The sequence below is a fragment of the Rhodoferax sp. ZS1R8 genome, assembly GCF_056521325.1.
The window spans coordinates 739,115-851,809 of record NZ_JBWMBA010000001.1 but is presented as its reverse complement, the minus strand read 5'-3'; the positions used below and the strand labels follow the sequence as shown (position 1 = coordinate 851,809).

Here is a 112,695-nt window from a genome sequence, read left to right as displayed (position 1 = left end):
CCATGGCAGCCGCGTCTGTGACGCCGTGTGGGCGTTGCATCGCCATGCGCTCGCGCGTTTTGGGGCGGACGTGCCCACGCTGATCGAATGGGACTCCGACGTGCCGACACTGGACGTGCTGCTGGACGAGGCCGAACATGCCCGCGCACAAGCTGTGGGAGCAAGGACGTGAACAGCCTGGCCCAGCAACAGCAGCTTTTACTAAACGCCCTGCTGGCCTGGCCGGCAGGAGACGCTATCAAAACGCTAGCTGCTTACGCACATGATCCGGGGGCTAGAGGCCTAAAGGTCTACCAAGCCAACGGCCACGCGCTGGCCCACAGTGCGCTGCAAGCGGCTTACCCTGTGGTGGCACAACTGATCGGTGACGCGGGTTTTGCCGACCTGGCCCGCGCGCTGTGGCACGCACAGCCGCCCGTGCGTGGCGATGTCGCCCAATGGGGTGATGACCTGGCCGGTTTTCTGGAAACGAGCGCGCAGCTGCAGGACGAGCCGTATCTGGCCGATGTGGCGCGCGTCGAATGGGCGCTGCACGTTTGCGCGGGTGCGCCTGATGCTGAGCCCGATCTCACCACCTTGACCCTGCTGACCACCCACGCACCCGAACACCTGCAATTGCGCCTCGCCCCGGGCAGCGCCGTGCTGCGCAGCAGCTGGCCAGTAGCCAGCATTGTGGGTGCGCACCTGGATGGCAGCCCCAGCCTCCAGGAGGCCGGCGTCCAACTGCGCCGCGGCGAAGCCCAAGATGCAGTCGTGTGGCGCGCTGGCTTGCGCCCGCGGGTGCGGCTGGCGCTGGCGGGCGAGGGAGATAGTTTGGACGTATTGTTACAGGGCGGGTCCCTGGCGCAGGCACTCGATGCCGCGCCACAGCTGGATTTTGGCCAATGGTTGCCCCTGGCAGTGCAGACCGGGCTGGTCATGGCGGTGCTGCAGCCATGAAGCCCCATACACCCGCGCAGGCCGAACCAACTGACGCGGTGCCCCAGCGCGGCTGGTCAGGCCTGTGGCCCCAGCGCATAGGCTGGCGCTTGGCCCTGGGCTTTGGCGTGCTGGTGGTGTTGATGCTGGTGGCTTTGGCACAGGCCACGTACCAGATCCGCAGCATCACCGGCTTCACCCAACGCTTTGCCACAGGCGATATGCAGCGCCTGCTACGGGTGCAGGCCCTCACGCTACAGACAGAGGGCGTGGGCAACGCGCTGATCCGCTTGATCAACGCACCGCGCGAAAACCGCGTGGCCGAATATGCCGATGTGGACGAGCGCAACCGCCGTATCGACGGCATTGTCGAGTCGCTGGCCAATGATTTGCACGATGATGACCAGGCACAAAACCTCAGGCGTCTGGTGGAGTGCCGGGCTGCGTATGCCGAAGCCTTTATTGACACGGCCGATCAGATCGAGGCAGGCAACCTCGAAGGCGCCTGGCGCCTGTTGGACGAGCGGGTCACGCCGGCACTCAAGACTATGCTGGTGGAGTCCAACACGCTGCTGCAGCGTGAACGCCAGCGCATCGAAACCCGGCTGGACGAAGCGCAGAAACTCTTTGACCAGGTTGCCATGTGGGTGGCTGGCCTGTCTGTGTTGGCAGTGGTACTGGCGGTGTGGCTGGGCGTGCGCACCACCCGCAGCGTGGTGGGGCCTTTGGCCAAACTGGAACGCGCGGCCCAGCGTATTGCCAGTGGAGACTACAGCCGCCACGTGCCCATGACCCGCACCGAGGAGGTAGACCGCGTTGGCCAGGCGCTGAACACGATGACCGATGCTGTAGCCCAGCGTGAACGCGACATTGCGCACTTGGCCTTCCACGACCCGCTGACCGGCTTGCCCAACCGCACCGCGCTGTTCAAACCTCTGTCGGACACCGACCAGCCCCCCAACTGTTTGGCATTGATGGACCTGGCCCGGCTCAAGGCCATCAACGAAACCCTGGGATACGGTACCGGCGACGCGTTGATCCAGCAAGCCGCGCTGCGTGCCAGTCTGGCGCTGCAGCAAGCTGCCGCGGACGGTTTGATTGGCCCGGGTCCCGTGGTGGCACGCCTGTCTGGGGGCAGCTTTGCTGCGACCTTTTGTGCGCCTGACCGTACCTCAGTGGAGACCCTGCGCGAGCACATAGAGCAGGCCATGGGCGCGCCGGTGCACTGCAGTGGCCACAGTGTGGACTTGGGATTGACCTATGGCCTGGCCGACTCCGGCGACCCATCGCCGGAGGGAGCGAAGGCGCTGCCGGTGGCCACGCTGCTGCGCAATGCCGAAGTGGCACTGCACAGCGCCAAGCGCGCCGCCATGGGCTATGCCTGGCACAGCGAGGCACAAGAGGCTGCGCGTCTGGGCCATCTGAGTTTGCTGTCGGATTTGCGCCTGGCCGTGGCTACGTCGCAGTTGCAGATGTGGCTGCAGCCCAAGTTTTCATTGGCCACCGGCCGGGCTGTGGGTGCAGAGGCCTTGGTGCGCTGGCAGCATCCCACGCGCGGTTTTGTGTCGCCTGCCGAATTCGTGCCTTTTGCCGAACAGGCCGGCTACATCACGATGGTGACGAACTGGATGCTGGCGGAAGCCTTGCGCACGCTGGCAGATTGGGCACCGACGCATCCCGAACTGAGCATTGCTGTCAATGTCAGCACACGCGACCTGCAGCACAAAGGGTTTGCCGACCGCGTGGCCCGCATGGTGGCGGCCAGCGGCGTGCCCGCCCAACGCCTGCGCCTGGAAATCACGGAGAGCGGTCTGATGGACGACCCGGCACACAGCGTGGCCTTGCTGCATGCGCTGCGCGAAATTGGCACACCGCTGTCGATTGACGACTTCGGCACCGGCTATTCGTCGCTGGCGTATCTGCAAAAACTGCCGGTCAGTGAACTGAAAATTGACCGCAGTTTCATCGACAAGCTCGACCAGTCGCCCGGCACGCAAAAGCTGGTGCGCGCCATGACCGAAATGGGCCACGGCCTGGACTTGATAGTGACCGCCGAGGGAGTGGAGACCGAGGCCGAGCGCGACGTCATCACCCGCCTGGGCTGTGATGTGATGCAGGGGTATCTGGCCAGCAGACCCTTGCATGGGGAGAAGCTGCAGGCCTGGTTTGGTGCGCTGCCGGCGCAGTAGCTTCGCTATAAATTTAGTAGCTGCTTACGCACGCTACACGAGGGCTAGCGGCTGATTTGATGTTCACGCCACTGCTGCGGCGCGATGCGGTGCAGGATATGGCGTTTGAGCGGTGAACCGTCGGGTACGCGGGGGTGGTCGAAGTCAGCACCCGCGTCGCGCACCATGCCTATGCGCTCCATGACACGGTGCGAGGGGCCGTTGGCCGGCACGGACATGGCCACCACCTGCGGCAGCTCCAACTGGGTGAAGGCGAAGTGCAGTGCGGCGGCCGCGCCTTCGGTAGCGTAGCCTTGGTGCCAGGCGGCGGGAGCCAGGCGCCAACCGATCTCCACGGCCGGCATCCATGGAGCTTCATAGGCCGGCAGGTTCAGGCCGACAAATCCGGCGAATGGATGAACGCCAGGCACCTCCATGGCCCACATGCCCCAGCCGCGTTGGGCAATGCTGGCGCGTATGCGGTCGGCCTCGCCCTGGGCCTCGGTGCGGGTCAGCACGCTGGGGAAGAAGCGGCGTACCTCGGGGTCGGCATTCATCGTGGCCCAGGCCTCACCGTCGCTGTCTTTCCACTGGCGCAGCAGCACGCGCGGCGTGCGCAGCTCCATCGGCGACGGGTAGGTGCGCAGTACCAGCGGGGCGGTTGTGTGCATGGACCGTGGGCTGCAGGGCTTAGCGCTTGGACTTGGAGCGGCTCTTGGCGGCTGACGATGTGGCCTTGCTCTTGGACGCGCCACTGGTCTTGGTGTTTTTCGCCGCGGACGACGTGGCCCTGCTCTTGCTGGCCCCGCTGGCATGCTTGGTGGCAGCAAAGCCGGGAGCGCTGAAAAATAGGGCGGATATGGCGGCAGCGATGGCCAGGCGTTTCATGGTGTTCTCCTGTTGTGGACTGCTGAAAATAGGATTGTGCGCGCAGCGCGTGCTTACTTCAACAGGCCTTCGGCAGTCATCGCGGCGACGACGGCGGGGCGGGCGGCTACGCGGGCGCGGTAGGCCAGCAGGTTGGCGTAGGACGACAGGTCCACTTCCACGCGCGGCGCCCAGTTGGTGACGGTGAACAGGTATCCGTCGGCCACCGTGAAGGTGTCGCCCATCAGGTATTGCTTGCCGGCCAGTTCACCGTCCACCCATTTCAAGCGATTTTGCAGCTTGGTGATGGCGCCTGCCTTGGTCTCGGCGGGCGTTGCGGGCGAGAACAGTGGCGAGAAGGTTTTGTGCAGTTCGGTGCCGATGAAGGTCAGCCACTCTTGCAGTTTGTAGCGTTCGTAGGTGCCGTTGGCGGGGGCCAGGTTCTTGGCGGGCACCTGGTCTGCGATGTACTGGACGATGGCGGGGCCTTCGTGCAGCGTGCGGCCATCGTCCAGCGTCAGGTAGGGCACGTAGCCCAGCGGGTTGATGGTGTAGTAGTCGGTGCCGTCGGGCAGCTGGTGGGTCTTGGTGGGGGCGGGGATGGCTTCGAAGCTCAGGCCGGCCTCGTACATGGCGATGTGGGGGGACAGGGAGCAGGCGCCGGGGGAGTAGTAGAGCTTCATGAGGCTTCCTTTTGTGGGGCTGTTGAATGGGAGCTAGATACTAACTGCCTAGCCCAATGTTTGCAGCGCTGGGGGTGTGCGCCCGCAGCAGGCCTTGCGCGACTGTTCTGCTCCGTGTCCCCCGGGCTTCGCCCTCCTCCTTTACCTGCGCAGAACAGCCACCCAAGACCTGCTGCTCGGTTTCCTGTCTTTCTGTCTGCGACGTACAGCTCAAACGGCGCTGTATCAGTCGGGTAGTGGGTTTTGCGCAGGTAAAGGAGGAGCCCGCACAGCGGGCGGGGGACACGGAGCAAAACCCGCTGCCCGACTGATACCCTCGTTCGATACCGCGTTCAGCACACAACCTCTAAGCCAGAGTGACGTCCTTGCCAGTCAAGCGTTTGGCCAGACCTTGGGCGAGGCGGTTCACATTGCCGTAGATCGACAGCTGCGGATTGGCACCGATGCTGGTGGGGAAGATGGAGCCGTCGTGGATGGACAGGTTCTCCAGCTGCCAGTGCACACCGTCCGGGCGGGTGACGCCGCGCTGCGCATCTGCTGCCAGGCCGCAGCCACCCATGACGTGGGCGCTGCCTATCTTGGTGATCAGTGGCTTCATCGGCAGTGCGTTGATGGCAGCTTTGGTCTCAAGCCAGGTGTTGGTGCCCTGACCCATTTCGTGGCCGGGGTAAACGGTTTTGGCGCCGGCTTCGAACTGGATCTCGGCCATGGCCAGCATGGAGCGGCGTGCGCCTTCCATCAGGTAGTCGGTCAGCGGGTAGTCCAAGAGCGGCTGGCCACTGCTGCGCAGCTCGACCTTGCCGCCGACAGCCTGGTCGTGGAAGCCGTCGCGCATCAGCGCCAGCATGACGTTGGCGTGGGGGTACTGGCGGAACAGGTCGGCCTGCTTCTGGCCAAAGCCGGGCAGGTTGGCGCCAAAGAACACGGGGTGCAGCGGCGCCACCTCCAGCTTGAAGCCTATCGGCCCGTCTATAGGCTGGGTATTGAGGTAATGGTCGGAGTAGATGGACTGGGGCGCGCCGTCCCAACCCGACACGGGGTTGGCCATGATGGCGGTGGTGATGGCCACCGGGTGCAGGAAGGTGCGGGTGCCCAGTTGCTTGTGTGGGTCTGGCGCCTTGGAGCGCAGCAGCAGGGCGGGGGAGTTGATGGAGCCGCCGGCCAACACATAGTGCTTTGCTACGATTTGTGTAGCTACACCATTAGGATTGGCGGGGGCTGCATTGGGTTTTACCGCAATGCAACTGAGGCTCTGGACACGCCCGTTGACTATCTCGAACTTCTCGGCCCGGGTCTCCACCAGCAGCGTGGCGCCGCCGTCCAGCGCGAACGGGATCGTGGTCACCAGCATGGACTGCTTGGCGTTGGTCGGGCAGCCCATGCCGCAGGAGCCTAAGTTGTAGCAGCCCTTGACGTTGCGCGGAATCACTTCGGCCTTGATGCCCAGCTTGGCAGCGCCGCGGCGCAGCAGCTCGTTGTTTTCGTTGGGCGAGGTTTCCCACGGCGCGATGTTGAGGCGTTCTTCGGCCTGCTTGAAGTAGGGCGCCAGCGCTTCGGGGTTGTAGTCGGTCAGGCCAAACTTTTCTTGCCAATACTTCAGCGTGCTGGGTGGCGTACGGAACGAGCTGGTCCAGTTGACGGTGGTGGTGCCACCGACGCTACGGCCTTGCAGGATGGTGATGCCCTTGTCCTTGGTCTGGCGGCCGGCGGCCTCCTGGTACAGCGACGCATAGGCTTCAGGCTCGCGCTGTTTGAAATCAGAGCTGCTCTTGAGCTGGCCTTCTTCGATGATGACGATTTTCAGACCGGCCTTGGTCAGCAGTTCGGCCGTAATGCCGGCGCCTGCGCCCGAGCCGATGATGGCCACGTCGCAGGTGATGCTGGCGGGCAGTGCACCGTGGGCGCCGCCCAGGACCTTCCAGCCACGGGCCAGGCCTTCTTTGATGGGATCTGGCAGGCTGCTCATGGCGTGCCTCCCGACGCGCTGCCTGTGGCGGAGGCTTGTGCCCCTCTGGAAGGCAATGGGTGAATGTGGACAAGGGCGGTCATGGGGGCGTTTCTCTTTGTTTTTTGTTCAGATGGCTCGGGGGCCGGGGTAGCCCAGTGCAGTCCAGGATTCCTGGCCGGAGAAATACGAGGCGCTGACGATGTCGTGCAGGGCCTGGTAGGCCTGCACACGCAGCGACACGCTGGATTCGCGCATGGCCTGGAAGGCGGCTGCTATCTCGGGCACGGTGGCGTCATGCCAGCCCGTTGCCAGACCCACCACGCCGCGGCGTCCGGCTGCGGTGCCCAGCAGGCCCAGCAGTTGCGACAGCTCGGCCTGCACATGCTCGGGCGTGCCGGCGATGAAGTTGTCGACGCGGTCCAGCAGCGCGTTGATCGCGATCTGGTTGGGGCCTGCTTCAGCTGGGAGGGTCCCGGCGAGTATGGTCTGGCCCGCGCGGGCAAAAATCAGCCGCGCGTCTTCGGTCAGCTTGCCGTTTTGCAGACCGGGCTGCATCAGCGCCACAGCGCCACCGGCCACGGCCAATACAACGGCAGAGGCAATCCCGAGTTTGAGCAAAGTTCTTCTTTGCAGGTGAGGAGGTCCGTAAGTGCTCATAAGTGAAGGTCCCTGTTTTTGTTTGTTATTTGGTGAGGAAATCAAGGTATTTGGTGGCGAACTTACCGTATGGCGGCCACAGGAATTTGATGGCGCTGAACGGCGCCTGGTAAAACACCGGCCGCATCTTGGAGAAGGTCACGAAACCTTCATACCCGTGGTAGTGGCCCATGCCGCTCTCGCCCACACCGCCAAACGGCATGTCGTGTTGTGCGGTGTGCAAGATGCCGTCGTTGACCGTGACGCCACCTGACATCACATGCGTGATCAGGTGCTGTATTTTTTTCTTGTTGTTGCTGAACGGGTAGAGCGCTAGCGGACGAGGACCGCTGTTGATGGTGGTGATGACGTCCTCGATATCGGTGTAGCCAATGACCGGCAGCACCGGGCCAAATATCTCGCGCGTGCGCAGCTCGCAATCGGCCGGCGCGTTCAGCACCACGTGCGGTGCGATCTTGCGCGTCTTCTTGTCCCAGGGCTTGCCGGGTACCAGCTGTACCAGTGTGGCGCCGCGGTCCTTGGCGTCTTGCAGCGCGTTGGTGATGCGGGTGAAGGATCGCTCGTCGATGATGGACGTGTAGTCCGGCGTGTCCAGCGTGGGGTAGCGTCCGCTGATAATGGTTTTTGCCATGTCGACGAAAGCGTTCACCTTGCCTTCGGGCACATACAGGTGGTCGACCGTGGTGCAGACCTGGCCGGCGTTGAAACACTTGCCAAACAGCAGGCGCTCGGCTGCCGTGCGCAGCGGAAAATCGTCCAGCACGATGCCAGGCGATTTGCCGCCCAGTTCCAGCGTCACCGGGCACAGGTTGGCGGCGGCGGCGGCCATCACCGAGCGGCCGGTTTGACCCGAGCCGGTGAAGATCAGGTGGTCAAACTTGAGCTTGGAAAACTCCACGCCCACGCCACCGGTCTCGTCAAAAAAAGCCAGCTTGTCGCGCGGGAAGTAGTCGGGGATTTTCTCCATCAGCAGCGCCGTGATGTGGCGCGAGTTCTCCGACATCTTGACCATGGAGCGGTTGCCCGCAGCAAAGGTACAGATCAGGCCGTTGAAGCTGGTCCAGATCGGGAAGTTCCACGGAATGATGGCACCCACCACGCCCAGCGGCTGGGGGATGACGCGGTTGGACGCACCCAGAAAATTCTTGATGTCGATGTGGCGGCTCTGCGGCTTCATCCACTGCTTCAGGTGTTTCAGCGTGTGGCCCACGCCGTCGATGATGCTGAAAATTTCTGCAAACAGCGATTCGTGGCGCGAGCGGTTGCCGTAGTCCTTGCTGATGGCGTCCAGGATCGCATCGCGGTGGTCGACGACGAAGGCCTTGAGCTTTAGCAGGTCGGCCTTGCGCTCGGCAAACGTTGGGTTGGGGTGGGCCAAGTAGGCTGCACGCTGCAGTGCGAGCGTGTCTTCGAGTTCGGCGCGGACGGCGTCCAGCGGGATTGCGGCGCGTAAGCTTTGTGCGGGCATGGGCTTGGTGCTCTCTGGCAAAAAATGGTTGTCGGTTGCTGTTGCGGCTTGCGGCCCTCTACGTGGCCGGGCGGCGTCAGGTCTTGTAGCTGGGGTCCAGTCGGTCGGCCTTGCGGATCAGCGCGGGCCAGGCAAAGGCGCCGCCCATGCCACCGGTCTGCACACGCATGGCTTCGGCCACACCCTTGACGATCAGCGGGTTGACCCGCGTGAGTTCACCACCGCCGGCCTGGGCCGCGATCTGGATCTGGCAGGTCGATTCAAACGTGTACATGGACAGGAAAGCATCAGCGATGGTCTTGCCCACGGTCAGCAGGCCATGGTTGCGCAGCATCAAAAAGTTGGCATTACCCAGGTCGGCCTGAAGGCGCGGCTTTTCCTCGTCGCGGAAGGCCACGCCTTCGTATTCGTGGTACGCCAGTGAGCCCAGCACAAAGGTGGACTGCTGGCTGATGGGCAAGATGCCGTCCTTCTGCGCGCTGACGGCCACGCCCGCGCGGGTATGGGTGTGCATGACACAACCGGCGTCTTCACGCACCTCGTGCACAGCGCTGTGGATCACAAAACCAGCCGGGTTGACCGGGAAGGGCGAGTCGATCAGCTTGTTGCACTGCTGGTCCACCTTGACCAGGCTGCTGGCGGTGATCTCGTCAAACATCAGCCCATAGGGGTTGATCAAAAAGTGGTGTTCGGGGCCAGGGATGCGCGCACTGATGTGGGTGAACACCAGGTCACTCCAGCCATAGGCGGCCACCAGGCGGTAGCAGGCCGCCAGATCGACGCGCAACTGCCATTCTTCAGGGCTGACCTGGTTTTGGAGCGAAGGAATGTGCATGGGCGAGGTCCTCGGGTATTGGTCTGCCACGTTAACCGGCTGACTGCCGTAAGACTGTTAAAAATCTTACAATTTAGGGTAATCACCGGGAAGAAATGGATGGCCGACTCAAAAGACGAATTGCTGGGAACTTTGTCAAGAAACCCCTGGTTTGGCGGGATGCCGCTGGCGGAGCGCAAGGCCATGCTGGCGGTGGCCGACACCGTGCCCGTGCGTTCCGGTGAAATGCTGTACCGCAAAGGTGATGCCACGGGCGGCTTCTTCTGCGTGGTGCAGGGCGCCGTCAAGGTGTCGACCCTGGGGGAAGACGGGCGCGAAGGCATTTTGTCGGTGATCGAGGCTGGCAACTGGTTTGGCGAGGCATTTCTAATAGACGGCCTACCGCGGCCCCACGATGCCACTGCCGTGGTAGCCAGTGTGGTACTGGTGATTCAGCCCCAAGCCTTCAAACGCCTGATGCAGCGTACCGCCTTTGCCCGAGCGATTGCGATGCTGTTGTGTGGCCGGGTGCGGGTGTTGTACGGCATGGTGGAAGACGCCATGTTGCGATCGACCCGCACACGCATCGCGCGACGTTTGCTGACTTTAGCTAGAGGCGATGCGACCATGGCCAGTGACGCGCGGGCCAGCGTGGCCGTGTCGCAGGAGGCGCTGGCGATGATGCTGGGGATTACACGGCAGACCTTGTCCAAGGAGCTGAAGGTGCTGGTGCGGGATGGGGTGTTGGGGCTGGGTTATGGGCGCATTGAGATTGTGTCCATGGTGGAGCTGGAATTGCGCGGGGCGCTGGCCTGAGAGGGCTGGCTGCGGTGTGACGTGCGGCCGCCTGGTCACAACACACCCCCAACCAGTATCGCGGATCGATACCCTGCCGCGCGTGCCCGGATACTGGATTGGAAGTTGCCGCGGCGCGTGGTTCCGGCTCCCTAGACTCGCTCCCACCTTCACCGGTGGTGGCCGCAGATGCGTTTTGCACAGCCAGTGCAATCGGTAGGCAACCCAGAAAGAACCCCCCATCATGCTGCCTACGATTTTTTTGGTTTTCGGCCTTTGTTTTGTTCTTGAGCAGGCGGTCCCCGGATGGAAGCTGCCCAAGGTGCGCACATGGCCCCTGCGCGTGCTCTTGATCAATGGAGTTCAGCTGTGCGTTGTGCTCCTTGCGGGCTTGACCTGGGAGCGTTGGCTGTCCTCGGCGTCCGTGTTTCATCTGTCGAATCACGTGCGGCCGTTGTGGGGGGGGATGATCGCCTACTTCATTGCGACGTTTGTTTTCTACTGGTGGCATCGCTGGAGGCACGAGCACAATTTCCTGTGGCGCGGATTTCACCAGATCCACCACAGCCCGCAGCGGCTGGAGGTCATCACATCGTTCTACAAGCATCCGTGCGAGATGGTGGTCAATTCCATCATCGGTAGTTTGCTGGTCTATGCCTTCCTGGGGCTGTCGTTTGAAGCGGGTGCCGTCTACACGCTGTGCACGGCGCTCGGTGAATTTTTCTACCACACGAATGTCAAGACACCGCGCTGGGTTGGCTTCTTCTTCCAGCGACCCGAGATGCACCGCATTCACCACCAGTATGGCCGCCACAAGAACAACTACGGAGACATCACCTGGTGGGACATGCTGTTCGGAACCTACGAGAACCCCAAGGAGTGGGTTCACAGGTGCGGCTTTGACGCGGCAAAGGAAGAGCAGCTGCTAGAGATGTTGGCGTACAAAGATGTACACGCGGGCGCCCATTCGGAGCGGTCAGAGTAGAGGTCGAGGTGGCGCATGTGGAGGCCGGGCTGACACGGCACGTTTTCAAATGCGCTTCACTATTCAGTCGGGTGGTGCCAAGTGACCGCAGTGCCGGCCATCCCGGTGCTTGCGTCGCCCCATCGCACCAATGTATCCGGCCCCGCATTTCTCTTTGTGCCTTGCGTGCGCGGCCTTTGTTTCTCACACAATTTCAACGTCGGGATTTTCAAGCCATGATTCGTCAAATTTCACTCGCCCTGTTGCTGACTCTGGGTTCAGCGTTCCACCCCGTGCTGGCGCAAAGCGCCAGTTTGTCGCCGAAGTATGGGTCCGTGCAAAAAAGCGAGCTGCAACGAGCTGCCGACGACAAGTTCATTGCAGCCATCGATGAACAGTACAAAGGGGACCGAAGTAAAGCATCTGTTGAGATCTCGAAGCGCGGATGGCAGTTGCTTCGTCAAGGCCATGTTCAGGATGCCATGCGTCGCTTCAGTCAGGCCTGGCTGATTGATCGCAACAACGGGGCAGCCCTTTGGGGAATGGCGGCCATTCAAGCGAATACCGAGGGAGCCACTGATGCATTAACGCTGTTTGCCGAGGCTGAGCGTTTGGTCGGTGATGACATCGATTTTGCGGTGGACCATGCAAAAGCCATCGGCATCATGGGTGCAGAAACCAAGGACAACGCGCTACTTCAAGACGCCTTGCGCCGGTTTGCACAGCTGTATCAGAAAGCTCCTCAGCATACTTTGAACCTACAGAACTGGGCTATCACACTGTTTTACACAGGAAACTTCGCCGAGTCATGGAAGAAGATTCAGCTGGCTGAGGCGACCCCTCGTCGCGCAGAGCTCGATCCAAATTTCATTTCTGCTCTCCAAAGCAAAATGCCACGCCCGTGAGTGCCCCGACTCCTCTCGAGAAGAACCCGGCGAGTGATTCATTTTCAAGGTGTCGTTAAATGGCGTGTTCATTGGGGACGGGTTGCTGGCCCTGTGCCACTACTCCTTCGCGATTGCTATCGGCTGAAGAAGCTGGGAGCAGGGGTGTCCGTTCAAGTTGATATCACGAGCGATATCAACTTGTCCTGGTTCTGGTTTGCCCGCTGGTCTACCGGACAGCAGGCCAAGCTCAAGCCCCCAGTCGCTCAGCCGCCCACAGCACCTGCTTCACCACCGCCAGCACGTTGTCCCGTTGTGCCGGCAGTTTCAGTTCACCGGTCGTTTCATCAAACGCATCCCCAGCGCGGCTCAGCGCAAACTGCTTGGGTGCGACCCAGCACTGGGCATTGGCCATCAGCGGGTTCAGGTGGCTCAGTGAACGCAGGCCGCCCAATGCGCCGTTGGAGGCGCTCATCAGGCCGACGATCTTGCCGCGCATGGAGCGGTCGCCGTCGGACCAGACGGGGTCGCCCTTGACGGGGCTGCTGATCCAGTCGATCGTGTTTTTCAGCAGGCCGGTGTAGGAGCCGTTGTACTCGGGCGAGCAGATGATCCAGGCGGGGTGGTCGTAGGCGATGGCCTTGAGGCGCATCACGTCGGCCGGCGTTCCGCGGGCTTCCAGGTCGGCGTTGTACAGCGGGACGTCGAAGTCGCTGAGTTCAATGTGTGTGACGTTCGCGCCTTCGGCACGCGCCATCGTGGCGGCGGCGTTGGCGAGGCGGCGGTTGAAGGAGAGTTGGCGGGTGCTGCCCGCGAAGACGAGTAGTTTGGTCATGGGTGGTATTGTCGCCAATTCAGTTGCGTGGGGGTCTTCGTCTCTCGCCCGCAACAGGCAAGGGGTGGGTGTTTTGCTCCGTGTCCCCCGGCCTTCGGCCTCCTCCTTAACCTGCGCAAAACACCCACCCCTTGCCCGTCGCTGGAGGTTGTTGGTGAAGGCGTGTTTGCAGTTTTCAGGGGCCGACTGATGCGTTACTACAGATCAGTTGGGCTGTGCGTTTTGCGGAGGTAAAGGAGGAGGCCTTGCTTGCAAGGCCGGGGGACACGCAGCAAAACGTGCAGCCCAACAGATCTACCCAACGCTGCATCCAGCCGCAGTGATTTCTCTCCACGTGCCAAAAAACCAGGCAGCCGGTAAAATCGCGGGTTAACCCACTGAGCGCACGCAAGAACGAACTAGCCTTGCGCCCACACTGAACACACCATGCTCTACCCACAAGAATTCGACGTCATCGTCGTTGGCGGCGGCCATGCCGGAACCGAGGCTGCACTCGCAGCGGCCCGTATGGGCAGCAAGACGCTGCTGCTGAGCCACAACATCGAAACCCTGGGGCAGATGAGCTGCAACCCTTCCATCGGCGGTATTGGCAAAGGCCACCTGGTCAAGGAAGTGGACGCGCTCGGTGGCGCGATGGCGTTGGCGACCGACGAGTCCGGCATCCAGTTCCGCATCCTCAATTCCAGCAAAGGCCCGGCTGTGCGTGCGACTCGGGCGCAGGCCGACCGGGTGCTGTACAAGGCCGCCATTCGCCGCATGCTGGAGAACCAGCCCAATCTGTGGCTGTTCCAGCAGGCGGTGGATGACTTGATGATCGAGGGTGACCGTGTTGTAGGTGCTGTAACCCAGGTCGGCATCCAGTTCCGATCCAAGACCGTGGTGCTGACGGCGGGCACCTTCCTGGACGGCAGGATCCACGTGGGGCTGAACAACTATGCCGCCGGCCGGGCAGGGGACCCACCGGCTGTGAGCTTGAGCGCGCGGCTCAAGGAATTGAAGTTGCCCCAAGGCCGCCTGAAAACCGGCACACCACCGCGCCTGGATGGCCGCACCATCGACTTCAGCAAGTGCATCGAGCAGCCGGGCGACGGCGTGGCTGGTGGCATGAGTGATGTGATGCCGGTCTTCAGCTTCATGGGTCGGCTGGATATGCACCCGCAGCAAATGCCGTGCTGGATCACGCACACCAACGAGCGCACGCACGACATAATCCGCAGCGGGTTCGACCGCAGCCCGATGTTCACGGGCAAGATTGAGGGTGTGGGGCCGCGCTACTGCCCCAGCGTGGAAGACAAGATTAACCGCTTTGCCGACAAGGACAGCCACCAGATTTTCCTGGAGCCCGAAGGCCTGACAACCAACGAGTATTACCCCAACGGCATCAGCACCAGCCTGCCGTTTGATATCCAGTACGAGCTGGTGCGCAGCATGGCCGGCCTGGAAAACGTGCACATCCTGCGGCCCGGTTATGCGATCGAGTACGACTACTTTGACCCCCGCTCGTTGAAGAGCAGCTTCGAGACGCGGCAGATCAACGGCCTGTTTTTCGCCGGCCAGATCAATGGCACGACCGGGTATGAAGAGGCTGCGGCTCAGGGATTGTTCGCTGGCGTCAATGCCGCGCTGCAAGCCGGCGCGCCGGCAGCCCAGTCCGCAGAGTGGGGGCAAGACACCTGGGTGCCCGGCCGCAACGAGGCCTACTTGGGCGTGCTGGTCGACGACCTGATCACCAAGGGCGTGACCGAGCCCTACCGCATGTTCACCAGCCGGGCCGAGTTCCGCCTGCAGCTGCGCGAAGACAACGCCGACGCCCGCCTGACCGAGACCGGGCGCAAGCTGGGCTTGGTGGACGATGCACGCTGGGATGCTTTCTGCCGCAAGCGCGACGCTGTTTCACGTGAAACAGAGCGGCTGCGTGGCATCTGGGTGAGCCCCAAGAACCTGGCGGCCAGCGAATCCGAGCGGGTGCTGGGTAAAGCGATTGAGCACGAGTACAACCTGGCGGACCTGCTGCGCCGACCGAATATTGGCTATGCGGCAGTGATGTCGTTGGACGGTGGGCGGTATGCCAACCGGGATTTACCGACGGTTGCTGCCGATGTTCCACGTGAAACACCGGAAGGTTCTGAGGCGGCCGCCGCGACCTTAGCGCAGGATGTGTTCGTGGCCGCCGTCATCGAACAGGTGGAGATCGCCAGCAAATACTCCGGCTACATCGACCGCCAGAACGACGAGGTCGAGCGGGCCGCCCATTACGAAAACCTGCGCCTGCCTCCCGAGCTGGACTATATGCAAGTTACGGCGCTGAGCATAGAGGCTCGCCAGCGCCTGAACAAGCACCGGCCCGAAACCTTGGGCCAGGCATCGCGCATGTCGGGCATCACGCCGGCCACCATCTCCCTGCTGCTGATCCATTTGAAGAAGGGCAACTTCCGCGGCTTTGCCGAAAAAGTGGCAGCGTAAACTAAGTCCTTTCGACTTCAAAACAAGCAGCCGGGGAGGGCAGCGCATGCAGCGAGCGATTGTCGTGGCGGTGACCCTGGTGGGGATTTTGGTGATCCCGCTGGTGTTCAAGAAGTGCTCCGCGCCCAAAACGCGCCCTGTGGCGGTGGCCCCAACCGGCGCACCGCTGCCGCCTGCCAATAGCGCACCAGCGCCGGCCAGTGGCAAACCTATTGGCTACGGCCTGACTTTTGGCCCCCAGGCGTTGGAAGAGAAGGATCCTAAAGACGTAGCCAACATGGCCTGCGCCGCGGGCGACTCCCCGCTGGACCGGGCCTACAAGGGCGCCTGCAACCCCAGTGTGGGCGACACCAGCTGCCGTATGGTGCTGCCGGTGCTGTGCATCCGCAAGGGTGACCTACCCCGGCCCGGCGGCCTGAGCGGGCACGGCTGGACCAGCGGCGAGCTGGGTGCCACGCACGCGGTGATGGGCGCCACGCTGCAATCGGAACTGCAGGCATCGGTAATGTGCGAGCGGGAATTGGGCTCCGGCTGGCGCATGGCCGCCTTTGCCGATGGGGGCAACCATATGGACGACGAGCATTACGACCACGAAGCGCGCGGGGACGTTTGGGGCCTGCAGGGCAAAATGGGCTCGGGTATCGGCACTTTTGGCCGTTACTGGGTGAACTCCCCCGGCCAGCCCGCCAACTGCTGGAATTGATAGAGTCAACACTATGGTTCTACAAACCCCCTGCAAGGAAACTGCCCGTTGCGCTGGTGGTGATAACAAGAATGCGCCGCTGGACGCATCCACTTGCCAGACGTTGCGCCAGTCTTTGAAAGCCGATTGCTCCCACCTGGGTTGCATGATCAGCAGAGAAAAAATTGGCTTTTACCGCCCAACAAAATGAGGTATCCGTTGCCTGCCGTTAACGCCATTCCCAATTCAATCGACCGCCGACAGGTGCTGGAGCAATCGTTGCCATCCCTGGGCCTGACACTGGACGCAGCCCAGATCACCGCGCTGCTCGCGTATCTGGACCTGATCCAGAAATGGACCAAGGTCTACAACCTGACGGCCGTGCGCGACCCGGCCGAGATGCTGACCCACCACCTGCTGGACAGCCTGGCCGCGCTGGCCCCGCTCGACAAGCAGCTGCAAACCCTGCATGGCCCCGCTGAAAACTTGGGGGCTCCGACCCGTCTGCTGGACGTTGGCTCTGGTGCCGGCCTGCCTGGCATCGTCATCGCCATCTGCCGCCCTGACATCACCGTGCATTGCGTGGACACGGTCGCCAAAAAGGCGGCCTTTATCCAGCAGGTTGCAGTGACGCTGAAGCTGCCCAACCTGCGCGGCCTCCATGCCCGTGTTGAGTCACTGACTGAACCGTACGATGTGGTCAGTTGCCGCGCATTCGCGTCCTTGATCGACTTCACCAACTGGTCCGGCGACGCGCTGGCAGAGCGGGGCGTCTGGATGGCGATGAAGGGCAAACACCCCGCCGACGAGCTGGCGGTACTGCCCCCAACCGTGGAAGTGTTTCACGTGGAACAACTGAGTGTTCCAGGCCTGGACGCAGACCGCTGCATTGTCTGGATGCGTAAGCGCGCGGGTTGACTGGCAGCCCCGCCGGACCCAACCAGCTAAAGGCGGGAAGTACACGCGCGTTGGCCGGCAGGGCAGCAGCAACGGCCGGTTGGGTCGAACCAACAAGACGCGCCAAAATCCTCACGTAAACTCGGCGCTCCACCCATTGAAAGAAACCCATGCTTGGCGTCACCGACTACGGCACTTTTGTTGCCACCATCATCGTGTTTTTGCTGATCCCTGGCCCGGGCAATCTGGCGTTGATCACGTCTACCAGCAAGGGTGGTATCCGCGGCGGGTTGGCGGCTACCTTGGGTGTGATTGGCGGGGACCAGGTGCTGATGTGGTCGGCGGTTGCCGGGGTGGCGGCGCTGTTAGCCGCCTACCCGGATGCCTTCCATGCCGTGCAGTGGATTGGCGCAGCTTACCTGGCGTGGCTGGGTGGCAGGATGCTGCTGGCCAAGCCCGGCTCCGCGCCGGTGCTCAATATCACGGCCGGCCACTACTTCCGCCAGGCGCTGATGATCACGCTGTTCAACCCCAAGGCCATCCTGTTTTACATGGCCTTCTTCCCGCTGTTTGTGGACCCGGTCAGCCAGCGCGGTCTGGTGACGTACGGCTTTATGGCTGGCACCATCGCCGCCATCACCTTTGTGTATGGGCTGACATCGGTGCTGTTGACGCACTTCCTGGCCGAACGCATCCGCGCCAACCCCATGGTCTCGCGCGTGCTGGAGAAAGTCGCCGGGCTGTTCCTGATCGGGTTTGGCATCAAGCTGGCGGTGTCCAAATAGTATGGCCAAGATTTTCTGTGTAGCCAACCAAAAGGGCGGCGTTGGCAAGACCACCACCACCGTCAACCTGGCCGCCGGCTTGGCCAAGGTCGGCCAGCGCGTGCTGATGATCGACCTGGACCCCCAAGGCAATGCGACTATGGGCTCGGGCGTCGACAAGCGCAAGCTGGAGCTGACGGTGTACGACGTGCTGCTGGAGTCGGCGTCCATCACCGAGGCCCGCATCCAGAGCGACAAGCTCAAGGAAGGCGGCTGCAGCTACGACATCCTGGGCGCCAACCGCGAGCTCGCCGGTGCCGAGGTTGAGCTGGTGGAAGTGGAGCGGCGCGAAAGACGCCTGAAGCAGGCCATCGCCGCAGTCGATGCCGAATACGACTTCGTGCTGATCGACTGCCCGCCATCTCTCAGCATGCTGACGCTCAACGGCCTGTGCTGCGCCCATGGTGTCATCGTGCCGATGCAGTGCGAATACTTTGCGCTAGAAGGCCTGACCGATCTGGTCAACACCATCAAACAGGTCAAGGCCAACCTCAACGACGACCTGCAGATCATCGGCCTGCTGCGCGTGATGTTTGACCCGCGCATCACCTTGCAGATGCAGGTCAGCGAGCAACTCAAGGCCCACTTTGGCGACAAGGTATTTGACTCGGTCATCCCGCGCAATGTGCGCCTGGCCGAGGCGCCCAGCTATGGCGTGCCGGGCGTGGTGTTTGACCCGTCTTCCAAAGGCGCGCAGGCCTTTGTGGCGTTCGCGCAGGAGATGGTGGCGCGCATCGCCGCGATGTAAGCCGCCAGCCGATGGGTATAGATCAAATCGGCCTCTAGCCCTCGTGCAACGTGCGTAAGCAGCTACCAAAATAATAGCAAGTACCAATACCGTGTCCACCGATACCACCCCAACCACCGTCCTCATCCTGCCCGGCTGGCAGAACTCGGGCCCCGACCACTGGCAAAGCCGTTGGGAAGCGCTGTATGGCGACCAGCGCGTGCAGCAGCACGACTGGATGCAACCCCTGCGCGGCGACTGGATGGCGCAGCTGGAAGAGGCCGTGTTGGCCGCGCCGCACGGCCCGATTGTTTTGGCTGCCCACAGCCTGGGTTGCCTGCTGACCGCCGCGTGGGCTCAACATTCGCGCAATACCCACCGCGTCATAGCTGCACTGCTGGTGGCACCGGGCGATGCTGAACGCGAAGAATTCCGCGCGCCGCTGAAGAGCTGGTCACCTATCGTGCTGCAGCGCCTGCCGTTCCCCAGCACGCTGCTGGGTAGCCACGACGACCCGTATTGCACATTTGCCCGCGCGCAGCAGCTGGCCAGCGCCTGGGGCTCGACTTTTGTCGACTATGGCAACAAGGGCCACATCAACGCCGACTCAGGCCTGGGCGACTGGCCCGAGGGCAGGGCGCTGTTGAACCAACTCATTGAAGATACGAAGAAAGAGAACGGTTAACTATGGTCACGAAAAAACCCAAAGGCCTGGGCATGGGCCTGGAAGCATTGCTCGGCCCCAAGGTCCAGGACCGCGCGTCGGCTGAAGACGCCGTCGCCAACTCCGGCACGCCCAGCACGTTGATGCTGGTGGATATGGTGGCCGGCAAATACCAGCCCCGCACGCACATGGACGAAGGCGCGCTGTATGAACTGGCCGAGAGCATCAAGGCCCAGGGCATCATGCAACCGATACTGGTGCGTCGCCTTGCAGAGGGGACGAACGCTGGCAAGTATGAAATCATCGCCGGTGAACGCCGCTTCCGCGCCGCCAAGCTGGCCGGCCTGGACAGCGTGCCGGTGCTGGTGCGTGATGTGACCGACCAGGCCACTGCCGCGATGGCGCTGATCGAGAACATGCAGCGCGAAGACCTGAACCCGCTGGAAGAGGCCCAGGGTTTACAGCGCCTGATCAAGGAATTTGGCCTGACACACGAAACTGCCGCCCAGGCTGTGGGCCGCTCGCGCAGCGCCGCCAGCAACCTGCTGCGGCTGCTGAACCTGGCCGAGCCCGTGCAGACCATGCTGATGGCCGGCGACTTGGACATGGGCCACGCCCGCGCACTGCTGTCGTTGGAGCGCGGCACGCAGATCACCGCCGCCAACCAGATCGCCGCCAAGAAAATGTCGGTGCGCGAGGCCGAAAGCCTGGTCAAGAAGCTGGGCGCTGAGTTCGAGCTGACCGCCTCGGCCAAGCCCAAGAAAGAAAAGTCGCGCGACCTCAAGCGTGTAGAAGAAGAGTTATCCGACCTGCTGATGGCCCAGGTCGAGATCCAGGTCAAGAAACGCGTGAAGCGCGCCGGCCGCGTCGAAGAGATGGGCGAAGTCGTCATCCAGTTTGGATCGCTGGACGAGTTGAATGGCCTGATCGAACGCCTATCCCCCGGCGCCAGCCGCTAAGCCGAACACCGTTCGGCCCCGCTGCGCTATGAAAAACGTAGCTGCTTACGCGCTCTGCACGAGGGCTAGCGGCCTGTTTGGCATGCAACACTCGCCGAGAAGCCGTCCATGCGTGCTGTGCTGAGCACCTGGCCACTGCCCGCCGTGCTCACCTGGGCAGCGGCCTGGCTGCTGTTTCGCGCGCTGCTGGGGCAGGGCGCTGCGCTGCACGTGGCACTGGGCACCGCCACTGCGCTGGGTGTGGGGTTCAGCCTGCTGGGCCACACCTGGTGGCGCAGGGTGCTGATTGCGGCGGGCTTTCCGCTGTCGTTGGCGCTGAGCTTGCCATCACTGGCTGCCACATTGCCCGCCTGGGCGTGGTTGGTTCCGTTGGTCTTGTTGTTGGCCGTCTACCCCTTGAACGCCTGGCGTGACGCGCCGCTGTTCCCTACTCCTGCGCACGCGCTGGACAGCCTGTCCCACCACGCGCCGCTGCCCGACGATGCCCGCGTGCTGGATGCGGGTTGTGGCCTGGGCCATGGATTGGAAGCGCTGCGCCGCGCCTACCCGCAAGCCCAGCTGTTCGGCCTGGAGTGGAGCTGGCCGCTGCGTTGGTGGTGCGCGCTGCGCTGCCCTTGGGCACAGGTGCGCAGGGCCGACATCTGGGCGGCTGACTGGTCCACGTACGACATGGTCTATCTGTTTCAGCGGCCCGAGAGCATGCCGCGCGCAATCGCCAAGGCCCGCGCCGAATTGCGTGCTGGCGCATGGCTGGTCAGCCTGGAGTTTGCAGCACAGGGTGTGCAACCCACCGCCCAATGTGGCGAGCCCGGTGGCAAAATGGTATGGTTGTACCAAGCGCCGCTGCGCTGCCTTTCAGGAGATTGAACATGCCAACCCCAAGCCCCACCACGCTTGCCGCCGACGCCGATACTGCCGAGGTTCAGCATGCACAACAGGTGCTGGTCTTCGCCATGGCAACCCTGGCCGAGCAGCGCGAGGCTGACTCTGAAAGCCACATCCTGCGCGTGCAACACTATGTGCTGGCGTTGGCCAAGGCCCTCAGCAAGCACCCCAACTTTGAGGCCTTGCTGACCCCTGCCTACATCGACACGCTGTACCGCAGCGCCCCGCTGTATGACATGGGTTCGGTCTGCGTGCCGGATCGCATCCTGCTCAAACCCGGCCGCCTTACGGCAGATGAAATCGGCATCATGCGCACCCACACCACGCTGGGCCACGCCGCCATCGAACGCGCAGAAAAAACACTGGGCCGCGCATCACCACTCTTGGCCATGGTCAAAGACGTGGTGCTGTGCCACCAGGAAAAGTGGGACGGCAGCGGCTACCCGCGCGCCATTGCTGGCACCGACATCCCGGTATCCGCCCGCATCATTGCGCTGGCCGATGTGTACGACGCACTGATCACCAGCAAGGTCTACAAAGCCGGCGTGCCGCACGACAAAGCGGCCCAGATCATCTTTAGCGAACGCGGCGCGCATTTTGATCCGGACATGGTGGACGCCTTTGTCGAGATCCAGGACAGCTTCGCCGAGATCGCCCAGCGCTTTGCCGATACCGATGCCGACATGCAGCACAAGATTGAATATATGGCGAACGCGATTGCGGAGATTGCTACGCTGTGATGGGTTGGTGAAAGTGACGGTTGCCGTCGCTGTGCGACTTGGCGAGCGCAGTGCAACGCATCAGACAAGCCTCATGTGATCGTGTCATTGCATTACAAGCAGCCAGGCAACAAATCACTGTTGTAGTACTCAGGTAGCAGTTTGTTTTCTTCGCGTATCCAGTCGCACTGCAAGCAGTGCACGGCGTGCCACGTTTTCAACGCAGCACCACATTTTGGGCAGGGGGGGTAGGTCTTTACGCAATGATGGTGCATCTTGTGGTCCACAAACTCTTGCGCCAAGACCCTGGAAATCCCTTCCATGCCTACTGACAACACGCTGTCAGTAGCAGGTTTTTACACTGAAGGCTCTTTCACATCAACCCAGCCATTCAGGAGCTTTTCAAATGACATTTCACCGCGAATTCAGCACCACCACTTCCGCAGCCCGTTCTACTGTCTGGGCGCTGTGGACCGACGTCAACAACTGGTCCAGCTGGAATGCTGACATCGCGCAGGCCAAGCTTGTGGGCCCGTTCGTGACCGGCGCCGAATTCAGCATGACACCCACTGGCCAGGATGCCATGACGACTCGGCTCATCCGCGTGGAAGACGGTGTGGTATTCACCGATGAAACAGTGCTGGGCGACATATGCGTCACGGTAGAACACCGCATCGAGCCGTTGGACGGCGGCAAGCTGCACATCGTCTACAGCGCACGCGTGACCGGGCCTGGCGCCGAGCATGTGGGTGCTGCCGTAACCGAAGACTTTGATGATGTGCTGGCGGCACTCGTCAAGCTGGCCGAGAGCCGTAGCGTGGAAACGGTTTAAGCCGCCTCCACCTCAAAACGATAGCCCTCGCCATACACCGACGCCACGCCGTGCCCCACGGCGCCTGCGGCATCCAGCTTGCGGCGCAGGTTCTTGATGTGGCTGTCGATGGCGCGGTCGCTGACGTCGCGCAGGTCATTGTGCAAATGGTCCAGCAGCCGTGCGCGCGAGAACACATGGCTGGGGCGCGACATCAGCAGGCGCAGCAGGCGGAATTCGACCGGTGTCAGCGGCAGGGGCTGGCCGCCCCACCGTATGGTTTGCGTGGGGTCGTCAGCCATCAGCGATGGCACGGCACCGGTTGCTGCAAGCACTGCCGCACTATGCGTGGAAAGCTTGCCTTCCGAGCGCCGCAGCAGAGCCTTGATGCGTGCCACCAATTCGCGCGGGCTGAAGGGCTTGCAGACGTAATCGTCTGCGCCGGTGTCCAGCCCCAACAGCCGGTCGATCTCGTCCACACGCGCTGTCACCATGATGATGGGCACGGCGGAGAAAGCCCGCAGTTGTTCGCACACGGCGATGCCGTCCTGGCCAGGCAGCATCAAATCCAGCACGACCAGTGCCGGCGCAAGTGCACGTGCTAGCGGCACGGCGTCCAGGCCGTTGCCGCACACCGTGGTCTCGAAACCGTGCATGTGCAAATAATTGGTCAGCATGTCGGCGATCTTGGCGTCGTCTTCCACAACCAGGATGTGGCGTTTGATGGGCGTTGATGCGGTCGTTGTGTTCATGCCGCACCTTTTCCGGCTTCTGGTTGCACCGGCAGGCGCACGCACAGTTGCAAGCCGCCACGCTGCGATGCGCTGGCCGAGATCGTGCCCGTGTGCCCTTGCGCAATGGAGCGCGCGATCGCCAGGCCCAGGCCGCTGCCATGCTCGCCGTCGCCGCGCTGGCGTGCCTTGTCGCCACGGAACAGGGGTTCAAACAGTTCACGCATATCCGCATCGTTGACGCCGGGTGCGCTGTCGTCCACGGTCAGCGTGACGGTGCGGCCATCGCTGTGCCAGTCAATGGCGATGCTGCCCGGGGCATCGGTGTAGCGCAGACTGTTGGTCAGCAGATTGGCCAACAACTGTTCGATGCGACCAAAGTCCCAGTTCACGTTAATCGGTGCGGCGGTGCGCGGTGGCAATTGCAGCGTCAGCCCGCGCTGCTGCGCCTGTGCCTCAAAGCGCTGTGCCACACGCCACAGATGGGCGTGCGCATCACCGGGCGCGAAGTCGCAGCGCAGGCCATCCACATCGGCTACCGACAGTGTGTGCAGGTCGTTGACCAGGCGCGTGAGCTGCAGCACCTCGTCGCGCAGGCTGGACATGAGCTGGGGTGTGGGTTGGCGCGCACCGTCTTCAATAGCCTCCATCTCGCCGCGCAGCACCGACAGCGGCGTGCGCAGCTCGTGCGAGATCTGTGCAATCCAGACGCGGCGTGCCGTCTCCAATCGGGCCAGTTCGGCGGTCATGGTGTTGACGTCTTCCATCAGCTGCGCGATCTCGCGCGCACCGGTGGGTTGCAAAGGTTCTGGTCTACGGCCACGGGCGATGTCGCGGCTGGCGCTTTGCAATGCCAACAGCGGCCGGCTCCAGCGGCCGGCCATCCACCACGCGGCCAGCACGGCGGCGAGTATGGTGCCCAGCGCGGCCCAGACCAGGCGGCTGGTCTGGCGCTGCAGGAAGCGGGCGTCCACACCCTCGGGCTCGGGTTCGGGCAGCAGGTCCACAAACGCGATCTCCACGCCATTGACCTTGATGGCGCGCGTGGTGCGTTTTGCGTCGGGTGGCTGCGGCCGGCCGGCCAGGCGCTGGCCTTGCGCGTCGCGCACCAGCATGCGTTCACCCAGGCTGCCTTGGCCGCCGGCGCCGCGCGTTGCGGGGGGAGGCGCCGGTGGCGAGCCTTCGGCGCGCGGTGGGGGTTGTTGCTGTTGCGCTTCGCCTTCAGGTACAGGGGGGCGCTGTTGTTGTCCTGGCCCAGGCGGGCCGTCTTCTCCGCGTGGCGGCGGGCGCCCATAACCGCGCTGCGGCGGTGGCGGTCGCTGACCGCGTGCGGCACGTCCACTGAACTCGTCCATCAGTGCGCGCATGGGGTCGGGGTCCTGGCGCAACCATTGCAGTTCGGGGTCGGTGGCGGCGCGGCTTTCGACCATGGTCACAAAGCGCATCAACTGCTCGTCGTCGCGTACCTGCAGGTAGTCCTTGAAGCCGCTGCGCAAGTTCAGGAAGCTGAGCGTCCCCACCACCAGCACGGCCACCACGACGGCCGCTGCGATCAGCAGCGACAGTTGCAGGGCTAGGGGTAGGCGGCGAGGTAGTCGCATGCACGCATCTTAGCTAGCCGCCTAGGCGGCAGAGCGTTCTGCTCCGTGTCCCCCGCCCGCGTTGCGGGCTCCTCCTTTACCTGCGCAGAACGCTCTACCGCCCAGGCTCCGGGTGTTTGCTGTGGCTCACGGGGCACGAAAACCGTCCGACAGGGTGTGCAAAAAGGCGACGATGTCATTGATCTCCGGCTCGGTCAGCAGCGGCCCGGCGGTGGGTGCGCGGTTGAACGGTGCCTTGACCGACTCGATGTTGCCGCGGTACTGCGCGGGCAGATCATTGGGCACGCCGCTGGGGCCGTACCAGCGTTGTGGGTTGGTGTTGCGCGTCGAGTAGAAGCGCACCACGTCGTTGAGATTGGTGAAGAAGCCGTTGTGCATGAAGGCGGGGCGCTCGGCCACGTTGCGCAGCGTGGGCATCTTGAATTTGCCGCAGAAATTGGCAATCGTTGTGCCCGGCACCACGCCCGCTGGCAGCGTGGGTGCGGTGCGCTCGGGGCCGCACAGGCCCAGGTCAAAGAAGGCCGGGTCAGCATTGCGGGGGATGGCCGTGTTGCGCGGTATGCCGGTGGCGTAGTAGGTGAATTCGCTGAACAGCGAGTCTTCGGGCTTGCCGGTGCTTGGGTCCATCAGATGGCAGCCAGCGCAGTTGGCGCGGGCCGGATCCATGAACAGGGCCATGCCGCGCGCCTCGTTGGGCGTGAACGTGGCTTGCTTGCGCACAGCGGCGTCAAATTTGGAGCTGAAGGGTTGCAGCGCTGCGCGCTCAAAGGCTGCGATGGCCACGCCGATCTGCGCATAGGCGGTTTCGGTGTCGTTGAAGACGTTGGCGCCAAACTGCTGGCGGAACAGCGGCGCGTAACGGGCCGCAGCAATCTTGTCGACGACCGCGCGTTTGCTGGCGTTGTTCATCTCCAGCGGGTTCAGGAAGGGGCCCAGGGCTTGCAGCTCCAGCGTGTCGGCACGGCCATCCCAGAAGTGGCCACCCACGGCTTCGGTCTCGCCGTCGTCTGTGCGAAACGCAAACGCGGGAATGAAGCCGGTGTAGCTGTTGGTCGGCGCATTGCGCAAGCCCAGCGATGTGGGAAGACTGCCCTGGGCTACGCCGATGCGTGATCCATGGTTACCGGCAAAACCTTGGTTCGGTTGGTGGCATGCCACGCAGGCTGTGCCGCGGGGTTCCGACAGGTTCGGGTCATTGAAGATTTGTTGGCCCAGATTGGCACGGGCGTCGACCAGTTGGGGTTGTGCGGGAGGAGGAGGTGGCGGGGGTGGCGGCTGTTGTGGCGGCACCGCCGCAGCCCGCACGGTAGTTGTGTCCGACGCGTCACCGCTACCACCACCGCCGCAGCCGCTCAGGGCCAGCAGTGCGGCTGTGCTGGTGGTCAGCAGAATATTCCAGAAAGCGGGGCGGTAGTCCATGGACAGTCTCCTTGTGGATGCCAACGGTGGCACCGGTAGCGCAGACTGTCGTGGGCAAATGTGGAGGAAATATGGAGTGCCCGTGAACGCCCTTCCTTTGCTACACAGCAACGCAACTATGCAGTTAATTCTTCGGTGGCTATCCCCATCTCATGGGGCTGGATGCGAATGGCAAGGTATTGCACTCGCAGAGCACCGGTGTGCTGGAAGCCGGGGATGGGTATGACAAATCCAAGGTCATGGCGTTCCTGACCCACTACGCCGTCGTCAAGCCGTCCCAGTGATCATTTAGGCCGCTAGCCCTTGCCAGATGCGCGTAAGCAGCTACTAAATCTATAGCGTAAAAATCTTTCCCGGGTTCATGATGTTCAGCGGGTCCAGCGCCCGCTTGATGGCTCAGCTACGCGGTGACGCGCTCTATCGTTTGGGCAAACGCGCACTCGGGGTAGAGCGCATGCATGGCATCGAAGCCTTCCTTCAAGCGCTTGCGCCAACCGGGTCCACGCGCATTGACATCCACCCACATCGCTGCGATCTCCGCCGTATCGTGCACCAGCAAGTAGTCCATCAAAGCAGCCGCTTGTGCAAGGTCCTTGCGCGCCTTGGTGCGCTGTGCTTGCGCGCGTTCGCCATAAACCAGCAGTTTGTGCAGTGCGTAGCGTTCGGGGCGGGGCAGGTTGACGACGATCGGGCCGCTGCGGGCAAGCAGCGTGGCACGCATGGGGTCTTGCAGCGACAACTCCATAAAGCGCAGTGGTTGCAACGTCAGATTCAGACGCGCCACAGTCACCGGTGCATCGCCCGCGCGCCCGCGCGAGGTGAGGAAGTCGAGGTCGAAATCCGGCTCGTCGGCTTTGCGAAACGACGTGTACGCCTGATTGGGGATGAAACCCATTTCCAGCGATTCGATGGCGGCCGTGGTGTCGAGCTTTAAATTCTCGGGCAGGGCCAACGATACATTGCGCCCGGCATGGGCAAAGTCCAGATCCAGCGTGGCGGCGCCCGCAGTCCACCGCACACCGAAGATATTTTGGTAGGCCAGAAAGGCGTGTGTCCCCACCAAGATTCCGCCCGCTGAAAACAAGCGGCTGTCTGCCAGGCGCTCAATGACGCGGGCGTGTTTGGGCGGAATGTCGGCGCAACCCAACTCCATGGCGGAGCGGGCCAAGCGCACTAATTGCTGCTGCGCCAATTTGTGCGCGGGGTCACCGTGGCGTTGGATCAAGGACTGGGTGGCGGCATCGTCCGGCCCCACATACGATTGGCGCAATTGGCCATCAGGGTTCTTGACCTGGTAGTACCAATAGGTGCGGCCCGCCACCACTTTTTTGGCGAAGCCGCCCGGCAGATCAGCGATGCTGCGGTTCAAATCGGCTTGGCGGGCTGCGGCGTCCAGGCCCGCAAAGGCGGTCTGGGCGGCCAGGGAGAATTCGGTATGAAGTGCCATTTATACTACCAAATAATTTTAGGTAGTATAGCAAATGAGCCGCGCACCACCACGCCACAGAGCTCAGGTGTTCAACCAGCCCTGCGCGCCGAGATAATGAAGCAGTCTGGTAGTTATTCCTGCCGAGCCCAAGCTTTTTTGCAAACCTTTCGCCATGTCGAACCAAACCAGACTTTTCCCGGATGATGAGCCTGTAGTGCAGCAGGCTCAGACTCCCGCCAACACCCTGGCCACCAGTGCACTCAAGCGTGGCGCCACGCAGGCAACGCCCGCGCAAAAGCGGTTCAACCAATTGGTGACCCAGACGGAAACGCTGGCGCGCAAGATCGAGACCATGCAGCAGGTGGCGGATTCCCACCGTAGTGCATATGCCAGCAGCATTGCGCCACTGGAGAAAGAGCGAGATGGCTACATGCGCCAAATGGCCGAATGGCTTGGAGGCCGCTTGCAGCGCAAGGGGCTCACGCCAAAACAAAAAGAGATTGCCAGCGAGATTCTGTGCGGTCTGGCGGGCCCGCTGGGCATGCGGGGTGACAAAGACATGCAAGCCCTGCACGAAGCCCACAGCCCCGATTCGCTCGCAGATGCGCAAAAAGACGCCGCCGCCGACATGCAGCGCATGATGGAAGAAGTGCTGGGCGAACCCTTGGCCGATGGGGACCACACCTTCGATAGCATGGAAGCCTTGCTGGATGCGGCCCGACAAAAGGTGCAGACCCAAGAGGCCCAGTACCAGTCTGAGCGGGAGCAGCGCGCAGCCAAGAAGAAAAAGAAGCCAGCGGAGCTCAAGAAAGAGGAAGCTGCCGCTGCCCAGGCCAGAGACGCCGACGGTGCCTTGCGGACGCTGTACCGCCAATTGGCTAGCGCCCTGCACCCGGACCGCGAGCAAGACCTGCAGGAGCAGATTCGCAAGACTGCGCTGATGAAGGACGCCAACGCAGCCTACGAGCGCCGGGACCTGTTGGCCTTGCTGCAACTGCAGTTGGTGGCCGACCTGGCGGACGCCGACCATGTGGCAACCATGGCACAGGAAAAGCTGAGCGCCCTGACCGCGCTGGTCAAAGAGCGCGTGGCCGTGCTGAATGAAGAGCTGCAGATGCTGCAGCACCAGGCCATGGCAGAGTTTGGTTTACCGCCCTTCGAGACATTCAGCGAATCCAGTCTGAAACACCACCTGTTGATGCAGCGGCAAGACCTGCAGGCCGACATTGCCATGATGCAACAGGATTTGCAGCGCGTGCAGGACGATGCCTACCTCAAGCGCTGGCTCAAGCAACAACACAAACTGGCGCAGGAAGATTTTGATCCCTTGGACTTCTTTTGAAGTCGCAACATGAGCACATAAGTGCCGCTAGCCCTTGCCAGATGCGCGTAAGCAGCTACTAAATCTATAGCGTAAAAATCTTCCCCGGGTTCATGATGTTCAGCGGGTCCAGCGCCCGCTTGATCGCCCGCATCATGTCCACGGCGCCCGTTCCCGTCTCGGCTACCAGAAAGCCCTGCTTGTGCAGGCCCACGCCATGCTCGCCGGTGCAGGTGCCGCCCAACTTGAGGGCGCGGTCCACCAACTGGTGGTTCAGCCGCTCGGCGGTTTCGCGCTCGGCGGGGATATTGGGGTCAATCAGGTAGCCCATGTGGAAGTTGCCGTCACCCACGTGGCCGACCAAGAAGTAGGGGATTCCGGCCTCTTGCGCCTCGGTCACCGAATCCAGCAGCGCGTCTGCCAGGTGCGAGATCGGCACGCAGGTGTCGGTGGTGATGGCCTTGCAGCCGGGGCGGGACTGTACGCCGGCAAAGTAGGCGTTGTGCCGCGCCGTCCACAGCTTGGTGCGTTCCTCGGGCGTGGCGGCCCAGGCGAAGGCGCTGCCGTTGTTGTCGGCCGCAATGGCCTGCACGGTTTCGACCTGCTCCTGCACGCCGGCGGGTGAGCCGTGGAACTCCATCAGCAGCATGGCGCTTTCGGGCAGACTCAGTTTCGAATGCTGGTTGACGACCTTCACGGTGGTGGAGTCCAGCAGCTCGCAGCGCGCAATGGGCACGCCCAGCTGGATGATCTGGATCGTAGTGTTGACGGCATCGGCCAGCGATGCAAAACAGCAGGTCGCTGCCATCACGGCCTCGGGTAAAGGGTAGAGCTTGACGGTGACCTCGGTGATCACGCCCAGCGTGCCTTCGCTGCCGACCATCAAGCGGGCCAGGTCGTAACCAGCGGATGATTTCTTGGCATGGGTACCCGTGCGAATGATCTCGCCCTGCGCGGTCACTACCTCCAGCGCCAACACGTTTTCACGCATGGTGCCGTAGCGCACAGCATTCGTGCCGCTGGCGCGGGTGGCCGTCATGCCGCCAAGCGTGGCGTCGGCCCCGGGGTCGATGGGGAAGAACAGGCCAGTGGACTTGACCTCGTCGTTGAGCTGCTTGCGCGTCACACCGGGCTGCACGGTGACGGTCAGGTCATCGGCATTGATGGACAACACCTTGTTCATCTGGCCCACATCCAGGCTGATGCCGCCTTGCACGGCCAGCAAATGGCCTTCGAGCGAGGTGCCCACGCCAAAGGGAATGACAGGCACCTGGTACTGCGCGGCCAGCTTAACCACAGCCGCAACCTCGGCCGTATTGTGCGCAAACACCACGGCGCCGGGCGGCGGCACGTCAAACGAGGATTCATCACGCCCATGCTGTTCGCGCACCACCAGTGCGGTGGAGCAGCGGCTGCCGAATTGCGCTTGCAGCGCCTCAACCAACTCCGCGGGAACCGGGCGCTGGTTCACTTCGGGCAATAGATGCAGGGGGGGCGTGGGAGCGTTCATGTCGGATGTCTCCTGAGGGGCAGCGCGCCGCTGTGCGGTGGAGCGTGGGGGTTCAGTTTACGATGGGAGACTTTTTTTGTCCTTGCATGGAGCTGACTCTTATGGGCAACCGCCTCACACAAATCGCCACCCGCACCGGGGACAACGGCACCACCGGCCTGGGCGACAACACCCGCGTCTCCAAAGACAGCTTGCGCGTGCACGCCATGGGCGATGTGGACGAACTCAATTCCCATATCGGCCTGCTGCTGTGTGAAGACATGCCGCAGCCCGTGCGCGAGGTGCTGGTGGAGATCCAGCACCAGCTGTTCAACCTGGGCGGCGAGTTGTCCATACCCGGCTACGAACTGCTCAAGCCCGAGGCTGTGCTGGCGCTGGACGAAGCCTTGGCCGAACACAACGAACATCTGCCGCGCTTGCAGGAATTCATCCTGCCCGCCGGCACCCGCGCCGCATCCCAGGCCCATATCTGCCGCACGGTGGCCCGCCGGGCTGAGCGCGCGGTAGTGGCGCTGGAAGGGCAAGAGGCATTGAAGGACACGCCGCGCCAGTACCTGAACCGCTTGTCGGATTTGATGTTTGTGCTGTCGCGCGTGCTGAACCGCTACCGGACCGATGGCACGGTGGGGGACGATGTGTACTGGAAGAGTGAACGCATGGCGAAGGCTGCGCAGGAGTAAGGGAGAAGACGCGGTAAATGAATTGCCGCCAGTTCTGCACTCCCTCAAGGCATGGTGAGTATCTCAACTCACGTGCGCCGCAATCACCGTCCGCGTCACGTCATCTGCGGCAAACAAATGTTCAACCCGCATCGAAGCCAACGTGATGTCTTGCGGCGTGCCGAAGGTCGAAAACATGCTGAAAAACGCAAGCTCGCCATGCGCGGTGGAAAAGCGGGTCGTAAGCACAGGGGCCATTTGTCGCGTCCAGGGGGTAAGCTTTCTTTTGCCTAGCCGATGTTGAAGTTGCGCAGCCAACAGTTCAACTCTCGCTTGCAACCCGGGCATGGTGCTGGCGTCATCGCGCAAGTGCGCGAGGATGGCGGGGGCAACCTCTTCCAGGTTGCTCATCTGCCGCGTCATGCCCTCGGGGTGGAGCATGGCGTCCAGCATATTGATCGGCTGGTCTTGCGGCAGTTGGGCGATCCACGGCATCAGCGTGACGGCCAACCATCGTGCGCCGCGGTTCATTTGGAGCACATTCCACGCGGCATCCATCACCATCGCGGGCATCGGATCATGCGCCGCAAGCAATCGGCCCAGCGCTTCGCGTGCGGGAGTCAGCACCGCATCGGATAGCTCACTGCCGCAATATACCGGCGCAAAGCCCGCCTGCTGAAGCGCCACGTTGCGCAGCGCCAACGGCGCGTGCAGCTCGTGCAGCCACGAGAGCAGCAGCTCACGGCTGGGCTGTGCCCGTCCACTTTCCACGAAGCTCACATGCCGCTGCGAAACGCCCATACGCAGGGCTAATTCGAGCTGGCTGATGCGCTTGGATTTGCGGGCAGTTTGCAAAGTTGTGCGAAGGCTTGGGCTGGCAGTTTCCATTGCGCCATTGAATCACAGCGCACAGTCCGGGCAATTACCTGCGACGTAATTGCGCTGATTCAAAGCGCTGCGCAAACTGGAGACACTTTGAAAGGAATGTGTATGAATAAAGCGCTATTGATCGTCGTGCTCATCGTTTTTGCCGCGTTGACCGCCTACTCCCTGCATGAGGTCGGCAGTGTGCTGGAGTTGGTGCTCGTGCATTTGCGTCACCCCGCGGGTTGGCAGATATTTGCAGACTTGGTGATCACGATGTGTCTGCTGTTGCTTTTCATGAAGCGCGATGCCGCAAAGACAGGTCGTCCCTTCTGGCCTTGGGCGATTTTCTCGCTTCTCGTGGGCTCGTTTGGCCCGCTGTTGTACTTCGTCTCAGGAACCAAGCAGAATGAGCCCCACGACCAATGAATGGGTGGTCCGCCTGAGCTTTGTAGCGACCGGGCTGATCCACATATCGCCACTGGCGGGCCTGCTTGGGCGCCCTTTGCTAGAGCGCGCTTACGGCGTCAAGCTAGGAGAAGGGCATGACTTAACCATTCTCATGCAGCACCGCGCCCTTCTCTTTGGTTTGCTCGCAGCTGCTTGCTTCGCGGCGGCGGCTGATCCTGGCTGGCGCTGTCCAGTAGGCATCTTCGCGCTGATTAGCATGCTGGGTTTTGTGCTGATCGCCGCTTTGCAAGCGCACGGTCTACCGATAGCCAAAGTCATGTGGATTGACGTGGGCGCAGCGATGCTGCTGAGTTTCGGCCTGTGGTTGCATTGCAAATCAGGCTATTGAGTTTGAAAGATTGCTGATGAATACGCCAAAAGTTCTTACCCAGCTCATGCTGGCGGTATTGTTCACCCACGAACTGGATGCGATGACGCAGTCTGAATGGCGCTTGCTGTATGTGTTGCGCGCCTTGGGCGATGAACAAGGCCGCTGGTGGTTTGTTGCGATCCACATACCGCTTTTTTGGACGCTGATTGCGTTAACGCACCATGCGAGCGCCCATGTGCGAAGCGCGAGCCGCACAGGTCTTGCTGCGTTTTGTGCCATTCATGCGCTGCTGCATTGGCGCTTGGCCGGTGACCCGCTATCTACATTCCGCTCGCCGCTGTCTTGGGGCGTGATTCTGGGTGCGTCGGTGTTGGGTGTCGTGTATTTGGGTGTTGTGTATTGGGGCACTGCGGCACGCACCGCCAAAACCCCTCCGCACGGAAAATAATCCCTGGGAATCAAGGTTCTGCACCTTGCCGTGTGCCAGAGCATTGGCCCAGCTTCCGTTCGCTCGTATCGGGCGGGGCTAGGGGCGGCTCGCGGTGTCACCGGCGTACGTGCAGAACGCCGCCGTACCATGCAATATTCGTCGGCATACCCACAATGGTGGCAAACGAGTGGCCCCTAGAATTTGAGGAACAGCATGTCCCAGATAACACCTGCACACAGATCCGCTGCGTACGTCCCGCAAATTCGCCTGTACCAGGATTGGTTGGCGACGCACCGCGGTTTGTCGTTTGAGACCTACCGCGACCTGTGGAACTGGTCCATCACCGACCTGGATGCTTACTGGCATAGCGTCTGGGACTACTTTGGCATGCAATCACCCACGCCGCACACGGCGGTGCTGGCCAAGAACGTGATGCCCGGCGCCGTGTGGTTCCCAGGCGCGCAGGCCAACTATGCGCAGCAGGTGTTCCGCCATGTGGCGCCTGCGGACGCTGCGGGTTTTGCCGCCGTCATCAGCCGCAATGAGAAGGGTGAACACCGTGAGCTGAGCTGGCCCGAGTTGCGCCGCCAGGTCGCATCGCTGGCGCTGCATTTGCAGGCCCAGGGTGTGCAGCCGGGCGACCGCGTGGCGGCGTATCTGCCGAACATTCCCGAGGCCACGGTCGCCTTTTTGGCCACGGTCAGCATCGGCGCGGTGTGGAGCATTTGCGCGCCCGACATGGGCACGAATGCCGTGCTGGACCGCTTCCAGCAGATCACACCCAAGGTGCTGATCGCTTGCGACGGTGTGCGTTATGGCGGGCGCGACATGGACCGCATGGCTGTCGTGCAATCGCTGGTGGATGCGCTGCCTACGGTGCAGCACGTGATCCTGCACGCCAACCTGGGCACGCTGGATGCGCCACAAAGTGCTACTGATTCGATAGCTGCTTACGCACGTTTCACGAGGGCTACAGCCCGAAATGACGAAAGCACCTCAGCCTTCGAGCCACTCTGGTTGCCGTTTGACCACCCGCTGTGGATCGTCTACTCCAGCGGCACCACAGGCCTGCCCAAACCCATTGTCCACGGCCATGGCGGCACGGTGCTGGTTGCGCTCGCGATGAAGGTGCTGCACAACGATGTGGGTTGCAGCTATGAGGCCAACACCTGGGGCGAACGCTTCCACTGGTACAGCTCCACCGGTTGGGTGATGTGGAATGCGCAAGTGGCGGGCTTGTTGAACGGCACGACCTGTGTGATTTATGACGGCAACCCCGGCGCCGGCAAACCGCTAGGGTCGGATGCGACGGGGCTAGCGCAGCCTGATTGGACGACGCTGTGGCGCTTTGCCAGTGAAACCGGCGTCACCTTCTTTGGAGCCGGTGCCGCGTTTTATGCAAATTGTTTGAAAGCGGGTGTTGACCTGTCCACCTGTGGCGATTTGTCGGCTGTGCGGGCGTTGGGTACGACCGGGTCACCGTTATCACCCGAGGCCCAGAACTGGGGCACGGAGCAGTTTCGGCGCATCGCAAGCGGCGATGCCCAGAAGGACATCTGGTGGTGCAACATCAGCGGTGGAACCGACTTTTGCGGTGCCTTTATCGGTGGCCATCGCGAGCTGCCGCAAGAGCCCGGGGTCATGCAATGCCGTCTGCTGGGCTGTGCGGTGGAAGCCTGGAACGAGGAGGGCGAGCCGGTACTGGGGGAGGTCGGTGAACTGGTCTGTAGCCAGCCTATTCCGTCCATGCCGCTGTACTTCTGGGGTGATGAAGGAAACGCGCGCTACCTGTCCAGCTATTTCGAGATGTACCCTGCCGGTCACGGTCGCAAGCCCGGTGGAGGTAATGCCCCTGCCAAGTCGGGTGGCGTTTGGCGCCATGGTGACTGGCTGCGCGTCGGTACCAAAGAGCACGGCGGAGAAAGCTGCGTGATCTTTGGCCGCAGTGACGCCACGATTAATCGCCACGGCCTGCGCATGGGCACCAGCGAGTTGTATAGCGCCGTTGAGGCCTTGCCCGAGGTCGTGGACAGCCTGGTTGTGGATTTAGAGTACCTGGGACGCGAAAGCTATATGCCGCTGTTTGTGGTGCTGCGGGCGGGCCTGACACTGGACGATGTGGTGCAGGCAAAAATCGTCAACGCCATAAAGACCGCGCTGAGCCCGCGCTTTGTGCCCAATGCCATCTTCCAGGTCGCCGAGATTCCGCGCACGCTGTCGGGCAAGAAGCAAGAGTTGCCGATCAAGAAGCTGTTGCTCGGTCAACCGCTGGAGAAGGTAGTCAACAAGGATGCGATGGCCAACCCAGGGTGTTTGGATTGGTACGTCGGGTTCGCTAAGAGCAGAGCTTAAAAACCTACTTCTTGGCTTCGAGAATCGCCATCGTGATGCGCGAGATGCAGGTCATCTCGCCCGCATCGTTGTGCAGCTCGATCTGCCACACATGGGTCGTGCGGCCGCGGTGGATTGGACGTGCGGTGCCGGTGACCCAGCCGCTCATCGCTGCGCGCAGGTGGTTGGCATTGATGTCCAGGCCCACGGCGCGGGTGCCCTCGGGGCTGGACATGGCCGCACCCAGCGAACCCAGTGTTTCAGCCAGCACCACGCTGACGCCGCCGTGCAGCAAACCATAGGGCTGGCGCGTGCGCTCATCCACCGGCACGCGGGCGGTGATGAAATCGTCGCCAATTTCCACGAACTCGATGCCCAGGTGGGACGATGCCGAGTTGGCGCTGATGGCGGTCAGCATCTCAACAGTGACCGGTTTTTGCCAGATGGACATACTGTGGCGTGCTCCGCGAAATAGGTGGATAGGGTCTCAGGCCGTCGCGGTTTCCGCGAGCAATCCGCGCTTCTTCAGCATCGGCTGCACCTGCGGGTCACGCCCGCGGAAGGCGCGGTAGGCATCAGCCGGGTTTTGCCGGTTGCCGCTGCTGTAAATGGTGCGCAACAGGCGTTCGGCGGTGGTGGCATCGAACGGGTTGCCCGCCTCGGTAAACGCGGCAAAGCCATCGGCCTCCAGCACCTCGGCCCACATATAGACGTAGTACCCTGCGGCGTAGCTGGAGCCGGAGAACAAATGCTGGAAATGGCTCAGGCCATGGCGCAGGCCAATGTCGACGGGCACGCCCAGTTTGGCGCACTGTTCGGCCTCAAACGCGGCAATATCCACCGGTGTGCCATTGGGCAGCGCGTGCAGCGCCATGTCGATTAGCGCCGGGCCGGTGTATTGCACGGTGGCCCATGCCTGGTCAAACTGGCGCGAGCGCTTGAGCTTGTCCAGTAGCGCGGCGGGAATGGGTTCGCCAGTATCAACGTGGCGGGCGTGGCGTTGCAGCACTTCGGGCTGCATGGCCCAGTTCTCGAACAGCTGCGACGGCAGCTCGACAAAATCGCGCAGCACCTGGGTACCGGCCAGGCGCTCGTAGTGCACCTTGGACAGCAGACCATGCAGGCCGTGGCCAAATTCGTGGAACAGCGTGCGCACGTCGTCAAAACTCAGCAGCGTGGGGCTGGCCTTGGCGAAGTTATTGTTGTTGATGACAATGGGCAGCGTGCCACCAAAGTGGCCAGACTGGCTGCGGAACACGCTCATCCACGCGCCGCTGCGCTTGGAGCTGCGGGCAAAGTTGTCGCCAATGAACAGGCCGACCAGTGCACCGTCTTGTGCACGCACCTCCCACAAGCGGGCATCGGGATGGTGCAGCGTGGTGCCGGGCTGCTCAATAAACTGCAGCCCGAAGAGGCGCTGCGCACAATCAAACATCGCGGCCACCATGGCGTCCAGCGAGAAATAGGGCTTGAGCTCGGCGTCGTCCAGGTCAAAGCGCTGGGCGCGGACCTTTTGCGCCAGGTAACGCCAGTCCCAGGCGGCAATGGGTGTGGGCTCGCCCAAGCTGCTGGCCATCGCTGTCAGTGCCTGCCGGTCGATGTCAGCGTAGGCCTTGGCGGGAATCCAGGCCTGGTTGAGTAGTTCAAGTACAGCGCTCGTCTTGCCCGCCATGCGGTCTACCAGCTCGTAGTCCGCATAGGTTTTATAACCGTGCAGCGCGGCTTGCTCCTGGCGCAGGGCCATGATCTTTGCAGCGACCGGGCGGTTGTCGTGCGCGCCAGCGTTGGAGCCGCGGGCGACCCGGGCGCGCCACAGCGTTTCGCGCAGGTCGCGCCGGCTGGAGAAGGTCAAAAAGGGTTCGGCCAGCGATGGCGACAGCGTGATGGCGTAGGCGTCGTCACCCAGGCCGCGCTGCTGAGCAGCGGCTTTGGCGGCCTGCAGCACAAAGCTCGGCAGGCCCGCGCGGTCGGCCTCGGTTTTGAGCTCCAGCGTGTAGGTGGACTCTTCGGCCAGCAGGTTTTGCCCGAACTGGGTGCATAGCGTGGCCAGCTCGCCCATGATTTCGCCATAGCGTTGGCGCTGTTGGCCGGTTAGGCGGGCACCGGCCCGCACAAAGTCCAGGTGCACGCGCTCCAGTAGGCGCAACTGCTCGGCATTCAAATTCAGGGCATGGCGTTTCTCGAACAGGGTGTCGATACGGGCAAACAAGCCCGCGTGCATGAAGATCGCGTTTTCATGGGCTGCCAGCCTGGGCGCCATCTGCAATTGCACCACTTGCAGCGCGGGCGAAGTCTCGCTGGCAGCCAAATTGTGAAACAGCCCTGTAATGCGGTCTAGCGCACGTCCGCTGATGTCGAGTTCTGCTATGGTGTTGTCGAAAGTCGGCGCTTCGGTGTTGGCCGCGATGGCATCAATCTCAGCCAAGTGCTGGGGTAGTGCCCATTCGAACGCTGGCATGAAATGTGCTGAATTGACCTGACCGAATGGAGGCAGCCCGTAGGGCGGTTCCCAGGGTCGCAACAGGGGATTCGACGCATTGTCAGCTGGAGATTCGTGGCGCATGGGATGTGTATTTGGCTGTAATCTAGTGGAAACCCTGATATCGAAAACGCTAGGTGCTGTTCCGGTGGGTGGATGCAAAGCACCATCTAGGCAAATTACAATAGCCGACTTTCAGTTTAGCAGTTACGGACGCTGCGCCCCGGATTCCAACCCGGCATCCATACGGCCATTAGTATTTTTTCTATAAGGAAATGATTGTGCATACGAAGTTCAAAGTGTTGGTACGCGCCTGGGCCCTGAGCCTGAGCCTGGCTGTTGTATCTGTGGCTGGTGTTTCCACCCCCGCCATGGCGCAAACCGCCGCTCCCGCCTCTGCAGCCGTAGCCGCGGATCCCGCTGCTACCCCCGTCGCTGCTGCGCCAGTCGCTGCTGCCAAGAAGGCCGAAGGCTCGACCGACAACCCTTACGGTATCGGTGCCCTGTGGACCAACGCCCACTCCGTCGACATGGGTGTTCTGATCATTCTGGCCATCATGTCCATGGGCAGCTGGTATATCCTGGCCATCAAGATGCTGGAACAGCGCAAGGCTAACAAGTTTGCCCGTGAAGCCGCTGAAAAATTCTGGGGTGCTGGCACCGTGGCCCAAGGCGCCGCTGCGCTGAGCAAGGACAGCCCGTACCAGTTCATTGCCGCTGCCGGCGTGGACGCTACAAAAAAGCACGGTGGTCTGATGGGCCACATCCCATTGAACGACTGGATCAGCATGAGCATCCAGCGCTCCGTGGACCGCGTGAACCGCGAAATGCAAGGCGGCCTGTCCTTCTTGGCAACCGTAGGTTCCATTTCTCCTTTCGTCGGCCTGTTTGGTACGGTGTGGGGTATCTATAACGCGCTGACCGCCATCGGTATGTCCGGCCAAGCCTCCATCGACAAGGTCGCCGGCCCCGTGGGTTCCGCGCTGATCATGACCGCTTTGGGTCTGGCGGTTGCCGTGCCTGCCGTGTTGGCTTACAACTACCTGATCGCGCGCAACAAAGGCGTGATGGACGACATCCGCGGCTTCGGCAGCGATTTGCACTCGGTCTTGTTGGGTTCGGCTTCCAAGAGCTAAACACGTGCGGTAAACGCGCAGAAAGTTAGCTCTATGTCCATGAACGTAGGCAGTATTGACGGCGAAGATGATGCCGTCATATCAGCCATTAACACGACACCCCTGGTGGACGTGATGCTGGTGATGTTGATCATTTTCCTGATCACCATTCCCGTCGTCACAACCTCGATTCCTGTGACCCTGCCCAAAGAACGGGTAGAGGTTCGGGAAACCAAACCAGAAAACATCATCATTTCGGTTGATACCGCAGGCAGCGTTTTCTGGTACGACCAGAAGGTAGCCAATGTGGAAGCATTGGTCGATAAGCTGAAGAAGGTCTCGACCGTCAAACCGCAGCCTGAAGTTCAGATCCGCGGCGACTTGGCTTCCCGATACGAAGGTGTTGGCAAGATTCTTTATGCATGCCAGCGTGCAGGCATCGTCAAGGTGGCGTTCATCACTGAACCACCACCATTGGGCGGTTGAACCCACGCCAGGAGGAGTAGCAATATGTCTATGAATGTAGGAAACGCCTCGGGCGATCCTGAAGTGCTGATGGACATCAACACCACGCCCTTGATTGACGTGATGCTGGTGCTGTTGGTGATGTTGATCATCACCATCCCTATCCAGTTGCATGCCGTCAGCCTGGATATGCCGGTGGGCGCACCGCCGTCCAACAACGTCAAGCCTGAAAAAGTGCAGATCGATATCGACGAGAGCAGCATTGTCTATTGGCAAGGTATGCCAGTGAGTGCGGCTGAGTTGGATGCCAACATGGAAGCGGCTGCGTTGCAGGCGGCGCAACCTGAGGTTCATATCCGGCCTAACAAGTCATCGTCGTACGCAGTGTTCGCCAACGTTCTGTCCGCTTCCAAGCGCAAGGGCCTGACGAAGATGGCGGTGATCGGAAGCGAGCAGTTCGTCCAATGAATATGAACTCGAACACGCTCGGTCTGCACCCGGTTTACCGGCCCAAGGACCCATCCAAGCGCTACAAGGGCATCGCCATTGTTATCGGCCTGCACATCTTGCTGATTTGGGGCTTGGTCTCCGGCACGGCCCACGATGCGCTCAAAGTCATCAAGAAGCCGCTTGAGGCTGTGGTGATCCAAGAAGTCATCATTCCACCGCCACCTCCGCCGCCGCCCAAGGAAATCAAACCGCCTGAGGCACCCAAGGTAGAGGCACCGCCACCACCGTTTGTACCACCACCTGATGTGGCGCCTCCGGTGACTGCTGCACCAGCGATTGAGTCGACGCCTGCACCACCGCCTACACCGGCCGTGATTGCGCCGCCGCCACCGCCCGCTGCACCCCCTGCACCGGCGCCCAATCGCTCGGACATCCGGGTTGCTTGCCCCACGCAAGTGCAGCCTGAAATGCCCCGCAAGGCAACGCAGGACGGTACTGAAGGTATTGTGAAGGCCCAGGCTTCGATCCGTGACGGCGTCGTGCGCGATGTGACCATCTTGTCTGGTCCCCGTGTGTTCCACGCTGCTGTCAAGGCCGCCATGATGCAGTACAAGTGCACAGGCGCTGGTGCTGGCGAAATCCTTGCCACGCAAGAGTTCGTCTTCAAGTTGGAATAAGGCGGCAGCCGCCCCCAAAAAGAAAAGCCACCCTCGGGTGGCTTTTTTTATATGCCGAATCAGGCTGCAGCCCTCACGCAGTGTGCGTGAGCAGCTAGCAAATAGATAGCAAATCTGGACCGCTAGTGCGGTACCAACCCCAGCACGTCATCGGGTGCAATGTCCACCAGGCAGCGCGTGTGGCCCAGCGGGCATTCGCGCTCGAAGCAGGGCGCGCAATCCAGTGGTGGCACATAGCCTGCATCGTTCTTCAGCCAGATCACATGGGCCTGCGGGCTCAACGGCGGTGTGTGCAGCGGGCTGGATGAGCCGAACAGCGCAACCTGCGGCACCCCAAAGGCAGCAGCCACATGCATCAGCCCCGAATCGTTGCTGACCATGGCTTTGGCGGCGGCAATCGCTGCCAGTGCGTGGTCCAGCGACGTGCGGCCAGACCAGTCCAGGCATTGACCCGGCTGCACCGCATTGGCAGCGTGGGCGATCTCAGCGCACAGCGCTGACTCTTTGGACGAGCCCAGCAGCACGACCGGCAGCTTCAATTGCTCGGCCAGCACCGCAAAGTGCCGGGCCGGCCAGCGCTTGGCGGGTCCATATTCAGCGCCAGGGGCAAACACATAGTAGCCCTGGCGTTGCAGGTGCATGCCAGCCAGAGCCGCGTCGACCTTGACCGCGTCCAGCGCCAGTTGCGGACGGTCAGCGGCAATGCCGGTGTCACCGCTCAGCGCGGAATAAAACGCCACCATCGGTGGGCGGCTACCCTGCGGTGGGTTAGGCAGGCGCTGGTTCAGTGCCCCGTAACGGGATTCTCCGTGGTAGCCGATGCGCTTCGGGATGCCCGCCCACCATGGTAGCAAGGCGGCTTTGAATGAATTGGGGCAGACGTAGGCGCTGTCAAACTGTCCGCGCAGCTGGTGGGCCAGCCGTCGGCGCGCCGTAAATTGCAGGCCACCGTGGGCAAAAGGCAGCTCCAGCACTGCAGATACCTGGGGCATGGCGCGGTACACCGGCGCGACCCACGGCAACGCGGCTACCGTTAGCGTCTCGCCGCGCACGTGCAGCCGGCGCAGCAACGGCTCGGTCATCACCGCATCGCCGATCCACTGCGGGGCGATGACCAGGGAAGGGGTCATTGCGCGTGGCAGTGACGATTTGCCGCCGGGCCGTCCCAAGGGCAATAAGCCCCACGCGACGGAAAATCCGCAGCCCCTCCCCCGGATGGGGGCAGCGAACCGCGCAGCGGTGGAACGTAGGGGCTAGTGTCCACCTGAGGCGAAATGTTCCCCCGCCTTTAGGCGGTATACGGTGCTGCAGTAAGGGCACTTGGCTTCGCCCGACTTGCCGACATCCAGATAAACCTTGGGGTGGGTGTTCCAGGTGTCCATCTTGGCCAGGGGGCTGGGACAGAACACGCCGCCTTGGTGGTTCAGGTCGCCGGCGAGCAGTTCAACGGTAGCGTTCTTCATGCGTGTACTTTCGTGAGCCAGTGGGCGTATTTGGGGTTGCGGCCGTTGACGATGTCAAAGAACGCGCTCTGGATTTTCTCGGTAATGGGGCCGCGCGAGCCCACGTAGTCGTCCTTGCCGAGTTCGATGCGGTCCAGCTCGCGGATGGGGGTCACTTCAGCCGCTGTGCCGGTGAAAAACGCCTCGTCGCAAATATAGACCTCGTCGCGGGTGATGCGCTTTTGCACCAACTCCAGCCCCAGGTCCTTGCAAATATGCATGACGGTGTTGCGGGTGATGCCGTTCAGCGCGCCAGCCGACAGGTCGGGCGTGTAGACCACACCGTTCTTGACGACAAACAAATTCTCACCGGCGCCTTCGGATACAAAGCCATTGGCGTCCAGCAGCATGGCTTCGTCGTAGCCGTCGTCGGTGGCTTCCATATTGGCCAAGATGGAGTTGGTGTAATTGCTGACCGCCTTGGCCTGCGTCATCGTGATGTTGACGTGGTGGCGGGTGTAGCTGGAAATCTTGACGCGGATGCCGCGCTTCATGCCTTCCTCACCCAGGTAGGCGCCCCAGGGCCAGGCAGCAACCATCAGGTGGATGGTGTTGCCTTTGGGCGAGACGCCCAGCTTCTTGTCGCCAATCCAGGTCAGTGGGCGCAGGTAGCCGGATTCGAGCTTGTTCTCGCGGATGACAGCACACTGTGCTTCGTTGACCTGTGCCTGGGTGAACGGAATCGTCATGCGCAAAATCTTGGCACTGTTGAACAGGCGCTCGGTGTGCTCTTCCAGGCGGAAGATGGCCGTGCCGCCAGCGCCCTTGTACGCGCGCACACCCTCAAATGCGCCGCAACCGTAGTGCAGCGTGTGGCTCAGCACATGGATCTTGGCGTCGCGCCAGTCAACCATCTGGCCGTCCATCCAGATTTTTCCATCGCGGTCGGACATTGAAGGGGGTTGCAGGCTCATGGCGGATTCCTTGGGGGTCGTGGTCGTAGAAACGCCGATTTTACGACCCATGCTTGCTGCTCAGGGCCGTTGCAATTCCCAATGCTGCAGTTTGCCGTGGGCAAAGCTGCAGTGCACGGTGGCGCCAGATGCATCGGTCCATTGGTACTGCTCGCCGTCCGGTGTAGGCTCACCCACGCGCTGCCCCAGCGCCCGCGTCAGGGCCAGCACCTGCAGCAGCGCCATGCCGCGTTCCAGTCGGGAATGCAGCATCACGGCGCTGGCCACGGTGCCCACCGGCCGCTGCGCGGTGCGCCGCAGCACCACCAGCATGCGGCTCATGTGCATCAGCGCCCACATGACCACGCCGCCGCTTGCCAAGGCGATACCCGCCCAGCCATAGGCCCGGTAGGCCAAGACCCCCAGGCCGGCCAAGACCAGCACGACGACGGTACGGGTAGCCGCCGGATATTTCTGCAGCATAGGAAATTGCATATGTAATCAACCGAGTCCGCGGACGATGTCCATGGCCTGCTCCACCCGGTCTACCGCATGGATGGTCAGCCCTTCATACTCTTTACCACCCTTTTTAGGTGCGTTGGCCTTGGGTACGATGGCCACGGTGAAGCCCAGTTTGGCGGCTTCTTTCAGGCGCTCCTGGCCACGTGGAGCGGGGCGAACTTCGCCGGCCAGCCCGACCTCGCCGAACGCAAAAAAACCTTTGGGCAGGGGTTTGCCGCGCAGGCTGGATGTGATGGCCAACAGCACGGCCAAGTCAGCGGCTGGCTCGTTGATTCGCACGCCGCCGACCGCGTTGACGAACACGTCCTGGTCCATACAGGCGACACCGGCGTGGCGGTGCAGCACCGCCAGCAGCATGGCCAGGCGGTCGCGGTCCAGGCCCACACTGAGCCGCCGCGGCGACGGCCCGCCACTGTCGACAAGGGCCTGTATCTCTACCAGCAGCGGCCGTGTGCCCTCCAGCGTGACCATCACGCAGCTGCCCGGCACCGGCTCGGTGTGCTGGCTCAAGAAAATGGCACTCGGGTTGCTGACGCCCTTCAGGCCTTTCTCGGTCATCGCAAACACACCGATCTCGTTGACGGCGCCAAAGCGGTTTTTGATGGCGCGCACCAGGCGGAAGCTGCTGTGGGTTTCACCTTCAAAGTACAACACCGTATCCACCATGTGCTCCAGCACGCGGGGCCCGGCCAGTGCGCCTTCCTTGGTGACATGGCCGACCAGCACGATGGCCGTGCCGCTGGACTTGGCGCAGCGCGTCAGGTGGGCCGCACATTCGCGCACCTGGGCCACCGAGCCCGGCGCCGAGGTAAGCTGGTCTGAGTACACGGTCTGTATGGAGTCGATGACCGCCACATCAGGCTGCAGGCTGTCGATGGTGGCCAGTATCTTGTCGAGCTGAATCTCGGCCAGCACCTTGACCTGGGACGCGTCCAGCCCCAGGCGCCGTGAACGCAGCGCAACCTGGGCGCCCGACTCCTCACCGGTTACGTACAAGGTTGATTGCCCACTGCGCTGCAGCGAATCCAGTGCCTGCAGCAACAACGTGGACTTGCCGATGCCGGGGTCGCCGCCGATCAGCACCACGGCGCCTTCGACCATGCCGCCGCCCAGCACGCGGTCCAGTTCGTCCTGGCCGGTCGGCGTGCGCTGTACGTCGCTGGCCTCGATGTCGGCCAACACCGCCACTTCGGCCGTCTTGGCTAGCGACTGGAACTGTGAGCTGTAACGGTTTTTGGTGGGTGCCGTGGACTCGGCGACCGATTCGATCAGCGTATTCCAGGCTGCGCAGCTGGGGCACTTGCCCAGCCATTTGGGGCTGGTGCCGCCGCATTCGGTACAGGTGTAGAGGGTTTTGTCTTTGGCCATGCCGCCATAATACTGTACAAAACTACAGACCTTTGATGCCCACTCTGGCCTTGCGGACCTTGTCCACGCTGAGTGTGACCCGCATGCTCTCGGCCGACACGGCGGCGGCGATCATGGTGGCCGGTGTCGTGGTTTCCTTGCAGCCGTGTTTGCCCAGCGCTACGCCATCCCTGTCCAGTATCGGGATGACCCAGGGTGTGTTGGCCCGCTCGCCGCGCTGCACTGATAGCGCGGTCTCGCCATTGGCAAGCTTTACATAGGTGCCGGGCGGGTAGAAGCCCGCAGCCTGCGCCATGGCCGACGCAATGCCCTGCGCGGCCCCTTCGGCCCCCATGACCATGGACTTGACGGCCTTCAGCGGCGACAGCGATGCGCGCGTCTTGCGCCCCGCCATCTTGGCGATGAAGCCATCCGCCATGGCCAGCACGCGGCGCGCCACCAGCGTGTCGGGCAGGCCCTCGGGTGCTTCCGCAGCGTGGTGCCAGCGCACGATGTCCAGCACCTCGGGGCTGTCGATGCCATAACCCTGGAGGATATCCACGCTCTTGTGCGGATGCGCCTGGATCAACGTGCGTTGCGCGTCATTGGGCGCTGTGCTTTGGCGGGCCAGGCAGTCCTGGTCGCGCGCCATGCCAATATTCATCAGCAGGGCAGCGGTTACCAGGGCTTCGCGCGTGCTCTCAGGCATGGCCAGCTTGTGCGCCGTCATGTCGCAGACCACGGCGCACAGCAGCGCGTGCGTGGCGCTGTAGCCCTGCGTGGTGTCGGCCAGCGCCTGGAACAGGCAGAACAGGGTGTCGTCCGGGTCTGCTGCCAGCAGTGACGAGGCCTTTTTTTGCAGCCCGACCAGCCGCTCCATCGGGTTGATGGCCAGGCCGCCCTGGTACAGGATGCCGCGCAAAACCTCTTGCAAATCCTGCCAGCCGCCGTTGAGCTGTTCGCCGACCACATAGTCGCTGGCGCGGATCTCGCTGGGCATGCGCGCCCCACTGATAGCCTGCACATCGGCGCCGGACACCAGCAGGCCGTGCACCATGCGCTCGTAACTGCGCTGCCACGCCTGCGCATCGGCCGGGGTGCTGGAGGCATGGTGCGCGTGCAGCTTCTCGCGGTGCTCTTCAGACGTGATCGGTTGGCCCTTGCGCAGCAGCAGCTGGCCGTTGGCACTCCATATATCTACCGGCAGCGGTGTGCCAATTTCTAGCAGCGAAACCGGGATCGGTACGTACTTCATGCGGCAACCTCGACCGGCACGCGCGGCGCCAGGCCACACATCAGTTCGTAGCCCACGGTGTGGGCTTTAGCGGCTACCTCGTCGATGGACAGTACCGCGCCATTGGCTGCCGTGCCCCACAGCGTGACCACACTGCCGGGCCCCGCGTCGGGAAGCGCCGTCAGGTCCACGGTGATCATGTCCATGCTGACCCGCCCGAGGGTCCGCGTGCGCACGCCGTCCACCAGCACCGGCGTGCCGGTGGGGCAGATGCGCGGGTAGCCATCGGCATAACCGCAGGCAACGACGCCGATCCGCATATCGCTCTGGGCTATAAAGCTTGAGCCATATCCGACGCTAGCCCCCGTGGGGAGAGCGTGAGCAGCTATGATTTTTGCAGCAAGCGTCATTGTTGGCTGCAGGCCCCAGTCGGCCGCGCTGTGCTCCGGGAAGTCCGGCGCGCTGCCATACATGGCGATGCCCGGGCGCACCCAGTCCGACACGACAAACCGGTCTGGGTGCGCTTCGGCTTGCGCCGGGTCTACCGTGTGGCGCAGCGTGGCGGCGCTGTTGCTGAGGCTGCGCTCGCCCGGCAGGTCGCGTGTGGTGCGGGCGAACAGGGCCATTTGCTCGGCCACGCCTTTGGGGCCGTCGGCGTCGCTGAAGTGCGTCATCAGCGATATCTCGTCCACCTGCGGCAAGGCGTTGAGCCGGGCCCAGGCCGATCGGTAGCGTTCCGGCGCGAAGCCCAGGCGGTTCATGCCGGAGTTCATCTTCAGGAACACGCGCTGCGGCACATTGGTCTTGTGCGCGGCCAGCATGTCGATCTGGGCTTCAGAGTGCACGGTGTGCCACAGGTCCAGGCGGGAACACAGCTCCAGGTCGCGCAGCTCGAAGGCGCCTTCCAGCAACAGAATCGGTCCGCGCCAGCCCAGGTCGCGCACGCACTGGGCCTCGTTGAAATCCAGCAGCGCAAAACCGTCGGCACCGCGCATGCCCTCGTAAGCCCGCTCTATGCCGTGGCCATAGGCATTGGCCTTGACAACGGCCCAGACCCGGGCGTCGGGCGCGGCACGGCGCATGCGTTCCAGGTTGTTGCGAAAGGCCTGGGCGTGGATGGTGGCGAGTATCGGACGGGGCATGGCAAGACCTTGGGAACTGCGGTGTAACGTATATGTGCCCGGATTCTGACATTGCCGGGCGTGCTATAACCACGGCACGTTTGGAGACCCCCACAATAATCCACGCATCAGTTTTCGTGATGCGCGCACATCCCACCCATGAAACGCGGTTTTTACACCATCATGTCGGCGCAGTTTTTCAGCTCGCTGGCAGACAACGCCTTGTTTGTCGGGGCCGTGCAGCTGTTGCGCAGCGGCGGCGCACAAGAGTGGCAGTTGGCCGCACTGGTTCCGATGTTTGCGCTGTTTTATGTGATTCTGGCGCCGTTTGTTGGCGCCTTTGCCGACGCCCTGCCCAAGGGCCGGGTCATGCTCTACAGCAACACGATCAAGATTGTGGGCTGCGTGATGATGCTGTTTGGCACCCATCCCCTGATGTCCTACGCCATCGTCGGGCTGGGGGCGGCGGCCTACTCGCCGGCCAAGTACGGCATCCTGACCGAGTTGCTGCCCGCGAGCCAGCTGGTCAAGGCCAACGGCTGGATCGAGGGGCTGACGATTGCTTCCATCATCTTAGGCGTGCTGCTGGGCGGCCAGTTGGTGGGCCATTCGGTGTCAACCTTTTTGCTGTCATTTGACCTGCCCATGGTAGACACGGGTATCTCTACCCCGCCCGAAGCTGCCATCTCCGTATTGATATTGGTCTATATCCTGGCTGCCTGGTTCAATACACGCATTCCCGAAACCGGTGCCCCGCGGCGACCGCTGCCCAACCATCTGGTCAGCCTTCTTCCGGACTTCTGGCATTGCAACCTGCGCCTTTGGCGCGACCGCTTGGGCCAAATTTCGCTGGGCACGACCACATTGTTCTGGGGTGTTAGTAGCAACCTGCGCTTTATCGTGCTGGCTTGGGCCGCTGCGGCATTGGGCTACAGCGTGACCCAAGCCTCGGCCCTGGTCGGCGTGGTGGCGATTGGCACGGCCGTGGGCGCCGTAGCCGCATCGTTGCGCATGCGGCTGGACCAGGCCACGCTGGTATTGCCACTGGGCATAGGCATGGGTGTCTTGGTCATCCTGCTGAACTTCATCACCAATGTTTGGGTGGCCGCGCCGTTTCTCATTTTGCTGGGTGGCCTGGGCGGTTTCCTGGTCGTGCCCATGAATGCGCTGCTGCAACACCGCGGCCACAACCTGATGGGCGCGGGCCGGTCAGTTGCCGTGCAAAACTTCAACGAGCAGGCCTGCGTTTTGGGCCTGGGCGCGTTCTACAGCCTGTCTACCAGCATAGGATTGTCGGTCTTTGGCGCCATCACCGTGTTTGGCGTGGTGGTCGCCGGATTCATGTGGCTGATCAAGCGCTGGCACGAGCGCAACTGCCGCGAGCACGCCGCCGATATCGCCAACCTTCTCGAAATCGCGCGCCACGACAACCTGCATGGCTAGACTGGTCAGTGGCCCGGCGCTGGCAGCCGGCGGCCTACTGCTCAACGCCTTTACCTGGGGTGTCTCCTGGTGGCCCTTCCGTCAGCTGCAAGACCTGGGCGTGCACCCGCTGTGGGCGACGGCGCTGATTTATCTGGTGGCCATGGTCAGCCTGGGCGTTATGCGCCCCATGGCCTGGCGCAGCTTTGTGCAACACCCCGGTTTGTGGTGGCTTTTGCTGGCCTCTGGTCTGACCAATGTAGGCTTCAACTGGGCAGTCACCATCGGGGATGTGGTGCGTGTCGTGCTGCTGTTTTATCTGATGCCGGCCTGGAGCGTGCTACTGGCCTGGTCACTGTTGGGCGAGAAGCCTACTGCCGGCTCACTGGCTCGGCTGCTGCTGGCGCTGGCCGGCGTGTTCGTCGTGCTGAAGACGCCGGAATCGCCATGGCCCTGGCCCAGCAGCCTGGCCGATGCCCTGGCGCTGGTCGGCGGTTTTGCCTTTGCGTTGACCAATGTGATGCTGCGCCGCCTGCGTGCCGTGCCGTCGGACGCCAACATGCTGGCCATGTTTGGCGGCGGCGCGCTGATGGCGGCTCTGGTTGCCACGCTGGGCTCGCAGCAGGGTCTGGTTACGGCACTGCCCGCACTGGCGCCGGCGTGGCTTGCCTGGGTGGGCGGACTCAGCCTGTTCATACTGGTTGGCAATGTGGGTCTGCAATACGGCGCCAAACGCATGAGCGGCAGTGCCTCCTCCATCATCATGCTGTCCGAAGTGGTATTTGCCAGTGTGTCCGCCGTGCTGCTGGGGGCCGGTGAACTGAGTGGCCGGGTGTTGCTGGGCGGCAGCCTGATCTTGCTGGCGGCGTTGTTGTCCACACTGTCCGGCGGCCACACTGAGGCCTAGGGGCCGCAGCCGTGCAGGGTGGCCGTTGTGGCGGCGCTCTGCAAGTTTTTCTCCTTGGTGCTAACGTCCACCCCTTTGTTCACCAAACTGCACCGAGGCGCCACCATGAGCACTGTCTACGATTTCGAAGCCCTTTCCATCAACGGCAAGCCTGTGACGCTGAAGCAGTACGAGGGCAAGCCCATGCTGATCGTCAATACGGCCAGTGCCTGCGGCTTCACGCCGCAATTCGCTGGTCTGGAAGAGCTGCACAAGACGTATGCCAGCAAGGGTCTGGTGGTACTGGGCTTTCCGTGCAACCAGTTTGGTGCCCAGGACAAAGGCAGCAACGGCGAGATCGCCGAGTTTTGCCAGATGAATTACGGTGTGAGCTTTCCGATGATGGCCAAGATCGACGTCAACGGTGGCGACGCCCATCCACTGTACAAGTGGCTGTGCGCGGAGGCGCCCGGTCTGTTGGGCACCAAGGCCATCAAATGGAACTTCACGAAGTTTCTGGTCGGCAAGGACGGCGCGGTGCTCAAGCGCTACGCGCCAACGGATACGCCCAAGAGCATGGCAGATGATATTGAGGCGGCGTTGGCTGCGTGAGCCCCGTCAAACCGGCCCAGCCCCCGCCTGCCGCAAAAAGTCCGCCAGCGTCTTGCCCACCTCGTCCTTGAAACTCGCCTCTTGCACCTGCAGAGCGTCCATGCGGTCCAGCCGGAAGCTGCGAAAGGCCTTGCGTGTTTCGCACCAGGCGGCCAGGGTCCAGACCTTGCCCCAGAAAAAACAGCCCAGCGGGCGAACACTGCGTTGGCTGCTCTGGCCGGCGACGTCGCGGTAATCCATGACCACGGTGCGGCGCAGCTGCACGGCCTCGCGCAGTGTCTGCAGGGTTTGCTGGATGCCCGGCTCCACGTTGAAGCTGGGCGCATACAGCGCCAGGCTTTCAGCCGCGGCCCGGGTTTGGCGCGGCAGTATGGAAAGGATCTTGCCCAGCGCTTGCTCCGCATCGCGGGCCAGCGCTGGGTCCAGCCAGGCCTGGGCCAGACGGGTGGCAGCGACCAGGGCGCGGGCCTCGCCTTCACTGAACATCAGCGGCGGCAACTCAAAGCCGGCGCCCAGCCGGTAGCCGACACCGGCCTCGCCGTCTATGGGCACACCCTGGTGCTGCAGGTCGGCTACATCGCGGTAGACCGTGCGTTCGGATACCTCCAGCCGCTCCGCCAGAAAGGCGGCCGTGGTCAGGCGCCGGCCGCGGATCAGCTGGACGATATGGAAGAGTCGGTCGGCTCGGCGCATGGGTCTTCATGCATTTTATGCCGCCAGGCCTCACGCAGTGCGCGTAAGCAGCTATTAAAAATGTAGCGATTTTGTATCCACCGCCATCGCCTGCGCGATCAGTCGCATGTCGTGGTCGCTGATGGCAAACAGCCCAAAGCGAAACTTGTAGCCCCAGCGCTGGCGGTCTTCGACAAACTCAAAGGCATCCAGCAAAGGGACGATGGGCGCTTCCCGAGATTCGGCATACGCCACATCCCGGCGGTTGGGCACAAAGCCGCCGCCCATGTCAAAGGGGTAGGGCGCACCGGCCTGCACCAGCCCTATGGACACAAAGTGCTGCAACGTGTCTTTGCCGCCCATGGTGATGGTCGGCGAATAGTAGGCGACGCGGTCACCCGGGCACACGCGGCGAATAGGCGCAAGTTTGCCGTGGCAGACCTGCATGTAGCCCCCTTCGCGCCCGCGGCGGGCGTGGGCGGCACTGGCAACGGCTATCCAATTCTTGGTTGGCATGGTTCGGACTCCTTATGTGAAATGGGTTGAATCCCGGATGTTGCGCCAGGGCTGCTGACAACGCGGTGTCAGTAGAAGCACCAGTCCCAATCGCTTTCCACGGCGTGCATGCCCATGGGATACTGGCATTTGTGAACGACGCTCCGAACTCATCCTCCACCGGGGAGGGCCCTTGGAAAATGGCCCTGGAAGGCTCGGGCGTGGGAGTATGGGACTGGAACCTGGCTACCGGTGCCCAGACCCATTCCCGCCACTGGGAAGAAATGCTCGGCTACGCTGCTGGCGACCTCACCAACGGCTACCGTGATTTTGAAAGCCTGGTGCACCCCGATGACATCGCCGTAGTCCGGGCCGCGGCCACTGCTTATTTGGACGGGCAAACCCCGGATTACGCGGTGGATCTGCGCATGCGTTGCAAGGACGGCAGCTGGAAATGGATCCTGGCCCGTGGGATGGTCGTTGAGCGTGACCTGATCGGCTCACCGCTGCGCATGATTGGCACCCACACTGACATCTCCGAGCGCAAGCAGACCGAGGAGGAGCTTCAGGCGTTGAATGCCGAGCTGCTGGAGAACACCCAGTTGCTGCAGACCACACTGACCAGCATCAGCCAGGGCATTTTGCTGTTTGACGCCAACCACCGGGTGCGCAAATTCAATCCGCGCGTGTGTGAGCTGCTGGACCTGCCAGCCGCCGTGCTGGCGGCCCGGCCCACCGAGCAGGAGCTGGTGCACTTTCAGCTGCAGCGCGGAGATTTCGGTTCCGAGGCGGAATTGGTAGAGGTCAGCGCCCGGGCTACGTTACTCAACGCCCAGACCGATCCGACCGATACGCTGCCCACACACTACCTGCGCCAGACGCCGACCGGGCGCACGCTGGAAGTGCGCACGCAATTTTTGACGAATGGCGGAAAGGTGCGCACCTTTGCCGACGTCAGTGCCTACGTGCAGGTCGAGGCCGACCGCAAGCGCCTGAACCAGTTGCTGGATGCCACGCAGACCATCGCCCGTGTTGGCGGCTGGGAGCGCGACTTTGTGACCGGCTCGGTCTACTGGACCGAAGGCGTGTACCGCATCCTGGAGGTTTCACCGAACGAATTCACACCGGGGGACCTGCAGTCCACACAGCGTTTTTTTACGCCCCAAGCGCGTGAAATGATTCGGCCTGTTCAGCCGCCCAGCGACGCGGCCGCCGAGACCACCCATGACCTTGAACTGGAGATGATCACCTGGACCGGGCGCCACATCTGGATACGCTTCAAGGGCACGACCAGTTGGGACAAGGGACGCCCGTTGAAGCGAACCTCGGTGCTGCAGGACATCACCGATATCCGCCTGGCCGAGAAAGTGGCGCGTGAGAGCGAAGAGCGCTGGAAGCTGGCGCTGGACAGCATTGGCGACGGCGTGTGGGACTGGCACGTCCAGGCGGGTACCGAGTTTTTCTCCAAACGCCTGCTGCAGATGTTCGGCTACGGCGGGGACGACCTGAACAGCCGGCCCGAAGAGTTTGACGACCGCACCCACCCCGAAGATGTGGAGCAGCTGCTGCAGGCACGCAAAGAACATTTCGAAGGCCGCACCCCCAGCTACCAGAGCGAGCGCCGCATCCTGTGCAAAGACGGCAATTGGAAGTGGGTGCTGAGCCGCGGCATGGTCATCAGTCGCGATGCCAATGGCCAGCCGCTGCGCATGATCGGCACCTTCACCGACATATCCAGCCGCAAGGAGGCCGAGGCGCTGATACGCCAGCAAGCCTACTACGACACGCTGACCGGTCTGCCCAACCGGCGCATGCTGCGCGACCGGCTGGAGCAGGAGATCAGGCGCAGCAAGCGCGACCAGCAGGGGCTGGCCATCTTGTTCATCGACCTGGACCACTTCAAAGAGGTCAACGACACGCTGGGCCATGACCGGGGCGACCTGCTGCTGGTGGAGGCCGGGCGGCGCATACAAGCTTGCGTGCGCGCGTCTGACACTGTGGCCCGTATGGGCGGCGATGAGTTCACGGTGATACTGGGCGAGCTGCCCAGCACCAGCCATCTGGAGGGCATCTTGCAGAAGATGCTGCGCGCGCTGGGCGATGTGTTTCAGCTCGGTACCGAGCAGGTGTTCGTGTCGGCCAGCATCGGCATCACGATGTACCCCAACGATGCCACCGAGATCGAAGATCTGCTGAAGAACGCAGACCAGGCCCTGTACGTGGCCAAGGGTGCGGGGCGCAACCGGTTCAGTTTCTTCACCCCTGCGCTGCAAGAAGCCGCGTTGACCCGCGTGCGCCTGGCCAGTGACCTGCGCACCGCGCTGCACGAGCAGCAGTTCCATGTGGTCTACCAGCCCATCGTTGCGCTGGCTACCGGCGCCATCCACAAGGCCGAGGCGTTGATTCGCTGGCAACACCCGGTGCGCGGCCTGATCAGCCCTGCAGCCTTCATACCGATTGCTGAGTCCAGTGGCTTGATTGTTGAGATTGGCGACTGGGTGTTCCAGCAAGCGGTGCGGCAGGTGCAGCTGTGGCGCCAGACGCTGCAGCCCGATTTCCAGATCAGCGTCAACAAATCGCCAGTGCAGTTCCACCACAGCGGCTCGGGTAAAACGCCATGGTCTGTGCAACTGGACCGCATGGGCATGCCGGGCGACAGCATTGCTGTGGAGATCACCGAAGGCCTGCTGCTGGACACCACCGTAGGTGTTGCCGACACGTTGCTGGCCATGCAAGCGGCAGGCATAGGCGTGTCGTTGGACGACTTCGGCACCGGCTATTCGTCGCTGTCGTATTTGCAGAAGTTTGATATCGATTTCGTCAAGATCGACCAATCTTTCGTGCGCCACCTGACGGCCAACTCCACAGACCTGGCCCTGTGCCGTGCCATCGTCGTCATGGCCCACGCGTTGGACATGAAGGTGATCGCCGAGGGTGTGGAAACCGTGCAGCAGCGGGATCTGCTGGCCGAGGCCGGTTGCGACTATGCCCAGGGCTATCTGTATGCCCAGCCCATGAGCGCTGCGGCGTTTGATGCCTTTATGGCCGACTACAACTGAGCGTCAGGCGTTCGTTGCGATTCACGGGTGCGCGTCCCAGTAGCACGGTGGTCTTAACCATCGACTTCACGCTGGCGCGCCCAAGCCTTGAAGTTTGCGCAGTGCATCATCCAACACCTCTACCCAATGCCGCACCGGCGTCTGGGTGCCGCTTTGCAGGTGGGTGATGCAGCCGATATTGGCTGAGACTATGACTTCACTCCCGAGGGCCGCCAGGTGGCCCAGCTTGCGGTCGCGTAGCGGGTAGGCCAGCTCGGGTTGCAGCACGCTATAGGTGCCGGCCGAGCCGCAGCACAGGTGGGCCTCGTTCATTGCGGTGCGGATGTTGAAACCCAGCGCGCCCAGGTGCTGCTCGATACCGCCCTTGAGCTTTTGGCCGTGCTGCAGCGTGCAGGGCGGGTGCAGGGCTAGCGTGGGGGCATGGTTGCGGATGTGCTCAGCCAGCGCCGGTGCGTTGGTCTGTAGCGCTTCGACCATGGGGGGCAATAGCTCGCTGAGGTCGCGCGTCAACGCGCTGATGCGCTGGGCCTTGGCGGCGTAGACCGGGTCGTCGTGCAGGATGTGGCCGTATTCCTTGACGGTGACGCCGCAGCCCGAGGCATTCATCACGATAGCCTCTACGCCGCCATCCTGCACATAGGGCCACCAGGCGTCGATGTTGGCGCGCATTTCCGCCTTGCCCCCATTCTGGTCGTTGAGGTGGAATTTGACAGCGCCGCAGCAACCGGCCTTGGGCGCCACCAGCGTCTGGACGCCCGCCGCATCCAGCACGCGGGCCGTGGCGCTGTTGATGTTGGGCGCCATGGATGGCTGCACGCAGCCGGCCAGCACCAGCACCTTGCGGGCATGCGTGCGGCTGGGCCACGGGCCGGCATCCTGCTTGTGGGGCACCTTGGCTTTGAGGGCCGCAGGCAGCAGCGGACGTACCAGTTGGCCCAGCGCCATGGCCGGTCCAAACAGCGGGGAGGGAATGCCTTCTTTCAAGGCCCAGCGCACGGCCTTTTCGGAGGCGGGGCGTTCGACCTTGGCGTCGACCAGCTTGCGGCCAATGTCCAGCAGGTGGCCGTAGTCGACGCCGCTGGGGCACGTGGTTTCGCAGTTGCGGCAGGTCAGGCAGCGGTCCAGGTGCAGTTGGGTGGCGCGGGTGGGCTCCTGGCCTTCCAGCACCTGCTTCATCAGGTAGATACGGCCACGCGGGCCGTCCAGTTCGTCGCCCAGCAGCTGGTAGGTGGGGCAGGTGGCGGTACAGAAACCGCAGTGCACGCACTTGCGCAAAATGGCTTCAGCGGCCACACCGTCGGCGGTGTGAGCGTATTCGGGGGCGAGCTGGGTTTGCATGGGTGGTGTCCGTGGCCTTGTGCGGGCGTTACCAGGCGGCGAACAGACGCTGCGGGTTGAAAATGCCCTTAGGGTCCAGGGCCTGCTTCAGGCGCTGCTGGATCGCCATTTGCGCCGAATCTTGTATGGCAAACGGGGCTGTAGCCCTCGTGGAACGTGCGTAAGGCGCTACGAAAAGCGTAGCACTTCCGCCATGATCTTGCGCCAAGGCTTGCAGCTGCGCCTGCGCATCCAGCGGCGCCCACAGCCAGCGCAGGCCACCATGCCATTCCACCAGTTGCGGCCAGGGCAGAGAGGTGAATGCGGGCGCAGTCTGCGGCACGCTGAGGCGCCACAGTGCCAGCGCAGTGTCGGCAGGGCGGTGGAAGAAGGGCAATTGCTGGTCGCGGCACAGTGCCCAGTCGCCCTGGGCCTGCGCGTTGTCGATGCGCTGACCGGTCTGCTCGGCCAGCATCTTGTGGCAAGCCGCCTCCACCGCGGCCGCGGCGCCGCGCAGGCGCACAAACAGCAGGTCCTGTCCTGCGGGGGCGGCCGTGCCGTCGTGCACCCAGCAGCTTGCATTCAGTGGCAGTGGCTGGCCGCCCCAACGGTGCAGGCACTCCAGGGCGGAGGGCTGGTCCAGCGCAAACACCAGCGTGGCCTCGGCCGGTGCCACGGGCAGCACCTTCAGCGACACCTGCGTGATCAGCCCCAGCGTACCCATGCTGCCCACCATCATGCGCGAAACGTCGTAGCCCGCCACGTTCTTCATGACCTGGCCGCCAAATACGAGGTGCTCGCCCGCACCGTTGACCATATGCAGGCCCAGCACGTATTCGCGCACCGCACCGACGCTGGCGCGGGCCGGGCCGCTCAGGCCAGCGGCCACCATGCCGCCGATGGTCGCCGCGTCCCCTTCGGCGGGGCCGCAATAGGGGAGACGCTCGCCCAAAGACTGGGCGTGGGTCGCTGTGGGCCAACTGAAATGCGGCGGCTCGAACGCCAGGCATTGGCCGCGTTCTGCCAGCACGGCCTCCAGCTCGACCAGCGGCGTGCCGGCGGCCACGGTCACCACCAGTTCAGACGGCTCATAGCTGAGGATGCCGTTCAGGCCCCGGGTGTCCAGTGGCTCGCCTTGCAGTCCTCCGTGGCCATAAAAATCCTTGCTGCCACCGCCCCGGATGCGCACGGCCGTGCCGTCGGCCGCGGCGGCGCAGATACGGTCGGTGAGGGTGCTGAGCGCCTGGGCTGGGGGTCCGGTTTGCATGCAATGCATGGTAGCGGCGGCTCGAGCGGGTAGCGTGAATTTTTTGAAAGCCGGGGCACCGAAAATTTATGGGTGCGCCACCAGACAGTCGGCCCGCCCGCGAGTGCCTAGAGTAAACCGTTCTAGAGGACTTTTCCCTCACAGCACCAGCGAGGACACCATATGCAAGTATTAGTGAATACCGACGACCATATCCACGGAAGCGAATCTTTGGCCCAGTGGGTGCAGGACGAAGTCAACACCCGACTGGCCCGCCTGCGGGGCCAGATTACACGCCTGGAAGTCTTTTTAAGCGACCTGGACGGTGGCAAGTCCGGCGTCAACGACAAGCGTTGCCGCCTGGAGGCCCGCGTGGCCGGACGCCCGCCCGTTTCGGTGACGGCCGATGCCGACAGAATGGCTGGCGCATTTATCGATGCAGTGGACAAGCTGGTGCGCCTGATCGATACCGAACTGGGCCGCGTCAGGGACCGCCACGGCCGCGACACCATACGCACGGCGCAAGTGGAGGAGTAGGGCCCCCACGCTCCCCGGGTCCTAGTCCGCGAAAAAGTTGACTGGCAGGCCGGGCACGTCCACGCGCGCGGAGAACACGCAGCCCGATTGCGGAAACGCTGCCAGCTCGGCCGCGCTGCGCTTGTAGCGTGCCGTGGTCACGTACAGCGTGCGGCCGTCTTCGCCGCCCAGGCAGGGCATCGTGGGGCACATCGCAGGCACCGGGTATTCGGCCAACAGGCTGCCATCGGGCGCAAACTTGCAGATGCGCTGGCCTTCGAACATGGCCGCGTAGTAGTTGCCTTCGACATCCACCGCGGCACCGTCGGGTCGGCCCTGGTAGGCGGGCAGACCATTCGCGCGTGGCGCATCCCAAATCCAGTCATCCGGTTTGGCCGGTAACTGCTGGAAGACGCGGTGCGCGCTGAGCGTATTGGCTTGCACATCAAAATCCCAGGCGTGGACGATGTGGTTGGGCGTATCAGACCAGTAGGCGGTGCGGCCATCGGGGCTCCAGCCCAGGCCATTGCCGGTCAGCGCATCGCCGGCATGCTGCTGCACATTCGGCGTGCGGCCACCACGGCAGTCGATGGAGTACAGCGCGCCGGCGCGGCTGGCCTTGGGCTCATCAATGGTGCCCACCCAGAAGCGCCCCAGCGCATCGCATTTGCCATCGTTGGCGCGCACTGCTGCCGTGTCATAAGGCAGTGTGGCAATCCGCTCCAGCTCGCCGCGCCATTCACGGGCGCGGAATACGCCGTCGCGCCGGGCAATGACCAGGCCACCGCTGCTTGCGGGTGCGATGCAACCCGGCTCGGACGGCATGTCCCAGCTGTCGACCGTGCCCATGTAGACATTGGCGCGGCACACCTTTTTGCCGGGGATATCGACCCAGTACAGCGTCTGCTCGTGTGGATGCCAAAACGGGGATTCGCCGAGCAAAAAACCTTCGGGGCTAATGGTCTGCCAATCCAGTGCAGGTGTTGCCGTTGTTGTTGCCGTCATCATGCATGCTCCACTTCAATGCGCATCGCGCAGGAAAAAGTCTCGCCCGGTTGCAGCACACGAATGCCCAGTTCATCCGCGCTGGCCCCAGTCTGGGCCATGCGGTTGACGGCATCGTTGACGTGGCTGACTGGTTCGATAGCAATGCTGTCGCTTGTGGGCGTGCAGTAGACCACCAGGCGACTCAGGCTGGAGCGCACCCGCGCTGTCAACACGCTGTCTTGCAGCAGCACGGTGCCGGCCCAGCCGTCAAAGCAATGGTCCACATCCAGCGTGGCGCAGGCCGTGTCCAGCCCGGCGCTAGCCGCGCGGTGGGTGGGCAACTTGTCGTCGCCCATCTCCCAGCGGCCGGTGGCTTCGAACTGCACGCGGCTGCCGGGCCGCTTGACGAAGAAGGGGTGCCAGCCCAGGCCCACGGGCACCGCCGTGGCGGACTGGTTGGTGATGCCCAACGACAGCTCCAGCGCATGGGCTTCGAGTTTGAACGCCTGCGAGCTGTCGAAGTCAAACGGCCACGATGCATCGGCCTTGTGTTCGTAGGACAGCAGCGCAAAGCTGTCGTTCGCATCCAGCACGGTCCAGGGCCGCTCCCAGCCCACACCATGGATGGCATGCGGGTCTGGCGTCCAGTTTTTGACCAGCGGATGGTCCGTGCCTTGCCAATGCAGCGTGGCCTGGTTGACGCGGTTCGAAAAAGGCACCAGCGGGTAACTGCCTGCCTGGCGTACCGAGTGCAAATCGTGCAGGGGTGTGGAGCGCAGCACAGGAATGCCATGCAGCCAAAGACCGGCGATGCAGCCACCGAGTTCGGGCTTGAGGTCGCACTGCAGATCGCCGCAGCGCAGGGTGAGAGGGGTTTGCATGCTGCAAATTGTGCACCCTGGCCGTCCAAAAAAAAGGCCCCTGGGAACCAGATGGTTACCAAGGGCCTTGTTTGTTCTGCGTGCCACCCACCCAGCGTAGAGGCTGGTCGCCGCCGGGCCGCCCCAAGGCGACCAGGGTGGGGGCGACAGACTAGCGGCTGTAAGCAGTCTCGCCGTGCGACGTAATGTCCAGACCTTCGCGTTCGTCTTCTTCGCTGACACGCAGACCAATGGTCTTGTCGACGATGAAGTACGCAACGATGGACACGATGCCAGACCACAGTACGGTCACGCCCACGGCCTTGGCCTGGATCCAGACCTGGGCAGCGATGGAGTATTCGGCCGGTGTCACCATCGTGGCGGTAACCCAGTCACCCATGGCGCTAGGACCGCCCAGTGATGGCGATGCGAACACGCCGGTCAACAACGCACCCAAGATGCCGCAGACACCGTGCACGCCGAACACGTCCAGCGAGTCATCGGCACCCAGCAGCTTCTTCAGACCGGTCACGCCCCACAGGCCGGCAAACCCAGCCAGCAGGCCGATGGCCAGGCCACCGCCGATGCCGACGTTGCCGGCTGCTGGCGTGATGGCGACCAAGCCCGCCACCGCGCCGGACGCAGCGCCCAGCATCGAAGCCTTGCCCTTGTGCATGGCTTCACCGAGGGACCAGGTCAGCACCGCAGCTGCAGTAGCAACCAGTGTGTTGACGAAGGCCAGCGCTGCAAAGCCGTTGGCTTCGAGTGCGGAACCGGCGTTGAAGCCGAACCAGCCCACCCACAAGAGCGCGGCACCGACCATGGTCAATGTCAGGCTGTGCGGTGCCATGGCTTCTTTGCCGTAACCAATGCGCTTGCCGATGAAGAAGGCACCGACCAAGCCTGCAACAGCAGCGTTGATGTGCACCACGGTGCCGCCGGCGAAGTCCAGCGCGCCCCACTGCCAGATCATGCCGGCTGTGGCGTTGACCTTGTCAACCACTTCCTTGGCGGTGTACGCATCGGGACCTGCCCAGAACCAGACCATGTGGGCCATGGGTACGTAGCTGAATGTGAACCACAAGACCATGAAGGCCAGCACCGCAGAGAACTTGATACGTTCGGCAAACGAACCGACGATCAGTGCGCAGGTGATGCCGGCGAACGTCGCCTGGAAGGCTGCGAACACGATCTCCGGGATGTAAACACCCTTGCTGAACGTAGCCGCGTTGGCGAAGGTGCCAGCGACGTTGTCCCAGATGCCCTTCATGAACAGGCGGTCCAAGCCTCCAACAAACTGGTTGCCTTCAGTGAATGCCAGGCTGTATCCATAAATGAACCACAGCACAACGATCAACGAGAACGTGACCATGACCTGCATCAGCACGGACAACATGTTCTTGCTGCGGACCAGGCCGCCGTAGAACAGGGCAAGGCCGGGCACGGTCATCAGGATGACCAGCAAGGTGGAGACCATCATCCAGGCGGTGTCGCCCTTGTTGGGAACCGGTGCAGGTGCAGCCGATGCCGCGGCGGCGGGCGCTGGTGCAGCAGCAGCCGATGCTGCAGCCGCAGGGGCTTCAGCCGGTTTGGCTTCTGGTGCGGCGGCCGACGCGCTGGCCACAGGGGCTGACGCGGGAGCTTCTGTCTGTGCCAGTGCAGCCGAACCGGCTGTCAACAGGCCCCAGCCCAGCGCGAGGGATACGAGAATCTTTTTCATAGTGCCTCTTTTCCAGTTTCACCAGTGCGGATGCGGACGACCTGCTCCAGGTCATAGACAAAAATCTTGCCGTCACCGATCTTGCCGGTACGGGCTGCGCCTTCGATGGCTTCGATGACGCGCTCAACCAAGGCGTCGTCGATGGCGGCTTCGATCTTCACCTTGGGCAAAAAGTCGACCACATATTCCGCACCGCGGTACAGCTCGGTGTGGCCCTTTTGGCGGCCGAAGCCCTTGACTTCGGTGACTGTGATGCCCTGCACGCCCATGCCAGACAGGGCTTCGCGCACCTCGTCAAGCTTGAACGGTTTAATGATCGCCGTTACGAGTTTCATACTATTTCCTTGGAAGGTGGACTGGATCAGAAGGTGTATTTCAGGCCGACGGTGATGCCGTTCTTGCCCAGGTTGTCGAAGCCCGCAACCTTGTAGAACGAATCCTTGGCATCGGTGGTGATGGCAGCGAGAGAGGCAGTCAAGCCATTGCCGAAGTCCTTGCCCAGCGTCAGCGAGTAATCGGTGTAGTCACCGGCGCTTCCTGCCTGGTTGGGGATGGTCTGGCGGCCGACGTGCGGTGTCAGCGAGAAGCCATTACCCAGATCAAAGGCTGCGGCCAATTCGAAATAGGCGCTGCCCGAGCTGTTGGGGTTGGCAATGAAGTTGCCCGTGCTTTGGCTGTATTTGGCGGTGAGGATGCTGTAGGTCAGCGCTGCATAGATCTCGGTGGTGTTGGCGTTGACCAGTACGCGGTCAGCCGTGTTGTTGGGGTATTGGTAGGTGATGACGCCAACGTCGAACGTGAAGTCCTTGGCGATTTCGCCCTTGTAGCCGCCGTACAGGTCGACTTCCAGCGTGCCGTCGGTGGCGCCCACATAGTCCTTGATCCAGCTGACATTGGAACCCCAGGCACCCACATAGAAGCCGCTCTTGTGCGCGAAATCCACGCCGGCTTGCAGCGCGGGCTTGAACGAGGTTTGCGAGACGCTGCGGAAACGGTAGTCGCTGACCACGCCGACGTTGAAGCTCAAGCTGGACTCTGGCTCGGGCGCAGGAGCAGCGGTTTGGGCCATCACGGCAGTGCCGACCAAAGCAGTTGCAAGGGCGAGGATGGATTTGGTTTTAAAGCTCATGGGTACTCCTGGAGGGTTGCGGACGTACCCACTAAGCAGGATGCATGCCATTGCTTTTTCTTTGAGCAGGCCGTAAACAAGTGCACCGCATCGCCCGCACTGCGTTATGCTAGCTGTACGAATAAACAGGTATTCAGTGCCGCGGCGCACCCAATTGGGGACTATTCAAACCGGTGCGCACTATTTTGGGAGTGGGAGAAATGGGCTTATCTTTGGTGCAGAGTCGGGCTCTGCGGGGGCTGGACGCGGCCAAGGTCACGGTGGAGGTGCACCTGGCCAATGGACTGCCCAGCTTCACGCTGGTGGGCTTGGCTGATGTGGAAGTCAAGGAAGCCCGGGAGCGCGTGCGCTGTGCCATCCAGAATGCGGGCCTCACCTTCCCCCATAACCAACGCATCACTGTAAATTTGGCCCCAGCCGATCTACCCAAGGATTCGGGCCGGCTGGACCTGCCGATTGCGCTGGGCATTCTGGCGGCCAGCGGACAGATCGATGGTACCCAACTTGGGAAGTATGAATTTGCCGGTGAACTGTCGCTGACCGGGTCTTTGCAGCCGGTGCGCGGCGCACTCGCCATGGCCTTGGCCTTGCACACCGGCAAGGTCGCCACGCGCCTGGTGTTGCCGCCAGGCAATGCGGAAGAGGCAGCGCTGGTGCCCGGCTCTGAGGTCTACCGGGCGCGCCATTTGCTGGACGTGGTGCGTCAGTTTGTGCCCGCCGGTGCGGCGATGGATGCGCTGGCGGCCAACTACATTGCGCCGGCCGACGACGGCTGGGTGCGCATCGTCCCAGACCTGCTGCAGGCTCGAGTGGCCGACTGGCCCGACATGGCCGATGTCAAAGGCCAAGCCGGTGCCAAGCGTGCGCTGGAGATTGCGGCTGCGGGCGGCCACAGCGCGCTGCTGGTGGGGCCGCCGGGCTCTGGCAAGTCCATGTTGGCGCAGCGCTTTGCTGGCTTGCTGCCGCCGATGTCGTGTGACGAGGCGCTGCAAAGCGCCGCCATTGGCAGCCTGGGCGGCCGGTTTTCGATGGCAAACTGGGGCGTGCGGCCCACCTGCAGCCCGCACCATTCGGCCAGTGCCGTGGCCCTGGTCGGTGGGGGCTTGTGAATTCCAGTTAAATGCGCAACTCTCTACCTAATTTAGCTACTGCCGCGACGAATCTCTATTTCAAGTGGCTCCATGAGCTTTAGCGATAGCAGTCAAGCACAGAGGGCCCAAAATCACATCTGCCCGGGCAGAATCACCTTCTTGGGTGACTCTTCTACCGGTTAGCACATGACTTACTTTAGGCACAACTTCTGCGGAAAGGTGGAGAAACAATGAATGCAAGAGCAAACAAGCGCCGCATAATGCATCGCCTATACGGCAGGTTTTTGAGTTGCTATCCGCGCGACCTTGGCCCACTGACCGACAGGGATATAGAGGCGATTCGTAAGCTAGCCGCCAAGCACTTGCCTAAGGGCGAGTTGTTAGGAAGTAAGCAGCTGTTTGTGTGATGCAGGCTTGTTGCCTGGCCTGGCCGCCCTCCTGGTTATATCGGCCATCAATGTCTGGCGGCATAACTAGGCCCTCGGTCCGCTGAAAAACTCCCGATCGAATGCAATCAAACCTCCAAGGCCTCACCGCCTGAGGGTCTCGCAGTAGGGCTTCTTCACAAGCAAAGTTCACCACAATCGCCTATTATTTGCCAATTATTTCAAGCCAGTGCAATGAGCAATCTCCCACCCATTCCACCATCTGACGACGAAGTGCGTAGATCGGATCTCTTGGCCCTTTTGGACAAGTTTGATCCAAAGCGTCATGGTGGCGAGGCAATGGCATTTGCACCTGCAGGGCGAGAAGTCGGGAGCCGGGACTACGAGAAGCTAGCGATAAACCCGGGAGATTCAGAACCTCTGTGAAGCCAACCCGGCCAGATTCATAGGAATACGCAAAGTGCTTACCAAACCAGACGCACTCCGGTTATGGAGGCCGTGGTCCGCCGATGACGACACTAGGTGATTCTGATGCGCGGAGAAGTCACAAGCCTATCCGTTAAAGAAGACTTAGCAGCACAGCAGGGGAAGATCGCAAAGGCGACCTTGCTCTGGAAGAAATGAACCCCAGCAACTCCACGACATTTTGGCTCCAATTGCCTGGTGTGGGACGAAGCTGCTGAGGCTTACTTTTCATTCTAAACGCTGATCAATCGAAAAGTGAACCAAGAGTGCGGCTGTCAGGAATATACGGCGCTAACTGCGTATTCCGGAGCAATACAGCCACCGTTTCCAATTGAAACCAGCCACTCGTTCCACCCCAAACCATGCCACTCGTTTCACTAAAACCCGCCACTTGGGCGGGTTGACCAATTACTTGATCCAAGTATCGACCTGAAGTAGAGCCAAAGCACCCATAACCGCGAACATTGCCGCAGCGATCGAGTGCACAAGCTTCATAGGAATCCTTTTGGAGAAGCGGTCACCTACAAACACCGCAGGCACATCAGCGATCAGCATTCCAAGCGTGGTGCCAATCACAACCATCGCTGGACTCGGGAAGTGCGCTGCCATGGCGACCGTGGCAATCTGCGTCTTATCGCCCATCTCGGCGAGGAAGAAGGTCACAAACGTTGCTCCGAAGACTCCCAAGTGATTGGCGACTTGGGTCTCTTCATCTTCGATCTTGTCGGGGACCATGGTCCAAATCGCCATTCCGATGAACGAGAAGCCAACAATCCAACGCAGTGTCTCCGGGGCAAGTGTGGAGGTAATCCAAGCGCCCACCGCACCGGCCAGACCATGATTGACAACTGTCGCGCAAAAGATAGCGGCAATAATGGGCAGGGGTTTCTTGAACCGGGCTGCAAGCACGAAGGCAAGCAGTTGGGTCTTGTCGCCGATTTCTGCGAGAGCGACGACGCCCATTGAAGTCAGGAGAGCTTCCATTTTGTATTTCCCAGGCCAGGCAAAAACGATTGACCATAAGCCTCCCCGGCCAAACCGGAAGCCCATGGTCAAAGGTCTTGCTAAGTCAGAAAACCGCTTACACCATGATCGCAAGATCAAGTATGTTGACGTAAGCACCGTCAGTGAATGACGGCAAGCTACTCCCCAGTGACAGGCCTATTCTAACAACCGGTCCATTCAACTCTCAACCCTCGTGATATCGGCCAGAGTTTGCAGTGAGCATAGTGCACCAAGTTATCTGCTAGGTAGTGGTCCGACCCCGCCTAGCGAACAAACTCACCAATGCGATGCCGGCAAACGTGGCGCCACCCAAAAACGTTGTGGCCGCGCCATGGGTGTCCCACAGCCAACCGGCCACCCCACTGGCGAAAAGCATGGCCACCCCGCTTACAAGATTGAAAACCCCATAGGCTGTTCCGCGCAGGTCGGCGGGCGCGGTATTGGCAACCATTGTGGCCAGCAGGCCTTGGGTCATACCCATGTGGATGCCCCACAATGCAACGCCAGCCAGCATGGTTGCCCAATGGTTACCGCTAGCCAGCACCAAGTCGGCAGCTATCAGAACGACTAACCCTGCGGCCAATAGCGTTGAATGGCTCATCCGGTCTGAAAGCTTGCCAAAGGGATAGGCAGATGCAGCGTAAACCAGATTCATTGCGACCATCACCAAGGGGACCAACGCCATTGCCACGCCACTCTGTTGGGCGCGCAGCACAAGAAACGCTTCGCTGAACCTTGCCAGTGTGAACACAGCACCAATGGTCACCGCCCACCAATAGGATTTGTCCAGCCGCTTCAGGTTGGCGCGTCGGATGGGGTTGACTCGCAGCTCCCCGACATGGCGCTCAGGCTCGCGCACGCCGAACAGCAGCAATGCGACCGCCATGAGCCCAGGCACCACTGCCACCCAGAAAACAGCCCGGAAGTCGTTGGACCACAAGAGCATCAAGCCCACTGCAATCAGTGGACCAGTGAACGCCCCTACAGTATCCAATGACTGACGCAAGCCAAACGCAGCGCCTTGGACATGGGTGGGGGTGATGTCGGCAACCAGGGCGTCGCGCGGGGCGCCCCGAATTCCTTTGCCCACTCGGTCCAGCAGTCGGGCCGTCACAACCGTACCGGTCCCTGTTGCGATGGCAAACAAAGGCTTTGTCATCGCGCCCAAAGCATAGCCAAACACGGCCAACCCCTTGCGTTTGCCAAGGTAATCGCTCATTACGCCCGAAAACACTTTGACGATTAAAGCCGTTGACTCTGCTAGGCCCTCAATGATTCCGACTGTGAACGCGCTGGTCCCCAGCACGGTGACCATGAACATAGGCAGCAGGCTATGAACCATTTCTGAGGAAATATCCATCAGCATGCTCACAAAGCCCAAGACCCATACACCCGAGGGAATCTGGAGCAACACGGATTTGGATTCAGCTTCTGTCATATGGATCCGTTTCTCAGGCCGGCCGAATTGCCGCTGACTCGACATGAGTCGGCAAAGTCACATAGCACTCAGTGCAGATTGTCTTCCGCGGCATGTTCCTCTTCGGGCACAAATACCATCCCCGTCTTGGCGTTGAAATCCATCAGACCAGCGTACCGACCCCAAGCGATCATGGTCTGAAAGGTCTTTTCCGGGTTGTCATACGGCAGTGCACTGGCGATGTCTTTAATGATTCGGCCCGCATCAACCTCTTCATATTCCTTCAACAAAGCAATGATGATGTGGAACAAGCGCAACTTGAATACTTGCTCTGCAAAGATTTCGCGGCGCATGAGGCGATCGGCCGCAACGAACTTTCGGCCGAGGTCTGTTAGGCGAACATCCTGTTTCGGCGTGTCAATGAAATCCAGAATTTCGGCCGCTTTCAGGATGGCAATGGTCTCACCGAATTCTCTGCCAATTTCATCGGAGATGTCATAGATGTTTGCCAGATCAGGTGAGTCATGCAGGATGCTCATCAGGCCCAATATTTGCCCGACGGGCACCAGCGGTATGGACTCCATGCGTGAGCGACTACGAGAAATAGGTTGACCGGCAACGGGCACTTCCGCGGGCAGGTCCGGCAGCGTCATGGTTGTAATGGATTCGTGAATGATGCTGACTAAGCGCTGAAACTCGGGGTCTTTGCTGTCTCGCGGATAGGGTAGTGGGTTCTCAAGCACTAGGCCCAGCCGCCCCGGACTGGGAAACACTACGACAATGCGCGTCGCCATCTCGACCGCTTCCTCAATGTTATGGGTCACCATAAAAATCGAACTAAGCCCGCTGGCCGGTCCTCGCCATAGGCTGATGAGTTCCTGCCGCAGATTCTCTGCGGTTAGAACGTCCAACGCACTGAAGGCTTCATCTAGGCAGAGCAGTTTGGGCTGTGCGACCAAGGCGCGTGCAATGCCAACCCGTTGACGCATTCCACCGGACAACTCCCGCGGGTAGGCCGCGTGGTAATTCCCTAGTCCGATCAGATCAATGGCCCGATCGACAGCAGCATCCCGTTCGGCACGACTGACATGGCGAGACATCAGCCCGACCGCAACGTTTTGCTCTACGGTCAACCAGGGATACAAGGCGAAGGTTTGGAAGACTACCGACGCATCTGGATTGACGCCATTGAGCATCTTGCCGCTTGCCAGGGCGCGCCCCGATGTCGGTTCAATCAACCCCGTCAGGCATCGCAGAATGGTCGACTTCCCAGAGCCAGACTGGCCAAGCAAGGCTAGCAATTCACCGGGGTGAATTGCCAGATCAATATTGTCCAGCACCTTGAGTTCATGGCCACCGGCCGTGACAAAGGACTTGGTAACAGCGCAGAGCTCGGCAACGGCTGCTGAGTGCGAAGATAGATGGGTGTTCATAGCTAGTCCAATCGAAAACGACGTTCAGCAAAGGCATACAGTCGCCGCCAGATGAACTTGTTCATCAGCACGACAAATAGCGACATCACCGCAATGCTGGCAATGATGAGAGGGGTATCGCCCGTCTTGGTGACTTCGGCGATGTAGGCGCCCAGACCTTCCGCTTTGAGTGTGGTATTACCCCAGGTCGCCAATTCGGCAACGATGCTGGCGTTCCAGGCGCCTCCGGCAGCGGTACAGGCTCCAGTAACCCAGAACGGAAAGATTGCCGGAAGGATAAGGGTCCGCCACAGGTTCCAGTTACGCAGCCCGTAGATCCGTGACGCCTCCTTCAAGTCATTCGGAATCGCCATCGCACCGGCAATGACGTTAAACAGGATATACCACTGCGTGCCCATGGCAATCAGCAAAATGCTGCCCCAATTCATGCTGATGTGCCCTGCAACGAAAAGGCCTACAACGATGGGGAAGGTCATATTTACAGGGAAAGAGGCGCCTATCTGCGCCAAAGGTTGCGCAAATCTCGCCACACGCGGCTGGAAGCCAATCCAGACCCCGATGGGAGTCCAGATGAGCGTTGCCAGAACAGTCATTGCCAAGACGCGCAATAGGGTCAAAAAACCAAGCCAAACGATATTGCCCACGATAGAGAATGTGAGGGTGCCGTGTAGGGCCGCCACTGCGGCAATAAGTCCACTGAGAATTTCAAAGCCAAGCCAGATCGCGAGCAACACGCCCAGCGCACTCCACAACCAGTTTGTGCTCTTTAATTTTCGACCCTTGGCGCTAACTGTTCGACGGTAAAGCGCACGGGCGGTGTTGTCTTTGAGGGGCTGCCAAACTTGCAAGTTGAGCCAAGTAAACACATAGGAGCCTTGCAGCAAGTTGTAGACCCACGACGTTGCCGGTGTCGTGGATTCCGTGAGTTCGATCTTGAACTTGTCAGCCCAGGCCAGCAGCGGCCGCCACACCAGCTGGTCACTCACCACTATCAGCACCACCATGGCAACCACCGCCCACAACGCTGCCGAGTTGTCGCCACGTTCAATCGCGCCTGCCATGTAAGAGCCCAAGCCGGGTAGCTTGATATCCTTGTTCATCACGCTAATAGCCTCGCTTTGGGCGACAAAGAACCAGCCACCACCGAACGACATCATGGAGTTCCAGATCAGGCTGTGCGCTGAGGCGGGCAGTTCAACTGTCTTGAACCGCTGCCATGGGCTCAACCCGTAGGTGGACGCCGCCTCTTGCATGTCCGTGGGTATGGTGACCATGGAGTGGTAGAAGCCAAAGGCCATATTCCAGACCTGGCCCGTGAATATAGCGAATATGGCGGCACACTCGACACCCAGCAGACTACCCGGGAACAGTGCCATGAAGCCCGCAACGGTTGCAGACAAGAATCCAAGCACCGGTACCGACTGCAACACGTCCAAGGCTGGCAGGATGACTGCGCGCGCCTTTGTGCTTTTGGCCGCGATGTAGCCAGTGGCCACGGCAAAGAACAGCGAGAAGCTAAAGGCAATCCACATGCGCATCAGTGTTCGCCCGGCGTAGTACGGGATTTGGCTGGGTGAACTGTCAACCTCCGCCACGGTCGCTGGGTCAAAAGACACCAGCATTCCTTTGCCAAAGTGCAAGGCGCTCCAGAGAATGCCCAGCAGCGCCAGCATAACAAGGGCATCCACCCAGCCGAACCCGCGGCGCTCTTCCTTAATGATGAGTTGTGGCGCAATATTTTTCATGTGTAAGAGACTCAAAACTCTGTATGCAGCCGAACGGCACCGATGTTTACTGGGCCACGGTCGGCGTTGTACGCGGGGTTTTGGATATATTGCCAGTCGATGGAAATCCAGGCGGCTTTTGCGAGGTTGACGTTATAAAACGTCTCGACGATAAGTTCTGGCCGGTAGTTCAGACGGCCGTCACCGACGAAGAAACCAAGCCCCCCAGCAGACAAATAGTCCTGGTGTGGGTTGGATAGTCCATTGCGGGCAATTGCCAGACCGAAGGTATCTTGGCCTCGGCCCCAACCCTTGCCTTTAACCAGGACACCGCCCGACACCGAACGGTCTATTTCGGTGAATGCATAGGTCTCAGTACCGCCGTCTGCCCAACTTGCCCGTGCAAAAACACCGACATCGGCAGAAACTGCCTGTTCCAGATTGATGCCGAATCCGTATTTCACCTGGTCTCCCGTTCGCACCGCATTGAGATCTGGCGTGCCACCCGTTTGAGCGACAGCATTCGTGGCATCTTGAAACCGCGACATGCGGGTCAGATTGCGAAACGCCAGGAGACGGAGTTTTCCGGGCTTATCGCCTATCAGATGCGCACGCTCCACCTCAACTTGGTCGCCGTAATGCCTCAAGATGTCGGGATCAAGCTGTTGCTGGTTGGGCTCCTTGGGTTGAATGAAGCGACCGACGCGTACCGCCCAATCATCGTTGTACCACTCCAGGGCGGCGCCCCACGAGTACCCACGCGCGTCTGCCGCAAAATCGTACGCACCATGGGTCATCAATGACCAGTTCAGAAACTGGGTGCGGGGGTCATGGCTGTAGGCGTTCGTATCGAAGATGTCCATGACAGACATATTTCCCGCGGTCAGCACCCAGCGACGCTTATCCACCTTTCCTGCTAACTGGTTCATACCAGATTCAACGGCTTCTTGCTCACCGCCCATGTCCCAGGTGTGTCGCACGAACAGCCGTGCGTTGTAGAAAGTCAGGGTTGGGCCCGCCGTCCGCGCGATTTCGCCGTTCGTAAATCCCCCCAAGCCGGTTAAACCGGATAGTGGAGTTCCTTGTGCAGCCTCCGCATTGAAATAGAACTCCCCACCGGTCCAGGGTCGAAACCCGAGTGCTGCCGTGGCCGTAAACGAATAACTGGACTCAGCGTCGGTTGTCAGGCTGTTGGCACCGGAATAGGCGGCCCCGAATGGGCGCTTGCCCTGCCAGACGTAGGTCGATTGAAACTTCGCGTTCCAGCTCTCAGCTTCTGCTGGCTCGGCAAAGCAGTTGATGGGCATCATCGCCGCGACCAAAGCGGACAGACCCAGAAGGCGCGTCAGACGACGCGTAAAGATGTTGTGAAAACGCATGCTTGCTCCTCGGCCGCCGATTGAGTGCGGCGAGCCGAATCCGTGTCGTGTTTGGCAACACGAAGCTGATCAAAGAGGAAGGAGCCGAGGCAGCAGGTAATCTGCTGCGCCATGCCACTACCCGCCGTGTGGGCAGGGTAGCAGCGAAATATGACAGTCGCAGTTACCGTGCCGGTGTTCTGTCGATCCGAGATCGACTACTGGGACTGTCCATACAAAGGGCTCGGAAGTTGAGATGGAGCGGATTGTAAGTCAGCAAAACCCATTTGACAACATCCTCTCCGGGAGGATGGGATAATGATGCCATGACCACCCACACCACACATCCCGAAGTCATCAAACGCCTGAAACGCGCCCACGGTCACCTTAAAAGCATCATCACCATGCTTGAAGAGGGACGCGGCTGTTTGGAGGTTGCCCAGCAGTTACTGGCCGTTGAGAGTGCCGTTAGCAATGCCAAAAAGGCTTTGGTGCATGACCACATCGACCACTGCCTAGACCACGCGGTGCGCGAAGGTACCAAGAACGCGGACGAGACCATTCGCGAGTTCAAAGCGATTACCAAATACCTTTGAGCGCACCATGACTGAATTTACAACCTTACTTCAGCAGGGCAATGCCTGGCTGTACGTTCCCAGTGCAATCCTGCTAGGCGCCCTACACGGCCTGGAACCCGGCCATTCCAAGACAATGATGGCGGCGTTCATCGTGGCAGTACGGGGCACACTTGGTCAGGCTGTCTTGTTGGGCCTTGCGGCAACACTGTCACATACGGCAGTGGTGTGGGTTATCGCACTGGGCGGAATGTATTTTGGCCAGCAGTGGGACGCCGAGGCCAGCGAGCCATATTTGCAGGTCGCATCCGCCGTGCTGATGATTGGCGTCGCACTGTGGATGGTGTGGCGCACCTGGCGTCAACAAAGGACTTGTTTTCATGACCACAGTCATGATGCCGAACACCACCACGGTGAAAGCAAGTGGATTGATACAGGTCACGGGGCGGTTCGGCTTGACGTGTTCGAGGATGGCGTACGGCCATGCTTCCGCCTCTACCAGGAAAACAATCACCATCAAGCTTTTACAGTCGAGCAAGTGCGCGTGGAAACCGAACGCGCGGACGGAGCCAAACAGCCGTTCACGTTCGTGCAGCGCAGCGGCTTTTTGGAGTCCCTGCAAGAAATTCCAGAGCCACACGAATTTGTGGCCCGCTTGAGCTTGGGCCATGCGCAGCATAGCCACAACTATGACGTGAAGTTTGTTGAGCACGACGGCCATTCGCACCACGCAATCGAAGACCTTAACCGGCTGGAGGTCGCGGCACCGGGCTACCAGGATCCGCACGAATTGGCACATGCCAACGACATCCGCCACCGTTTTGCCAACCGGGAAGTAACGACCGGACAAATCATCATGTTTGGTTTGACTGGTGGTTTGATTCCCTGCCCGGCTTCAATCACTGTGTTGCTGCTTTGCCTGCAGCTCAAGAAGATAGCGTTGGGCGCGTCATTGGTGCTGAGCTTCAGTATTGGGTTGGCGCTGACCATGGTCGCATCCGGCGCGTTGGCCGCCTTGAGCGTAAAACATGCTTCTAAACGATGGGGCGGCTTCGGTGAATTCGCCCGCAAAGCACCATACCTTTCTAGTGCACTAATCCTACTTGTCGGCATCTACGTTGGTTCCCAAGGCCTGCGCGCATTTGTATAGTACCTTTTGCATTGATCGCTCTAGGAACCGCAATTCTGTATGCGGTAAAGATGACTGCCATACTTTTGGTGAGGACGATACTCGGATTCGCTGGGCCCTTCCCCGCTCGATATTCGGGCTCATCCAGTCATTCCTTCGTCGATTTACGTTTGCGTTGCTTTCACATCGACTCGCCCTTTAACTCCAGCCGTTGCGAGCCACTGACTAGACGATCAAGAATCGCATCGTCCACAGTTGGATTGCCGCCGCTCAGATAGTCATGCCAGCGGTCAACCCGGCAACTGATTTGTAATCAACGTTGAACGCGCGCCGCCTCGGGATTCGATAAACGGTCCATGACATCCCGCAAGTTGTGATGTCAAGCAACGGCAAGGGGGCGCCTGCGGCGCCCTGATAAAAAACTTCTTAAACACCGTGGCCAGGTTGGTTTCTTTGTCTGGAATGACTGGCCCAGTTTGAACCAGAATAGGTGGCCCAGCTTCTGCCGGAATGACTGGCTTACATTGCTCTGGAATTAGTTTCCAGATTCACAGGAATACGCAGCTAACGGTCAACGTCGGGTTTTAGCCTTGGCGCCCCCGTCCTCGCTAGCCTTTTTTCGCATGGCCATGTGAGAAGAAAAAAGCGAAAGCAACGACTACGCTACTAAAAAACAAGGATCGCCAAAGGTGTTCGTCAAGCATGGTTTGTCCTTTGTCCATGCAACTCAAAGCAACGGTATTGGAAATCTCAGCGGTGGCTCTTTTGATCAGAACGCCATGCCCAGGGTGCTACGGGGTCAACGTCAGCCCATAGGCCCAACCTGTTCAATTTCGCGGCTTCTTCAGCTGCGGAATAGGTCTGCCTGTCGGGCGCAGACTGTTCGCGCTGGTACTGTTTATAGTGCCAGGCCAACCCCGCCTGAACTTGTGACAGATTGGCGTCCTGACCGTTGACAAGGATCTTGCCCACTAATCGCCCGTATCGATCAATTTTCTTGCCTTCGACAACCACATGCTTGCTGTAAACAAGGTCTGACAAGTTCTGCTTTGATCGTTGCCCGAAAGGCATCTTCTTTTCTGGCGCGTCAATCCCGGCCAACCGGATGACATGCTGAATGTGGTCGGTATCAAGAACTTTGATGGTGTCACCATCCGTCACCGCTACGACTCTGCCTTGAATTACGCCTGCCAATGCAGCCGCCGGCATAAGCAGCATTAGCACGCACAGCGTCGAAGGCAGGAGCATCCCGCGATCCGAGTCTTGCCGTGGCCTGCGAAAACGGTTCATCATGACCGTTGGGGCAAATAGGCTCATATTCATGGGTCTTGAACGCTTCCCTATCCCTATTCCCGGCAGAGCACTAGCATGCTCTACACGAAGTAAAGTGGTCAGTAGCCCCCGTTTACTATGTTCAGACAGCGCGGGCCGCAGCGACCTTGTCTGCAAGCAGGGCCCTTGCTAGGCTACGGGTGCCGGCCTCCTCTAAGGTCATGGATCCCTCAATGACAGCCTCCGAGTCGGCTAGGTACGCATCGCTTGGGACATGGCCTTCAATTCGCGATGAAGCAAGCGATTGCTCATGAGCCCAGCGGCGCTCGATTTTCGCAAGGTCCTCCTCAAGCGCAAATCCCTTTGACTTTTTTGGTTTCATGGCAACCCCAACCTTTCACACTCCAGCATAGTAGCTAATAATTTCTGCGCCAAAGAGTGCCACCCCTGATCCACGCTAGCAAGCATTCGTGGAGCGCGTGATGGGGTTCCTCAACTAGCGACCTTTTCGCGTCTGTACTACAACGCTACCGGCGAGTGTCTTGGTAACCGGCGCAGAGGTCGGGCGTTCAAGCGCACGGGCTGCGGCATGATCAGTTTTTGTGCCCGTTTGCGCTGATGTGCCGGCTTGCCGCAATGCCGACCCAGCCAATGTCTTTTGAATGGCGCTTGCACCGGGGCTCTGTAACGTTTTGCCAGCAACGGAAGCCACTTTGGGGGATGTTTGCTTGGTATTTCTCATCATGCTAAAACTCCTTGGCCCCTGGAAATAGGTCCAAATGGTGCTCGGGGCCAGCTCCATTTGGGTTTTTCTCGCAATTTCAGAGCTCGCCTGCGCAGTCTCGTTTTGCTTCTACGCGTGGCGGCGTTTTAAACAGGTTCAACCGCAGCGCTTGTGTCCACTTTGTACTGAGCCTCACCACTTGCCAATCCTTTGACTGTTTGGTCATAGGCCGCGCGCGGTATGCCTGGTGCGGCACTGTTCAATTCATTCCGCCGTTGTGCAAGTCTTTTGAGTCGCTCGCCCTTCTTAACTTCGTCCATAGTCTCCAATACTTCGATCTCACCAAAGACTCTGGCGTCGTTTTTGAGGCTTTGGTATAGGGCCCCTGCATTCTTGTGCTGCATGGCCTTTTCATTGGGCTTGAGAAAGGTGGCTGTTCCCGACAAGACCGTTGCCGTCATGCCCAACAACTGCGCTGCGCTCGACCAATCTTTCACAAAGGCTGCGCTGGCCGCTGCCGCCGCCAAAGTGGCTGGAATACCCAACCAATAGTGCCGTCTCGACCAAGCATCGCCTGCGTTGAAATGGCTCTTAGCGGAGTGTTCGGCGTCTTCCTGAATGCGCGCGGCTTCATTCTTGAGCGCTAGCACTAATGGGGACACCGGGGAATTCGCGTCTAGGTTTTCAGTTTTCATGATGTCGATGGAGTAAAAATCAGCGTGACCAGCGCTTGGGATTCGAATCTGGGTGGGCGCCACCACCCGCCCATTCGTCGGTAAACATCCAATCTTCGAAGTATTGAAGCCACTCACCGGTCCATGGAATGTAGGTGTCGCCAAACCTCATCTGCGGGATCCAATCGCGCTTCTTGGGCCACCATAGGCATAGCTTTGTACCGCGACCGGTGTGGCGATAGGTGTGCGGAATCTTCCTACCCCCGGCGAGGACCGCTAGGTCCGGCTCCTCCACAATTAGGTCAGGCCGTATCCCATCCGGCCTTACCTTCAAGACGCATCGATACAAGCGACCGAAATTGCCCGGTGAGACTTCAAAGCGATAGCGCAACTCCTTGCCGCTGTGCAATGAGATCTCAGCGCCAGGCACACCGGTCATCTGCAACTCCAGGGCACGCTGGGCTAAGTTCGGGACTGGATCTGGACGAATTTTCACTCTCCAAAAAATGTATGGCCACGCGCTGGCATTGACAAGGCAGTTGCGGTAGCAGTACCCAAAACAACAATCCGTTTGTCTGACCTGTCTACTACGCGAGGTGCTTCCAGTTCCCTAACCGCCTGGATCGCCAGGGATCCGAAGGCGTCATTGACGATGCTCAGAAGCGGATCCAGGCCATGCCGTTGATCAATGCAGTCAAGCAATTGTTCGAGGTGGCTCCGTAAGCGAGCGTGCCACTTGATGAATGCAGCTTGATGGGCGGAGGTGTTCATGCCGCTGGCCAGGTTGTCGCCGGGCGCGGTCACGTTTGGAAAAATCCAATGCTCACCACCGCCAGGCTTCGCTTGCCTTTCAAAACAAGATGGCATGGTATCGACGATGTCTAGCAACAAGTCCAACGGGTTGTCGTGCTGGATTGGTGCTCGCAGCGTGTAAGCGGCGGCGGCCAGCGATGTGATGAACACGGACTTTGGAGCAAAGTCTTGTCCCACCTTCGGGGCGCCAAAAGCAACGTTGCGATGGAGTTTAAGCAGCTGAACCAGCCTGCTGAGCAATCGGTTGAGGACCTCATCGGCGTTGGGCAGTGGCGCCATGTCGGCGCGCTTTGCGGCCTCCGCAAAGCTATCAAGACTCTTGGTTACCGTGAAAACTGGGCTGATCTTTGCGGCTTCGTTGAAGCAGTAAGCCAACCCCTTCGGATTGGTGGACTCATAGAGTCGCAGTCCGCGGTCCGGCACTTGTCCATGAGTGTCACCGTAGGGAACACTGAATTGTGGATCTTCAATGATGGGTGTGATGTCCGCACGCATTCCATCGGCGTATTCCAGCGTAATGCAACGATCCCATTTTTGGATTCCCAGCCGGTGCATCTTCGCGTAACGTTGAAGTGCAGCAAATAAGTCGTTGATCAACGCCGTCGGTCCCGATTCGTGGCCATATAGCCGGCGGGCAGTGCGATCCAGACGTATCACCAAGTCAATGTCGAACCCTTCGGGACGTGAATGTGTAGGCCGGATGATGGTTCCGATTTCCCGAGAACCTTGTGCATGGACTTCCAATATCAGGTCGCGAAATTCGCCGCACTCCATAAGGTATTCCCCAGTGGCCGTGTAAGACCGTTCAAGGGCATCCAGTTGGGTTTGCGTGGGCTCATGTCTTTTGGCGATTGCATCCGCCAAATAGAAAAATTTTGACGACATGCCGTTGGACAGCTGGCGTTTGCGTGGAAGTGGGAGAGATTCACGATTCATGCTGGGCCGTCCTTTCTCAGTTGTCTCCGCCGGCGTTAGCCGACTAACTCTTGCTGTACTTCACACTGGCGCCCAACACATCGGGCCATTCCAATCAAACCACTATCAGTCGCCAAAACCTCACCGGCCACTTGCATTAACGAGTGGAAAGCACCATAGTTAGTGCCTGAGCAGGCAACAATCAAATTCTGCTTTGGGACTCGATTTCCATTCTTGATGTGTAAAAGTGTTGCTTGCACAGGCAACAGTATACTGACATTTTTTTGATCATGTTGGAGTTTTTTTATGACGCAGTCTGGTTTGGGTTTCCTGTTGCGTAAATTACGGGAAACTCGGAATCTCTCGTCGCGCGAGTTGGGCCAACTCGCGGACATCGATCACACATATATATACCGGTTGGAAACCGGTGAAAAGCAGTCGCCATCTGAAGAAATCCTGGCGCGCCTGTTGCGTGTGCTTAAAGCCGATGCCAGGGAGGCTGAAATGGCCCAGTGGATGGTGGCGAATGACGCGAATCCAGATTGGGTGGAACACGTTTTGGACGTCCCTGATCTGACCGCTGAAATGTTTGAAATGGGCGCCAGCATGAGGCATCGAGGTGGTGCGCGTCCGGACATGAAGATGATCGAAGATCGTGTGCGCAGGGCATTTAAAGAGGACTGAAACGATGGACGAGCTGACAGTTCAAATTAGGGCACGCGAATTTATGGCGGGTTTGGACTTGTCGAGGATCTCTGTCGATCTCTCCGTCTACATTAATAAGGTTAGGGCGACCCTTGACGCTGAGGTACTCCCAGAAGGAGAGTCTGGTTACACGCTGACAAAGCGCGACGGAACGTCGATGATTTTTGTGAATGAACTTGAGCGAATTGAACGACAGAGATTTTCAGCCTGCCATGAGATCGGGCACCTAGTGCTCGGACTCAGCTCCAACCATCAAGAGACGCCGCCCTGGTCCTACGCGAAACGCCATGAGAATGAGATTTGGTGCGACATGTTTGCCGCCGAGCTACTGATGCCGTATGAGAAATTTGTGGTCGACGTCAATAAAGCCGAGCCATCCTTTGAGTTGATAGATGAACTGCGCCAGCAGTACAAGACGTCGTTTTCCGCGACTGCGTCGCGGGTTGCTGCGCTTTCGGACTATCCCTGCGCATTTGTGACCATGAATTCAAGCGTGATTCGACACGCCTCCATGTCGGTCGCACTGCGCAAGCTCAGAGCTTGGGTGGCACCGAAAACCCCTATTCCAAAAGGGTCAGTAGCCCACCAATTGGTACGTGACGCGCAGATGTCCGGTGAATCGGTGGTCGCGCAGGACGTCTGGTTCACGGATTGGCTGCAGGGATATGACCTCACCGAGATGTCCAAGCACTATCCCGAATACGATGAAACGTTTTCTCTTCTCTGGTTCGAAGACGACGACGGGCCGGATGAACCCGTCAACACATTCAGCAGAACCGCTCAACCAGATACGGGGCTATTGCAAGAATTGGACGGCGTGCTGCCCTGGCCAGGAAATAGAAAACGCAAGTAATGCCTCAGTGGCTGGCGCTGCACCTGGTCATCGCTTCTTGAATGGTCTCGCCATCCTCCAGGCCGTACATCGAATACGCGTTCTTGGTCGAGATAAATCGAGGTATCTCAAGGCTCGGTCCATCGTTGTCCGTGAACGCCGGCTCCTCCAATGCGTCGCAGATGACGGTATTTCGGCTTGGCGTCCCGTTACCTGCATTGTCTTGAGTCATATGGGTATCTTCAACCATAGTTAGAGTGCTAAGAGATCATCGTTGATACGACTCACGCGATATCAGCTGATCCGCCAGCTATCAATCCTAGCCGGAGCTGGGGAGTAACGGCGTCTACCTGCATTCGCGTTCAGCCTGGCGACTGCGCTCAATGTCACGGTCTATGCGCAAGTACTCTGCACGGATTCCTTTGACGGCACCGACCAGGGGAGCGAAGTACATTCGAATGCTATCCCGCAAAATACGGCGCAACATGGCTGGCAGCTTCATTCGAAAACTCCTTGACCAAAGACGTGCTGGATCAGATCCAGCACCTGGACAAATGGTACCAAATCCAGTGCACGCATGTGTGGACCTTTCTTGCTTGGCTGGAGGGGCGATGGGCGGTTGTACAAGTCTTTCTGTTGGCACTTTGCAACTGAATCGACGTTGGACAGCAGCAGGGTAGACTCATCGTGGAAACGCTATTGAAGTGCAACCTTCCACGTCACATTGATTCATGTCATCGGCCCCGTTGCCCTAGGCGACAACCCAATGTTTCTGGGAGTGAAGTAAATGTCGCAATATGAAAATAAGTGAGTTTCCGAACGACGAGGGCCTATGGGTGGTGAAGTGGATCGACGGATACACACTTCCACACCTCACGACCCGTTCTGCCAGTGTGCTGGTGCTCCTGCAACGGCTTGCACAAGACGACGTTTCCGCCATCGCAAAATTGTCACCATACGAGGTTGCCGATATTCTTGGCACTCCACCGAAAAGTCTCCAGGCGGTTTTGCCATCGCAGCGCCAATATTCACAGTGCGCCATGCACACGGGAAGCCTCCCTTTGGTAGCCATCGGCTTTGTCTTTAAGGCCCAACAATTGGTCGGCGCGCTGCCCGGACGCTCCTACCCACTGCTGTTACCAAGTGGTCGCGAAGAGTGGCACAGTAAAAAAGTCGGGGACAAGCTCCCTCCGCCAGATGGCTGGGATGAGAAATTTCCGTACTACTCCCTCAACAATTTTGAATTTTCACACGTGACTCATTGGTCACCGCAATCACGTCTCATGGTCTTTAAAGGTTGGGATGCGGACTACATCATCCCAAACCAAGTAATCTTCCAGACCTGTTACGCCCCTGAGACTCAAATGGCAAGGGCATTCACTAATGGGCCCTGGCACGACACGGCCAGCCAGGTAATCTACTTTGGCAAGACGACAATGGGGGGTCTGGAAACCTCCATTGATGCCAAAACTGGGCAATGGAATGTGATTCTTCAATCGCGTGTGAAAGACTACTTCGCACGACATTTGGCACTCCTATGGTGGGATGACTTTGCAAAAGCCCGAGCGAACGAAATTCATGCGCGTGCTGTTCAGGAAAGAGGTAGTAACTCACTTGCGCGCTGGCACAGCCAGGCCAATTTCCCGTTTCGCGAGGACTACCCGTTGAGGATGCAAGTTGTTGGCTATGAATTGCGCCCTTGGAGCCTCAAAAATCAAGGATCGCGTCCCCGCATACTGGTATCACGCATCGTAGACATTGAAGAACCACCCTATTTGCCGAAGATTGGAAGCGAACGCTTGAACAGCGGCCATGAGGGGGGCGACAAAGTAGAGAAACCTGGGTCTGCCCCCTATTCGAAGACAGCCACCGTAGATGGTCTGGACCGCCCTACAGATACGACCGAAGTCTCTGCAGAAAAGGATGGCGCAGAACAAGCGGCGATTCAGCACCTTCTGATTGGAACGTTTCAATGGAGTAACGCTAGGCCACTCGAAAAACTCAAAAAGAGTCAGAGCGGTCTATACGCGAAAGCGTCCCCACCGAAGCCTGATCCCAAAGAGACCACTTCGACGGGCAATCCCAATTATCAAGAAGGTTCGTCAGACCAGCTGAATGCCAACGTAGTCATCCGCGACCCGGTGCAGCGATTTACACAACTTGTGGAAGCGCTGACGAATCTTCAAAGCACCGGCAAGATCAAGCGCTTCACGGTGCTCCCACCGACCATCCCGGCCGCGCTTGAATTGCGTGCAGCCCTTTCGTGCTGGAACTTCCTTAACGATGACGAGCGTAGGACCGGGAAAATAGCCAAGCGTGGCTGGCACGTTATGCGCGAAAAGCATGACAACGCAGAAGGGGCGCGCCGTGCAAAGCGTCAAATTCGCTGCGCACTTATTCTTGAAATTGAAGTGTTGGGGAAAAGAGCCTACTGGATCGAAATTGAATGCAAAGACAACGACTCGTTCAAATCCCCTGTCATTGCAAACGTTGAATCTCCAAACGATGAGTATTTCATTGATTTGCTCCATGCAATTTGGCGCAGCAACGGCACTGGTCTTGACAAAAAACTCGGCGAGCTGATGGGGAAGATTGGAGGGAGCTTGACTTGTTACAAACATTGTTACTATTCCTCAGCTGATGCCAAACTGGACGCGGCGTCAGTTCTGAAATTTCTGAGGAAGAGCATCGGAGTAGTCTGAATTCATTGGCGTGAGGAACAGTACGCCCAGCAGAATTGGCTGCTTGATGCATTTTTGAACAAACATTGAGAAAGATCTGTATGAGCCAGCCAATTCCACTGCCATTCAACGCGGCCCGAGTTTGCGAAGCCATTGCACGCATAGGCTACGAGCCGCACACGGCCCTAATGGACCTGGTTGACAATGCAGTAACGGCAGGTGCGACTGATGTCCGGATATCGCTTGTACTCGCGCCAGGAAAGAACCTCAAAAACCGCAACGGCGTTGCGATGTATCAAATTTGCGATAACGGCAGCGGTATGGACGTGGCTGGGATCACCAACGCGTTTGCGCTGGGTTCCGATGGGAATTACAAGCAAGGCAGCCTGTCCAAGTACGGAATGGGACTGAAGTCGGCCGGCCTGTCACTGGGATCTACGATCTCAATCATTTCCAAACGCAACGGGCAAATCACCGACAGATTCATTTTTGACAAAGATGCCATCGCGACAGCAAATGCCTTTGTAATGAATTCAGAGCCGCTGACAGCGGACGAGCAGACAAGGTACAAGGAAATTCTTGCCGGCGCCAGCGGAACAGTTGTGGAGATTCGGGGTTGCGAGAAAGTAAATCACCCATCCCCCAATTCGACGCTTGAAAAGTTAAGGGACAGGCTGGGAGTGGTCTATTTTTCCTTCTTGACCAACGCAAAGAATACATTGGCCCTTCGCACGCGTGCAGTTAAGAGCGATGGACCGGCTAGCGAATTTGAGTTGGTAAAAGCGAAGGACATGTTATTCATTGACTTGCCGACCATTCAAAACTGGGATCCCGACAAGTACAAATTTTCGGAGCCGTGCTTGGTGTTGTCTGAGATTTGGAAGCCGGTCTCTCGCGATGGGGTAGATTTACCGTCAATCAAAATCCAAGCGGTTGCCTTTCCTCAAAGGTCCTTGGCTGGGGACAAATCTCCCTTAAGTCCCGCTGAAAAAGCGTCCGTTAAAGCGTTTGATGTATCAACCAATAACAGCGGCTTTTTTGTCTACAGAAACGGAAGACTCATTCGTTGGGGCGACCCTCTTGATGGATTGGTGGGGAAGGATGATATCAATCTACGGATTCGATTGGATCTGACGGATCAGCATGATGACGTCTTACACGTAGATGTCACAAAGCAGCGTCTTGAGATGGACGATGAGCACCGTGCCTCGTTGGAGGGGACAATTTCAAAGGCGCTAGGCACCGCCAAAACGATACGTGCATTGTGTCAAGCGCGATTGAGCTCAGACGACGACGCGGAAGGACGGGGCTTTACTGCCTCCACTTCGTCGGTACCAGAGGATGATCCACAGGTAGCCACGACTGCAGTTGTCCCAGCCAAAACAAGAGATCGACAAAAAAAGAGTGCCGAGGAAGCTGCCAAGGTCATCGAAACTCTCAACGAGGAGTTGGATAGCACTGGGGCGACCACGACGGAAGCCAAGGCGGAACCTCACGTTTTCCTGAAGATTCGCTACTCTGAAAAAGTTGCTTACGGTCAATTTTGGCAGCCCTTTCACGATGCCATCAACGGAACATTTGTATGCGTCAACGTCGCGCACCCTTTCTATCAACAAGTAATTAGTCGGTATGAGGCAAGCAGCAGCGAGAGGCTTGCGCTGGAAGCGCTGATTTTTAGCATGGGAAATGCACAGAATAACGTTCAGCACAACATGACGGAAATCGAGCAGGACGTTTTGGATCGGATTTTTAAACGGTTGCACAAGAATATCGACAACTACCTAAGCGACTGGACCGGCAGCAATCCCGAGGCTTGAGCATGCTCGTGACGCATTGCGGAACCATTCAGGGTGGCAAAGGCGATTCCTTTGTCTATGGCATCCTGGCTGGCACATACGTTTACTTCGGAGAAACGGGTGACTTACCCCCAAAGCGTTGGGGACAGCACATCTCCGCAGGCGGAACATTGACAACCAGATTGCTGGAGATGACGCCCGAGACAGCAGACGGATCAGACGCCATGGTGTTTGTGGGCATCTGCTGTGCGCCCATCCATTCTTTGCCAGAATCTTTGCAGAAGGTAGCACGACGCCAGGTTGAAGAAGAGCTTCACCGCAGGTTTTTTGTGGACAAGGCGGCAGTGCACCCGGATGCTGAGTTGGTATCTACCCCGCCTCCGGTATCACGGCGGATCAAGCTTCCATTTGACCCCAGGCTGGTGGCCATCGAAGCCTACGAAATGATTTGTGGCGAATTTAGAAAAGCAAGAGCGCAAATGGCGTGACCTACGCCAACAACATCAGGCGGCCAGCAGCTCGGTCTCTTTCTGTCCGACTAGCAACGACAGCCCGCGATGCGTATGAAGTGTTGCCACTTCCTTCACGCTGTTTTCAGAGACCTTCATTTGGTCGTTCAACATCCGCACAACAACAAGGTTGTAATACACGGCCTCGTTGTTGCCAGTAAATGTTCGCCAGTCGATCTCAAGGCCGCCGGAGAAATTCAATACTTCGCCAGGCATATGGGCGGGATTGGCTAAAGAGACGCAAAGGGCATGGCGACAAAGGGCATTGTTATGCTCAATCCCAGTCCTGCGTTTCAAGGTCGCCAGCTGGATCTTTGCTGCGGCCGTAAGACGAATTCTGTCAATCATGCGGCCACCTTCAATTCTGCACGACGGTCCAGAGGAGCAACAGCCGTGCTTCTGGTTTTTGCGTCAAATCGCAAAGTGATTTCTTGGCTTGTGTATGGATGCAATGTCGCATAGACACTTCCAGAAACCTCTTGATCTGTCGAAAGGACCATTACCTGATGGGACACGGTGCTAAAGAACCGCTCCACGAGCGTTTCCCTATGCTGACGGTCCAGACGCGCCAATGGGGTGTCCACCACAACGGGGAAGCGGCTCTTGCGTTCCTTGATAAGTGCGCTCAATACGGCAATGGCCAGCAATTGACGCTCGCCAGCGGAAAGCCGCTCCATTGAGAGCTCCATCCCCCCGCCGTCAATAAGTGTGACTTGATACGAAACCGGATTCACAACAACGCTTCCAACAAAGCCTTGCTTATGCACCAATGCCTGGAACTCGGAAGTAATCTGCCGTGACAACCAAGCGGCCTTTGACGCAAGCATGCGGTCTTTCAGGATTTCGAAGACGCGCTTTGCACGTCCCGCAGCCTCTAGCGTCTTTTCCGAGATGCCAATGTCCTTGAACTCCGTCAATAGACGCGAGCGTATAGAGTTGTGTCGCATTTCAGCGTTGGCCAAATTGCCTTTGCGTTCAGCAATCGCCTGGACAATTCCTTTCAGACGCTCCTCGCAAGCAGCGACCGCGTGTGTCTTTTCCTGCATGGCAGCCAGGAGCCCACCAAGCTGTTCCGTCGCTGGGATTTCGGCCATTTTTCGCTCAGCAGCCTCCATGGCAGCAATACTGTTTCGCAACTCAGTTCGACATTGGTTTGCTATCTTGACGGCATCAACGACTTGTTGCTGAACATTGGTCATTGAAAGATCGTTCAAGAACACGGGCTTAAAAGCCTTTGGAAGTGCAATCTTCTTGCGATCTTCTGTCAAAAGCTCTGCAACTGTGCTGTATGCTTTTTCAGTCAGTTTGAGGTTCAGCGCAGCTAAAACTCGTCGGTCGCGAGCAGCAATCTGCTTTAGAAGACGAACTTGAATCTCCGTATCAGACTGCTGCTCTACACCCTCCACGCATGCCTGCAGCAAGTCGGGGGCTATCGCAAGTGGCAGCAATGGATGACTCAACGCAGCCGCCAGCGCAGCGGCCGATCTTTGCTTTCGCTCAGTAGCCGAAGCGAAATTGGCCCGCAATTGAGCCGCGGCATCAAAAGCTCCTGAACCCTTGCGCTTTGAGGTCGCGGTAAACCGATCCAAATCCACTTGCGCACGATCAAGTTCGTTTTGAACACTCGCATTTTGCTGAGCAAACAACTCAAGATCGGACTGAATCTCTGCAACCTTTGCTTCGAGCACGGGTAACTCTGACTTCAATTGCTCGTAGGCTTCACCACCTTCCTTGGACCGCAGCATAGTGCGTCGCTCAGCGGCCCGCAAATCATTGATCAATCCGTCAATGCTCCCAATCCCCAGGAATGCCTCAGTCGCCCGCCGGAGCAAATCGGGGAGCTTTTGTGGGTTCGCAAGACCTTCGATCTTTTCCCCGTCGAACAGAAAAAGCTGTGCGAGCTCAGCTGGCAATATGTCTTCAATGAACTGAGTCCAGTTTGTGGTCAGCTCAAGGTCCAAAACGTTATCGCGATACACCTTGCAGCTCTCAACGAACTGAGAATTGGTCTTTCCCCACTCGCGTCGGACGGTCAGGTTGACGCCATCGCTGCCCGTCTCAACGAGAAGGGCCACTTCAACAACGGGATTTCCCACTACATCCTTGCGTCGAAGGCTTTCAATGAAAGACTCATATACCGACTTTCGTGAGACATTAATCGCTGCCTGGCCGTACAAGGCCAGTTGGATCGCAGTCAGCAGAGTAGTCTTTCCGCTCCCGTTGAGTGCTTGAATTAGCACGACGGGTTTCCCAGGACGCACGGTCATATCCAGAAGCTGTCGCTCTCGAAACGGCCCCAGATTCTCTATTGCCACCGATTGAATTGTTACTTTACTCATGACACATCGACTTCTTATACTGCCATGCCAATTTCAGGCTCGATTTCGGGGTCAGACGGATCTGGTTGAACGCAAACCTCAACAATCTCCGTTGGAGGCGTATGAAGTGCAAACTCCAAGGCCTCCTCCTCGTTGCGGAAGCAAAAGCGTGTCAAAACCTCGTCGACAACGTCCAGTTGGTGCGATCGCTTCTTCGTGTCCCCAATCGTTCTACGCGTAGTCGATAGATTGCGCGTGAGTCGGTACAGCTCTTCAGCCGCTTCCGGGTCAACCTCGGCTGCGATTTCCCGCAAGAGTTGCAAATCGTCCGAATCCAAGGGCATCGGTTCGACCGCCTTCCCGGGATACGGCCCCCCAAAAATCTCTTCGTAAATTGTGGGAAGGCGATCCTCGATTTCGCCCTTATCTTCCAGCCAAATCTTTCGAATCTCATCCAACTCATCAAGGCCAATCAGTTCCACAGAGCGCAGCCCTTGCTCCTTGGCAGCCTTTTGAACGGTCCTTTGAGCGGATAGCAACTCTCGCAGCAATGTTTCCCGATAGGACTGGATGTAAGGCCCATGCACCAAGCGCCCGTTGTAGACCGTGAGCTTGCCGTTCATTCGTCGGAAATCACGCAGATGGCGATCTTCAACAGCGAGGTATGCATTGCGGAAATCAAGAATCGGTTGCATCCAACGCTTTTGCTCGTCGTTTTGCAACATGGCTTGCATTGACTTGTCTTGGGTCACCATGGTGCAGACATAGCATCCGAAACGACTGTCGCCGCAGCTTGGCGTCGTAGTGTCGACAACAATCGGACACTCGGCATCCGGGGTCGCTCCGCGGTAAATGGAAAAAAGCTCCTGGTTGTCAATGCCCCAAGGGTTGGGTTGCGTGATGATGTATTCCCAAACGTCGTCACTCGTCCAGGTTTCAATGGGCAGGTACACCCACACCCGGGAAAGTTTTGGGTCTTTGTTGCGGCTCAAACGGTCGCGAGTGCTGCCCTTGTAGTTATCCATGACCTTGTCGCGCGCAGAACTCTCACCCCGTCGTTGACCCAAGACGAGAATCGCTTCCCCGCTGGTGGTCGATAAGTCTTGAATGAATTGTGTGGATGCACTGATTTTGAGACGATCCGTGCACCAACGAAAACGAGCGCGTGGACTCGGGTAGCCGCGGCCAATCAGATTTACCCAAAAACGATCATTCAGGGCTGGAGTCAGACGGTGGGCTTCAATCGGAAGCCCTTGCGCCTTGGCGGCCTTGCCGATGTGGTCCAAGGAAGCCTCAACCCACGATGCGATAACCGGGTTTTCAACCAGCGTGTCCGTGCTAATCACATGCACGGGCTTAGTCCGATCCGCTGGCGAAAGTTCAGACAATGCAAGCCAAATTAGTTGCAAAGAAGCAGTTGAATCTTTGCCCCCGCTGTAGCCGACTACCCAAGGCATGGAGTCTGATAAATACAGCCCCTTGATTTCTTCAACAATTTTCTCAACAGACGTACCCATATCAACCTCTTAATCTATCAATGCGCGACTGCTTGAGCACGCGTTCTGCCTCTTTTTCCTCAGGAGTGAGGGCGAGGCCCATGGTCTGTTTGATTCTGTTTGCCGTCAACGTGACGGAAAGGTTTGACTTCTCCATGCGATTACCAATCATGGCGCGGCCATCCCACAATTTTTGATTGCTACGTGACCAATCAATCTTCTTGAGCTTTTGCAATTCGCTTCGCAGCGTTTTCGGATTGCTGGCGTAGAGCTGCCGCCCAACGCGGCCCAGCGCCTGAAGAGTTACGGCATGGCAATGAATGTAGTTTTTCCGGACCTCTCCAGCAGAAACCTTCCCCTCAAGAACCACAGCCCACTGCCCAAAAAATTCGCTCACCAGTTCCCAATATTGGACACATTTGATTTTTGCGCTCTCCAAGTCGTCCAATTCTTGTGCGGTAAACAACTCGCGAATGGCCCCTTCAAGAGCACTCAAGGTAAACAGTTTCCGTGAGCGTTCAGAAAGAGTGGTTTTCTCCAGCTCAACAATTCCTTTGAATCGTGAAGACGTGAGTGCCAAATGCCGTGCCAGCGATGCTCTGGCGTCCCGATGGTCGTACAGAATATTCATCGACGGCGACGGCTTCACAGCATGTCGATTCAGATCCGCAAACATCTGCTGGCTTCGCTCCAGACCACGGTCTAGGAAGAACACTACGGCAATGGTTTCGTCGCCTAACTCTGGAACTTGCTCAAGGGCGTGCCGAATGGCTTCGCGACGGTGCTGCCCATCATTTACGATGAAACGAGCGTCCATCGAAATGGACAATGTACCCATCCGAAATTGATCTGGTCCGGTACCTGCAGGTTCAAAACTGATGTCGCCATCTATTGACGCCGTAATCGCAGAAAACGTGTAACTGGTGGGATTCTCAACAATGTATCCGGTGATCTCGGGAAGGCGGGAGTGGTTAACCACTCGCTGCGCACGCATCTCTGGCGGCATGTCAATGTCTTCGAAAGAAAAAATCTTCGGAATTAACCGGAGCGGACACATCGATACGTAGTATTCCCGCTTGGCTTGGACGCCTCGGATGGCGGAAAATGTATAGGTAAAACCACTGGTCATGATCGCAAGAATATAGCATGTTTGTATGTCTGGGTACAAACAAAAGCAGCTATGCAAACAAGACTATTGGGCCACCCCAAGTGTCCGGCGTCGTACAAGCTCGGCGGCATACTGGACAAGCTGCTCCGGCAGAGCGATTTCCTCAGTTTCAACACTCAGTACGTATTCTCCAGTGTCCAGTTGCTGGATGGAGTTTGAATTGACATTTCTCAACTGAAATCCTAATGCTGTTGCAAGCATTTGCCTTAAAACTTCTTCGCCGACATTCCTAATTCCGCTCGAACTGATTTGATTCGCCAGTGCTGCAATCCGCGGTATGGTCGCCGGCGGCTTTCCAGACCGTTGGACCGGAGGCAGGGTTACATTCCAATCAAGTTTTTGCCGCCCAAACTTGATGAACGCGGCAAGGCTGTTTCGTGACCCTCGATGCGATGCCACAAACGACTCCAATTTCTGCTGGCTAGGGGGCATCGAAGCCTGCTTTCCATAGGAGCAAAACTTCTCAGCTGCACGGAGATACAACCGAGTTGTTCGAATCTTCGTTTTGCGATGATCGAGCCAGTCAACAAAGCCTTGTAAGACTGGCCCAAATTCCCTGCGGGCCAATGCTGCGAGCTTGTTCTTAACAATCAATTGCTCCGACGCATCCTGCAGCTCTTGCGGAGCCACGTCGTCTATCCCGTTTTGAATTACATATCGGGAGGCTAATAGGTAGCGCCGTAGGTAGGTTGTGCCCATCTGTTTGAGCATTTCCTTTCGGGAAAGCAGGGCCGCGTCCCCAAAAGTAACGTCAAGCCTGGCAAAGAATGCCACGTGATCCTCAGCCATCCGGTTCAATTTCGGTTTTTCTGGGTGCTTCCCAAGCAACCATTCGCAGTAGCCCAGGTAGAGGCATCTGATCCTCTGGGACTCAAGCGTGGCACTGGCAAGCTGGGCAGACGAACGAACAGCATCGGCGGTGTAGCAAGCACGGCAAACAGCCATCCCATCTCCAACAACCTCGGCGGTGCATTTGGGGCAGGCATGGCTTACCTCCGCACCTGGCACGCAACCCTTGCAGTAAGGTTTTCCTTCAAGGGTCTGAAAAGCTACGGTTCGGGACTTTCGGCATCGTGCGCAGGTTTGCTGGATCGCTGCCCCCCGGCATGCATTACACGTTGGCTCATCGAACCCAAATAGCTTTGCACGCGATAGGCGACCCGACAGTGCCCCACAACTTGGGCAGGGCTTCTGCTCCCGAAAGTACACAGCGCATGAAGGACAGGCGACTTGATCACCAACCCGTATTCCCGCTTGAGGAACTGGTTTTTCGCATCGCAGACATTTTCGGGTTGCCGTGTTGCAGGGGCGACACAATGGAAGAGCTTCATTCCGATGCGCTCGCGTCGAGCTATTGCACTTGCTGCAATTCCTGTGAATGAACACGCGCGGATAGCAAGTGCCACAGAAGTCCTTGCCCCTGTAAATTCGCTTGATATTGTGGGTGGTGCGGCCACATTCGTCACAGAATCGACCCACCTTAGCGTCAATTGACATTGCGAACTCCAGCCGCTGCTATGAGGAGTTTGGCTCTTCGGATCCGCCAGCCAGTGGTCCTCTTACGGTGCAGCTGTCTCAGTTCATTCCTGATGGAACTTCGGGGTTTGGCTGGCCTTCGCACCGCTCGTAGTGGAAGCCTCGCGATTTCAGCCAACACTTGCGACGGCCAGTTATCAACTGGTGTTCCCAGCGAGTCTGGATGAAGCTTTCCCGCCAGCGCGATTCTCCGAAAGGAACCAGGCCATTCATCCAGGACATAGCGTGCACACGAAAGATGGGCCATGGCGCCGTCGATCCGGCAGAGGTTTGGAGTCGGATGAAGCAGACTCCCGGAAGCGGACTCGGGCAGAATCGCACGTTCGTCCTGAGCTGCCGCCACGAGTGCCTTACGTGCTCGTTGCAGGATCTCCCGCACCGTAGAACTCCATGCACCGATTTCTGATGTGCTGCTTGTGCGGTTGTGATCAACGCCCAGCAGTTCTTGTTGCAGATCGAGCAGCCCGCTTTCTGATGGTGCTACTGCACTGGAAGGTTGTATTCCTAGTGAGCTTCCGCACGCATGGCAATACCCGTTCCGGCCGGAGCGATGAGGCATTACTACAACCCCGCAAGAGGCGCATGCGTCCAAGAGGCGCAGCCGGTGACGAGAGCAGTATGCCGTCCATGCGCTTCGCCACTCACGTTTGTAGGCCGGAGACTGCAGTACGCACTGCGGACAGAAACGCAAACCATGCCGCGTCCTGACACGGTGATAGATACCGAGACGTGTAAGGTCGGCCTCGCGAAAGTTTGAGAGTGTCATTTCTGCAACCCTTGCCAACGGCAAACCCGCCTTCGTGCTTACCTGGGTGAGGAGGTTTGGCGAAGCACACCGATCAATGTCTCGATTCCAGATGCAGGTACTTGGGAAGTGGTAATAGCAAAATCGAGTGGGTGCCTGACCATGTGCTTGCGATACACGCACTAAGAATGACGACAACAACTCATCTTCAATGGGTTGCAAAGGAATGCTCCATGGCTGCCCGTCGAAAAGGTTAATCATGCTCTTCTGGCAACTTCGTCCCATTGGTCCGCCCGAGTCCATTCCAGTCGATCAAGCAACGGTGCCGTAATCCGCTCAGCTCCTGACTCAATTGCCTTTGAAGCGGCAAGCTTCAAAAGCTTGACCGCTCCACCGACCGTCTCACCGGCTAGCCCATATATCTTCGGTGCCAACTCTCTGCTGGCCAAATTGGATGGCTCCGCGAGAGGAAGTAGCTGCTCGTAGCTGGCTAAGAAGCGCAGATATTCTTGATCGAGCTTCCATCGATCAAGTATCGCGGACTCAAAACGCGATCGCATTTGCGGTTCTGAATTCAAAGCATTTGCCGCCTCAAGGGTACCCGCCGCGACGACCGAAAGGCGCAAGTCATTGCTGAGCCCCTTTATCGCTGCCAGCAGATCTCCCGCAGCTTTGCCGGCGCGCGCAAGATTGTTAAATTCATCGATGACCAGTACCCTGACTTGCGAATGAACTAGCAGGGATTTGGCCTGGCGCTTTTTGATTGATGCAGGATCTTTTTCGCGGTGAGAGACGGCAAGTCCCCAAAGAATCAGAGACCAGAATTCAGATTCATCTGGAGTTTCCGGCATTTCGATCCGCAGAATGGGCATAACGGCGGTGCCGTTTTCACTGATCTGTATGGGGTGTCGGTTGATAAATCGCTCCAACAAAGAGCTCTTGCCATTGCCACTACGGCCGACAACCAAGACATTCGCCATTCGTAGGGTTTTTGGGTACGCCAATACGTCGTCGAGACGGCTGAGAATGGATACGGCACGTGTGTAACCAATCCAACGATCAAGCTGAGCGCTTTTGACGCGCTCGGGCTTCGGCAGCGTAAGGAGTTCTGCCACATCGGGCAACAGATGAGCAAAGTCTTTCATCGGGATACCAACACTTCTGCGAATGGGACGATCGGTGCTGCAAATGGGTCGTCGTCCAACACAGCGTCAGTTTTACCAAGCTGATTCAAGTCATGCAAAGAAACCGTGGTTGTTTCTCCAGCTCTCAGTTTCGGGGGCGATGGCGCACGAAATTGCGCCGGATTGCGCGCTTGCAGTCTCCGTGCAGCCTTCGTCTTATGAACAGACTGTTCCACTCCTTGCCGCATGCGGGTTATTGCCTCAAATATCAAGTTCTCATCGATATCGCGACGGCCCTCCGTCTTCAGCCTTGTCTGTATTTCACGCAACTCCCATACGCTGATGGGTGGAAGCCCAATATTTCGATACGGCACCTCGGTGTATCGCCCATCTGCGGGATCAAGAAAGTAGACCTTACTGATATCAGTTGGGTCCCGGCGAATCAAGAATTCACGCTTGGCCTTTGCGTTGTCAGGATCCGCAGCATTTATGTATCGATCTAAAACGGGTGCGTAGTACGAAATGTTGTCAATTTGCAGGCCGTACTGCTGTACAGAGCGCATGAAGAACGGCATGAAATCCAACTGGACTTTCAATGGATCTCGTGGCACGGGCATGACACCCACGCCCGGTGCATCTGGTGTCCCAACCACGCCAATGCTCCACTTTCTGAGAGGAGACATTCCGAGCTCGGAATGCGGTTTTTGATGGTAGACATTGACGATGAACTCTAGGAGGTACTTTTCCAACTCGCGCAAAGTTAACGCAGCCTCCTTTTCAGAGTTGTAACCTTTCCGCTGCGCTGTATTCGAGAAGGTTGTACCGGGCAGTTTCCGAAGTTGATTGGCCATCGTGCCCATCAATCGTTCAATATGCCCTCCGTAATGTGGTCTCAGGACTGGCCGCCACTGCAGGTCAATGTCATATTCCTCACAAGCTCGCTGAAGGACTCCTCCGCGGAACTCCTTCCCGTTGTCGGAATGGACTATTTGCATAACACCCCAAACGGGCCAATCGCCAGTGACGTCACGGGCGGCCAAGAACTCTCGTTTTGGACAAATGGTGCGCGCGAGGCACATTCCCATGGAAGTAGAGCTGGGCTTCTCGAAAGTTAAGTACAGGCCAACGATCATGCGGCTGTGAACATCAATTGCCAACGTCATCCATGGCCGACCGATAGGCTTGCGATGGACTTCATCCACAACAATAACGTCCGCCGTTGTGTGATCTATTTGTACAACCGAAAACGGGCGCTCTCCACCGGGGAATGGGCCCTGAATTGGTGCGTATCGGTTTCGCGCGACATCCTTTTGGCCGCGTCTGCGTAAGGCAAGTGCGGGGTTAAGTGATGCAATCCGTGCTCGCACAGTGTTGGCATGTGGGGTGGAAACTTCAGCCAGCCGACACCGTCTCATTACCTCCTCGACTACGTCCTGGGGCTTGTGTCGTTGCTTGCTCAGGTACAAGTCTTCGATGGCCGCCTGAACGATTGCTTCTTGCCGGCCGCCCAATAGCAAAGTTCCTTGTTTCCGACCACGCTTCTCCGGTACCAAGGAGGAAACGTGCCCTGCTGTCTGAAATATCTTGAGCCACTTGTACAGCGTCGTGGCATTTACCCCGAATTTTTCGGCCTGGGCCTCGACACTTGAACGTGTGCGAATGGGGTTATCTAGTAGCGGCTTAATTGCCTGCAGCCGCCGTTGCGCCTCTGCCCACTCCTCGTTGGAAAAACTTGAAGTATCCCGAATGACGGCAATATCAGTCTCCGACACTTCGGGTTCGGACCACGGCGTCACCATTTCGATCCGCAAGCGCTCCTGATTGCCAGTTTCAACCTCTTCCGCAAGGATGCTGTCGACCGAGATCAAGCAAGAAATTCGATACTTCTTGCCTGCGTGGGCCACCAGGTCACCGGGCGTGGCCCTGAAAAAAGATTGCGAAATTTCAGGCATTGGGATTCGCCCAGATTCGGCAGGACATGCTCAGCGGATCATTCTGTTCGGCGTGGACCACCCGCTCACCCACCAATTTCCAAAGCTGAGGTAATGCTTTCAGCCGGGACTCTTCATCCCAATATGAGGCGGCCAAAAGGGCCTGAGGGGTGGTTTCGCCAAGTGCCTTGAATGTATACAGCAACTGACTCCGCACCAAAGTGTCACTCTCAATGGCTCTGTAACGGCGCAAAAACTTGGCGTTTTGCAAGAAGGGAGTACGAATTTGCTCCTCGGTGACGATTTTGAATCCCCAACCACGCGCTCGGCAATACGCGACCGCCGCTTTGAAGCGCGGCCTTAGATTCGTCCACTCGGCTACTAGGTCTTCTCGGCATTTCACTTCGTAAACGACCACGCGTTTGCGCCCAGTACGTGTCACATGTTCAGCCAAAACGTCAGGTGTGTACTTAAGGCGTCGCCCGTTTATCAAATAAATAAGTGTGAACGGCTGTTCGCGGATAGCAGTGACATCGGGAGATGAATCGAGGGATAGCAGCCAGTCTCGCTCTAAAGAAGACTCAAAACTGAGCCCGCCGCCGCCACTTGATTGCACGCGTCCAGTCAGAGCTCGGCGGCTAATCTTTATCTTTCGAACCGGCAGGTAGTCAGCTAGTTTCGCCATTAAATAGAATTTATAGCCAGTGTGGGTATTAAGTGGAATCAGTAGCGCTTTTACGTGTGAATGATACGGTCTATTGCTACATAGAGCAATATTTCAGTTGTTCATTTAAATAGAAGTCACAGGGCTCGCCGCCGCGACCCGGCGAAGTGTCGCTCGCCCACCACGGCGTGTTGTTTTTAGATGAAATGCCGGAATTTCAACGGTCTGCACTGGAGGCGCTGCGCGAGCCGCTTGAGACCGGCTGCATCACGATCTCCAGAGCGGCGCAGCGCGCGGAGTTTCCGGCACGCTTCCAGCTGATCGGTGCGATGAACCCTTGCCCCTGCGGCTACCTGGGCTCAAGCGCCCACCAGTGCCGCTGCACGCCGGACCAGATCCACCGCTACCAGTCCAAGCTCAGCGGGCCACTGATGGACCGCATTGATCTGCACGTAGAGGTGCCCAACCTGGCGCACGCAGACCTGCTGGGTGCACCGCCGGGTGAGTCCACCGACAGCATACGGGCTCGCTGCGGGGCCGCGCGCCAACGGGCGATAGAGCGCCAAGGCAGCAGCAATGTGGCGCTGCAGGGCCAGGCGATTGACCTGCACGTGCAGCTGGATGCTGATGCGCTGAAGTTTTTGAACGTCGCAGCCAGCCGCCTGGGCTGGTCGGCGCGGGGAACACACCGCACGCTGAAGGTGGCGCGCACCATCGCGGACCTGGCGGGTGCAGAGCATACGCAGGTCTCGCATTTGGCCGAGGCCATGCAGTACCGGCGCAGCGCTGGACCGCTGTAAGCGTCGAGAGGCGTCTAAAACTGCTACTGAACTCATAGCTGCTTACGCTCATCCGACGAGGGCTACAGCCCGATTGGGTATAAATGACTAGACTAGAGCCGGGCTGCACTGGCCAGGGGCCAGCGTTCGGTGATGTACTTGACCACCGCCTGTGCGCTGCCCATGCGCAGCGCCGGGTCCTTGTGCATCATGCGGTCCAGCAGGTCCTGCATGTCGCTGTGCTGCGGCGCCAGCCGCGGGGGTGGGGAGAACAGGTGTTGTGCCAACAGCACCTCCATCCGGTCGGCCGTGTAGGGGCGCTGTCCTGTCAGCATCTCGTGGAAAATTACACCCAGGCAGTAGATGTCGCTGGCTGCACTGACCGGCCGGCCCGCCGCCTGCTCCGGGCTCAGGTAGAAGGGTGAGCCCACGATCTCGCCGTGCAGCGTGTGGCCCAGAGCGTGTTCGGCGTGTTTGGCGATGCCGAAATCGATCAGCGCGATGGTGCCGTCCTGGCGCAACATCAGGTTGTCGGGTTTGACGTCGCGGTGCACGATGCCCAACGCGTGGATCTGTGCCAGTGCCAGCGCCACTTGCACGGTAGCGCCCAGCGCCTCGTGCTGGGTCAGGCCCGCCGCCATACGGCGCTTGATGTCACCGTTGGCGAAATATTCCATCGACAAGAAGGCGTGGGCGTCGGTGATGCCTTGGTCGAAGATGCGCGCCACATTGGGGTGGTCGATCTGTGCCAGCAATGCGTATTCCTGGATGAAGCGGTGCAAAAGCGCGCCGTCGTCGTTGATGGCGGTGTCCAGCACCTTGAGCGCGAGTTGGCGCTGATCCGATTCGCGTACGGCCAGAAACACCTCCGACATGCCGCCGCTGCCGATCTTGCGCAAGATGCGGTAGCCCTTGACTGCCACTGGCGGCTTGCTCTTGGCGCCTGTCTGCAAGGCCGTTACGGGGTCGCCGCTTGGTGCTGCGGCTTTGGTGGCGGTGCCGGGTTGGGTGCGCTTGATGCGGGCGGTGACAGCCTCTAGCAACTCGTCGTACGTGAACGGTTTGCCCAGGTAGTCGTCGGCACCCAGGTTCATGCCCCGGCGCCGGTCTGCACGCTCGGTGCGGGCGGACAGAAAAATCAGCGGGATGGATGCGGTCAGCGGGTCGGCGCGCAGATGCTCCAACATGCCATAGCCGTCCAGCTCGGGCATCATGACGTCGGACAGAATCAGGTCGGGCAAGTGTTCACGCGCCTGGGCCAGCCCCAGACGGCCGTTGGCAGCTTGGATGACGTCAAAACCCTCCATGCGCAGCAGCGACATGATGTTGTTGCGAATGGCGGTTTCATCCTCGACGACCAGAATCTTCACACGAACTCCCCATCAGTCATAACGCCCACCATACCATCGGGCGCGGCGGACCCATGTGATTATTGCTCGCGGATCGGCACGCCGGTCTGGCGCAGGTAGGCCAGGATGTCCTTGCTGACCGGGCCCACGGCGCGGGCCTTGTCGGCCATCTCGGCGGCGCTGGCGGTCTGCCCCAACGCCGCCAGCGACACGGCGGTGCCCAGCAGCCAGCGCTGCTCGTCCGGTCGGGACTGCAGGGCCATCATGTAGGCATGCACACTGTCCTGGTGGCGGCCCAGGCGTTGGGCGGCGTTGGCGCGTATCGCCCACAAGTCCGGCTGGTTGCCGAGCAGAGGCTCAAGTTTGGTCAGCATTTCCCACACAGCGCCAAAGCGGGATTCGGCCAGTTGCATGCGCGCCATTTCGCGCACCAGCGGCACCAGGACCACGGTGCTGCTGCCCGGCGCTGTTCCGGCCCTGACGCTGCGCTCGGCTGCCGCGATGGACTGCTGCATCAGGTCGATCGCGGCATCGCGCGAGCCGTTGTTCCACAGTGCCTGCACCTGCGACAGCGCATCGCCGCCGGCCTGCTGCTGGCGTTGTAGCACCGGGGCGCTGTCGGCAGCCGCGGTGGATGTTGTCTTTGTTGCCGCGGTGCGGGGGGCGGAGCGCTCGGGCGCTGGCGTAGTGGCTGGCGTCGGCACAGCCACAGCAGGCGGTGTGGCTGTCGCGGTCGTGGTTGTCGGTTGTGCAGCGGGTGGCAGAGTGGAGGCCGCAGCTGGGGCTGGTGCGCTGGCCCTGGTGGCCGGTTGCGGGTTGGTAGCTAGGGCCGGGGCTGGTGCAGACAGCAGCGCGTCCAGCGCCTTGCGCGCGGACAGGCTGGGCTCCATGCGCAAGATCATCGAGGCCACTGACGGCTCGAACGTGGCGTCACCATTGGCGCTGCTGGCCCCGGCCAGCGGAGCGACCCCAGAGACCGTCGGCGCGGATGCGACCGCGACAATGCCGGACGCTGCAGTGGCCGCCCCAACGGGGGGCACTACTGCCGGTTGCTTTGCCATGCTTGCACTATTGCTGGCGGTAGGCGGCTGGGTTGCATTGGAGAACGCCCACCACCACCAGCCGCCGGCGGCCGCTGCGGCTAACACTAGAAGGCCACCAAGGCCCAACCACCAACGCTTGGCGCCAGCGGCTAATGACTGTTGTTGCACATCCAGCGTGCCAATGGACACACTGGCCGTGCCCTGGCGCAGGGCCGCCGGCCCGGCTTGCACGGTCGCAGCGGGGTTGGCCCGGTGGTCCAAGTCCCGCAGCATCTTGTTGATGACACTCACGGCTTACTCCTGGCGGGTGTGCGCAATTCACTCTCGACAAACGGCATTGGAGCGGCCATAGGGTTGCGCAATGGCCATAGCCTGCGCCACCAGGGCGGTGGTGCGGTAATCCCCGGCGTGTCCGCCACAGCCAGCCGCACATGGGCGGAGGTGACACGGTGTACGTTCTCGCCATAAGCCAGCATCAAGCACTTGTGGGCCAGCACATTGACCAGGCGGGGCACGCCACCGCTGGCGCGGGCGATAGCCTTGGCAGCGTCTGCTTCAAACACCTGCACGTCGGTGTGCGTGTCGATGGCTGCCGTGCTCAGGCGGTGGCCCAGGTAGACGGGTACACGGCTGGCCGACATCGGGCCCAGGTATTCGCTGAAGGTTATGCGCTGCATCAGCTGGCGTATCTCGGGCCGCGCCAGCTTGGCATCCAGCTCGGGCTGGCCCAGCAGAACCAGCTGCAGCAGCTTACGTTTTTCGGTCTCCAGGTTGGACAGCAGGCGCAGGCTCTCCACGGTGCGCAGCGGAATGGCTTGGGCCTCGTCGATGCAGACCACGACCTGGCGGCCCTGCTCTGCGTGGTGCAACAGGCAGTCGCGCAGGGCATTGAGCACGCTGTGGCGGCTGATGGGCGGTGTGAGTTTGATGCTCAGCTCCGACGCCAGCGCCATTAGCAAATCGTCCGGGCCCATGTCGGGGTTCGGAATGTAGGCGGTCACAAACGCATCACCCTGCAAGGTCTTCAGCAATTGGCGGCACAACACCGTTTTGCCACAGCCCACCTCCCCGACAATTTTAAGAAACCCCTCGCCACTGCGCAGCGCCACCAGCAGCGTATTCAGTGCAGCCTGTGCGCTTTCGTGCGGATAAAAGAACGACGAGTCGGGGGTGATCGAGAACGGGGCCTCGCGCAGCGAAAAGTGCCCCAGGTACATACGCTTACTGGGTCCGCGCGGGTTCGACGTTGTAGGCTGCCCCGTCCATCCGGATGACGCGCGCACGGCTGGCGTCCATGTCATCCAGCGCGGCACGGGTGCGGCGGGTCTGGGCTTCCCAGTCGTCGGCGTTGCGGATGATGGTGGGTTTGATCAGGACAATCAACTCTTTCTTGCGGCCGGAGCTGAGCTTGTTACCGAGAATCGACGACAAGAACGGTAAGTCGCTAGACCCTGGCAAGCCCGACGCATGGCGGTTGGATTCCGCCTGCATTAGACCGCCGATGGCTACGATATTGCCGTCCTGGATGCGGACCATGGTGTCGGATTCGTTGACGGCGCTGGAAGCTACGGGTAACTTGTACTGGCCAACGGTTCCAAGATCAACTTGTTTGGTGACTTGGGTAACCGTTGTGACCGATGGCCTGACGTGCAGCGTGATGTTGTTGCCCTCGTCGATTTGTGGCGTCACATCCAATGCAATGCCAGAGAAAAAGGGTGTCAAGGTCAAGGTGGGCAGGGTCGGTTGGGTTGCCGTTGTTCCGGTGGTCGCTGCAGTGGCTGCAGTACCGCCCGTGACACCTGTGACAAAGAACTCGTCCGTGCCGACTTTCAAGAGCGCCTTCTGGTTGTTCATCGTGGCGATACGGGGACTGCTTAAAACCTGGATGTCACCACGTGTTTCCAGAAAGCCCAGTACTGCCTGGAAACCGTCGGTGGCCAGTGCCAGTCCGAAGAGGCCGCCAGCCGCGATCGGGCTTGGTAGTGTGTCAGGCAAGATCGGCCCATTTCCGGCTGGAAATCCGGGCAAATTGCTGGTCACTCCATTGATCAGCACATTGTTGCGCGTGCCTCCGCCGACGGATCCGATGGCGCCGGTGTACCGACCTGAGTTGCGCAGGGCTGACCAGTCGATGCCGCTTTGATAGCCGTCCCGCAGCTCTACTTCGACAATTTTGGCCTCCAACATCACCTGGCGCTCCACCGCAATTTGTGCGGCCTTCAGGAACTGGGTCACTTGGCGCAATTCCTCTGGCATCCCCCGCACAGCCATGATGCCAGCCTGGGGGCTGATGATTACGTTGCGTCCCGCACCGTTGCCCAGCAAGCCCCGAACCGCATCCGAAAGCTCACCCCAGAAATCGGTGCGCGATGTCGTTGTTACGCGGCTGCCTACTGTTTGCTGCCCGGGTTCCTCTCTAGTCCCCCGCGTCGCGTTTTGCGAGCCGTTGGACTGGGCGGATGAAGAACCGTTGGCATCGTTCGAGTTGTTGTTGGTGTTGTTTGTGTTCGACGTGATACCTGAGGAAACGCGTACGTCACTCGTGCCCACCCGCAGCGCATGCGGGTAGTTGATCGTGAACACGCGCGTCTGCAGTGTCGGCGCATAGACAGTAATACGACGCCCTTCGATCTTGAAGTCGTAGCCATAGACATCGCGGATGGCTTCCAGCGCCTCTGTCACGGTTACACCGCGCAGCGTCACTGACAGCGTGCCCGACACATCAGGATGCATCAGCATGCTGTAGCGGGTATCGGCCACGATGGCCAAGAACACTTCGCGCGCCTGTGCGTTGTTGACCAGCAGGTCCAGCCGGGGCTCGGCCGGCGCTGCTGCGGGCTTGGGCGGAGGCTCGGCCAGCGCCTCGCTAACGTTGGCCGGCACGGCAGCGGGTGACCTGGACGGTTGGCTGGCCGCCAGTTCGGCGCGCACTGTCTCACTCACGTCCGGCGTGCGAAGCGGCCGATCGGCTGCACATCCGGCCAGCAAACTGGCGATCAATACGGCGCAGGCGCTGGATGCTGCCCGCAGTCGGCCATACTGCATAGGTCCACCCACGGAGCCAAGTGGGGACAGTTTCGTCATGGTGGCGGTTTTGGTGGTCATGTGCGTGAATTTCACGGTTGGGCATCTTCGCACGGTGCGACTGCGGGCGGGGAGGGCCGCTCTGCGGCGGGCAAATTGCGCTTGGCAACAGTCTTCGTGGATTTGGGCTTGGGTTTCGGAAACTCGGTTCGAACAGGCGATGAAGTGGCGGAACAGTGGCTAACCATGGCCAACGCCTTGCGCTCAATGCCGGCAAAGCGGGGTACCTTGATCAGTGCAGTACCGTCGTGGAACCAGACCTCCTTTTCGGCGATGCGCTCCACACGCAGATTGCCGACCTTGTCTCCAGGTGCGTAGAGGCGCGCGCCGACCATCAGGTAAGGCTTTTCGTCGCGCACCAGGACTGTCATGCCCTCAACGCCGGCAGGCGATGGGATCGCACCGCCAGTCTCTCCGGGCGCTACCGTCGGATCGCGCGTTATCTCCTGGGCAGACACTGGCAAGGCATGCACCAACATCAGGCCCATGATGCCCCCCGCTGCTTGCAAAAAGTTGCGCATCATGGCGGCACCCCCACGACAAAAACCTGCACCGTCATTTCTGGCAATTGACGGGTGGTCTTGAGCTTCAAGCTGCCCCAACGCAGGTTGGGCAGGGCATTCTCCAGCGTACGCACGTAGCGCACCAGGTCCGCGTAAGAACCGGATACGCTAAGTTCCAGACCACGGCGGGTCAAACCGACAGGTGCAGTAAGCGCGGCAGGCGTTGCCGGAACGGCGGGGGCATCTGATTTGATGGTCCCGGTGCTCAGCAGCGTAAGCCCGTCCTGCCGCCGTAAAAATTGCACAAGGGTTTGCTCAATGGCTGGGCCACTGTCCGAGATGGGCGCCACGGCGCGTATAGCCTGGTTGATGGTGTCGATTCGGACATTGGCCGCAGCGATGTCATCACGCACGGCTTTGCTAGGGTCCACGGTCTGCGCCACGGCTCTGAGCTCGTCACGCAGACGCTGCAGTTCGGTCGCCTGTGCCTCGAATTTTTGCTTGGCTTGCTTGTGCGCCGCTTGCGCCGGCGTCAGCCACACCGTATCGGCCAGCGCCAGGCAGCCGACGATGAGCGCCAAAAACAGGAAGACGCGCTCGCGCAGCTGCATGGCGTCTATACGGCCGGCCAGAAATTTCCACTTTTCTTTCATGGTTTGCCCCCGGTTGCGCTGGCGGCACTCTGCGGCACAGTGGCCATTGGCTCTGCACTGACGAGATTGAAAGCCCAGACCGGGCGCGCCGGTGCCGCAGGCGCTGACGCAGCAGATGCCGCGGCGCTGGGCACTGCTATATCGGCTGCTGCGGCTTTTTCGACCCGCACCGTAGCCAGCTTCAGATCTTGCATCAACGGACTTGCGGACAGTTTGTCCACCCAATCGTTCAGCGCTGCCGGCTCCAATGTAAAGCCCGTTACTTCAAACCGTGCACCGTCCAGCCGGACTTCGGAGATCCAGACGGGTGCCGGAATACTGCGCGACACCCAGGTCAATCGATCTGAATGGCCCCAGCCCGGTTTAAAGAGGCCTTGGCTGAGCGCCTCCTTAAGCTTTTCGCGCTGCACGACGGCGTTTTGCCGCTCCGTCAATAAGGAGAGCAGGGCCGGGTCTACCGGCGCAGCGTTGGCCCTGCTGCGCAAAATGGCAGCTTGCAGGCTCTCGATCTCGGTCTTATGGGAATTGACGGATTGCTGGAACGATTCGCTTGCACGGTCCAGATTCCACACCCAGCCGCCGCACAGGGCTGCGCCAAGGATCACAAATACGCCCAGGGAGATAGCCATGGTGTGCGCCGAGAAGTAACGCTTTTGCGTTAGCAGTATCGGCGTACAAAGATTAATTTGCTGGGGCATGGTGGGACTACCGTTGTGCGCCTTACAGTTTGCGGGACTCTTCGCGCAACACCACGCCCAGCAACGGCAAACAGTACAGTTGATCGGCTGCTGCCATGGATTGCAGGCCGGGGAACTGTGCTTCCAAGTCCATTGCGGATACGGTCTGCCCAAGTTCCCGTGTTAACCAGTTGGCCATCTCCCCCGAGCGCTCTCCCGCGTAAACCCGTAGCCCACCCAACGGCATGCTGGACCAAGTGCGGTCCCATAGGTCAAGGGATCGTTGCACTTCGACCAGGAAGCGCTGCAAGCGGTCGGCGTCCCCCTGGTCTGTGGAACCGGCCATGCCGCTGGCGCCACCGCCAGCGTAGTCGGGCACGTATTCACTGACTGGGGTAAAGGCATCGGGTGTGGCCTCGGCGGCGGCATCAACACCATTGCCCCAGGCCATGCTTAAAAACCCTTGGGGTAAATCCAGACGTCGTGTGAAAAACAGTTCTTCGTTCGCGCTGATCGTCAACATGGCTTGCTGCTCATCCGAAATCAGCAAGGCGGCATCGGCACGGTCCAGCCGACCATCGCGCTTGGCGAGTGCGCTTTGTAAATTGCGTTGCGCAGTTTCCTGGATGTCGATGACGGGAACGTTCCAGTTCAGTGCATCACCTAACGCCACCACTTCGCGGACGATCTCATTTTTGGCAGCGACCACAAACAGGTGATTAGGTCCCTTTTGCTGTCCGTCGCCGACCTGCATTACATCCAGCGTGATGTCGTCAATGTGGACATTGACCATGTCGCGGATCTGAAAACGTGCAGCGGCGCGCAGTTCTTCGGGGGCTACTGGGGGGGCATCAATCTGGAGCAGCTGGTATTGCTCAGGACGCAGCATCACATGGGTGAGCATGCCCCTGAGGCCGAGTGCCTGTAGGCGTCGCACGAAGTCTTCCATGCTGTCGCTGCCCTGGCGCTCCACGCCCATTTGCTGCACTGCAAACAAACCGTCGGCATTGGCGGGTGCCTTGGCATAGGCGAATGTGCCCGCAGACCAGGACACAATGAGCTGATCTTGGGAGGATTTTCGTTTCCAGGGCCAGCGCATGCCTAGATGCGCTCCGGCGGGATCAGACAGTGTTGGGTGCGAATGGTTTCAATCATGTGCGGCGGGCAATTGAAATTTATGCTCTCATTTTAATAGCTGATAGTGCAATCATGTCACTGATTGACGCGCTTGAGGACGCAGGGCAACACATTCGATGCCAATTCGCATCAATAGTTCTCTCGGCGGTAGATAAGGGGGCTCTTGAACGTGCCGAAAACTATGCTGGACCGAGGGTTTGTTTCCACCGCACTTCTCCACGGGTAGCGCAGCCATGGCGCGTTTGCAGAGGTAGATGCAGGGCCCGGTGCGCCCGCAGTTGTGCATTGCACGCCTGTGGCAGTGTTGTCAAGGTTTAGCGTAACGCACATGTTCCCGGCCGTAGCTGGGGTTGGCTGAGACAGCTGGACTTTCCACGGCATATAGGGTGGTGGAGTAGGGCTGATGGGGGACGTGACGCTGAGCGCGGTCTTGCAGGCCGCTACCGCCGCCGTACATGCCGGCGTGTCGGTAAATGCAAAGTTGGCTGCGCTTATATTGGTGCAAGTATCCGTTCCCGTGCGCCAGCCTGCGGCGGTTACGGTGTCGTAGTACTCCAGTGCGTTGGGTATGGGCAAACCAAAACTCAACAACTCCGATCCATAGGCGTTAGACAGCCGAATGCGGCCAGAGCGAATCGGACCGCCGCCTTCCACGCTACTGGTGCCTCGCAAGGATGTCACACCGTCGCCCACCAGCGGAAGCGGCGGCGGCGGCGGTGACTCCTTGGCCCGAATAAATACGGGGGTTGGAGCGGTCTGTCGGTTGACAAAAGTGTAGGTTCTCAAAGTCTGCAGGGTTTGTCCGCTCGCGGTTGGACCGGTATAGGCGGACGCCAAGGTTATCGTGGTGTCACTGCCAATGGTCGCTACGGTAGAACAATTCACGCCCACGCAGACCACACTGCCGCTGGTGAGTTGGCTCAAAAATGCTGTGCCCGTACCGGTGACAGTGGTGCTTCCGCTAGTTACCGTCACCGTTCCCACAAGGGCGTTTCCCCCAACGCCAGATCGGAACGCTCCGGCGCTCACTATCGTAGATGCGAGTGTGCCCGTACTGGCTGGCACCACGGTTCCCCCCACGGCGTCAACTGGGTCTAGAGTCAGGCCCTTGGAAAAAATAATCCCAGAGCCGTTGTAGTTCTGCGTAACGGACGATGTTGGCGTTGCGCCATTCATTGCGCGGACAGTGACCGCAAAAGGCTGAGCAGAGTAAGTGAAAGGCGTACAACCTTGCACCACCGTCGTGTCAAAGTGGTCCGGGATAAAACGACCAAAGTACGGCGACACGGCATTGCCGACGTTACATCCGTACTTGCCCCCTGCGGGGGTGTTGGAAGAGGAGCCTACCACGCAGTCCGCCTGCGCGCTGTCGATGGTGGTGAACGTAGAGTCCACGACGCCGTCGGCATTTAACCGGAAGTAGCCGACTTCGCCGTAAGTAAAGGCGGCACCAGTGGCCCCGTTGCCGGTCACCGCAGATGCAGCGCTGAACGTGCCGGCCACAGTGCCGGTTTGTATGGCGCCGGTGTGGGCCGCGGCATTGGCAGTATTAAGCACCGGCGTGCCGTTGTAGCCCACGGTGGAGGTGTTGGCCGTCAAATTGAAGGCGGCGCTGGCCTTTACCGAAGGCGTTGCGGCGGTATTGGTACCGAGTGTGTCGGCGTTGGCGTTGGTGGAACTCACAGCGAATTGCAGGGGCCGAACGGCGAAGTCATCCGACGAGCAGCCATAAACGGTGGGTGTGATGTTGGTGTCCCGTACCCGGCAGCGCAATTTGCTGTAGGCATTGGGCAGATTGACATTTGTTGCCAGCGTTTTGCGGCCATTGTCACCGGCGACGAACGTGATGGGTTGGCTGGCGACCGGGCTTGCATAGGCGCTACACGCAGGTGCCGGCGATGTGCTGTCGTCAAACAGTTCCATCGTCACGTTCGCCGCAGCAGTGTAGGACGTCGCGACTGCGCCGGTAGTTTGCAGCGCGACGACATCGAACTTGAAGTCGGTGCCGCTCAGTTTGGTGTAGAGCGGGTTACGCGCAGATGGTGTCGTGACAAGATTGTTGTAAGCGGAACCAGTCTCTAGGCACTCGTAGCCGCTGACGCAGGGGGTGCTGACGAAAGTCATGGAGCAACTCTGGGTTAGCGTGGCAGTGTTCCAGCACTTGGTCCCGTTCAGTGGCGTCGTACTGAGGCCGCTGGTGCCCAGCACAACCGCTCCGGCCGCTGATGTCTGCAACACGACACCTTGGGTTGACGCGCTGGAGCCCAAGGTGAATGCGGCCGGTGTGACCGTTACCGCCGGCACGGCAGGCGTCGTAGTGACGGATCCAGTCAAGGTGCCGGTATTGACAATATTCAGCGCGGGGCACGGGACGGTGGACGAGGTGCAAGCCAGCACGGTGACGGTCTCGGGGCAAAGAGTGCCCGTACCGTCGTGCTGGATTTCCAGGTGGTCGTACGGGGGCACATTAGGCGACCCGATCACAAAGTCGTAGCTGAAGCTGTAGGTGCCTGGGGCAACAAAATTGTATTGAATACCCATACCCGTATCAACAAAAGTCGCCTGCAGAGCGTTGCTCATGTTCGCCGCTTGCAACACAGAACAATTGGTGCTGCCGTTGGTAAAGAAGCTGGCCCAGCCCGATGCGCAATAGGCGGTGAACAGCTGACCGGAACGCTCCCGGAACGATTCCACGACATTGATGCCGGCAGGTATGGCGGTCGTGGTGGTGCAGGTGCCAGATGTCGGCTGGTAGGTGCCGACGAAGCGGTTGCCGGTGGTGGCGTCCACGTACGAGAAACCGCAGCCGTTGTCGCTGCCACCCAGATAGGTGTCAAACACGTGGTAGTAGCGAACGGGGTTGAGGGCGCTGACTGCGTAACCAATGGGAATGGTGAGCGTCACATCAGCGGTTAAGAAATCCAGGGGGGTCGTGTATTTCCAGAGTACGGACACCTGGGGACCCGAGGTAATCCCGAATGAACCGGTTGCCGTCTGCTGTACACCAGAGGTTGCGGGGTTGGCCGGCGATGTCGCCGTGATGGCAAAGGTGTTGTACATACCACCCGTGGGGTTGAACGTAGTTACCGTGTGGCTGGGGCCGTAGACCAGGCCATTGCCGCGGATAAAGATACCGTTGTCCAGGTTGGTACTGGGGGGGACGGCTGTTGGTGAGTACACCTGGCCCGTGTTGTTGAGTCGCCTGACCTGTATCTTGGTCGTGTCTTCGATGTAGAAGTGCAGGCCGTTGGTAGCCGTGGTTCCGCCGGTGGAGTTGAACTCAATGGAGGCTGCTTTCGCTCCTCCCAGGGTGACAAACAGGCCGATGCACGCCAGCATGCCTAGCAGTGTGAGTCTGATGCGCGCTGCCATTGCAGATCCCAAGTGTCTACTCACAGGCGGCCCTGATTTACTATCTATTTGATAGCGGCTTACGGTCGATGCATGAGGGCTGCGGGCGGATTTCATATAAATTCCCGGTTCATTCAGTTCTCTACGGACGCTGACACGCTACGTTCTACGTAGCCAACATTGCCGGCTGCGCCGCCCCGCTTGGCAGTGGCGGTCAACCGCATGATGGTGACCGTCGCACTGCCTTCGGTATAGGCATTGGATACGCAATCGACGGCGATTGTGAAGCCATCCAGCGGGGTGGGCGGTGACGCCATGGGAGAAACACACAGAGCCGGCGTGCCCTTCACCGTAGGTATGCCCCACTCCAGTCCACTCCGCGCTGCCCAATAGGCTTGTGACCCTTGCATATCCTGGGTCGAATTGAGTTGCTGGGTGTTGGAAAAACTCACCATGAACGCGCCAAACGCCGCCAGCACCACGACCAAGAAGATGGCGGCGACAGCGGCGAAACCGTGTTGAAGGGCGCGGGCGTGTTTCATGGCGTGTTGTCGATGTGCACTTCGTGGTAAACGCTTACCGATTCACCTGAACTCGAAAAGCTCAAAGTCAACTTGACCAGCGCGTTGCGTGGGTCCGCGGGCGTGCTGGGGGTGGTGTCGTACACGAAAGAGCAACTGGCTTCAGAGGCAATGAGGGGTGTTGTACCGGCGGTGGGTGCGGGGCAGGAGGTTGCGTAGGCGTAGCCCGCGTTGCGGTACAACTTGCCGCCGCTACACATGTAGGACACGATTCTTTCGTCGCCCGGGATGACATGAAAGCGCATGGTGGGCGACTCTAGCGGGAATTGCTTGGCCGGCGAAAAGTCGATCTTCGTTTCACTGGCATTAGCCGGGCTGACGCCCACCGCGCTCACCGTGCCCGTGTTGTTACCTGCGTAGGCGTCGGCGCCAGTGATTCCCAAGTTGTACACGGCAACCAGGTCGCCCACCTGGATGCGTTGGTCCGCTGGCAGAGCCGCATTGATGCCCAGCATGTTGAATGTGCTGTCCGCCGCGTCAAAGCGCAGACCCGTATCGTCGGTGGGTGACGGGACAATATCCTGCGCCCGATAGCGCCCGCCCATGCGCGTCGGAAGAAATTCAATGCATTGCGAGCCGCTCAGGCGAATGCTATTCGGTAACGCTTTGCGGATGTCGCGTGCCATGCGCCGCACGGTCGTGTCGGCCACATCGGCAATGCCAGCCCGGCGTGCGGTGTCGAAGTAGGCGTCTATGGGGGCTTTCATGAACACGGCCACCGTGCTGCCGATCACGCCCAGGATCACGATCACCATGATCAGTTCGACCAAGGTGAAGCCGGATTGGTAGCGAAGCTTGCGGCGTGGTGGTTGTGCAGCCATGGTATTAATAATTGGTCCTGTAACCGACCATGGTGATGTCGTTGCCTCCACCGGAGACTGTAACCGTGACCCTTTTGGCCATAATGCCCCCCAGCGACGCCGGGGCGGCGACACTGATGGCCACGTTGTAGCCGCCCAGGGTGGTCGGCCAATCGGTAAACAAGGCCTTGGTTTTGCCGTTGTAGTCGTCGACGTCGTCCATCGTGGCGCGGGTCGTTTCGCCACTGGTGCCATCTGGGTCCAGATATGCCTTCTGGAGGATTTCTTCCAGAATGGAGTCGGCCAGTGCCGCAGCCTGCTTGCGAATCATGGGGTCGGCGCTAGATTTGACGGCCGTGTTGGTCACTGCCAAGATGCCGGCCAGCCCTGCGCCAACCACCACAATAAATATGATCACCTCCACCAGCGTGAAACCGCGGAGCGCGCGCTTGCTATTCATGGACATAGCCCGTTCCCGGCTCGATGGTGATGCTGTTGCCCACGCCGACCACTTGAATCAACCTCGCCGTGGTCAGGGCAACACCTGCGCTTGTCGTGGGTTGGCCCAGACCGTTGAAGTTCAGGGCCGTGGGTGTGCTGCTGTAGACCACACCAGAGCCGGTCTTAGCGGTCAGTGTCGCGGAGGCTGTACTCGCCTTCGGACCACTCATGGTTCCTGGTGCTGAGCAATCCAACGTCGCCGCGGCCGCTGCGATGCCCAGCGTCAACGAACTGGTGCTGGGGAACGTGACGCAAACCGTTCGGCGCTGGGCAATGGCGGTCTTTTGGGCGTAGCGCAGATACGCCAGCGTTTCGTCGTGGAAGCCGCGCGCATAAACGTCCTTGTTGTCAAACATGCGCGGCGCGGCGTACACGGCCAGAACGCCCAGCATGACAATGACCATGATCAACTCGATCAGCGTGAACCCGCGCTTGGTGCGCAGAGTTGGCAACTGAAGGATGGAAGAGCTGGCATGCATGGTATTCATCCCGCAATGGATGGAGGACAGACACTGTGGTTGGCTCCCATTATGTGGTAACTACATCGTCTGGTGCAGCGAGGTTTCCCGATAGTTTTTCGCCCTTGCACCAGGCCTGCCACATGCGCTGGTACAGTGCCTCCAGATCACGCGTAAAGCGCTCAGGTTGGCACAGCGGGCTGGCGTCCATGCGTGGGCGGATCTGCTGCCGCAGGTCGGCGAGCCGCGCGGGATCGTGGGCCAATGCCACGGCACCGGCTACGTAGGTTTCCGGGTTGGGAAACGCCAATACGTCGGCCAAGCCTATGTTGGCCAGTGCCGAGTACGACTGACGCGATACGACGGTATGCCCCTCCAGTGCCACCACCGGCACACCCATCCACAGGGCCTCCAGCGTGGTCATGCCACCATTGAACGGGAACGGATCCAGCGCAATGTCCAGGTGTCCATACTCGGCGAACATCTCATGGTGTGCGGAGGCACCACGTAGATCCAGCCGCTCCGCATTAACACCGCGTTGGGTAAAGCGTTCCACAAATTGCTGGCAGACGCTGTCATCGGCAAGGGCCGCCGCCTTCAACACCAAGCGGCTCGCTGGCACGGCCAGCAGTATCTGCGCCCAGGCATCCAGCACGGGCGAGGACAACTTGGGCAGCCGGTTGAACGAACCGAAGGTCACGAAGCCATTTTTCAAGCAGGGCGGAGGTGCCACATCACCGGCATAGGCAGGTTTGCTGAAACAAAATCGGGAGTGTGGCAAGTGCAGCACCTGCTCCGCAAACAGCTGGCCACCGCCCGGTGGACTGGTATGGGGGTCTGAAATGAAGTAGTCCATATTGGACATACCGGTTGTATTAAAGTAGCCAATCCAGGTGGCCTGCACCGGAGCCGGGCGCAGCGAAAAGCTCAGCAGCCGGTGGTTACCGGTGTGTCCTGACAAATCCACCAGCACGTCTATTTTTGCCTTGCGGATGCTGTTGGCCAGCTCCTGAGGGTTTTCAAAAACCACGTCTGACCAATCGTCCACCGTGGCGATGATTTCGCTGGTGGTCCCGTCCTTTTTGACACCCGCTGAGAAGCAGTGGAACTCAAATTGCGCTTTATCGTGCATGCGCAAAACGTCACGCAGCAAGAAGCCTACCGGGTGGGCACAAAAGTCTGCAGAAAGGTACCCCACTTTCAGCTTGCGCTGCGGTTCCCGATTGCGGTCCTCAAACTGCGCGGACACAGCCAAGGGTGTCTCGTACTTCGCCGCCCAGGCCAAGTGGTGTTCGAAGATTTCTTCGCGGGAATACTCCGGCAAATAGTTCATCTCAAACAGCACGTTGGAGGCCATGGCCATCTGACTCGTATCCTTGTCCGACAGCGCTTGATAGATTTCCAACGCGGGCTTCGGATGGCCTGTTTCGCTGAGGCAACCCGCCAGATTGACTTTGGCCCGCAAGTCCTCCGGGTAGGTGGCTATGACTTTCCGACTCAGAGCCATGGCTTTGTCGAGATAGCCACACTCCTTGTAGGCGACGGCCAGCAAAGTCATGCGTTGGCTGGTCTCCCCCTTTTCTGCAATACAGCGCTCCAGGTAGTCCACCACCAACTCTTGGTGTCCGGAAAACCCCTGCAGGGCAACCAGGCTGAAGTGCGCCTCTGCATAGTCGGGGCGTATGTCCACGGCCTTCTGGTATTGCGCAATGGATTCCTTGAGCTTGCCCTGGGAAAACAATACATTGCCGAGGTTACCGTAGGGCTCCGGTCGGTCGGGGTGGGTTTGGACCAGACGTTCCGCTTCGCTATAGGCTTGCTCTAGTTGGCGCAGTTCAATCAACGCCGCGACGCGGTTGACGCGCACTTCGTAATAGTCCGGATCCAATCCCAGGGCGGTTTCCAGCCAGGTTAACGCCTGTTCAAAGGACCCGCGCGCCAGGCACCACTCGCCTAGATTACCCAGCGTACGCACGTCCCGTGGGTCCAACTGGTGTGCACGTTCGTAGTCGGCCAGCGCCTGGTCATAGGACAAAGCCAACCGATGGGCGATACCCCGCGTGCACCATAGCGCGGCGTTTTCGGGTTGTTGCTCCAGCGCTGGCGCAATGGCCGCTAGTGCAAGCGTGTGCTTTCCTTGCAATAGCGCACGTTTGGCCGCCGCGTGCATGGCCCCCACGTCGCCGCCCTGCGCCGCCCGAGCCTCCAGCACGGCGGCAATGGACTGCAGCCCCCGCCTGTCCAGCCAGCCAATGCACCAGTGATTGATGAAGCCGAGCATGTAGACCTAGTCCTGCACCGGCAGGAATATCTTTGCCTGCTGCAACAGGTGGTCCATGGGTACCTCGTCCTTGCAGGCAAGCATCCACAAATCAAAAACCGAGGGCCGTTGCAGGCTGTGCCCGATTTTGAAACCCGCTTGCCGGGCCGACTCCATCAGCGTGCTCTGGGTGAAACCGTAGCGGTGCGCCATGAAGAGATTCCCTTCGGCCATGGACGCCCGATGCCCGTACAGGACATCCAGCGGCGTGATGGCCTCGCCGTCGGGGGTCAGGTAGGCAGGTGCATCGAGTTTGTCGTCCGTCACCAGGGCGCATATGGACCGCAAATCCGGGCAGGTCAGCACCAGGAAACCGTCCGGCTTGAGCACGCGATAAAACTCCGCGAAGGCGAGTGGTACTTCGTGGGCGTAAAGATGTTCGATATTGTGGGATGAGTAAATGGCATCGACGGATGCGTCCGGCACCACGGACATATCCGTCATGCTGGCAACGATGTCGGGTTCCGCTACCGGGTCCATATCCAGGCGGATTTCGCGCCACTCGTCACCCTGGAAGCCGCGTGACGTGTGCTGTTTAC

107 protein-coding genes, 3 pseudogenes and 1 riboswitch (2 of these 111 only partly in view) are annotated in these 112,695 nt (G+C 59.9%); of the genes and pseudogenes, 41 read left to right on the top strand and 69 right to left on the bottom strand.

Translation table 11 applies throughout. The features are described 5' to 3' along the window. The 3 genes in view from bufB to AC097P_RS04005 are tightly spaced (each overlapping or abutting the next) and all read left to right on the top strand, a layout consistent with a single transcriptional unit that may run on beyond the window. Window positions 1-172 carry the final stretch of an MNIO family bufferin maturase gene (gene bufB / locus AC097P_RS04015; RefSeq protein ID WP_479609066.1) on the top strand. It extends 707 nt beyond the left edge of the window, so 172 of the gene's 879 nt are visible here — the last part of the coding sequence; its start codon lies off the left edge, out of view; the stop codon is at window positions 170-172. Next, entirely contained in the window at window positions 169-939 is a 771-nt protein-coding gene (locus tag AC097P_RS04010) for an HvfC/BufC family peptide modification chaperone (RefSeq protein WP_479609065.1), read from the top strand. Before bufB ends, AC097P_RS04010 begins: the two co-directional genes overlap by 4 nt. Next, the gene (locus AC097P_RS04005; protein WP_479609064.1) at window positions 936-3,107 is read left to right on the top strand and encodes a putative bifunctional diguanylate cyclase/phosphodiesterase; all 2,172 of its coding nucleotides are present in this window, start codon (window positions 936-938) and stop codon (window positions 3,105-3,107) included. Before AC097P_RS04010 ends, AC097P_RS04005 begins: the two co-directional genes overlap by 4 nt. Window positions 3,108-3,151: 44 nt before the next feature. Here AC097P_RS04005 and AC097P_RS04000 read toward each other — a convergent pair whose 3' ends face one another. The 7 genes from AC097P_RS04000 to AC097P_RS03970 form a co-directional block, all read right to left on the bottom strand. Then, a complete protein-coding gene (locus AC097P_RS04000) occupies window positions 3,152-3,757 on the bottom strand; it encodes a GNAT family N-acetyltransferase (RefSeq protein WP_479609063.1) in 606 nt (201 codons plus the stop codon). Between the two features lie 19 nt (window positions 3,758-3,776). Continuing rightward, window positions 3,777-3,974, bottom strand: coding sequence for a hypothetical protein (locus tag AC097P_RS03995; protein WP_479609062.1), 198 nt, complete (start codon window positions 3,972-3,974; stop codon window positions 3,777-3,779). 53 nt (window positions 3,975-4,027) lie between these two features. Then, entirely contained in the window at window positions 4,028-4,636 is a 609-nt protein-coding gene (gstA, locus tag AC097P_RS03990) for a glutathione transferase GstA (protein WP_479609061.1), read from the bottom strand. A 346-nt stretch (window positions 4,637-4,982) separates the two neighbouring features. Beyond that, window positions 4,983-6,602: a GMC family oxidoreductase N-terminal domain-containing protein gene (locus AC097P_RS03985; RefSeq protein ID WP_479609060.1), complete on the bottom strand. Its 1,620-nt coding sequence runs from the start codon at window positions 6,600-6,602 to the stop codon at window positions 4,983-4,985. Between the two features lie 108 nt (window positions 6,603-6,710). Continuing rightward, a complete protein-coding gene (locus AC097P_RS03980; RefSeq protein ID WP_479609059.1) occupies window positions 6,711-7,241 on the bottom strand; it encodes a hypothetical protein in 531 nt (176 codons plus the stop codon). 25 nt (window positions 7,242-7,266) lie between these two features. After that, window positions 7,267-8,709 carry a coniferyl aldehyde dehydrogenase gene (locus AC097P_RS03975; RefSeq protein WP_479609058.1) on the bottom strand — a complete coding sequence of 481 codons (1,443 nt, stop codon included), beginning with the start codon at window positions 8,707-8,709 and terminating at the stop codon, window positions 7,267-7,269. A gap of 76 nt (window positions 8,710-8,785) precedes the next feature. Continuing rightward, window positions 8,786-9,544, bottom strand: a complete 759-nt coding sequence (locus AC097P_RS03970; RefSeq protein ID WP_479609057.1) for a class II aldolase/adducin family protein — start codon at window positions 9,542-9,544, stop codon at window positions 8,786-8,788. Window positions 9,545-9,643: 99 nt separating this feature from the next. Between AC097P_RS03970 and AC097P_RS03965 the strand changes: the two genes are divergently transcribed. From AC097P_RS03965 to AC097P_RS03955, 3 genes are all read left to right on the top strand, one after another. Beyond that, entirely contained in the window at window positions 9,644-10,339 is a 696-nt protein-coding gene (locus tag AC097P_RS03965; protein ID WP_479609056.1) for a Crp/Fnr family transcriptional regulator, read from the top strand. Window positions 10,340-10,562: 223 nt separating this feature from the next. After that, a complete protein-coding gene (locus tag AC097P_RS03960) occupies window positions 10,563-11,303 on the top strand; it encodes a sterol desaturase family protein (RefSeq protein WP_479609055.1) in 741 nt (246 codons plus the stop codon). Window positions 11,304-11,518: 215 nt separating this feature from the next. Next, window positions 11,519-12,187 (top strand): hypothetical protein, encoded by a 669-nt coding sequence (locus AC097P_RS03955; RefSeq protein ID WP_479609054.1) that lies wholly within the window; start codon window positions 11,519-11,521, stop codon window positions 12,185-12,187. A gap of 229 nt (window positions 12,188-12,416) precedes the next feature. On the opposite strand, the gene AC097P_RS03950 is transcribed toward AC097P_RS03955, so the two are convergent. After that, complete coding sequence (locus AC097P_RS03950) at window positions 12,417-13,001, bottom strand: NADPH-dependent FMN reductase (protein ID WP_479609053.1); 585 nt, start codon at window positions 12,999-13,001, stop codon at window positions 12,417-12,419. A 426-nt stretch (window positions 13,002-13,427) separates the two neighbouring features. Here AC097P_RS03950 and mnmG point away from each other — a divergent pair, with 426 nt between their 5' ends. The 10 genes from mnmG (at window position 13,428) to AC097P_RS03900 (ending at window position 22,653) form a co-directional block, all read left to right on the top strand. Beyond that, on the top strand, window positions 13,428-15,464 hold the full coding sequence (gene mnmG, locus AC097P_RS03945; RefSeq protein ID WP_479609052.1) for a tRNA uridine-5-carboxymethylaminomethyl(34) synthesis enzyme MnmG: 2,037 nt from the start codon (window positions 13,428-13,430) through the stop codon (window positions 15,462-15,464). 46 nt (window positions 15,465-15,510) lie between these two features. Next, on the top strand, window positions 15,511-16,167 hold the full coding sequence (locus AC097P_RS03940) for a hypothetical protein (RefSeq protein ID WP_479609051.1): 657 nt from the start codon (window positions 15,511-15,513) through the stop codon (window positions 16,165-16,167). A gap of 186 nt (window positions 16,168-16,353) precedes the next feature. After that, on the top strand, window positions 16,354-17,064 hold the full coding sequence (gene rsmG / locus AC097P_RS03935) for a 16S rRNA (guanine(527)-N(7))-methyltransferase RsmG (RefSeq protein ID WP_479609050.1): 711 nt from the start codon (window positions 16,354-16,356) through the stop codon (window positions 17,062-17,064). A 149-nt stretch (window positions 17,065-17,213) separates the two neighbouring features. Continuing rightward, window positions 17,214-17,828, top strand: a complete 615-nt coding sequence (locus AC097P_RS03930) for a LysE family transporter (RefSeq protein WP_479609049.1) — start codon at window positions 17,214-17,216, stop codon at window positions 17,826-17,828. 1 nt (window position 17,829) lies between these two features. Then, entirely contained in the window at window positions 17,830-18,615 is a 786-nt protein-coding gene (locus AC097P_RS03925) for a ParA family protein (RefSeq protein ID WP_479609048.1), read from the top strand. 91 nt (window positions 18,616-18,706) lie between these two features. Continuing rightward, complete coding sequence (locus AC097P_RS03920) at window positions 18,707-19,279, top strand: RBBP9/YdeN family alpha/beta hydrolase (RefSeq protein WP_479609047.1); 573 nt, start codon at window positions 18,707-18,709, stop codon at window positions 19,277-19,279. A gap of 2 nt (window positions 19,280-19,281) precedes the next feature. Beyond that, window positions 19,282-20,217 carry a ParB/RepB/Spo0J family partition protein gene (locus tag AC097P_RS03915; RefSeq protein ID WP_479609046.1) on the top strand — a complete coding sequence of 312 codons (936 nt, stop codon included), beginning with the start codon at window positions 19,282-19,284 and terminating at the stop codon, window positions 20,215-20,217. Between the two features lie 108 nt (window positions 20,218-20,325). Continuing rightward, window positions 20,326-21,084 (top strand): class I SAM-dependent methyltransferase, encoded by a 759-nt coding sequence (locus tag AC097P_RS03910; protein WP_479609045.1) that lies wholly within the window; start codon window positions 20,326-20,328, stop codon window positions 21,082-21,084. Window positions 21,085-21,086: 2 nt separating this feature from the next. After that, complete coding sequence (locus AC097P_RS03905) at window positions 21,087-21,842, top strand: HD-GYP domain-containing protein (RefSeq protein ID WP_479609044.1); 756 nt, start codon at window positions 21,087-21,089, stop codon at window positions 21,840-21,842. Between the two features lie 385 nt (window positions 21,843-22,227). Next, window positions 22,228-22,653: an SRPBCC family protein gene (locus AC097P_RS03900; RefSeq protein ID WP_479609043.1), complete on the top strand. Its 426-nt coding sequence runs from the start codon at window positions 22,228-22,230 to the stop codon at window positions 22,651-22,653. Here the strand turns inward: AC097P_RS03900 and AC097P_RS03895 are convergent. The 3 genes from AC097P_RS03895 to AC097P_RS03885 form a co-directional block, all read right to left on the bottom strand. Continuing rightward, complete coding sequence (locus tag AC097P_RS03895) at window positions 22,650-23,384, bottom strand: response regulator (RefSeq protein ID WP_479609042.1); 735 nt, start codon at window positions 23,382-23,384, stop codon at window positions 22,650-22,652. The genes AC097P_RS03900 and AC097P_RS03895 overlap by 4 nt on opposite strands. Next, window positions 23,381-24,964, bottom strand: coding sequence for an ATP-binding protein (locus AC097P_RS03890; RefSeq protein ID WP_479609041.1), 1,584 nt, complete (start codon window positions 24,962-24,964; stop codon window positions 23,381-23,383). The genes AC097P_RS03895 and AC097P_RS03890 overlap by 4 nt, the downstream gene beginning before the upstream one ends. Window positions 24,965-25,090: 126 nt before the next feature. Next, window positions 25,091-26,383, bottom strand: a complete 1,293-nt coding sequence (locus tag AC097P_RS03885) for a cytochrome-c peroxidase (protein ID WP_479609040.1) — start codon at window positions 26,381-26,383, stop codon at window positions 25,091-25,093. A 152-nt stretch (window positions 26,384-26,535) separates the two neighbouring features. On the opposite strand from AC097P_RS03885, the gene AC097P_RS03880 reads away from it, so the two are divergent. Then, window positions 26,536-26,667 (top strand): hypothetical protein, encoded by a 132-nt coding sequence (locus AC097P_RS03880; protein ID WP_479609039.1) that lies wholly within the window; start codon window positions 26,536-26,538, stop codon window positions 26,665-26,667. Window positions 26,668-26,716: 49 nt separating this feature from the next. On the opposite strand, the pseudogene AC097P_RS03875 reads toward AC097P_RS03880, so the two are convergent. Further along, window positions 26,717-26,779, bottom strand: a pseudogene (locus AC097P_RS03875) (FAD-linked oxidase C-terminal domain-containing protein); the annotation flags it as partial. Window positions 26,780-26,783: 4 nt separating this feature from the next. Beyond that, a complete protein-coding gene (locus AC097P_RS03870) occupies window positions 26,784-27,830 on the bottom strand; it encodes a GSU2403 family nucleotidyltransferase fold protein (RefSeq protein WP_479609038.1) in 1,047 nt (348 codons plus the stop codon). 154 nt (window positions 27,831-27,984) lie between these two features. Here AC097P_RS03870 and AC097P_RS03865 point away from each other — a divergent pair, with 154 nt between their 5' ends. Continuing rightward, window positions 27,985-29,154 carry a hypothetical protein gene (locus AC097P_RS03865; RefSeq protein WP_479609037.1) on the top strand — a complete coding sequence of 390 codons (1,170 nt, stop codon included), beginning with the start codon at window positions 27,985-27,987 and terminating at the stop codon, window positions 29,152-29,154. A gap of 64 nt (window positions 29,155-29,218) precedes the next feature. Here the strand turns inward: AC097P_RS03865 and AC097P_RS03860 are convergent, their stop codons facing one another. Further along, window positions 29,219-30,643 (bottom strand): FAD-binding oxidoreductase, encoded by a 1,425-nt coding sequence (locus AC097P_RS03860; RefSeq protein WP_479609036.1) that lies wholly within the window; start codon window positions 30,641-30,643, stop codon window positions 29,219-29,221. 101 nt (window positions 30,644-30,744) lie between these two features. On the opposite strand from AC097P_RS03860, the gene AC097P_RS03855 reads away from it, so the two are divergent. Next, entirely contained in the window at window positions 30,745-31,323 is a 579-nt protein-coding gene (locus AC097P_RS03855; RefSeq protein WP_479609035.1) for a cob(I)yrinic acid a,c-diamide adenosyltransferase, read from the top strand. Window positions 31,324-31,386: 63 nt separating this feature from the next. On the opposite strand, the gene AC097P_RS03850 is transcribed toward AC097P_RS03855, so the two are convergent. Then, window positions 31,387-32,157: a helix-turn-helix transcriptional regulator gene (locus AC097P_RS03850; protein WP_479609034.1), complete on the bottom strand. Its 771-nt coding sequence runs from the start codon at window positions 32,155-32,157 to the stop codon at window positions 31,387-31,389. A 135-nt stretch (window positions 32,158-32,292) separates the two neighbouring features. Here AC097P_RS03850 and AC097P_RS03845 point away from each other — a divergent pair, with 135 nt between their 5' ends. From AC097P_RS03845 to AC097P_RS03830, 4 genes are all read left to right on the top strand, one after another. Next, on the top strand, window positions 32,293-32,595 hold the full coding sequence (locus AC097P_RS03845) for a hypothetical protein (RefSeq protein WP_479609033.1): 303 nt from the start codon (window positions 32,293-32,295) through the stop codon (window positions 32,593-32,595). After that, window positions 32,576-32,965, top strand: coding sequence for a hypothetical protein (locus tag AC097P_RS03840; RefSeq protein ID WP_479609032.1), 390 nt, complete (start codon window positions 32,576-32,578; stop codon window positions 32,963-32,965). The genes AC097P_RS03845 and AC097P_RS03840 overlap by 20 nt, the downstream gene beginning before the upstream one ends. A 16-nt stretch (window positions 32,966-32,981) precedes the next feature. Then, entirely contained in the window at window positions 32,982-33,395 is a 414-nt protein-coding gene (locus AC097P_RS03835; RefSeq protein WP_479609031.1) for a DUF6713 family protein, read from the top strand. A gap of 195 nt (window positions 33,396-33,590) precedes the next feature. Beyond that, on the top strand, window positions 33,591-35,729 hold the full coding sequence (locus tag AC097P_RS03830) for an acetoacetate--CoA ligase (RefSeq protein ID WP_479609030.1): 2,139 nt from the start codon (window positions 33,591-33,593) through the stop codon (window positions 35,727-35,729). Window positions 35,730-35,733: 4 nt separating this feature from the next. On the opposite strand, the gene AC097P_RS03825 is transcribed toward AC097P_RS03830, so the two are convergent. Together AC097P_RS03825 and AC097P_RS03820 are read right to left on the bottom strand one after the other, a co-directional pair. Further along, entirely contained in the window at window positions 35,734-36,159 is a 426-nt protein-coding gene (locus AC097P_RS03825; RefSeq protein ID WP_479609029.1) for a hotdog fold thioesterase, read from the bottom strand. A gap of 36 nt (window positions 36,160-36,195) precedes the next feature. Further along, window positions 36,196-38,166, bottom strand: coding sequence for a M3 family metallopeptidase (locus AC097P_RS03820; RefSeq protein ID WP_479609028.1), 1,971 nt, complete (start codon window positions 38,164-38,166; stop codon window positions 36,196-36,198). A 296-nt stretch (window positions 38,167-38,462) separates the two neighbouring features. On the opposite strand from AC097P_RS03820, the gene AC097P_RS03815 reads away from it, so the two are divergent. From AC097P_RS03815 to AC097P_RS03800, 4 genes are read left to right on the top strand one after another with little or no spacing between them, the layout of a single operon-like run. Next, entirely contained in the window at window positions 38,463-39,323 is an 861-nt protein-coding gene (locus AC097P_RS03815) for a MotA/TolQ/ExbB proton channel family protein (protein WP_479609027.1), read from the top strand. A gap of 33 nt (window positions 39,324-39,356) precedes the next feature. After that, complete coding sequence (locus AC097P_RS03810; protein WP_479609026.1) at window positions 39,357-39,788, top strand: ExbD/TolR family protein; 432 nt, start codon at window positions 39,357-39,359, stop codon at window positions 39,786-39,788. Between the two features lie 24 nt (window positions 39,789-39,812). Then, window positions 39,813-40,235, top strand: coding sequence for an ExbD/TolR family protein (locus tag AC097P_RS03805; RefSeq protein ID WP_479609025.1), 423 nt, complete (start codon window positions 39,813-39,815; stop codon window positions 40,233-40,235). Then, window positions 40,232-40,894, top strand: a complete 663-nt coding sequence (locus AC097P_RS03800) for an energy transducer TonB (protein WP_479609024.1) — start codon at window positions 40,232-40,234, stop codon at window positions 40,892-40,894. The genes AC097P_RS03805 and AC097P_RS03800 overlap by 4 nt, the downstream gene beginning before the upstream one ends. Before the next feature lie 122 nt (window positions 40,895-41,016). Here AC097P_RS03800 and waaF read toward each other — a convergent pair whose 3' ends face one another. The 7 genes from waaF to alr all read right to left on the bottom strand — a co-directional run bounded on the left by waaF (window position 41,017) and on the right by alr (window position 47,534). Next, complete coding sequence (waaF, locus tag AC097P_RS03795; RefSeq protein WP_479609023.1) at window positions 41,017-42,024, bottom strand: lipopolysaccharide heptosyltransferase II; 1,008 nt, start codon at window positions 42,022-42,024, stop codon at window positions 41,017-41,019. Between the two features lie 123 nt (window positions 42,025-42,147). Beyond that, window positions 42,148-42,357 (bottom strand): zinc-finger domain-containing protein, encoded by a 210-nt coding sequence (locus AC097P_RS03790; RefSeq protein WP_479609022.1) that lies wholly within the window; start codon window positions 42,355-42,357, stop codon window positions 42,148-42,150. After that, window positions 42,354-43,310 carry a branched-chain amino acid transaminase gene (locus AC097P_RS03785; protein ID WP_479609021.1) on the bottom strand — a complete coding sequence of 319 codons (957 nt, stop codon included), beginning with the start codon at window positions 43,308-43,310 and terminating at the stop codon, window positions 42,354-42,356. The genes AC097P_RS03790 and AC097P_RS03785 overlap by 4 nt, the downstream gene beginning before the upstream one ends. Before the next feature lie 60 nt (window positions 43,311-43,370). After that, entirely contained in the window at window positions 43,371-43,772 is a 402-nt protein-coding gene (locus tag AC097P_RS03780) for a glycerate kinase (RefSeq protein ID WP_479609020.1), read from the bottom strand. A gap of 18 nt (window positions 43,773-43,790) precedes the next feature. Then, window positions 43,791-45,179, bottom strand: a complete 1,389-nt coding sequence (gene radA, locus AC097P_RS03775) for a DNA repair protein RadA (protein ID WP_479609019.1) — start codon at window positions 45,177-45,179, stop codon at window positions 43,791-43,793. A gap of 22 nt (window positions 45,180-45,201) precedes the next feature. Further along, window positions 45,202-46,413, bottom strand: coding sequence for an HD-GYP domain-containing protein (locus tag AC097P_RS03770; protein ID WP_479609018.1), 1,212 nt, complete (start codon window positions 46,411-46,413; stop codon window positions 45,202-45,204). Next, window positions 46,410-47,534 carry an alanine racemase gene (alr, locus tag AC097P_RS03765; protein ID WP_479609017.1) on the bottom strand — a complete coding sequence of 375 codons (1,125 nt, stop codon included), beginning with the start codon at window positions 47,532-47,534 and terminating at the stop codon, window positions 46,410-46,412. Before alr ends, AC097P_RS03770 begins: the two co-directional genes overlap by 4 nt. Window positions 47,535-47,672: 138 nt before the next feature. On the opposite strand from alr, the gene lplT reads away from it, so the two are divergent. From lplT to AC097P_RS03750, 3 genes are all read left to right on the top strand, one after another. Continuing rightward, on the top strand, window positions 47,673-48,956 hold the full coding sequence (gene lplT / locus AC097P_RS03760) for a lysophospholipid transporter LplT (protein ID WP_479609016.1): 1,284 nt from the start codon (window positions 47,673-47,675) through the stop codon (window positions 48,954-48,956). After that, window positions 48,949-49,842: a DMT family transporter gene (locus tag AC097P_RS03755; protein ID WP_479609015.1), complete on the top strand. Its 894-nt coding sequence runs from the start codon at window positions 48,949-48,951 to the stop codon at window positions 49,840-49,842. Before lplT ends, AC097P_RS03755 begins: the two co-directional genes overlap by 8 nt. A 105-nt stretch (window positions 49,843-49,947) precedes the next feature. Beyond that, complete coding sequence (locus tag AC097P_RS03750) at window positions 49,948-50,433, top strand: glutathione peroxidase (protein WP_479609014.1); 486 nt, start codon at window positions 49,948-49,950, stop codon at window positions 50,431-50,433. A gap of 6 nt (window positions 50,434-50,439) precedes the next feature. On the opposite strand, the gene AC097P_RS03745 is transcribed toward AC097P_RS03750, so the two are convergent. Beyond that, on the bottom strand, window positions 50,440-51,126 hold the full coding sequence (locus AC097P_RS03745; RefSeq protein WP_479609013.1) for a helix-turn-helix transcriptional regulator: 687 nt from the start codon (window positions 51,124-51,126) through the stop codon (window positions 50,440-50,442). Between the two features lie 54 nt (window positions 51,127-51,180). Beyond that, a complete protein-coding gene (locus AC097P_RS03740) occupies window positions 51,181-51,621 on the bottom strand; it encodes an EVE domain-containing protein (protein WP_479609012.1) in 441 nt (146 codons plus the stop codon). A gap of 131 nt (window positions 51,622-51,752) precedes the next feature. On the opposite strand from AC097P_RS03740, the gene AC097P_RS03735 reads away from it, so the two are divergent. Beyond that, on the top strand, window positions 51,753-54,659 hold the full coding sequence (locus tag AC097P_RS03735; protein ID WP_479609011.1) for an EAL domain-containing protein: 2,907 nt from the start codon (window positions 51,753-51,755) through the stop codon (window positions 54,657-54,659). A 66-nt stretch (window positions 54,660-54,725) separates the two neighbouring features. Here the strand turns inward: AC097P_RS03735 and glcF are convergent, their stop codons facing one another. Further along, complete coding sequence (glcF, locus tag AC097P_RS03730; protein WP_479609010.1) at window positions 54,726-55,997, bottom strand: glycolate oxidase subunit GlcF; 1,272 nt, start codon at window positions 55,995-55,997, stop codon at window positions 54,726-54,728. Between the two features lie 28 nt (window positions 55,998-56,025). Continuing rightward, complete coding sequence (gene glcE, locus AC097P_RS03725) at window positions 56,026-57,243, bottom strand: glycolate oxidase subunit GlcE (protein ID WP_479609009.1); 1,218 nt, start codon at window positions 57,241-57,243, stop codon at window positions 56,026-56,028. 162 nt (window positions 57,244-57,405) lie between these two features. Between glcE and AC097P_RS03720 the strand changes: the two genes are divergently transcribed. Beyond that, complete coding sequence (locus AC097P_RS03720) at window positions 57,406-57,759, top strand: HPF/RaiA family ribosome-associated protein (RefSeq protein WP_479609008.1); 354 nt, start codon at window positions 57,406-57,408, stop codon at window positions 57,757-57,759. Between the two features lie 21 nt (window positions 57,760-57,780). On the opposite strand, the gene AC097P_RS03715 is transcribed toward AC097P_RS03720, so the two are convergent. The 5 genes from AC097P_RS03715 to AC097P_RS03695 form a co-directional block, all read right to left on the bottom strand. Further along, window positions 57,781-58,743, bottom strand: a complete 963-nt coding sequence (locus AC097P_RS03715) for an SMP-30/gluconolactonase/LRE family protein (protein WP_479609007.1) — start codon at window positions 58,741-58,743, stop codon at window positions 57,781-57,783. Beyond that, entirely contained in the window at window positions 58,743-59,606 is an 864-nt protein-coding gene (locus AC097P_RS03710) for an aldose 1-epimerase (protein WP_479609006.1), read from the bottom strand. The genes AC097P_RS03715 and AC097P_RS03710 overlap by 1 nt, the downstream gene beginning before the upstream one ends. Window positions 59,607-59,757: 151 nt before the next feature. Next, window positions 59,758-61,305 carry an ammonium transporter gene (locus AC097P_RS03705; RefSeq protein ID WP_479609005.1) on the bottom strand — a complete coding sequence of 516 codons (1,548 nt, stop codon included), beginning with the start codon at window positions 61,303-61,305 and terminating at the stop codon, window positions 59,758-59,760. Then, window positions 61,302-61,640: a P-II family nitrogen regulator gene (gene glnK, locus AC097P_RS03700; protein ID WP_295777008.1), complete on the bottom strand. Its 339-nt coding sequence runs from the start codon at window positions 61,638-61,640 to the stop codon at window positions 61,302-61,304. The genes AC097P_RS03705 and glnK overlap by 4 nt, the downstream gene beginning before the upstream one ends. A 26-nt stretch (window positions 61,641-61,666) precedes the next feature. Next, window positions 61,667-62,434 carry a TorF family putative porin gene (locus AC097P_RS03695; protein ID WP_479609004.1) on the bottom strand — a complete coding sequence of 256 codons (768 nt, stop codon included), beginning with the start codon at window positions 62,432-62,434 and terminating at the stop codon, window positions 61,667-61,669. 200 nt (window positions 62,435-62,634) lie between these two features. On the opposite strand from AC097P_RS03695, the pseudogene AC097P_RS03690 reads away from it, so the two are divergent. Then, window positions 62,635-63,537: pseudogene (locus tag AC097P_RS03690) on the top strand (YifB family Mg chelatase-like AAA ATPase); the annotation flags it as partial. A 1,247-nt stretch (window positions 63,538-64,784) separates the two neighbouring features. Here AC097P_RS03690 and AC097P_RS03685 read toward each other — a convergent pair. From AC097P_RS03685 to AC097P_RS03665, 5 genes are all read right to left on the bottom strand, one after another. Next, the gene (locus tag AC097P_RS03685) at window positions 64,785-65,360 is read right to left on the bottom strand and encodes a TMEM165/GDT1 family protein (RefSeq protein WP_479609003.1); all 576 of its coding nucleotides are present in this window, start codon (window positions 65,358-65,360) and stop codon (window positions 64,785-64,787) included. 5 nt (window positions 65,361-65,365) lie between these two features. Further along, a riboswitch (yybP-ykoY riboswitch) is annotated at window positions 65,366-65,539 on the bottom strand. A gap of 83 nt (window positions 65,540-65,622) precedes the next feature. Beyond that, a complete protein-coding gene (locus tag AC097P_RS03680; RefSeq protein WP_479609002.1) occupies window positions 65,623-66,819 on the bottom strand; it encodes an MFS transporter in 1,197 nt (398 codons plus the stop codon). 68 nt (window positions 66,820-66,887) lie between these two features. Further along, a complete protein-coding gene (locus AC097P_RS03675; RefSeq protein ID WP_479609001.1) occupies window positions 66,888-68,231 on the bottom strand; it encodes an ABC transporter ATP-binding protein in 1,344 nt (447 codons plus the stop codon). 2 nt (window positions 68,232-68,233) lie between these two features. After that, on the bottom strand, window positions 68,234-69,976 hold the full coding sequence (locus tag AC097P_RS03670) for an ABC transporter permease (RefSeq protein WP_479609000.1): 1,743 nt from the start codon (window positions 69,974-69,976) through the stop codon (window positions 68,234-68,236). A gap of 11 nt (window positions 69,977-69,987) precedes the next feature. Continuing rightward, complete coding sequence (locus tag AC097P_RS03665) at window positions 69,988-71,334, bottom strand: carbohydrate porin (protein ID WP_479608999.1); 1,347 nt, start codon at window positions 71,332-71,334, stop codon at window positions 69,988-69,990. Between the two features lie 305 nt (window positions 71,335-71,639). Here AC097P_RS03665 and AC097P_RS03660 point away from each other — a divergent pair, with 305 nt between their 5' ends. Next, on the top strand, window positions 71,640-71,909 hold the full coding sequence (locus AC097P_RS03660; protein WP_479608998.1) for a metal-sensing transcriptional repressor: 270 nt from the start codon (window positions 71,640-71,642) through the stop codon (window positions 71,907-71,909). 7 nt (window positions 71,910-71,916) lie between these two features. Continuing rightward, window positions 71,917-73,038 carry a nickel/cobalt efflux protein RcnA gene (locus AC097P_RS03655; protein WP_479608997.1) on the top strand — a complete coding sequence of 374 codons (1,122 nt, stop codon included), beginning with the start codon at window positions 71,917-71,919 and terminating at the stop codon, window positions 73,036-73,038. A 729-nt stretch (window positions 73,039-73,767) separates the two neighbouring features. Here AC097P_RS03655 and AC097P_RS03650 read toward each other — a convergent pair. The 5 genes from AC097P_RS03650 to AC097P_RS03630 form a co-directional block, all read right to left on the bottom strand. Beyond that, on the bottom strand, window positions 73,768-74,334 hold the full coding sequence (locus AC097P_RS03650) for a thermonuclease family protein (RefSeq protein WP_479608996.1): 567 nt from the start codon (window positions 74,332-74,334) through the stop codon (window positions 73,768-73,770). Window positions 74,335-74,431: 97 nt separating this feature from the next. Beyond that, window positions 74,432-74,671 (bottom strand): antitoxin VbhA family protein, encoded by a 240-nt coding sequence (locus tag AC097P_RS03645; RefSeq protein WP_479608995.1) that lies wholly within the window; start codon window positions 74,669-74,671, stop codon window positions 74,432-74,434. A gap of 488 nt (window positions 74,672-75,159) precedes the next feature. After that, window positions 75,160-75,708: an SLATT domain-containing protein gene (locus tag AC097P_RS03640; RefSeq protein ID WP_479608994.1), complete on the bottom strand. Its 549-nt coding sequence runs from the start codon at window positions 75,706-75,708 to the stop codon at window positions 75,160-75,162. Window positions 75,709-75,727: 19 nt separating this feature from the next. Then, complete coding sequence (locus AC097P_RS03635) at window positions 75,728-76,126, bottom strand: type II CBASS E2 protein (RefSeq protein ID WP_479609464.1); 399 nt, start codon at window positions 76,124-76,126, stop codon at window positions 75,728-75,730. A gap of 53 nt (window positions 76,127-76,179) precedes the next feature. Next, the gene (locus tag AC097P_RS03630) at window positions 76,180-77,436 is read right to left on the bottom strand and encodes a nucleotidyltransferase domain-containing protein (RefSeq protein WP_479608993.1); all 1,257 of its coding nucleotides are present in this window, start codon (window positions 77,434-77,436) and stop codon (window positions 76,180-76,182) included. Window positions 77,437-77,721: 285 nt separating this feature from the next. Here AC097P_RS03630 and AC097P_RS03625 point away from each other — a divergent pair, with 285 nt between their 5' ends. Both AC097P_RS03625 and AC097P_RS03620 read left to right on the top strand, forming a co-directional pair. After that, window positions 77,722-78,099, top strand: coding sequence for a helix-turn-helix domain-containing protein (locus tag AC097P_RS03625; RefSeq protein ID WP_479608992.1), 378 nt, complete (start codon window positions 77,722-77,724; stop codon window positions 78,097-78,099). Between the two features lie 4 nt (window positions 78,100-78,103). After that, window positions 78,104-78,973 (top strand): ImmA/IrrE family metallo-endopeptidase, encoded by an 870-nt coding sequence (locus tag AC097P_RS03620; RefSeq protein ID WP_479608991.1) that lies wholly within the window; start codon window positions 78,104-78,106, stop codon window positions 78,971-78,973. Between the two features lie 4 nt (window positions 78,974-78,977). Here the strand turns inward: AC097P_RS03620 and AC097P_RS03615 are convergent, their stop codons facing one another. Together AC097P_RS03615 and AC097P_RS03610 are read right to left on the bottom strand one after the other, a co-directional pair. After that, a complete protein-coding gene (locus AC097P_RS03615) occupies window positions 78,978-79,202 on the bottom strand; it encodes a hypothetical protein (RefSeq protein WP_479608990.1) in 225 nt (74 codons plus the stop codon). A 96-nt stretch (window positions 79,203-79,298) separates the two neighbouring features. Then, window positions 79,299-79,454, bottom strand: coding sequence for a hypothetical protein (locus tag AC097P_RS03610; RefSeq protein ID WP_479608989.1), 156 nt, complete (start codon window positions 79,452-79,454; stop codon window positions 79,299-79,301). Between the two features lie 295 nt (window positions 79,455-79,749). On the opposite strand from AC097P_RS03610, the gene AC097P_RS03605 reads away from it, so the two are divergent. The 3 genes from AC097P_RS03605 (at window position 79,750) to AC097P_RS03595 (ending at window position 83,917) form a co-directional block, all read left to right on the top strand. Continuing rightward, window positions 79,750-81,654 carry a hypothetical protein gene (locus tag AC097P_RS03605; protein ID WP_479608988.1) on the top strand — a complete coding sequence of 635 codons (1,905 nt, stop codon included), beginning with the start codon at window positions 79,750-79,752 and terminating at the stop codon, window positions 81,652-81,654. 80 nt (window positions 81,655-81,734) lie between these two features. After that, window positions 81,735-83,450 carry an ATP-binding protein gene (locus AC097P_RS03600; RefSeq protein WP_479608987.1) on the top strand — a complete coding sequence of 572 codons (1,716 nt, stop codon included), beginning with the start codon at window positions 81,735-81,737 and terminating at the stop codon, window positions 83,448-83,450. Continuing rightward, window positions 83,447-83,917: a hypothetical protein gene (locus tag AC097P_RS03595; protein WP_479608986.1), complete on the top strand. Its 471-nt coding sequence runs from the start codon at window positions 83,447-83,449 to the stop codon at window positions 83,915-83,917. The genes AC097P_RS03600 and AC097P_RS03595 overlap by 4 nt, the downstream gene beginning before the upstream one ends. A 15-nt stretch (window positions 83,918-83,932) precedes the next feature. Here the strand turns inward: AC097P_RS03595 and dndE are convergent, their stop codons facing one another. The 9 genes from dndE to AC097P_RS03550 all read right to left on the bottom strand — a co-directional run bounded on the left by dndE (window position 83,933) and on the right by AC097P_RS03550 (window position 94,941). Further along, complete coding sequence (gene dndE, locus AC097P_RS03590) at window positions 83,933-84,286, bottom strand: DNA sulfur modification protein DndE (protein WP_479608985.1); 354 nt, start codon at window positions 84,284-84,286, stop codon at window positions 83,933-83,935. Then, window positions 84,283-86,277, bottom strand: coding sequence for a DNA sulfur modification protein DndD (dndD, locus tag AC097P_RS03585; protein WP_479608984.1), 1,995 nt, complete (start codon window positions 86,275-86,277; stop codon window positions 84,283-84,285). The genes dndE and dndD overlap by 4 nt, the downstream gene beginning before the upstream one ends. A 14-nt stretch (window positions 86,278-86,291) precedes the next feature. Continuing rightward, window positions 86,292-87,773: a DNA phosphorothioation system sulfurtransferase DndC gene (dndC, locus tag AC097P_RS03580; protein ID WP_479608983.1), complete on the bottom strand. Its 1,482-nt coding sequence runs from the start codon at window positions 87,771-87,773 to the stop codon at window positions 86,292-86,294. A 1-nt stretch (window position 87,774) separates the two neighbouring features. Beyond that, window positions 87,775-88,881 (bottom strand): DNA sulfur modification protein DndB, encoded by a 1,107-nt coding sequence (gene dndB, locus AC097P_RS03575; protein ID WP_479608982.1) that lies wholly within the window; start codon window positions 88,879-88,881, stop codon window positions 87,775-87,777. A gap of 63 nt (window positions 88,882-88,944) precedes the next feature. Beyond that, window positions 88,945-89,865 (bottom strand): hypothetical protein, encoded by a 921-nt coding sequence (locus AC097P_RS03570; protein WP_479608981.1) that lies wholly within the window; start codon window positions 89,863-89,865, stop codon window positions 88,945-88,947. Window positions 89,866-90,406: 541 nt separating this feature from the next. Next, the gene (locus AC097P_RS03565; RefSeq protein WP_479608980.1) at window positions 90,407-91,462 is read right to left on the bottom strand and encodes a TniQ family protein; all 1,056 of its coding nucleotides are present in this window, start codon (window positions 91,460-91,462) and stop codon (window positions 90,407-90,409) included. Further along, on the bottom strand, window positions 91,459-92,346 hold the full coding sequence (locus tag AC097P_RS03560; RefSeq protein WP_479608979.1) for a TniB family NTP-binding protein: 888 nt from the start codon (window positions 92,344-92,346) through the stop codon (window positions 91,459-91,461). The genes AC097P_RS03565 and AC097P_RS03560 overlap by 4 nt, the downstream gene beginning before the upstream one ends. Then, a complete protein-coding gene (locus AC097P_RS03555) occupies window positions 92,343-94,277 on the bottom strand; it encodes a transposase (protein ID WP_479608978.1) in 1,935 nt (644 codons plus the stop codon). Before AC097P_RS03555 ends, AC097P_RS03560 begins: the two co-directional genes overlap by 4 nt. Further along, window positions 94,270-94,941, bottom strand: coding sequence for a TnsA endonuclease N-terminal domain-containing protein (locus tag AC097P_RS03550; protein WP_479608977.1), 672 nt, complete (start codon window positions 94,939-94,941; stop codon window positions 94,270-94,272). Before AC097P_RS03550 ends, AC097P_RS03555 begins: the two co-directional genes overlap by 8 nt. 122 nt (window positions 94,942-95,063) lie before the next feature. Between AC097P_RS03550 and AC097P_RS03545 the strand changes: the two are divergent. After that, window positions 95,064-95,720 (top strand): annotated as a pseudogene (locus AC097P_RS03545) (ATP-binding protein); the annotation flags it as partial. Between the two features lie 92 nt (window positions 95,721-95,812). Here the strand turns inward: AC097P_RS03545 and AC097P_RS03540 are convergent. The 15 genes from AC097P_RS03540 to AC097P_RS03470 form a co-directional block, all read right to left on the bottom strand. Further along, window positions 95,813-97,069, bottom strand: a complete 1,257-nt coding sequence (locus AC097P_RS03540) for a protein kinase domain-containing protein (protein WP_479608976.1) — start codon at window positions 97,067-97,069, stop codon at window positions 95,813-95,815. Between the two features lie 59 nt (window positions 97,070-97,128). After that, a complete protein-coding gene (locus AC097P_RS03535; RefSeq protein ID WP_479608975.1) occupies window positions 97,129-98,382 on the bottom strand; it encodes a hypothetical protein in 1,254 nt (417 codons plus the stop codon). Beyond that, the gene (locus AC097P_RS03530; RefSeq protein ID WP_479608974.1) at window positions 98,379-99,308 is read right to left on the bottom strand and encodes an ExeA family protein; all 930 of its coding nucleotides are present in this window, start codon (window positions 99,306-99,308) and stop codon (window positions 98,379-98,381) included. The genes AC097P_RS03535 and AC097P_RS03530 overlap by 4 nt, the downstream gene beginning before the upstream one ends. 4 nt (window positions 99,309-99,312) lie before the next feature. Continuing rightward, on the bottom strand, window positions 99,313-101,175 hold the full coding sequence (locus AC097P_RS03525; RefSeq protein ID WP_479608973.1) for a secretin N-terminal domain-containing protein: 1,863 nt from the start codon (window positions 101,173-101,175) through the stop codon (window positions 99,313-99,315). A gap of 32 nt (window positions 101,176-101,207) precedes the next feature. Further along, window positions 101,208-101,699 carry a hypothetical protein gene (locus AC097P_RS03520; protein WP_479608972.1) on the bottom strand — a complete coding sequence of 164 codons (492 nt, stop codon included), beginning with the start codon at window positions 101,697-101,699 and terminating at the stop codon, window positions 101,208-101,210. Continuing rightward, complete coding sequence (locus AC097P_RS03515; protein ID WP_479608971.1) at window positions 101,696-102,331, bottom strand: hypothetical protein; 636 nt, start codon at window positions 102,329-102,331, stop codon at window positions 101,696-101,698. Before AC097P_RS03515 ends, AC097P_RS03520 begins: the two co-directional genes overlap by 4 nt. Further along, window positions 102,328-103,029, bottom strand: coding sequence for a PilN domain-containing protein (locus tag AC097P_RS03510; RefSeq protein WP_479608970.1), 702 nt, complete (start codon window positions 103,027-103,029; stop codon window positions 102,328-102,330). Before AC097P_RS03510 ends, AC097P_RS03515 begins: the two co-directional genes overlap by 4 nt. Window positions 103,030-103,051: 22 nt before the next feature. After that, complete coding sequence (locus AC097P_RS03505; protein ID WP_479608969.1) at window positions 103,052-104,062, bottom strand: hypothetical protein; 1,011 nt, start codon at window positions 104,060-104,062, stop codon at window positions 103,052-103,054. A 212-nt stretch (window positions 104,063-104,274) separates the two neighbouring features. Beyond that, complete coding sequence (locus tag AC097P_RS03500; protein ID WP_479608968.1) at window positions 104,275-107,517, bottom strand: DUF6701 domain-containing protein; 3,243 nt, start codon at window positions 107,515-107,517, stop codon at window positions 104,275-104,277. A gap of 113 nt (window positions 107,518-107,630) precedes the next feature. Continuing rightward, window positions 107,631-108,038: a hypothetical protein gene (locus AC097P_RS03495; RefSeq protein WP_479608967.1), complete on the bottom strand. Its 408-nt coding sequence runs from the start codon at window positions 108,036-108,038 to the stop codon at window positions 107,631-107,633. Beyond that, complete coding sequence (locus AC097P_RS03490; protein ID WP_479608966.1) at window positions 108,035-108,898, bottom strand: prepilin-type N-terminal cleavage/methylation domain-containing protein; 864 nt, start codon at window positions 108,896-108,898, stop codon at window positions 108,035-108,037. The genes AC097P_RS03495 and AC097P_RS03490 overlap by 4 nt, the downstream gene beginning before the upstream one ends. Window positions 108,899-108,902: 4 nt before the next feature. Further along, window positions 108,903-109,343 carry a type IV pilus modification PilV family protein gene (locus tag AC097P_RS03485; protein ID WP_479608965.1) on the bottom strand — a complete coding sequence of 147 codons (441 nt, stop codon included), beginning with the start codon at window positions 109,341-109,343 and terminating at the stop codon, window positions 108,903-108,905. Continuing rightward, complete coding sequence (locus AC097P_RS03480) at window positions 109,330-109,857, bottom strand: type II secretion system protein (protein WP_479608964.1); 528 nt, start codon at window positions 109,855-109,857, stop codon at window positions 109,330-109,332. Before AC097P_RS03480 ends, AC097P_RS03485 begins: the two co-directional genes overlap by 14 nt. 49 nt (window positions 109,858-109,906) lie before the next feature. After that, window positions 109,907-112,117 (bottom strand): O-linked N-acetylglucosamine transferase, SPINDLY family protein, encoded by a 2,211-nt coding sequence (locus tag AC097P_RS03475; protein ID WP_479608963.1) that lies wholly within the window; start codon window positions 112,115-112,117, stop codon window positions 109,907-109,909. Window positions 112,118-112,123: 6 nt separating this feature from the next. Continuing rightward, window positions 112,124-112,695, bottom strand: the 3' portion of a protein-coding gene (locus AC097P_RS03470; RefSeq protein ID WP_479608962.1) for a class I SAM-dependent methyltransferase. The gene runs 163 nt beyond the window's last position; only the last 572 of its 735 coding nucleotides appear in the window; its start codon lies off the right edge, out of view — the gene reads right to left on this strand; it ends in the stop codon at window positions 112,124-112,126.

Coding starts and splice junctions, on each gene's coding strand:
- dndD (WP_479608984.1), bottom strand. CDS start 86,277: ATGAGTAAAGTAACAATTCAATCGGTGGCAATAGAGAATCTGGGGCCG.
- AC097P_RS03710 (WP_479609006.1), bottom strand. CDS start 59,606: ATGCAAACCCCTCTCACCCTGCGCTGCGGCGATCTGCAGTGCGACCTC.
- AC097P_RS03655 (WP_479608997.1), top strand. CDS start 71,917: ATGACTGAATTTACAACCTTACTTCAGCAGGGCAATGCCTGGCTGTAC.
- AC097P_RS03955 (WP_479609054.1), top strand. CDS start 11,519: ATGATTCGTCAAATTTCACTCGCCCTGTTGCTGACTCTGGGTTCAGCG.
- AC097P_RS03560 (WP_479608979.1), bottom strand. CDS start 92,346: ATGAAAGACTTTGCTCATCTGTTGCCCGATGTGGCAGAACTCCTTACG.
- AC097P_RS03995 (WP_479609062.1), bottom strand. CDS start 3,974: ATGAAACGCCTGGCCATCGCTGCCGCCATATCCGCCCTATTTTTCAGC.
- AC097P_RS03610 (WP_479608989.1), bottom strand. CDS start 79,454: ATGAAGCTGCCAGCCATGTTGCGCCGTATTTTGCGGGATAGCATTCGA.
- AC097P_RS03615 (WP_479608990.1), bottom strand. CDS start 79,202: ATGGTTGAAGATACCCATATGACTCAAGACAATGCAGGTAACGGGACG.
- AC097P_RS03645 (WP_479608995.1), bottom strand. CDS start 74,671: ATGAAACCAAAAAAGTCAAAGGGATTTGCGCTTGAGGAGGACCTTGCG.
- AC097P_RS03695 (WP_479609004.1), bottom strand. CDS start 62,434: ATGAGCTTTAAAACCAAATCCATCCTCGCCCTTGCAACTGCTTTGGTC.
- AC097P_RS03915 (WP_479609046.1), top strand. CDS start 19,282: ATGGTCACGAAAAAACCCAAAGGCCTGGGCATGGGCCTGGAAGCATTG.
- AC097P_RS03815 (WP_479609027.1), top strand. CDS start 38,463: ATGATTGTGCATACGAAGTTCAAAGTGTTGGTACGCGCCTGGGCCCTG.
- AC097P_RS03800 (WP_479609024.1), top strand. CDS start 40,232: ATGAATATGAACTCGAACACGCTCGGTCTGCACCCGGTTTACCGGCCC.
- AC097P_RS03985 (WP_479609060.1), bottom strand. CDS start 6,602: ATGAGCAGCCTGCCAGATCCCATCAAAGAAGGCCTGGCCCGTGGCTGG.
- AC097P_RS03475 (WP_479608963.1), bottom strand. CDS start 112,117: ATGCTCGGCTTCATCAATCACTGGTGCATTGGCTGGCTGGACAGGCGG.
- AC097P_RS03960 (WP_479609055.1), top strand. CDS start 10,563: ATGCTGCCTACGATTTTTTTGGTTTTCGGCCTTTGTTTTGTTCTTGAG.
- rsmG (WP_479609050.1), top strand. CDS start 16,354: ATGAGGTATCCGTTGCCTGCCGTTAACGCCATTCCCAATTCAATCGAC.
- AC097P_RS03780 (WP_479609020.1), bottom strand. CDS start 43,772: ATGCTGCAGAAATATCCGGCGGCTACCCGTACCGTCGTCGTGCTGGTC.
- AC097P_RS03525 (WP_479608973.1), bottom strand. CDS start 101,175: ATGACGAAACTGTCCCCACTTGGCTCCGTGGGTGGACCTATGCAGTAT.
- AC097P_RS03845 (WP_479609033.1), top strand. CDS start 32,293: ATGAATAAAGCGCTATTGATCGTCGTGCTCATCGTTTTTGCCGCGTTG.
- AC097P_RS03840 (WP_479609032.1), top strand. CDS start 32,576: ATGAGCCCCACGACCAATGAATGGGTGGTCCGCCTGAGCTTTGTAGCG.
- AC097P_RS03980 (WP_479609059.1), bottom strand. CDS start 7,241: ATGAGCACTTACGGACCTCCTCACCTGCAAAGAAGAACTTTGCTCAAA.
- AC097P_RS03830 (WP_479609030.1), top strand. CDS start 33,591: ATGTCCCAGATAACACCTGCACACAGATCCGCTGCGTACGTCCCGCAA.
- radA (WP_479609019.1), bottom strand. CDS start 45,179: ATGGCCAAAGACAAAACCCTCTACACCTGTACCGAATGCGGCGGCACC.
- AC097P_RS03480 (WP_479608964.1), bottom strand. CDS start 109,857: ATGCATGCCAGCTCTTCCATCCTTCAGTTGCCAACTCTGCGCACCAAG.
- AC097P_RS03820 (WP_479609028.1), bottom strand. CDS start 38,166: ATGCCAGCGTTCGAATGGGCACTACCCCAGCACTTGGCTGAGATTGAT.
- AC097P_RS03870 (WP_479609038.1), bottom strand. CDS start 27,830: ATGGCACTTCATACCGAATTCTCCCTGGCCGCCCAGACCGCCTTTGCG.
- AC097P_RS03510 (WP_479608970.1), bottom strand. CDS start 103,029: ATGCCCCAGCAAATTAATCTTTGTACGCCGATACTGCTAACGCAAAAG.
- AC097P_RS03740 (WP_479609012.1), bottom strand. CDS start 51,621: ATGCCAACCAAGAATTGGATAGCCGTTGCCAGTGCCGCCCACGCCCGC.
- AC097P_RS03530 (WP_479608974.1), bottom strand. CDS start 99,308: ATGTACCTGGGGCACTTTTCGCTGCGCGAGGCCCCGTTCTCGATCACC.
- gstA (WP_479609061.1), bottom strand. CDS start 4,636: ATGAAGCTCTACTACTCCCCCGGCGCCTGCTCCCTGTCCCCCCACATC.
- AC097P_RS03620 (WP_479608991.1), top strand. CDS start 78,104: ATGGACGAGCTGACAGTTCAAATTAGGGCACGCGAATTTATGGCGGGT.
- AC097P_RS03605 (WP_479608988.1), top strand. CDS start 79,750: ATGAAAATAAGTGAGTTTCCGAACGACGAGGGCCTATGGGTGGTGAAG.
- AC097P_RS03885 (WP_479609040.1), bottom strand. CDS start 26,383: ATGGACTACCGCCCCGCTTTCTGGAATATTCTGCTGACCACCAGCACA.
- dndB (WP_479608982.1), bottom strand. CDS start 88,881: ATGACCAGTGGTTTTACCTATACATTTTCCGCCATCCGAGGCGTCCAA.
- AC097P_RS03675 (WP_479609001.1), bottom strand. CDS start 68,231: ATGAACACCCATCTATCTTCGCACTCAGCAGCCGTTGCCGAGCTCTGC.
- dndE (WP_479608985.1), bottom strand. CDS start 84,286: ATGATTGACAGAATTCGTCTTACGGCCGCAGCAAAGATCCAGCTGGCG.
- AC097P_RS03970 (WP_479609057.1), bottom strand. CDS start 9,544: ATGCACATTCCTTCGCTCCAAAACCAGGTCAGCCCTGAAGAATGGCAG.
- AC097P_RS03680 (WP_479609002.1), bottom strand. CDS start 66,819: ATGACAGAAGCTGAATCCAAATCCGTGTTGCTCCAGATTCCCTCGGGT.
- AC097P_RS03880 (WP_479609039.1), top strand. CDS start 26,536: ATGGGGCTGGATGCGAATGGCAAGGTATTGCACTCGCAGAGCACCGGT.
- AC097P_RS03910 (WP_479609045.1), top strand. CDS start 20,326: ATGCGTGCTGTGCTGAGCACCTGGCCACTGCCCGCCGTGCTCACCTGG.
- AC097P_RS03865 (WP_479609037.1), top strand. CDS start 27,985: ATGTCGAACCAAACCAGACTTTTCCCGGATGATGAGCCTGTAGTGCAG.
- AC097P_RS03965 (WP_479609056.1), top strand. CDS start 9,644: ATGGCCGACTCAAAAGACGAATTGCTGGGAACTTTGTCAAGAAACCCC.
- waaF (WP_479609023.1), bottom strand. CDS start 42,024: ATGACCCCTTCCCTGGTCATCGCCCCGCAGTGGATCGGCGATGCGGTG.
- AC097P_RS03975 (WP_479609058.1), bottom strand. CDS start 8,709: ATGCCCGCACAAAGCTTACGCGCCGCAATCCCGCTGGACGCCGTCCGC.
- glcF (WP_479609010.1), bottom strand. CDS start 55,997: ATGCAAACCCAGCTCGCCCCCGAATACGCTCACACCGCCGACGGTGTG.
- AC097P_RS04000 (WP_479609063.1), bottom strand. CDS start 3,757: ATGCACACAACCGCCCCGCTGGTACTGCGCACCTACCCGTCGCCGATG.
- AC097P_RS03640 (WP_479608994.1), bottom strand. CDS start 75,708: ATGAAAACTGAAAACCTAGACGCGAATTCCCCGGTGTCCCCATTAGTG.
- AC097P_RS03625 (WP_479608992.1), top strand. CDS start 77,722: ATGACGCAGTCTGGTTTGGGTTTCCTGTTGCGTAAATTACGGGAAACT.
- AC097P_RS03635 (WP_479609464.1), bottom strand. CDS start 76,126: ATGACCGGTGTGCCTGGCGCTGAGATCTCATTGCACAGCGGCAAGGAG.
- AC097P_RS03570 (WP_479608981.1), bottom strand. CDS start 89,865: ATGGCTGTTTGCCGTGCTTGCTACACCGCCGATGCTGTTCGTTCGTCT.
- AC097P_RS03790 (WP_479609022.1), bottom strand. CDS start 42,357: ATGAAGAACGCTACCGTTGAACTGCTCGCCGGCGACCTGAACCACCAA.
- AC097P_RS03555 (WP_479608978.1), bottom strand. CDS start 94,277: ATGCCTGAAATTTCGCAATCTTTTTTCAGGGCCACGCCCGGTGACCTG.
- AC097P_RS03890 (WP_479609041.1), bottom strand. CDS start 24,964: ATGCGACTACCTCGCCGCCTACCCCTAGCCCTGCAACTGTCGCTGCTG.
- AC097P_RS03565 (WP_479608980.1), bottom strand. CDS start 91,462: ATGATTAACCTTTTCGACGGGCAGCCATGGAGCATTCCTTTGCAACCC.
- AC097P_RS03650 (WP_479608996.1), bottom strand. CDS start 74,334: ATGAGCCTATTTGCCCCAACGGTCATGATGAACCGTTTTCGCAGGCCA.
- AC097P_RS03770 (WP_479609018.1), bottom strand. CDS start 46,413: ATGAAGTACGTACCGATCCCGGTTTCGCTGCTAGAAATTGGCACACCG.
- AC097P_RS03835 (WP_479609031.1), top strand. CDS start 32,982: ATGAATACGCCAAAAGTTCTTACCCAGCTCATGCTGGCGGTATTGTTC.
- AC097P_RS03905 (WP_479609044.1), top strand. CDS start 21,087: ATGCCAACCCCAAGCCCCACCACGCTTGCCGCCGACGCCGATACTGCC.
- AC097P_RS03485 (WP_479608965.1), bottom strand. CDS start 109,343: ATGTCCATGAATAGCAAGCGCGCGCTCCGCGGTTTCACGCTGGTGGAG.
- AC097P_RS03745 (WP_479609013.1), bottom strand. CDS start 51,126: ATGCGCCGAGCCGACCGACTCTTCCATATCGTCCAGCTGATCCGCGGC.
- AC097P_RS03825 (WP_479609029.1), bottom strand. CDS start 36,159: ATGTCCATCTGGCAAAAACCGGTCACTGTTGAGATGCTGACCGCCATC.
- AC097P_RS03755 (WP_479609015.1), top strand. CDS start 48,949: ATGGCTAGACTGGTCAGTGGCCCGGCGCTGGCAGCCGGCGGCCTACTG.
- AC097P_RS03660 (WP_479608998.1), top strand. CDS start 71,640: ATGACCACCCACACCACACATCCCGAAGTCATCAAACGCCTGAAACGC.
- AC097P_RS03925 (WP_479609048.1), top strand. CDS start 17,830: ATGGCCAAGATTTTCTGTGTAGCCAACCAAAAGGGCGGCGTTGGCAAG.
- AC097P_RS03785 (WP_479609021.1), bottom strand. CDS start 43,310: ATGAGCCTGCAACCCCCTTCAATGTCCGACCGCGATGGAAAAATCTGG.
- AC097P_RS03500 (WP_479608968.1), bottom strand. CDS start 107,517: ATGGCAGCGCGCATCAGACTCACACTGCTAGGCATGCTGGCGTGCATC.
- AC097P_RS03685 (WP_479609003.1), bottom strand. CDS start 65,360: ATGGAAGCTCTCCTGACTTCAATGGGCGTCGTCGCTCTCGCAGAAATC.
- AC097P_RS03665 (WP_479608999.1), bottom strand. CDS start 71,334: ATGCGTTTTCACAACATCTTTACGCGTCGTCTGACGCGCCTTCTGGGT.
- AC097P_RS03805 (WP_479609025.1), top strand. CDS start 39,813: ATGTCTATGAATGTAGGAAACGCCTCGGGCGATCCTGAAGTGCTGATG.
- AC097P_RS03515 (WP_479608971.1), bottom strand. CDS start 102,331: ATGAAAGAAAAGTGGAAATTTCTGGCCGGCCGTATAGACGCCATGCAG.
- AC097P_RS03810 (WP_479609026.1), top strand. CDS start 39,357: ATGTCCATGAACGTAGGCAGTATTGACGGCGAAGATGATGCCGTCATA.
- AC097P_RS03930 (WP_479609049.1), top strand. CDS start 17,214: ATGCTTGGCGTCACCGACTACGGCACTTTTGTTGCCACCATCATCGTG.
- AC097P_RS03720 (WP_479609008.1), top strand. CDS start 57,406: ATGCAAGTATTAGTGAATACCGACGACCATATCCACGGAAGCGAATCT.
- AC097P_RS03855 (WP_479609035.1), top strand. CDS start 30,745: ATGGGCAACCGCCTCACACAAATCGCCACCCGCACCGGGGACAACGGC.
- mnmG (WP_479609052.1), top strand. CDS start 13,428: ATGCTCTACCCACAAGAATTCGACGTCATCGTCGTTGGCGGCGGCCAT.
- AC097P_RS03750 (WP_479609014.1), top strand. CDS start 49,948: ATGAGCACTGTCTACGATTTCGAAGCCCTTTCCATCAACGGCAAGCCT.
- AC097P_RS03550 (WP_479608977.1), bottom strand. CDS start 94,941: ATGGCGAAACTAGCTGACTACCTGCCGGTTCGAAAGATAAAGATTAGC.
- dndC (WP_479608983.1), bottom strand. CDS start 87,773: ATGGGTACGTCTGTTGAGAAAATTGTTGAAGAAATCAAGGGGCTGTAT.
- AC097P_RS03900 (WP_479609043.1), top strand. CDS start 22,228: ATGACATTTCACCGCGAATTCAGCACCACCACTTCCGCAGCCCGTTCT.
- AC097P_RS03950 (WP_479609053.1), bottom strand. CDS start 13,001: ATGACCAAACTACTCGTCTTCGCGGGCAGCACCCGCCAACTCTCCTTC.
- AC097P_RS03940 (WP_479609051.1), top strand. CDS start 15,511: ATGCAGCGAGCGATTGTCGTGGCGGTGACCCTGGTGGGGATTTTGGTG.
- AC097P_RS03520 (WP_479608972.1), bottom strand. CDS start 101,699: ATGATGCGCAACTTTTTGCAAGCAGCGGGGGGCATCATGGGCCTGATG.
- lplT (WP_479609016.1), top strand. CDS start 47,673: ATGAAACGCGGTTTTTACACCATCATGTCGGCGCAGTTTTTCAGCTCG.
- AC097P_RS03860 (WP_479609036.1), bottom strand. CDS start 30,643: ATGAACGCTCCCACGCCCCCCCTGCATCTATTGCCCGAAGTGAACCAG.
- AC097P_RS03895 (WP_479609042.1), bottom strand. CDS start 23,384: ATGAACACAACGACCGCATCAACGCCCATCAAACGCCACATCCTGGTT.
- AC097P_RS04005 (WP_479609064.1), top strand. CDS start 936: ATGAAGCCCCATACACCCGCGCAGGCCGAACCAACTGACGCGGTGCCC.
- AC097P_RS03630 (WP_479608993.1), bottom strand. CDS start 77,436: ATGAATCGTGAATCTCTCCCACTTCCACGCAAACGCCAGCTGTCCAAC.
- AC097P_RS03705 (WP_479609005.1), bottom strand. CDS start 61,305: ATGAAAAAGATTCTCGTATCCCTCGCGCTGGGCTGGGGCCTGTTGACA.
- AC097P_RS03495 (WP_479608967.1), bottom strand. CDS start 108,038: ATGAAACACGCCCGCGCCCTTCAACACGGTTTCGCCGCTGTCGCCGCC.
- AC097P_RS03490 (WP_479608966.1), bottom strand. CDS start 108,898: ATGGCTGCACAACCACCACGCCGCAAGCTTCGCTACCAATCCGGCTTC.
- AC097P_RS03670 (WP_479609000.1), bottom strand. CDS start 69,976: ATGAAAAATATTGCGCCACAACTCATCATTAAGGAAGAGCGCCGCGGG.
- glnK (WP_295777008.1), bottom strand. CDS start 61,640: ATGAAACTCGTAACGGCGATCATTAAACCGTTCAAGCTTGACGAGGTG.
- glcE (WP_479609009.1), bottom strand. CDS start 57,243: ATGCAAACCGGACCCCCAGCCCAGGCGCTCAGCACCCTCACCGACCGT.
- AC097P_RS03600 (WP_479608987.1), top strand. CDS start 81,735: ATGAGCCAGCCAATTCCACTGCCATTCAACGCGGCCCGAGTTTGCGAA.
- AC097P_RS03715 (WP_479609007.1), bottom strand. CDS start 58,743: ATGACGGCAACAACAACGGCAACACCTGCACTGGATTGGCAGACCATT.
- alr (WP_479609017.1), bottom strand. CDS start 47,534: ATGCCCCGTCCGATACTCGCCACCATCCACGCCCAGGCCTTTCGCAAC.